Here is a 112424-nt window from a genome sequence, read left to right as displayed (position 1 = left end):
CGGTGATGCCGGTGACCGTCGTGGTCGTGCTGTTGCTGCTGATGGTGCAACTGCAAAACATGAAGAAGATGGCCCTGGTGTTGTTGACCGCGCCGCTTGGCCTGATTGGCGTGTCCCTGATCATGGCTGCCTTCCAGATTCCGTTTGGCTTCGTCGCAATGCTGGGCGTCATTGCGCTGGCAGGCATGATCATCCGCAATTCGGTGATTCTGGTCGTGCAGATCGACGAAGACGTGACCAAAGGCACGCCGCTTTGGCATGCCATTGTCGAATCCGCGGTACGCCGGCTGCGTCCGATCGTGCTGACCGCGCTGGCAGCCATCCTGGCAATGATTCCGCTGACCCACTCGGTGTTCTGGGGCCCGATGGCCTGGGCCATCATGGGCGGCCTGACCGTAGCCACCTTGCTGACCCTGATCTTCCTGCCGGCCCTGTATGCGGCGGTATACCGTGCCCAGCGCCCGGCAACCGCCTAAGGAGAATTTCCAATGACGATGAAACTGAAGACCTTGCCCGCCGCTTTGGGCCTGTTGCTGGTGCTGCACGGCGCTTCCGCTATGGCGATGGACGTGGCGGACGCCTTTCGCCAGGCGCTGGTGAATGATCCGGCCAGCCAGGCGTCCGACTATGCCCTGGCGGCGGGGCGTGAGAAAGCGGTGCAGGGCGATGCCCTGTTGCTGCCGCGGGTAAACCTGGTGGCTGGCGCCAGCCGTATCCACAACCGCCAAAGCGGAGAGGTGGCACCGCCGGCATCGCTCCTGATGCCTGAAAGCAGCAGCGGAACAGCGCGACAGGCCAGCGTGCAGTTGGCCCAGCCGCTGTATGACCGCAGCGCAGCTGCCAACAAGCGTCAGATGCACGAACAGTCAACACTGGCGCAAACCCAGTTCACGGCTGCCCGCCAGGGGCTGGCGCTGCGTGTTGCGGAAGCCTATTTTGGCGTGCTGGTCGCGGAGGAGACACTGCGTGTGGTGCAGGCGGAGTTGAATGCGGTGCGCCACCAGCGCGACCGCGCACAGGCCCGTTTTGAGGTCGGTCAGGGGCGCATCACCGACGTAGAGGAGGCCCAGGCGCGGCTGGACGGTGTCGTTACCCGTGAAGTGGCCGCGCAGTCGCTGCTGGAACTGCGCCGAGCGCAGTTCCAGGAAACGACCGGCGTGGCGCCGCAGCACCTGGCGCCGCTGGCCGCGCGTTTCGTGCCGCTGCCACCGGAGCCGGCAGCGCTGAACGACTGGCAGCAGCGTGGCGAGCACAACAATACCTTGGTGCTGGCCAAACAATCCGAGCGCACCATGGCCAGCGCCGAACTGGCAAAACACCGCCTGTCGGGCCGGCCGACCCTGGAACTGGTTGCCAGCTACGGTGCCAAGCAGCAAAGCGGCAGCCTGTCGCCACTGGTGGCGCCTGATGGCGACCGTACCGGCGCGATCGGCCTGGTGTTGAACGTGCCGCTATATGCGGGCGGTGCGCTCGATTCGCGCCAGCGCGAATCCGTGGCGCGTCTTTCGCAAGCCGAGCAGGAGCTGGCGGCGGCCCAGCGCGACGTGCGCCTGAAGGTGCAAGAGGGATACCTGGCGGTGACGACCGGCGTTTCGCGCATCGCGGCCCAAGAGCAGGCGCTACAGTCGGCGCGCAGCGCGCTGGAGGCCACTACACGCGGCCGAGACGTGGGTACGCGCACGGCACTTGACGTGCTGGATGCGCAGCAGCGGCTGTTTGCCGCCGAGCTGGACTTGGTGCAGGGCCGCGCCGACTACCTGCTGGGGCGCTTGCGCTTGGCAGGGGCGGCAGGCCAGCTGGACGAAGACACGCTGCGGGGCCTGGCTCCCTGGCTCGCGCACTAGGAGCGACAGTGAACTGCCAGCCATTCCCCCATCCGGCGATACGCTGCCTGCGCCGGCTTGCCACGGCAACCGCCTTCTTGTGGCTGGCGGCCTGCTCCAGCATGAAGCCCTGGGTCAATCAGCCGCTCGTCACCAGCACTGAACCGGCGTCGACGCGGTTGATGGCTGAGGACAACGGTAACTCGTCCATCGTCGGCGCCGTCGCGCTGTCCGGAGGTGGCGCCCGCGCTGCCGCCTTCGGTCTTGGCGTCCTGCGCGAGCTCAAAGCGAGCAGTTTCCATTGGGAGGGGCGGCAGACCACCTTGATGGACGAAATGGGGCTGATCAGCGGGGTGTCGGGCGGCAGCGTCCTGGCGACTTACTACGCGGCCTTTGGCGATGAAACATTCAGCCGGTTCGAAGACGAGTTCCTGCTGCAGGACTTCCAGGGCGGAGTCATCAGCCACGCATTGTCGCCGCACTCGCTGTACCGGATCAGCTCACCGTGGTACGGCCGCAGCAACGTTCTCGCGGAAAAGCTCGACAAACTGTATCGTGGTCGCACGTTCGCCGACCTGAAAGGCGGGCGTGCTGGCCCCCGCCTGCTGGTCACGGCCACGGACCTGACAACGGGCGCGCCGTTCGAGTTCACGTCGGCTCAGTTCGGGCTGATCTGCTCCGACCTGGGCAGCGTCCCGCTGTCCTACGCGGTTGCGGCTTCATCGGCGGTGCCCTTGCTGTTGAGCCCGATCACCCTGCGCAACTATGCCGGCCAGTGCCCGCAGACGCAGCAACTGGCGGCCAGCGTGGCCGAGCAAAGCAACCTGCAGGCGCGCCTCTTGCAAGCCAGTGTGCACAGCTACCTTGATGCAGACGAGCGACCGTACCTCCACTTGGTCGACGGCGGCCTGATTGATAACCTCGGTGTGCGCGGCCTGCTGGTGCGTGCCGTGGCCAGCGGTCGGCTGGATGCCGCCTTCAAGCACCTGCCGACCGGCTCGGTGCACAAGATCGTGCTGGTGAGCGTGAATTCGGAGCGTGATTTGGGCGAGCGCATCGATCGCAGCGACCAGGTCCCCGGTACTGGACAGGTGCTCAATGCGCTGGTGTTTGGCGCGGGCTCGCGCGCCACTAGCGAGACGCTGGCGGAGATGAGTGATAACGCCGAGCGCTGGAGGAATGAGCTGCTGTCCTTGCGCGGCCAGGCAGACAGCCCGTTTGCCGCCGATGCCGATCTTTACATCATTAGTGTCAGCCTGCGGCAAGTTCAGGACGGGGCAACGCGTAGCCGCCTGCTCCAGGTGCCGACTGCGTTGACCATCCTGCCATGGCAGGTCAGGCAATTGCAGGAGGCGGGCCGCGCCGCGTTGCGCCTGTCGCCCGAATTCCGGCGTTTGCGCGCCAGTTTGCCGCCGCCAGCAACTGGTGCTGTTCCCACGGAGGGCGGACCATGATGAGGAGACCTGGCATGACTACTGCCGTCAAACAGCCCGCCGCCGAATTGCCAACGCGCGGAGGCCGCGAAGAGGTGCATACCTCGCCGTTCCAGCCGGCGATTGACTTCTTCCGACTCGACCACAGGGGCCGCTTGCCCATTCATCAAAACGTGGCAGATGCGGAACCGGCGCCGATCAACTCGAGCGAATTTTGACCAAATATTATGCGAAACAACCTCCCTGTGACCGGTATTGAGTTCCCGGTGGCCGACGGCAAATACATCGTATCGAAGACTGACTTGAATGGGCGAATTACTTACGTCAATCCGTACTTCATCGAAGTGAGCGGCTTCAGCGAACAGGAACTGATTGGCGCCCCGCACAACCTGGTGCTCCATCCCGACATGCCGCCAGAAGCCTTCTACGACATGTGGCACACCCTGCAATCGGGATTGCCGTGGACTGGCCTGGTCAAGAACCGGCGCAAAGACGGAGGCTACTATTGGGTAGAAGCTAGCGTAACTCCGATGCTGGAGGGGGGGCATCGCAACCGGCTACTTGTCGGTGCGCCGCAAGCCGTTGCGGCACGAGGTAGAACAGGCCGAGCGCGCTTTGCGCAGCAGAGAAATCAGCAAGGCCGGCAAGAGCATCGAGGAATTCATCGGACTGATTGATGGCATAGCCTTTCAGACCAACCTGCTGGCCCTGAATGCGTCGGTGGAAGCGGCCAAGGCCGGCGAGCAGGGCAGGGGCTTTGCCGTGGTGGCGAGCGAAGTGCGCAGCCTTGCGCAGCGTTCCGCTGGTGCAGCCAAGGATATCAAGCGCCTGATCGATGCTACCGTGCAGCAGCTGGAAGTGGGCGACCGCCTGGTGGGCGAGGCCGGTGCCACCATGGACAGCATTGTGGCTTCGGTGCGCCAGATCGAGGGCATCATGGCCGATATGGCCGCCGCCAGCGCTGAGCAAAGCAGCGGAATTGACCATATCAACCGCGCCGTGGCGGAAATGGACCGCAATACCCAGCAGAACGCCGCCATGGTGGAACAGGCCGCAGCGGCTGCCGACAGCCTGCATGAGCAGGCCGAACGCATGCGCGCCGCGTACGGCCTGTTCAGGCTGGCGGCCGGCCGCAGCGAGGGCAGGGTGCAACGCTTGCATGGCGGCGTGCGTGGCGACGCGCTGCGCGCACGCCGTGCCGCCAAATGAAACGAGGAGTGCTTATGGACGAGCTGATTGAAATCTGCAAAGTTCACCTGCGTCGCGACAGCACGCGCCAAGTGGGATCGTGAACGACCTAAGGGCGGCGGAGTATCTGGTGACGGAATGGTCGAAGGCCACTCTGCGCAAAGCCGCATGCCAGGTACGTGTGCAATTCGAGGATGGCCTGGTGCTCGAAGGGAGTTTCCTGGTCGGCGGCAGGGTACGACAGCCGACCCTGGGCCAATACCTGCGGGACGGACTGGAAGAGATTTTGGCCAGCCGCGACCATCGCGCAGTGTTGCCAGGGCGTGGTTCCCTGTCGATTCCGCGAAGCCTGGCCGAGCCACGGCAGTATGAACGCTACGCACTGGGGTAATTGGCCTTCAGGGCTGCACTTTCGCGGCCAGCGAGAGCGAGGCGCCTGAACTCGAGAAATTGCTGAAGTGCGACCCAGGCATCGGCCCAAACAAAAATTGTGTGAATGGAGAGGCTTTGAGTCGCGGCGTTCTCGAGCCAGCCACAAACTTTGATGCCGAATATGGAAGAAGCAGAATTCTAGTGCTGGATGAGACACCATTGAAGATGAGTCAAAATTTAGAGCATCAGCCTTCGAAACCCCGTTGGGCGCGGCGCAAGAATGCACGCCCCCCCGAATTGCTGGCAGCGGCCTGGCGGCATTTTAGCGAGCGTGGGTATGCCGGTACGCGTTTGGAAGACGTGGCAAAAGAGGTGGGAGTGTCGAAGGGGACGCTGTATCTATACTGTTCCAATAAAGCCGCGTTGTTTTCGGCGGTGGTACAAGGCACTCTTGACAGTATCCTAAACGATGCCGAGATGTGCGGTCGGGAATTCGAAGGATGCAGTTCTGAGTTCCTGGTCAAGTTGCTGACGGGATGGCTACTCGGATCGTCGGCGGGTTCACTGGCTGGACTCACAAGGCTCATCTTGGCGGAGGGAGGAAACTTCCCTGAGTTGACACAATGCTACAACAATGAGGTGATTCGCCGCGGGAGTAGTCTGATTAGTTTTGCGCTGAACCGAGGTCTCGCAAACAATGAATTCGAACTGCAGGACATTGCGGCCATGACGCAAGTGTTACTCGCACCGGTCTTTATGCACATGTTATGGACTAATCCAAGCAAGGCAAGCGACTGTTTGATTGCTTCTGGCTCGGCAGCTCCTGAAAGCCGGGCCAACGCGCAGGTTGTGCGGGGCCCTCCGGAATTGCCTGGACTCTTCACGATTTATGCGCATTTCGCGGAAATGGTATATGATGACCATCATGCGGAAGAAATCTAACACATCAACGTTGCCAAGTCGCAAAGAAGAAACGCACGAACGTATCGTGGAAGTCGCTGCGCGCGCCATTCGCCGCACCGGCTACAGCGGTACCGGTGTGGCCGACATCATGAAAGAGGCTGGCCTGACGCACGGCGGCTTCTATGCGCACTTTGAATCGCGCGATGCGCTGCTTGCAGAAGCAGGGGATCGCGCTGGTGCCGAATCGGTTGCGCTGGCAGCTCGTGTCGCGGCGGCGGCTCCGCCGGGGCAAGCGCTGCAGGCAATGATGCAGGCTTATCTGTCTCCAGAGCACATAGCGGCGATCGAGACCGGTTGTCCGGTCTCTGCGCTGGGATCGGAGATGCCGAGGCAGGCGCCGGAAGTCAGGCGCGCGGCGACCATCCACATCAAGGAAATGATCGATTTGTTTGCGCGTCAATTGCCGGACTGGGGGCAGCCCCAGGCGCATGAGCGGGCAATGGCGCTGGTGTGTGCCTTGATTGGCACAACAATGGTGGCGCGGGCGGTCGATGATCCCAAGCTGTCGCAGGCACTTTGCGCTGCCGCGCTTAAACAATTTTCACCGGTCGCAAAGTGAGGTAGGGCCAGTGGTTGGCCCATTTTTTTAATAATGAATATGATGTGCATCATATTTTATTCAACGTGAGAGGAACTGGCGCAATGAAAAAAATCGCTTTGGTTACCGGCGCTTCGTCCGGGATTGGCGAGGCGACGGCAACGCGCCTGTCGCGAGCCGGCTTCAAGGTGTATGGCACCAGCCGGCGGGGCACCCAAGGGGCGCAGGCGACGTTCCAGATGTTGTCGCTCGATGTCACCAGCGACGATTCGGTGCGCGCCGCGGTCGCGACCGTGATTGCGGCTGAAGGCGGCATTGACTTGCTGGTCAATAACGCCGGGTTCGGTGTAGCTCCCGCGGGGGCTGAGGAAAGCTCGATCAAACAAGCTCAGGCGATCTTCGACACCAACTTTTTTGGCGTGGTACGCATGACGCGCGCAGTGCTGCCCCACATGCGGGCGAGAGGAACAGGACGCATTGTGCACATCGGTTCCGTGCTGGGTTTTCTGCCTATGCCATACGGTGCGCTGTATGCGGCCAGCAAGCATGCCATTGAAGGCTACTCGGAATCGCTGGACCACGAATTGCGTAACTGGGGCATCCGGTCAATCGTGATCGAGCCGGCGTATACCAAGACGCCATTCGACGCCAACTTACTGGAGCCTGATGCCAAGCTGGAAGCGTACGGCGAAGTACGTGACGTCGTCGCCCGCCGGGTGCAGGAAGCGATGGCCGGCGCTGAAGGGCCGGGTGTGGTTGCCGAAACGGTATTGGAAGCAGCGCTGGCTCGCAGGCCCAAACTGCGCTACACCGCTGGTGTTCTTGCAAAGCGCCTGCGATTGCTGCGCTCGTTCGCACCAGCGCGGCTGGTCGATGCCGGGCTGCGCAGGGACCTGAGTCTGGCGTAACGCGCTGCGCAGGTCCGAAGCACTCATTCGCCACTCACCAGGGAACCACACAATGAAAGCATTAGTCTTAAAGCGTTACGGCGGCGCAAAGCATGTCGAGTTCGCGGACCTTCCGCGGCCAACCATCAGGCCGGATGAAATCCTGGTCCAGGTCCACGCGGCAGGCTTGAATCCGATCGATAACGTGATCCCAACGGGAAGCTTTAAACCTATCATCAAACTGCAGCTGCCGGCGACGATGGGCAGCGATCTTGCGGGCGTTGTCGTCGAGGTAGGGAGCCGTGTGACCCGCTTCAAGGTTGGCGACGCGGTGTTCGCCAGCACCTTCGACCTGGGCGTCGGCGCGCTAGCGGAGTACGCGGCGGTGCCCGAGCACGCTGCTGCGCTCAAGCCGGAGAACCTGGACTTTGTACAGGCTGCGTCGGTGCCGATGGTGGGGCTCACATCGTGGCAAGCGCTGGCTGAACGAGCCAAGGTGCAGCCGGGCCAGAAAGTATTGATTCCTGCAGGCGCCGGTGGCATTGGCTCGTTTGCGATCCAGCTGGCCAAGCTGCTCGGCGCAAAAGTCGCGACGACGACCAGCACGCCGAATGTGCAATTCGTTCGTCAGCTCGGTGCGGACGAAGTGGTCGACTACAAGAAGCAACAATTCGAAGAGCTTCTGCGTGACTACGACGTGGTGCTTGGCACACTGCGCGGCGGCGAACTGGAAAAGTCGCTGCAGGTCGTCAGGCCGGGCAGCAGCATCGTTTCCTTGATAGGACCGCCCGACGCGGCATTCGCCCAGAAGCGCGGAATGAATTTTCTGATGAAGTTCGTGTTCAGCCTATTGAGCCGAAAAATCATTCGCATGGCAAAGAAGCGTGGTGCCAACTACTCGTTCCTGTTCGTGCGACCTGATGGCGAGCGATTGGCAAAAATCGGCGAACATCTTGCAGCGTCACGCTTGCATCCTGTCGTCGATAAAGTATTCCCATTTGCACAGGCGAAGGAAGGGCTCGCATACCTGGGGCAAGGCAGGGCAAAAGGCAAGGTGGTTGTACAGCTGGTCAAGCCCGTGGCAGAAAGTTGACTCCGTACGCACAAACCGGAGGAAAACTCAGCACTAGCAATTTGGTAGCAGGAACTAAGTGTTGAGTCCCCAGCATAAAACGGCATGCAAAGCCGTTGCCCTTTGATTCTTGGACCGCCTGCAAACGGGGTATTAGTTTTGACCTGAACAGCAAAATCCAGCCTCGTTGCCGTTGGATAATTTCGCGGTCCGGAAGGGCCTGCGAACTTTATGGCGGCGGTGCATGTCCGACGAAGCGCGTAGGCTGGAAGTAAATTCCCGACCAGACTTACCGTTCCCAATGTCCACGTGACCATTCCCATTCATTTTGGTGCTAACTCCAGTGACCTGGAATCTCAACGATTACTAGGGGCCTCGGACGCGCGTAGCCTTGGTACCAATGCCCAGGTTGCCATTGCCATCCGTGGTCATGCCATACCCAGTGGCCTTGAATCGATGTAATGATGTACTATCCCCACAGGGGATATACATACAGACAGCTAATGACGCAAAATGAGTTTTTACTGTCGGCTATGGTGGAACTGGGCATGACGCGGGATGCATTCGCTGTCCGGCTTGGTTGCGCGCGACGAACGCTGGACAAATGGCTGCTTCCTGAGTCGTCCAATGATCATCGCCCAATGCCTGAAACCGTATGGAACCTGGTGCGAGAAATTCTGGCCCACGAAAAGCTAAAGGCGAAGGTTGAAAAAATGAAGAAGAGGCCCTCAAATAGTGCTTGATATATCCCCTGGGGGGCGCCAAACGCATTGGAAGGTGGATTCTGACCAAGCAAAGGAAAGCGCCCCACAGCAGGTCCAAAGTCGCGCGTGCAAGCTCGCCTCAAACAAGTCATGGAATCGTCCGATTGAATACTATCAGCACTGAGCATAAAATCTCCGTCCCTCACATGGTGGCTGGCGGCCTATTTACCCTCTGTATCCTCGGCGCCCTGGTTGTGCACACCGTTCCGGCCTTGCTGGCCGGGCTGCTAGCCTTCGTGCTCACGCGCACCTTGCTGACAAGGTTGCGCCGCTGGGACCGTAATCGCAAGTTGCTTTCGCACGAACTGCTGTCCGGCGTCATCGTCGGCGTGGGTTCGCTGGCGGTGTTGGCCGTGACCAGCGTCCTGGTTGCCCAATTCCTTGGTGGCGAATCCCTGCGCGCGTTCATGCTCACGCTGGCGGAGACCGTGTCGCAAGTAAAACAATATCTGCCGGAGGGCTTGGCGGTGTACCTCCCTGATTCGTTATTGGAACTGCGCGCAATGGCCGCTGGTGCCCTAAAGGAGCATGCCAATGTGGTGGCAGGCTTGGGGTCGCATATTATGCACAGCCTGCTGCTGACGCTCATCGGCTGGATTACAGGCGTACTCGCCGCGGTCAGCTTGTCAACGTCGGCGGCTGGAAGCGAACCGCAGCCTGTCTTCTTCGCCGAATGGAGCCGCCTGTGGGCACTGCTATCCAACTCGTTCAAGAACGTCGCATGGGCTCAAACTAAGATTGCCGCCATCAACGCGTTCATGACTGGCTCGTTCCTGCTCATTGTCATGCCACTGCTCGGTTGGCACCTGCCATACGCCAAAACACTGATTCTGGCGACGTTCCTCCTCGGCCTGATTCCGGTGGTCGGCAATCTGCTATCGAACGCACTCATCTGCACCCTGGCGCTGAGTGTGGCATTTCCAGCTGCGCTTGTCTCACTGGGTTTTTTGGTCCTCATCCATAAGCTCGAATACTTCCTCAACGCGCGTATCCAAGGCCATGAGATAGGCGCCAAGGCATGGGAGCTGCTCATCGTGCTGTTTACCTTCGAACTGCTGTTCGGCCCAGCCGGCATGGTCGCCGCACCTGTTATCTATGCCTTTATTAAGGCAGATTTGAGGCGCATCGGCTGGTTGAGGTAAATAACCTTTCCAGGGGCGGAATCGCCGTTTGGTTTTTGCCGTACCGGCATAGTGCCTGGCAACCGCCGCCATCTGGCGTCGCTATCGATCGGCGTCAAACCTTGGCCTCGACGCCTGGCCTGGCTGAGCGCGACAGGAAATTGCTGGTCGTGGCGGGCAAATGCTGCAGCAGCCACTCGGCCATTGCGGCTTCCTGCTTGATGATCTGTTCGCAGACGCCCTTGGTTTGCAGATCGCCTGCCGTGTCCGCGGCCTTGATCAGCACTGTGTAGCTCGCAATTTCCATGTGCTCGAAGACATAGCCGGCCATTGCTCCCTTGACTACTTCATCACTGGCCATCATCGCCACGACGCTTTCTCCAAAAGCCATCAGCTTTCCCGTGATGTCCTTTACCGTGGACGGGCTGCTGCCAAGCCGGGTCAGGCAGCCTTCCAGCTGCTCGCGTTGCCAACGCGTTTCGCCCAGGTGTTCGACCACGCGGCTGTGCAGGTCCGGATAGTGCTCAAGCCGTTGCGCCATGGCTTTTAGCATGGCTTCGGCTTGTTGTTCCATGGCGTGCGCGTCGCGTAGCCAATCAGTCAGGTGTTCTCTTGGGGCGATTGCATCGTCAGTCATGAGGTCCTCCGTTCGGTCATTATGAAAGCGCTGTGTCGAGCACCATCATGACGATGAAGCCGACCACCAGCGCGCTGGAAGCGATATTGCAATGGCCGCGCCGCTGGGCTTCCGGTACAACGTCGTGGCAGATGACGTACAACATGGCGCCGGCCGCACCAGCCAGTCCCCAGGGCAGGAGCGTGGTGCTGGCTTCGATCAGCAGGGCGCCTGCGACGGCCCCGAGCGGTTCCACCAGGCCGGATACTGCGCCCAAAGCTGCCGCATAACCGCGGCCGTAGCCCACGCCACGTAAGGCCAGGGCGACAACCAGCCCCTCGGGGATGTCCTGGATGGCGATCCCCATGGCTAGGGTGTGGGCTTTGGCGAGATCGACGCCGCCATAGCCGACGCCGATGGCGACACCCTCGGGCAGGTTGTGAATGGCGACAGCCGTCACGAATAACCATGCACGCGCGGTGGCGGAGGGGCCATCATCGGCTCCGCTGCTTTCCAGCACCCGTTCCGATTGCACCAGGTGGCCGAGCAAGACGACCAGCAGCATGCCCAGCATGATGCCGCTGCCAACCGTCAGGCTGGCGTTGAACGGACCCGCGCCACTGCCGCGGCTGACCGCAAGCGCGGGCAGCACCAACGAGAACGAGGTTGCCGCCAGCATGATGCCGCCCCCAAGCCCCAGCGCCGCGTCATAGCAGCGCTGCGAGAAAGCACCAGGCAGAATGATTGGCAAGGTGCCGGCCGCGGTGGCTGCGGCGGCCCAGAAACCGCCTGTCAATGCCTGCTGCGCCGGTAGCGGCAAGTCGGCAAGCAGGGCCAGTAACTTGTGCAGCACGACCAGCGCTCCGGCCAGGCAGATCGCGGCGCCAAGGGCGCGCCGTATCTGGCTGGGCCTGAGCTCAGGATGCGCGTGCATCGCCATTGCCTGGCAACTTGACTGCGCCCAGTTCCGCACCGGTGAGCGGATCGGCATTCGGGTTGGACATGGTGCGCGCAGCCATTTGATCCAAGATGGCGGCTTCGTCTTCGGACAGCGCGGCAGAAGCGGAACCGTCGCCGCCATCGACCGCTTGCTGTTGATCCCGGCCGCTGACGGTTTGCCACTTCGGTCCGTCGTTCCACGGCCCGCGAACCTCCGGCCCGCCTTGCGACATGTCGAAGTAGACGTTCGCGAACTCGGGCGAGCCGGGCATTTTCCCGGGAGGGAAGTTCGGCTCGATCGCATACAGCGCTTTCTCGAACGACTTCTGGTGCGCGATTTCGCGCGTCATCAAGAAGCCGAGCGCTTCCCGAACGCCGGGATCCTCGGTCAGGTTGATCAGGCGTTCGTAGACGATCTTGGCACGCGCTTCGGCCGCGATATTGGAGCGTAGATCGGCCGTCGGTTCGCCTATCGTATCGATATAGGCTGCACTCCACGGCACGCCTGCCGAGTTGACCAGGGCCGCGCCGCCGCCGTAAAGAAGCTGCGTCAGGTGGCTGTCGTTGCCGGCGCCCGTAATGGCGCGGTACAGTTCACCCTGTTCTTCGACGCCCTCGGCCAGGCGGCCCTTCGCGCCCTTGTTCAACATGACGACGATGTTGCCGATGACTTCAAGGTGGCTGAGTTCTTCGGTGGCGATGTCGAATAACATATCGCGTCGCCCTGGGTCGTCCTCGCTGATGGCCTGGGTAAAGTAGCGGCACGCGGCTGCCAATTCTCCCTGGGGGCCGCCAAACTGTTCCAGCATCAGGTTGGCGAGACCGGGGTTGGTTTCGCTGACGCGTACGGTGTACTGCAATCGCTTGTTGTGGGCAAACATGGGCTCCTCCTCATCGTGGTGTCGGTGATGCTCGGGACCATGATAGGGGGCGCAAGGGAGCGCGGGGATAGGCCGTCCGCGTCCTTCCATGTAAGACTGGGACCGCATGTCGAAACCACGGTTAGTCGCCGGGCTTAACCATTTCTCTCGGCGACTGGCAGGCGTCGGCTGCGATCGTACCGCGTCGCCGCGGAATACATGAGGGAATGTCCGGCCACGCGGTAGTGCGCCCAGTCAGTTCACAAACCGGGGTAAGGGAACGCCGCGCGGAAAGCTTAAGCTTCCGGTGCCACCCAGACCAGGTTCCAAAGGTGTCCGTCGATGTCTTCGAAGCCCTGGTCATACATGAAGCCGTGATCTTCCGGGGGATGCGGCGTGCGGCCGCCGGCGGCGACGGCCTTGGCGATGAGGGTGTCGACTTCTTCGCGGCTTTCGCAGCTCAGGCAGATGACGAGTTCATTGGCTTCCCTGGCTGGCGCCAAGGGCTTGTCGATCAGAGACTTGAAGAAAGGCTCGGTCGTCAGCATGGCTTGGATCGTGTCGCCGACGACGCTCATGAACGCCGCGTTGTCGCCGCTAAATCGGGCATTGAATGTAAAGCCTAGCGCCGAAAAGAAGGCTTTGGACTTGTTCAGGTCCTGCACGGGCAAGTTGAGGGTGATCTGTGGTTTCATGCTGTCTCCTTGGCTGAGGTGGAATAGGCAATCGGTGCCTCATTCCTCCGACGGATGGCGGCGCCCAAAATCGACAGGCGTTGGCAAATATTTTTCCGGCAGACGGTCAAGTGCCCGCCCAGGTCATCAGGCCGGTGTCGTCCGTTCGCTCCCGCAGTGCCGGCACTGGCCGTACAAGGATAGCGTATGTTCGACCAGGGCGAAGCCGCTGCGCTGGGCGACGGCATGCTGACGCCTCTCGATGTCGGGATCGACGAATTCTTCGACACGGCCGCAGCGCGTGCAAATCATATGGTCGTGGTGCTTGCCCGTGTTCAGTTCGAAGCGGGCAGGGCTGTTTTCAAACTGGTTACGCACCAGGATCTCGACTGCAACGAATTGCATCAGCACGCGGTACACCGTCGCCATGCCAAAGTCCTTGTGCTCGGCCCAAAGCAAGCGATAGACATCTTCCGCCGTCAGGTGCTGCTGCGGGCTTGCGTGGAAGAGTTCAAGGATGCGTTGGCGCGCGGCGGTGACCTTCAGTCCCGACGCGTGGATGTCACGGGTAATGTCCAATTGGTTCCCCTTAGTTCCCATAATCGTATTGTAAATGAGAATCATTTGCAACTATAGACGTTATGAAAACCGAACCTTGATGTATGCTAGGGCAATGAAATGGATGGCTCTCCTGGCTTATGCACTGGCCGCACCGATGGCGTGGGCAGAGACTATTACATTGAGTAATGGCGAGTGGTTGCCATACCTGTCGGAGTCGCTGCCGCACAATGGCGCCGTATCGCGCATCGTCTCCGAGGCGTTTGCGCTGGAGGGGGTCACCGTCCATTATGTGTTCCGGCCCTGGCAGCGTGCGTATGCCGAAGCGCAGCGGGGCGTGGTCAACGGCTCCGTGGTCTGGAGCCTCGGTGGCGACAACTCGGAACGCGTGCGGGATTTCCTGTTCAGCGACCCGGTGCTCGAAGCGCAGTCCGTGTTTTTCATTCGCAAAGGAACTAGCTTTCGCTGGACAAGGGATGAGGAGCTTGCCGGCCTGCGTATTGGGGGTGTGGCGGGCTATGATTACCGTTTCGAAGGTCTGCCGGGTATCCGCGTGGACCGGGCCCCAACCGAAGAGCTGAATTTGCGAAAACTGTTGGCCGGGCGCGTCGATATCGTGCCGGCCAGCCTCGATGTCGGCCTGTATATTCTGCGCACCAGGTTCAAGCCGGAGGACGCTGCCGGCATCGTTGTGGCGCCGGGGCGTTACAATATCACGCAATACCGCTTGATCATGCGCCGCGCCGACAAAGCCAATGCAGGCTACATCGAACGCTTCAATCGTGGTTTGCGCAAGCTGAAAGACAGCGGCAAATACGACCAGTACATGGCCGATCTGGCGGCCGGGCGTTATTGAAAATGGATGCGCAAATCTATTTGAATCCACTGTGCCTCGCCGCGATGCTGATGCAGGCGGTGGGCGGTGTCGCGTATGCGGCGGGCGATCCTGGAACTGACACTATTCCGGTGGTCGAAGTGCTGGGCGCTGGCCAGTCGCGCCAGACGCAGAGTATCAGCCACGCCGACATCGTCAAGGCAGTTCCCGGCGGCAGTCCGTTGAAAGCGCTGGAAAAGCTGCCGGGCGTGAGCTTCCAGTCGTCCGATCCGTTTGGGGCGTACGAATGGTCGACCCGCATCAGCATCCGCGGTTTCAATCAGAACCAGCTTGGCTTTACGCTGGATGGTGTGCCGTTGGGCGATATGAGCTACGGTAATAACAACGGCCTGCATATCAGCCGCGCCATCTCTTCGGAGAATATTGGCCGCGTGGCCGTGTCGCAGGGCGCGGGGGCGCTGGGCACTGCGTCGACCAGTAATCTGGGCGGCACGGTGCAGTTCTTCACAGTGTCGCCGGCGGACAGCCGAGGCCTGGATTTCGCGCAGACCCTGGGCAGCGACAATACGTCGCGCACCTTCGTGCGCATCGACAGCGGCCAGATGAGCGGCAATACCAAGTTCTTCATCAGCGGCACGCGCCAGCGCGCCGACAAATGGAAGGGGTGGGGCGGGCAGGACCAGGACCAGTTCAATTCGCGCATCGAATACCGGTTTGACGGCGGTCAGATGAGCGCCTTCTATAACTACTCGGGCCGCAAGGAAACCGACTACCAGGATCTGTCGCTGGAGATGTTGGGCCGCCTGGGCTATAACTGGGATAACTATGCGCCGGACTGGCAGCGTGCCGTGAACGCTGCCAACAAAGTATTCAACGGCGCCGTGAATAACCTGGACGACGCCTACTACCTGGGACGCGGCCTGCGCAAGGATCATTTGGGCGGGGTGTCGCTGGAATGGAATCCGGCCCCCAACGTGGAGCTGAAAACCACCATCTACCGCCACGAAAATCAGGGGCAGGGCCATTGGTACACGCCCTATACCGCTTCGTCGCCCGTGATGCCGATCTCGATCCGCACCACGGAATATGCGATCGGGCGCAACGGCCTGGTTTCGGACCTGAGCTGGAACTTCGCGAATAACCAACTGACGGCGGGCCTGTGGGCCGAGCGCAGCCATCATGCGCTGGCACGCAACTTCTACGCCGTGACGGGACCGGAAGACACGAACCACTTCCTGTCGGGGCCGATGAGCACCGGATTCAAACAGGATTTCGAGACGGTCACCCGCCAGTTTTACGTCCAGGACAGCCTGAGCGCGATGGAGGGCAAGCTCAAAATCAACGGGGGCTTCAAGAGCCCTCGTGTCCGGATCGACGCGATCAGCCTGGCCGGCAGCCGTGCGGGCGGCGTGATCCAGGCAAGCAAAACCTTCCTGCCGCAGGGAGGACTGACCTATGCGGTCACCCCGGACGATGAGGTGTTTGCCTCGGCCGCGTCAAACATGCGTGCTTACCAGCCGGGCGTGAGCGGGCCTTTTTCGCAGACCCAAGCGGCCGTCAACCGGAGCCAGCCGACGCTGAAGCCGGAAACCTCCACCAATCTGGACCTCGGCTACCGCTTCAAGCGGCCCGGCATCCAGGGTTCGCTGGCGCTCTACCGCGTCCGTTTCGACGATAGGCTTCTGAGTGTGGCCACCTGCGTCGGCATTGCCGGCTGCCCCAGCACCTTCGTCAACGTGGGCAAGGTCAGGACCAGGGGGCTGGAAGCCATCGCAGTGTGGAAGATAAGCCGGGATCTGAGCTGGTTCAACACCGCAACCCTGAACGATTCCAGGTACCAGTCGGATTACATGGATAACGGCAAACTGCTTGCTGTCAACGGCAAATACGTGGTCGATACGCCCCGCAAGATGTTAAGTAGCGAACTGGCTTTTGAAAACGCCGCTTGGTTTGCCACGCTGGGTGCCAAATACACCGGCAAGCGGTTCTATACCTATGTGAACGACGGCGCGGTGCCGTCCTACTGGCTGGGCAACCTTTCGGCCGGATACAAGCTCCCGGCGGGCGGCATGTTCAAGGAACTGGTCCTGCAACTGAACGTGAGCAATCTGTTCGACAAGCGGTATTTCGCCACCATCGGATCAAACGGCTTCGTGGCCTCGGATGCCATGGGCACGTTCGCCACGCTGCAGGGCGGGGCGCCGCGCCAGTTCTTCATCAGCATTCGCGGCAAACTTTAAGTATCGCGCTATCAAAGCGGTTTCCCCTGGTCCTGCCGCCGATGGAGACTTTGGGTATGATGTGCCTTCCCACTTGCACTTTTGTCCCGACATGACCACTACTGCCCAATCCGAAGCCAGCCTGCCGCTTGACATGATCATCTTCGGCGGGATGGGCGATCTCGCCATGCGCAAGCTGCTGCCGGCGCTGTACATGGCGCACCTGCACGGCAATCTGCCGCCGGCGACACGCATTCTTTCCACCGGTCGCCAGGAGTTCGACCGCGCGGCCTACCTCGCCTTCATCGAGGAGCATTCGCGTTCCTTCATCAGCGCGGCAAATTTTGCGGAGGAGGCCTGGCGCGGTTTCCTGCAGTTGTTGGAGTATGTGCGCGTCGACGTGCAGCAGGAAGGCCTGGCGGCCCTGGCCAAGGTCTCGCGCCCGGGCGCCGAGCGCGTGTTTTACCTGGCGACGGCGCCGTCGCTGTTCACGACCATCTGCGACAAGCTGGCCGAAGCCGGTCTGGTCGACCGCAATGCGCGCGTAGTGCTTGAGAAGCCTCTCGGGCGCGATCTGGCGTCGGCGGTGGAAATCAACGAGGCGGTTGGCAAGCATTTCGCCGAATCGCAGATCTACCGTATCGACCATTACCTGGGCAAGGAGACGGTGCAGAACCTGATGGTCCTGCGCTTTGGCAATTCGATCCTGGAACCCCTGTGGCGGGCGCCGAACATCACCAGCGTCCAGATCACGGTGGCCGAGGAAGTGGGCGTTGGCAGCCGGGCCGGTTTCTACGACAGTGCCGGCGCCATGCGCGATATGGTGCAGAACCATCTGCTGCAGCTGCTGTGCATCGTCGCCATGGAGCCGCCTGCCTCCCTGGCGCCCGATGCGGTGCGCGATGAGAAGCTGAAGGTCCTGCGTTCGCTGCGCCGTTTCAGCTTGGCCAGTATTGCGCGCGACACGGTGCGCGGCCAGTACGTGCGCGGCGTGAGCGGCAACCAGGAAGTGCAGGGCTACCTGGAAGAGCGCAACGTGCCGGCCGGCAGCTCCACCGAAACGTTTGTGGCGCTGCGGACCTATGTCGACACCTGGCGCTGGTCCAAGGTGCCGTTCTACCTGCGCACCGGCAAACGCATGCAGCGCCGCTCGTCCAAGATTGTGATCGAATTCGCCAACCCGCCGTTCCCGCTGTTCCCTGAAAATCCGGCCGGTGTCGCCAACCGCCTGGTGATCGAGCTGCAACCGGAGGAGGCGATCAAGCTGCAGATCATGGCCAAGCAGCCGGGCAGCGGCATGCAGATGCAGCAGGTGGCGCTGAACCTCGACCTGCAATCAGCGTTCTCGCAGCGGCGCGCCGAAGCCTACGAGCGCCTGCTGATCGATGTGGTGCGCGGTAGGCTGACGCATTTCATGCGCCGCGATGAACTGGAAGCGGCCTGGGAGTGGGCGGAGCCGATCATCAATGGCTGGGGCACCCTGGCGGAGAAGCCGAATGCCTACGCGGCCGGCACCTGGGGGCCGCCCGAATCGTTCGCGCTGCTGGCGCGCGATGGCTTCAGCTGGGTCGAATAAGCCCCCGCGAGAGGCTGGCTTTCACGGCCGCGGAGAAGCGCTCGCTGACGGGCAGCTCCGCGCCGCAAGCCAGTGTCAGCGTGTGGCCGCCGTCGTTGGCCTGCCTGAATGCCACGATCTGGCCGCAGCGGACAAGGATGCGGCGGTGGATGCGCACGAAATGTGCTGGATCGAGATGGCGCTCCAGCTCCGACATCGTGCAGCGGTGAAGGAGCGTGCGCTGCGGCAGGTGCAACTCGACGTAATTGCCGGCCGACTCGATCCACAGGACGTCGGACAGCTTGACCCGGTCGATTCTTCCGACCGACCGTACTGCCAGCTCGGTCCAGTAGCCTGGGATAGGGTTGACAAAGCCGCGTAGTGCCCTGGCATATGCTGCGCGCTGGTCGCACAGCTGGCCGGCGCGTGCCAGCGCCTGTTGCAGCCGGCCTTCATCGACCGGTTTGACAATGTAGTCGAGTGCGTGAACGTCAAAGGCTTCCAGTGCATGCCCCCGGTGCGCAGTGACAAAGATGATCAGCGGCGGATCTTCGCGGCTGCTCAGGGAGCGGGCAAACTCGAGCCCCGATTCCACTGGCATCTGTACGTCAAGCAGAATAATGTCCGCATCGCTGCTGTCGAGGAAAGCGCGGGCGGCAGGGGCGCTGGCGCATTCTCCGGCGACCTCCCACCCCGGCAATGACTGCAGCGCGAAGCGCAGATTGGTGCGCGCGTGGGCTTCATCGTCGACGATCAGTACTTTCATTGCCGCACCGCCCAAGGAATCGACAGCTCGGCGACGAAGCGGTCGCCCATGCGCCGAGTTGTCAGCGATGCTGCTTCACCGTAAGCCAGCCGCAGGCGCGCGCTGATGCCGCGCAGGCCGATGCCCAGGCCCGCCTCTGGTGCGGCGTGCGGGCGGATCGGGTTCGATACCCGGATGTTCAGGCGCTCGCCATCCCGCCCAAACGCCACTGCGATATCGCTGGCAGCGTCATGGCACTCAATGTCATGGCGCAGCGCGTTCTCGACCAGCGGCTGCAGCAGCATGGGCGGGCATTCGATGTCGTCGTCCAGCAAGTGCGCGCCTTCGATGCGGACATGCAGGCGCTCGCCGAAGCGCAGGCGCTGCAAGTCCAGATAGTTGCGGACAAACCGAAGTTCGGCGGTCGCCTCGACCCAGTCGTTCTCGCTGCTCGCCAGCGCATATTCCAGCAGGTCGCCAAGGCGGGACAGTCCGTCCAGTGCGAGGGCCTTGTCGTCCAGGCGCACCAGCGCGCCGATGGCGCTGAGCGTATTGAAAATGAAATGCGGCTCGAGTTGTCCCCGCAGCGCGGCCAGCCGCTGGCGTTCCAGCGACAGCATGGCTTGCGCCAGTTGCCGGTCCTGCTGCTGCCGCTGGCGCCCAAGCAGGAACGCGACCACCGCGCCGTATGCCATGGTGAGCAGTGAAAACTCGACAAACCATTCGAGTTTGTCCATCGTGACCACATAATTCCAGGCATTGGCGAGCGTGGGCGCGATATCGAACTTGATGCAGCGCCTGAAGGCCAAGCCAAGCATCGCGCTCGGCCAGCACAACGCAAGGTAGGCCAGGTAGCCGAGGGCGATCCGCCCCAGGCTGGCGAGCCAGGCCGGGCGGCGCCGATAGGCCATGTACAGCGCATAGCTCTGGATCATCATCACCGCGTAGCCGAACCACCAGCCGGCAGTCATCTCCCAGTAGCTGCGGGTGTCGCCACTTCCGAAGCGGTCGGCATAAGTGGTGAGGCCGGCCATGGCGCACACCAGCGTCCACAAGGTGAAGTTGGCCAGCAGGGCGCGCAGCCAGGCCGGCAAGGAGTGTAGTCGGTTCATGGCGCGGCAGTATATCAGCCGCGTATTGGCGCTCATCCCTATGGCGCGGGCGTTCATCACATTCCTCGGGGCTTTTCGAAACGCCTCGCCAACAATGCGCATCGTTCTTTCATAACCCGGTGATTACGATGCGATTGTTTCTTTCCCTGCTTCTGCTTCTACTTCTGCTTCCGCTTTGCGCCAGCGCCGAAGATGATATGGCGCGAATTGAGGTCAAGGCGGCCGGCAACTTGCAGCAGCGCCGCGACGACGGCGCCGGCCGTATCATCGTTTCGCGCGATGAGCTGGCGCGCTTCGGCGATTCCAGCGTGGCCGCCTCCCTGCGGCGCCAGCCCGGCGTTACGATGGCCAACGGGCAGGTGCAGTTGCGCGGATTGGGCGGCAACCGTACGCAGCTCCTGCTGAATGGCGAACCGGCACCGCCGGGATTTTCACCGGACAGCCTGGCGCCGGAACTGGTCGAACGTATCGAGATCCTGCCCAGTGCGAGCGCGGACAGCAGCGCGCAGGGAATCGCCGGCAGCATCAATATTGTCCTGCGCCGGAGCACAGGGCGTGCGCGAGCCGTCTTCTCGGGCGCTGTTGTGCAGTCGGGGGCTGGCTGGTCGCCCGAGTCGTCGTTTGACCTGTCCCGGCCCGGCGAGGAATTTTCCTCCAGCCTGGCGCTGCAGGCGGCGCGCGGGAAGAGCGCGGCTGCCAGCGGCGTCCGTGAGCAAAGCTTGACGGCCGGGCGCCTGACTGCCGAGGAAAATCGGGCCATCAGCGAGCGTTTCGGATTGTCGCCGCGCTTGAATTGGAAGTTCGATGGCGGGACGAAACTGGCTTGGCAAGGCCTGCTGAACCACGTCCGGAACCGCAATACCGGGAGCGCCCGGGAAACGGCATTGTTTGGCGAATCGAGCGAATTCCCGAAGAATGCATACGGTGCCGAGGCGCGCACTACCAGCGCCCGCAGCGATATCGATGCCAGCCACCGGCTTGGCGAAGATGCGCGCATCGAATGGAAAGCCGGATTGGCGCATCACCGGCGCAATAGCGATTATCGGTTCACCGGCAGCGATGTCCTGGGAAGTGCACGCTGGCTGCGCCATGTGCTCTCAAGTGCGGCGGACGATGGCGCCAGCACAAGCGGCAAGCTGCGTCTCGGCGGCAACGGCAGCCATGCATTGGCGGCAGGCTGGGATGGCGCGATGGCGCGCCGCGGCGAATGGCGGCGCCAGGAGGATGCCGATGCTGCTGGCCTGCCGCTTGCTGACTTGGAGCAGCGCTACACCGCACGCGTGCGGCGCCTGGCCGCATTTGTGCAGGACGAATGGACTGTCTCGCCGGGGCTCGATACCTACCTCGGCTTGCGCTGGGAAGGCCTCAGGACCTTGACCGACGGACGCGACATCGTTGATGTCAGCAGCAATTCCGGGGTCTGGAGCCCGGTGGCGCATGTGCGCTGGCGCCTGCCAGACTCGCGTGACCAGTTACGCCTGGCGCTGGCGCGCAGCTACAAGGCACCTGAAACGCGCGACCTGGTGCCGCGCCGGTTCACCGTCAACAACGGCAATGGCCCCGCCAATCCCGACGTGCAGGGCAACCCGGCATTGCGTCCTGAACTGGCCTGGGGCCTGGATGCGGCCTATGAACGCTATTTCGGCAAGGACAGCATGCTGAGCATTTCGGCCTATCACCGCCGCATCGCAAATGTGATCCAGCCGGTGCTGTTTGAGGACAAGGGAAAGTGGGTCGCCACGCCCACCAATATCGGCAACTCCAGCACCCAGGGCGTGGAGCTGGACGGACGGTTGGCGTTCGGCGCAGGTTCGACGGCCCGCCTGGGCATGTCGCGCAACTGGTCGCATGTCGATTCGCTCCCGGGGCCCGGCAGTCGCCTTGGTGAACAAATTCCGCTGACAATCAATGCCGGAGTCGATGTCAGGTTCAGCGCAGCGACGACCGCAGGCTTCAACTGGAATCTGCAGAAAGGAAGCACGGCGCGCATGTCCGCCGCCCAATGGCGCGGGCGAAGCAGCGATAGGCGGCTGGATTTGTACGCAAACTGGCAAATGCGGCCCGGCCTGGTCCTGCGCGCAAGCGCGTCCAATGCGCTGCGACCGGACACGCGCAGCACCGAGTTATTCGAGGACGGACGGCACAACGCGTGGCGCGAATCCCTTGGCAATGGCGACCGTAGGTTCAAGCTCTCTGCGGAAGTCGCATTGTGACGCTACAATTGCGGCCGTCCAACAAACAGGGGTATCCAAATTAAGAAGTTTGCTTTGATCCTTGCACTCATTTGCAAGCAATCCTGCGCCGATCCAGTCATCGGCGTTTCCGACGGCGATACCCTGACTGTGCTGAGCGGCGGCCAGCCGGTCAAGGTTCGCCTGGCCAATATCGACGCGCCGGAAAAGAAGCAGCCGTACGGCGCACGCTCCAAGCAATCGCTGTCCGACATGTGCTTTGGCCGCGATGCGACCCTGGCATCGACCAACAAGGACCGTTATGGGCGTACCGTCGCCGTGGTGCATTGCGGTGCGGTCAACGTCAATGTGGCGCAAGTGCGCAAGGGGATGGCCTGGGTCTACCCGCAGTACAACCATGATGCCTCGCTGCCTGCGGTCGAAGCGGAGGCGCGTGGCGCCCATGTCGGCTTATGGGCCGAGCGCAATCCGCTGGAGCCATGGGTGTACCGCAAGGAACGCAAGGCGAAGACGCCCTGATTCAGGCGCGGCGCTGCTTGCGAAGACGGCCGTACTCCAGCAATTCGCACAGTCGCTCGATTGGCACCGGCTTGACGAAATGGCAATCGTAACCGGCGTCGTAGGCCTTGTTGACTTCCGACGGCTGGCCGAAGCCTGTAATCGCGACGAACAGGCGATCGGTGTTGTGGCTTGATGAGCGCAGGCGGCGCACCAGTTCGTAGCCGTCAAGGTCGGGCAAGCCGATATTCAGCAGATAGACGTCAGGCCTGTTTTGCCCCGCGTATTCAAGCGCGTCGCGCGCGGTATGGACCACATCCACGCGATGGCCCGCAGCACGCAGCAGGGTAGCCAGCATTTCGGCCGCATCCTGGTTGTCGTCGGCCAGCAGCACGTTTCTCGAAACCGAGACATCCTCCACCAGGCAGACGGGGGAAGGCTGCTCGGTCTTCAAGTCGGACACCGCCACGCGCGGCATGCAAACCGTCATGGTGCAGCCCTTGCCCAAGCCTTCGCTTTCGGCATGCACTGTGCCGCCTTGCAGCTCCGTCAGTTTCTTGACCAGGGCCAGACCGATCCCCAAACCGGATTGCGGTGTTTGCGCTCGCTTGTCGGCTTGGGCGAACAGGTCGAAAGCGCGCGCTGCGAATGCGGGCGTCATGCCGATACCGTCATCGCGTACAACGATCAAAACGTGCGAGTCCCTGACGTCAACCCGCAGTCCGATGCGGCCGTGTTCGGGCGTATATTTCGCCGCATTATTCAGAAGGTTTGCCAGGATTTGCAGGAGGCGGCGTTTATCCGCCCGTACGAAAGCCGGGTCCGGGCCGCATTCCACGCTCAGCGTATGCCGGCGGGTCTCCACCAGCGGCTGCGCCTGTTCCACCGCAAGGCCGACGATGTGCTTGACATCGAGTTCGGTTCTATCCAGCGTGACCATGCCTCGGCTCACGCGCGACATGTCCTGCAGGTCGTCAAGCAAACTTGTCATATGCCTGACCTGGCGTGCAATCACGGAGCTGGTACGCTGCAAAGTTCCGTTGTCGGCAAAGGACATGCGCAATATGTCGGCGGCAGCTGAAATCGGCGCCAGCGGATTGCGCAACTCGTGCGCGAGGACGGCGAGAAAGTCGTCCTTGCGCTGATGCGCCAGCCGGAGCTCTTCTTCCGCAGCGACGCGATCGCTGACATCCATCAGCGCCACCACGGCACCCTGGAGCTTTCCGGTTTCGTCGCGCATGCCAGCGGCACAGATCAAGACAGATTTGCGTTGCGGCGGATCGTCGAAAGTCTGGATTTCGACAAGCTCCCGCGGCGAATCTTCACCGCGCACCGCGCGTGCCAGCGGCCAATCGCCGGGCGCAAGGGGTTGGCCGGCGCGCGGTGTGCCGCGGGCAAACCAGCCTTTCCAAGACACGTATTCCTCGACGTCCCTGGACATTGGGAGCGCACGGCCCCACATGCGCCGGATTTCTTCGTTGACAAGCGTGATGGCGCCCTGGCTGTCGGCAACAGCGATCGCGACCGGCGCCACGGCGAGAATTGTGTTCAGCAATGCTTCCCCTTTTTTTTGCGCGCTGATATCGCGGGAAAGCATACCTATCAGACCGTCCGGTTGAGCAATGGGAAAGATATCGTGGTCGAACCATTTTCCTATGCAAGAAAGCTTGCCATGCCAGTGCATGGCCTTGCCGGTGCTGGCAACCTGCCCGATATCGTCGATCCAGTTTTGGTCTATCAACGGAAAGACTTCGCGCATGGTCCGCCCCGTCGGATCGGCAACGCCCGTATGCCGTTCAAATGCGGGATTTGCTTCCAGATAGCGGAAGTCGGTGATCGCGCCATCGTTCGCACGTACCGGCGCCAGCACGCAAAATGCCTGGTCGGTCGCAGCGAACAGGGCACGATAGGACTGCGCCAGAGCCGCCGCTTGTGTATGCTTTGCGGTCACTTCACTGCAAATTGCAATCACGCCGTGCACCGCGTTCTCGTCTTCGATGGGCGAGAGGCTGTAGTTCCACCAGGTGGACTGGAGCACGCCGTCGCGCTCCATTGGCACTTCGCGGTCTTCGTGCCAGACCGCGCCGCGCCCCAGCATGACATGCTCGATCTCCGGGCCGATGAGGTGCCACTGCTCGCTCCAGCAACTTTGACCTTGCTGCGCCAAGGCCTGCGGATGTCGTTCCGGACTCAGTGTCTTGCGATATTCATCGTTATAGAACTGGACCAGGTCCTTGCCCCACCAGATGAACATGGCATGGCGCGAGGTCAGCATGAGCCGGACAGCGGTCTTGAGCAGGGAAGGCCATTGGGCGGGTTCGCCGAGCGGGCTTGATTTCCAGTCGTGCCGACGGATTAATTCACCCATCTCCCCGCCGTCAGCGAGAAAGGGCGTTTCGGGATGAAGCTGACTACGCTCAGCAGTCAAAATGTTTCCCCTCACCTGTGTTGATTCACAAATTAGCAGATTTGTGCTGCGGCTGGGGCCATTTACAGTGTGTGCGCGTCGACGACCGATAGTAACCGTGAAAATTCGGACGGCTTGGAAACCACGGCATTGAAGCCGGCTTCCTTGGCGTAATCGGCGATATCGCTTTCGGAATACGTGGTAAAGGCGATCAGGGGCGGACATTTCTCACCGTAATCGTGGCGCAGTTGCGCCGCCACATCGAAGCCGCTCATCCCAGGCATGGACAGATCGCAGACAACGGCCTGCGGGATGGATCGGCGCACGCAGGCCAGCGCTTCGGCGCCACTGTTCGCCCTTTGCGGCATCCAGCCGTGTTGCAGGAAGAGCGCCGACAGCAAATCCACGATTTCGCGGTCGTCGTCTACCAGAAGTACGATATTTTCCATGATTGCCGTAAGACTTGGTCACGCCTACTGCTAAGGTAGCGAAGTGACGATCAGGCTGCTATCGGCGCCGGGCTTGTGCCCGTGTGGGATCAGTCCTAGATGGCGGCGGTCTTGCCTTCGAACAGGGCTTTCATTTCGCGCAGGCCCGCGGCCAGGCATTCCACCGTCGCCGACACCTTCGGCACGCCGCGCAGCTGGCGCGGCGTCAGTAGCCACAGTTGCGAGCGGCAATCGCGCAACAGCGGGGAGACGCGGCGCAGGCGCGGGTTGGCGTCGCCGAGGTGGCAGGGCAGGATGCCGATGCCCAGTCCCTCTTCCAGCAGCCGGCAGACGGCCAGCGTGCTGGAACAGCGCACCACCGCGCGCCGCATCAGGCCTTCCGCCTCCAGCCATTGCGAGGACGCCAGGTGGCCCAGCGATTCGTCCACGGTGATCCAGCTTTGCTCATGCAGATTGTCTTCGGAAACGTTGGGCCAGGCCGCCGGTGCGTAGATCGCCACTTCGATATTGCAGATGAGACGCCCGATCAGCTCGCCATCCGGTTCTCCGCCCGAGCGCAAAGCGATATCGGCTTCGCGCTGGCGCACATTGGCCAGGTTTTCGCCGGTTTGCAGGTGGAGGGTGATTTCCGGCAGTTCGCGCCGGCAACGTGCCAGGAGCGGCGGTACCACGCGCGGCATCAGGACCTCGGTGGTGGTGAAGGTCAGACGCCCGGCTGCGCCAAGTTCGGCGTCGCGCTCCATGTCGCGCAAGCGCTGGTCGAACTCTTGCGCGAGCGCCAGCAGCTCGGCGGCGGCTGCGGTTGCGCTATAGCCCTGGCGGCTGCGCTCAAATTAGGTGGCGCCCAGGCTGGTTTCAATGGCGCGAACGCGGCGGAACAGCGTCGGGTGGCTGGAGCCGAGCGCTTCGGCCGCTTTGGACAGGGAGCCGTGGCGCGCCACGGCCAGGATGACCTGGTAATCGTTCCAGTCCAGGCGGCTTGTCAGGAATTTGCTCATTCCGGCATTCTATCCTGTTGTTCATATATGAAAGCATGTTGTTCATTCTTGGTCTATCGAGCCACCCCGTGCATGGCGAGAATGGCGTCATTCAAACAAAACCAAAGGAAGCACCATGATTCGCCAACTTCTGATCGCCCTTGTCATGCTGGCAGGCGTCCCGGCCCATAGCGCCGAAAATCCGGCATGCAGCGCGGCGGAATTCAAACAATTCGATTTCTGGGCCGGCAATTGGGAAGCGTTCGATCGCGACGGCAAGCTGCTGGGCCATACCCTGATCGAGAAAATCGAGCAGGGTTGCGTCCTGCAGGAATGGTGGCGTGGCAACGGTGCGGAAAATGGGGCGGGCACGAGTCTCAGCATGTATGACCGCAAGCACAAGCTGTGGCGCCACGTCTGGACCAGTGCGCGCGGCAATTTCGCGCCGATCGACGGCGGCTGGCAGGGCGACCGGATGCTGATGACCGGCTACTTCATCAACGATAAGGGCGAGCGCGAATTCCACCGCACCGTGTGGCAGCCGGTTCCCGGCGGCGTGCACCACGTCTGGGACGCTTCCAGCGATGGCGGCGCGACCTGGACTGTCCTGCACGAGGCGTGGCTGCGGCGTACCGACAAGGTGCTGGTGAAGTAGCCGCAAGCAGCTTTGGGCGATCTGAATTACCATCGGCTGGACAGCTTTATTCAACTTTGAAGGAGCAATATGGCGGCATTCAAATTGCACTGCTTTGCGGCGTCCGGTAATTCGTACAAGGTTGCGCTGTTCCTGGCCCTGGCCGATGCGGACTGGGAGCCAGTGGTGGTCGATTACTTCGGCGGCGAGACCCGCACCGACGGCTGGCGCGACAGCCTTAACGAGATGGGCGAAATCCCGGTGCTCGAACATGCGGGCCTGGCAATCAGCCAGTCCGGCGTAATCCTCGATTACCTGGCCGGCGTCACCGGCAAGTTCGGCCCGCGCAATGAGCAGGAGAAGCGCGATATCTGGCGCTGGATCCTGTTCGACAATCACAAGTTCACCAGCTATTACGCTACCTTGCGCTTTATGTACGGCTTGCAGAAGTCCGGCGAAACGCCGGTCACCCAGTTCCTGCGCGAGCGGGCAGTGGCGGCCTATCGAATCGTCGACAAGCACCTGGCGGGCACGCCGTTCCTGGTCGGCGACCGTTTGACCATCGCCGACTTGTCGCTGGCCGGTTACGTCTATATGCCGGAAGAAACCGGCATCGACATGGCGGAATTCCGCCACATCGCTGCCTGGAAGGAACGCATCAGCGACATGCCGGGTTGGCGTCATCCGCACGACCTGATGCCCGGCCGTAAGGGCTTTTAGAGATGCAATTCACTGATCAAATGCCGTGATCGACATTCTGGGGCCGCGCTTCAACACGCACATGGCTCGCCATCGGGGCCTGGAGTGGATGGCGGTGCGGGCACGCCTGGAGCTGAACCCTGGCAAGCTGCGCGTGCTGCACGACATGGCGCGCAGCGGCGGCGAACCGGACGTCGTCCGCGTTGATGCCGCTACGGGCGAAATCGTCTTTTGCGATTGTTCCGCCGAGAGACCGGTCGGGCGGCGCAGCCTGTGCTTTGACCGCGCAGCGCTGGACGCCGCAGCCTGCTCAGAGTCTGAGGCGCCAGGCCAGGATCAGTTCCTCGGCCATGGACTGCCCTTCAATCATGGCCGAACGCGGATTGGAAAACGGCGGGCTTAGCTGCTCGCCATCCAGATGCTGCCAGGACAGGTGAGCGCGGTAGCCGTCGCCGTCGCAGGTCACCCTGACGGTATATGTTAAGCCTTCAACGGAGACCGTGCTGTCGGCCTCCAGATCTTCAGGGACGAGTTCGTTCATCATTCCCCTCCTTTCCCGTAAACTGATTCACTTTGCGCCCGCTTGCGCTGCGCGTCAAGGCGGCACGGCGGTATCGAATCACCGGTCAGGCCGAGCGAAATTTCTCGACGAAGATTGATAATTAGTTAAAAATATCGGCAGTCAATGTTGCGGGGAGAATCGCTTGGATAGCTCGAAGGGACATAAGATGGCGGCAGGCGCCATGCTGACGGTGGTCGCCGGCCTGGCATACCTGCTGCTTTGGCCGGTGCCGGCCCAACCGGTTTCCTGGACGCCGCAGCAGGCGCCCGGTTATGTGGGCGCGCACCTGCCGAACACGAAGCTGGCAGGCCTGCAGAAGATCGACATCGGTGCGGAGCAGGGGCCGGAACATCTCGCCCTGGGCCCCGACGGCAAGCTGTACGCCGCCGTTGCCAGCGGCCAGATCCTGCGCATGGCGCCGGACGGCAGCCAGCGCGAAGTCTTCGCCAGCACCGGCGGGCGCGTGCTTGGTTTCGATTTCGATGCCGGCGGGCGCCTGATCGCGGCGGACGCGATCAAAGGCTTGCTGGCCATCGCAGCGGACGGCAAGGTCAGCGTGCTGGCCACGCAAGTGGCCGATGGCGATCCGATCCGCTACGCCGACGGCGTGGTGGTCGCGCCCGGCGGCGCAATCTACTTCACCGATGCCTCGACCCGCTTTGCGCCGGCCCAGTGGGGCGGTACGTTCGAAGCGAGCGTGCTCGATATCCTGGAACAGTCGTCGACCGGCCGCGTGCTGGCCTTCGACCCGGCCAGCGGCAAGACGCGCATCCTGGCGAGCGGGCTGTCGTTCGCCAACGGCATTGCCTTGTCCGGCGATGGGCGCACGCTGTTCGTCAACGAGACCGGCCGTTACCGCATCTGGAAGATCGATGCCGACAGCGGCAAGCGCTCCATCCTGTTCGATAACTTGCCCGGCTATCCCGACAACCTGATGCGCGGGCGCGATGGCAAGATCTGGGTCGGCCTGGTCAAGCCGCGCAATCCGACCATCGACAAGCTGGCCGGCATGCCCTTCATGCGCAAGGTCACGCTGCGCCTGCCGCGCGCGCTGTGGCCGGTGCCCAAGGCCTACGGCCACGTATTTGCGTTCAGTGAAGACGGCAAGGTGCTGGCCGACCTGCAGGACCCCAGCGGGGCTTACCCGGAAACCACGGCGGTGCTCGAAACCCAGGACCGCCTTTATGTCCAGAGCCTGCACGCCGGCTATATCGGCTGGATGCCGCGTCCCTGATCGGCGGGTGTTTCGGCGGCCGGCGGCTTGTCCGGCGCCGGCAGCACGATCACGCTGGTATCGAGCGCGCCGGTCACGCGCTGCTGCACGACCTGCATGGCAATCGCCTTGCGCGGCGGCTCGGGACGGGGCGGTTTGGGGAACATGGCTTCTCCTGGATGGGGTAACCGGCCCTATCTGAGGCGCGCTGGCGATTTTGCAAGTCTGGATGTTGTCAAATTACACAAGGTGAATCGTGCTCACGCTGCTTGTGCCTATAATGCCCTACGACAATCAGCCAACGAGCCATGAACAGGAAATCCTCGCCATTGTTGTTGCTGGCCATGCTGTCCCTGGTGCCTGGCGTGCGTGCCGCCGGCGTACCTGATGGCGACATTGCCGACCTCACCCTGGAGCAGTTGAACGACATCGTCGTCACCTCGGTCTCGCGCCAGGAAGAAAAACTCGGCAATGCGGCCGCCTCGCTGTATGTCATCAGCGCCACCGATATCCGCCGCAGCGGCGCGCGCAGCCTGCCCGAGGCCCTGCGCCTGGCGCCCAACCTGGAAGTGGCGCGCGTCGACGCCCGCAACTACGCGATCAGCGCGCGCGGCTTCAATAATCCCTTCGCCAACAAGCTGCTGGTGCTGATCGACGGGCGCAGCGTCTATTCGCCATTTTTCTCCGCCGTGTTCTGGGACGCGCAATCGGTGGTGATGGAGGATATTGAACGCATCGAAGTGATCAGCGGGCCCGGTTCCACCATCTGGGGCGTGAACGCGGTCAATGGCGTGATCAATGTCATCACCCGCCACGCGAAGGATAGCCAGGGCACGCTGCTGTCGGTGGCCGCGTCGGGCGGGGAGGGCGATGCCAGCCTGCGCTTCGGCGGCCGCCTGCCGGAAAACGGCTACTTCCGCGCCTATGCGCAATACATGGCGGCGCAGGACAGCGATACCGAGTCCGGCGTCAACACGTATACCGGCATGCAGCGGCGCCAGGCCGGCTTCCGCGCCGACTGGGAACTCGAGCACGCCAGTCTCTCGCTGTCGGGCGACGCCTACCAGGGCAATCTCGGGCAATTGGGCACGCGCGACATCCAGCTCGCCGGCGCCAACCTGGTGGCGCGCTATCTGCGGCGGCTGGGCCGCGGCGACGGCCTGCGCCTGCAGCTGGTCTTGGATCACGTCGAACGCAATCAGCCCGGCGCCTTTGTCGACCGGCTCGATAGCGCGGAAGTGGAAGGCCAGCACGACGTCCGCCTCGGCATCCACAAGCTGTCCTGGGGCGGCGGCTACCGCCATTCGCGCGACGACAACACGCCGGGCCCGGGTTTCGGCTTCTGGCCTTACCAGCGCAATATGCACTGGGGGAACCTGTTCGCGCAGGATGAAATCACCCTGGCGCGCGGCCTGCACGCCACCGGCGGCGTGAAGGTCGAACACAACACGTATACGGGCGCCGAATGGCTGCCTACGCTGCGCCTGGCCTGGAGCCCGGATACCACGCAGACCGTCTGGAGCGCGCTGTCGCGCACCGTGCGTTCCCCGGCGCGCGTCGACCGCGACTTCGTGGCCCCGCCCAAGCCTTTCGTTGCGGGCGGCATGCCGCGCTTCGTGATCGCCACCAGCCCGGACTTCGAGTCCGAGGTGGCCAAGGTGCTGGAGCTGGGCTACCGCGCCCAGCCCGCGCAGCGCTGGTCGTACTCGGTGACCGCCTGGTATGCCGATTACGACAGGCTGCGCACCACGGAGCCGAACAGCACGCCTGGCCCTTATCGCGGCAGTATCGAATTCCGCAACCTGGCCGAGGGCCGCACGCGCGGCATCGAATTCTGGGCGCGCTGGCAGCCCTTGCAGCGCTGGCGCCTGAACGCCGGCCTGGTGGTGCAGGACGTGGATACCGGCCTCAAGCCAGGCAGCAAGGATGCGACCGCCGCCGGCCTGGTGATCAACGACCCCAGCAGTTACTGGCAGTTGCGTTCTTCCCACGAACTTGGCGAACACCTGCAGTTGGACTGGACCTTGCGTTACAACGGCAGCATGCCCAAGCCCTACGTTCCGTCGTATCATGAGCTGGATGCGAACCTGGTGTGGCAAGTGCGTCCGGAAATCGAAGTCGCGCTCGCCGGCCAGAACCTGCTGCACACGCGCCACGCCGAATGGGGCGCCTACCCCGGCCGCAGCGTATTCGAGCGGCGCGCTGTCCTGAAACTGACCATGCGATACTGAGACGATGGGAAGCGCAAGCCTTACGCTGATGGCCGTGCCGCCGCTGGTGGCAAACGGCTGGAGGAATCGCCTCCTGGCGCTGGCGATGATGCTGTTCGCCGTCAGCTGCCTGGCGGTCGGCTCGCAGCAGGGCGGCGCCACACCGGTGCTCGAGCGCAGCGTCAAGGCGGCCTTCCTGTATAAATTCCTGGGCTATCTGGAGTTTTCTTCCGAGCCGGGCCCGACCCTGGTGGTCGGCGTGCTGGGGGCGGACGACGTCGCAGCCGAGCTGGCGCAGATCACCAGCGGGCGCACTGTCGGCAACCGTAACGTCAGCGTGCGCCGGCTGGCCGATGGCGATGCGCTGACCGGCCTGCAACTGCTGTTTGTGGGCGGCGACGCGAACCAGCCGGGCGCAGCGCTGCGCGCGGCCGAAAAAAATGGCACGGTCACGGTCACCGAGCAGGACGATGGTTTGCAAAGCGGCAGCGTGATCAATTTCCGCCTGGTCGAAGACCGCGTGCGCTTCGAGGTCTCGCTGCCGGCGGCGGAACGCTGTAATGTGCGCCTCAGTTCGCGATTATTGTCGGTGGCCTACCACGTACAGAAAGGCGGGCAGTGATGATGGCAACGGCGGCAGGATCAGTTCGCATCAAACTGATCCTGACGGCACTGGCGACCACCTTTGTGGCCCTGGTGGTGACCACGGTGGCGATGCTGGTGTACGACCTGAAAAGCTTCCAGCAGGGCTGGGTCGATGACTTGACCACGCAAGCGGAACTGGTGGCTACCGCCTCGGCGCCGGCCATTTCCTTCAACGACCCGCGCGCGGCGCAGCAGAACCTCGGCCTGCTGCGCGTGCGGCCGCAAATCCAGGCGGGCGCCATCTATACGGCCAACGGCGCCCTGTTCGCCTCTTATGCGCAAACGCCCGGCGAGCATCCGGTGTTTCCGCCCAGCCCTGGCCCGCTCGGCCACGCGATCGAAGGCGGCCATATGGTGGTGACCCATCCCATCCTCGACGCGGGCGAGCGCGTGGGGACGGTTTACCTGAGCGCGTCCTACCGCCTGCTGGACCGGGTGCAAAGCTACGCCTTGATCCTGCTGGGCGTGATGCTGGGCAGCCTGCTGCTGGCGGTCCTGGTCGCGCACCGGCTGCAGCAGGCCATCACGCGTCCGCTGCTGGCGGTGACCGATGTGGCGCGCGCCGTGATGCTGCGGCGCGACTATTCGCTGCAGGTGAGCGAGCGCGCCGCCGGCGAGATCGGCACCCTGGTCGACGCCTTCAACGATATGCTGGCCGAAATCGCGCGCCGTTCGAATGCGCTGCAGGATGCCAACCGCACGCTGGAGCACGAGATGACCGTGCGCCAGGGCGCGGAGCGGGCGCTGCTGCTGGCCGATCGGCGCAAGGATGAATTCCTGGCCACGCTGGCGCACGAGCTGCGCAATCCGCTGGCGCCGATCCGTACCGGCCTGGACATCATGCGCATCAATGCCAACGATCCGGTCGCCTGCGAGCGTGCGCGTTCCATCATGGAGCGCCAGCTGAAGCAGATGGTGCGCCTGGTGGACGATCTGCTGGATGTTTCGCGCATCAATACCGGCAAGCTGACCATCCGCCGCGAACAAGTCATGCTGCAGGATGTCGTCAACGATGCGCTCGAGCTGTCGCGCCCCTTCATCGCCGCCCAGGGACACACCCTGCATGTGCAGGTGCCGGAGCCGGCGGTCTACCTGGTGGGCGATGCCACGCGGCTGGCGCAGGTCCTGTCGAACCTGCTGCACAATGCCGCCAAATATACGGCGCGCGGCGGTTCCATTTCGCTCGAAGCGCAGGCCTGCGCGGGCCAGCTCGAGCTGCGCGTGCGCGATAACGGCATCGGCATCCCGGCGGCGCTGCTGAACGAGATTTTCGAAATGTTCATCCAGGCCGATTCCTCGCTGGAGCGCAGCACGGCGGGCCTGGGTGTCGGCCTGTCGCTGGCGCGCAAGCTGGTTGAACTGCACGGCGGCAGCATCCGCGCCGAAAGCGGCGGCGAAGGGCAGGGCAGCACCTTCACCGTGATGCTGCCCGTGCTGGCCGATGCCACGGTCGCCACTGCCGCGGCGCAAGCATTGCCGTCCGATGCGCGCCTGCACCGCATCCTGCTGGCGGACGACAATGTGGATTTCGTCAACGGCATCGGCGGCCTGCTGCGTTCCATGGGCCACCACGTGCATATTGCGCACGATGGCAAGCAAGCCCTGGTGGCGGCGGAAGGCTTCGCGCCGGAGTTCGCCTTCCTCGATATCGGCTTGCCCCAGCTAAACGGCTACGACCTGGCGCGCGCGCTGAAACGCTTGCCCGCGCTCAAACATACGGTGCTGGTGGCGGTGACGGGCTGGGGCCAGCAGAAGGACCGCCAGCAGGCTTTCGAGGCCGGCTTCCACCATCATCTGGTGAAGCCGGTCAGCATTGACCAGTTCCAGGAAATTCTCGCCCAAAGCGGCCCTTGATAAATGACGAATACGCCCGATCTGTTTAAACAGGCAATATTTATCGAGGAGTCACGCCATGCGAGCGCATATCACCCCCGACCCCGAATTCCCTCCGCCCGAACCGGAAAAAGACCCGCCGCCGGACGACCTGCCCAGGCCGGCCGAGCCGCCTATCGAGGAACCGGTGCCGAAACCCCCGCCGATGCAGGCTTGACGCCCGGTTCGGGCAAGGGCGGAATTTGGCGGATCTGTTCGTCGGTTTCCTGCTCGCCCGGCGTTTTCTCGCCGCTGCCGATGTCGGCCTCTTCAATGAATGGGCGGCCTTTTTCAGGCGGCGCCGGTGCTGGCTGCTCCATGATGGACCCTCCTTCCCGCCAGATGTTAGCAGTGCCCGCCAAGGGCTGTCGCTTGTTTTCTGAAAGGTAATAGGTGTTGCGTGAGGAAAATATATTTGTGGTTTTTGCGCCCCTGTCACATCCGCGTCACCATCAAGTTTCTATAATAGGTCATCGACTCTCGTTTTCCCCGTCGGAGGCCGCCATGGGCAACTCGCTGCACAATAAGATCTACCTCAAACGCCGTTTCGATCTGCACAGCCGCCGCCTCCAGGCGCTGGTGTGCGCGAGTGCCGTGACCGGGATGGTGCTGGTGTGGCTGGCCCTGCGCACGCTCAAGTAAGCTTGCCGCGCCCGCGGCGTGCGCGTACCATGATGGGTTGCAATTGCACCATCATGGAACACGAGCAATGAAAAACGAAAAACTGAGTACGGACGAATTCAACGCGCTGGACGAGATTGCCCGCGGCATCAAGGGCAGGCCCAGCGCTTGCGTCGGCCGCAACAGCAAACGCCTGTCGGGCATCAAGCTGATCAAATTTGAGCGCAGCGGCGCCATCATCCTCACCGATGCCGGCAAGCAGCAGCTCTTCCTGCGCCGCTGCATCATGGCGCTGCGCGCCCTGGCCGTGGCGCCGGGGCCCGTGGCGGACAAGGACGTGGCGCTCTTCCTCGGCAAGAAGTCGCATATCGCCGAAGCCGAAGGCGGCTTTGCCATTACCGAGAAGGGCCGCGAGTCGCTGGCCGACATCGACGCGCAAGGCCTGTAAGCGCCCATGTCCAGCCACCTGCTCAGCGAAGGCCAGCCCAGCCGCAGCGCGCTGATGGTGGCGCGGCTGCGGGCCGCCCACCAGTTGCTGGACGTCCCCGCCATTTTTGACGACCCCCTGGCCCTGCCGGTGCTGGGGCCGGAAGACTGCGTCCAGGTGCAGTCCAATGCCCGCACCTATGACGCCGGTTTCAGCCGCATCCTGCGCGCCGCGATGGCCGTGCGCAGCCGCTTTGCCGAAGACGAACTGGCGCGCGCCGCCGCGGCCGGCGTGCGGCAGTACGTGGTGCTGGGCGCGGGCCTGGATACCTTTGCCTGCCGGCGCCAGCATGACGCCGCGCTGCAGGTGTTCGAAGTCGACCATCCGGCCACCCAGGCCTGGAAGCGCCAGCTGCTGGCCGACAGCGCCATCGCCGTTCCCGACAGCCTGCGCTTCGTGCCCGTCGATTTCGAGCGCGACGCCCTGGCCGATGCGCTGCGGGGGGCCGGCTGCGACCTGGCGCAGCCGGTCTTCTTCTCCTGGCTGGGCGTCACCCTGTACCTGACCGAGGCGGCGATTTTCGAGACCTTGCGCCTGGTCGCCGGCCTGCCCGCCGGCAGTGGCATCGTCTTCGATTACGGGGTGCAGCCCGCGCTGCTGGACCCGATGGAAAAGGCCGGCGTCGAGTATTTTGCGCGCCGGTATGCCGAGCAAGGCGAACCTTGGTTGTCTTTTTTTGATCCTGCCGAGCTGTGCGCGCGGCTAAGAAAACTAGGTTTTTCCACAGTGCAAGATTTCGGGCGCAACGCCCTGGAAACCCGCTATTTTACTGGGCGCGACGATAATTTACGCCTCGGCGGCGGCACCCATTTAATGCTGTCCAGCAACTAAAGTGTTAAGATTTTTGGAATGTTTCTTCTACTGGTTGTAGTTTAGTTTCATGCTACCTTCCGATTCGGTTGTGCCCGATGCGGATCCCGCATTTGCATATGCTGGTTTCGCATATGGCACGGCCATTCTCTTTAAAACCAAAAGGAAGCAGAGAAATGACCATTCTGATTGAAACCACCCACATCCAAATCACCGACTCCACCGAGCCGGAATACCTGATGGACGACATGAGCGGCGCCCTGGCCGACGTCAGCGTCTCCTGCTGCACCTGCTCTTGCTCTTGCTGCTGCTAAACGGTTAAGTCCGGACACCGGCGCCCTTGCCTCGTGCAGCGGCGCCGGTGCGACGTTTTTTCTGAGATGGGTAAAAGAGAATGAGTGAGTCCCTATACATCTCGCCGCTGGCCGAAGTGACCACGCTGGGCGAAGACAAAATTGCCATTTCCGTTGTCGGGCGCCGTTTCACGGTGGAAGACCGGGTTGGCATCCTGAAAAGCATCCTGGCGGACGCCGCCCAAGGCGTGACGCTGAAAAAGCTGCTGGACGACCGCGCCGAGAGCTTCCCGCCGGAGGCGGTGGAAGCGGCGGTCAACGCCCTGGTCGATGCCAAGGTCCTGCTGAAGAACAACGGCCGCAACGGCGGCGAAGCGACCTTCCAGCACCTGCAGCACCGCCGCGAACAGGACGGCATGTCCGGCCCGGCGCAGCGCCCGCAGTACGACAAATCGAACTGGATCCTGGCCCTGGCCGGCACCGGCTCCTGCGCCGACGCGCTGGCCGCCTCGCTGGCGGGCCTGGGCGTGCCGGTGGAGCGCGTGGTGCGCGGCGGCCCGCTGCCCGACAAGGGCGAACGCCGCGCGTTGCTGCTGGTGGCCTCCGACTTCGACGATATCGCGCTGTTCCGCGACATGAACGCCACGGCGGTCGCCGCCGGCTGGCCGGCGCTGTTCGTCGGCATCGACTGGAACACCGTGCATTGCGGCCCGCTGGTGCTGCCGAAAGCCACCGGCTGCTACGAATGCTATTTCCACCGCGTGCGCGCCACCCGCAAATTCGTGGCGGAATTCGATATGCGCAGCAAATCGGAAAACATCCTGTACCACGCGCTGCCCAGCCAGCTGGCGGTGCAGTTCGGCGTGGCCGAAGCGTCGCGCGTGGCGCTGCAGTTCTTGTCCGGCACGCTGGAAGGCCTGCAGCAAAGCATGTTCAGCGAAATCGACAGCGCCAGCGGCGAGATCGTGCGCAGCCGCGTGCTGCGCCTGCCGCGCTGCCAGGTGTGCGGCACGGCCAGCACGGCGCGCCCGGTGGGCAGCGTGTTCCAGCAGGCGCTGTTGCGCCGTCGGGCTTAAGCCATGGAGCGCTTGTCCGACGCCGGCCATCTGGCCCTGGTGCACCAGGCCCTGGTCAACCGCCGCCACGGCATCATCACCACGCTGCTGGAGGAGACCGAGCATCCCGACGCGCGCGGCCTGTTCGTGTTCAACGCGCTGATGGTCGACATCAAGAGCATGATGATCGATCCGGCGCGCGGCAAGGCCAATAACCCCAATTCCGACCGCGCCAGCCTGGCCGGCTCCGGCGCCGCGTTCGACCGCACGTCCGCCATGTGGGCGGCCTTCGGCGAAGCGGTGGAGCGCTATGCGGCGGCGGCCCACTTCGACGACCAGGTGCTGTATGCCTCCCAGGACGCGCTGGGCGAGGCGGCGGTCGGTCCCGGCCAGTTCGTGCTGTTTACGCCCGAGCAGTATGTGGAGGGCTTCGAGTTCGCCCCCGACGACAGGTCCGTGGTGCGCGCCTGGGCGCCGGCCGCCGACCTGATGGATCCCGAGCGCGAGACCTATGTCCCGGCGCAGATGGTCTACCTCGGCATGCAGGTCAAGGACAAGCGCGAAATCGTCATGCAGTCCTCGTCCACCGGCCTGGCGACGGGCATGGACGAGGGCAGGGCGCTGCTGAGCGGCCTGTCCGAAGTGATCGAACGCGACGCCTTCGCCGCCATGTGGCAGATGCAATACGCGCCGCGCAAGCTGGTGGTGGCGCCGGCGACGATGGAGCGCCTGCTGTCCGGCGTGCGCCGCCAGCTGGCGCATCCGAGCCTGGACGTGCACCTGTGGGATATCAGCACCGATGTCGGCATGCCGGTGGTGCTGTGCCTGGCCCGCAGCCGCAACGACGGCACCATGTCGCTGGGCGCCAGCGCCCACGTCGACGTGGCGACCGCCATCAACAAGGCCGTGGTGGAAGCCTTCCACGGCTATTGCTGGGGCAGCTCGATCCTGTCGGCCGGCAACCCGCTGCCCGAGCGCGCCGCGATCCGCAATCCGGGCGACCATTTCGCCTACTTCCTGGAGCGCGAACGCCAGGGCGCGATGGACTTCCTGTTCACCAACGAGGCCACGATTTCGTCCGACCACCCGTCGCTGCACCAGCTCGCCAATATGGACGACCTGCTGGCGCGCCTGAAGTCGATGGGCTTGCGCGCACTGGCGGTGGATGTGACCTCCGGCGACGTGGCCAGCCTGGGCTTCTGCGTGCTGCGTGCCTTCGTGCCCGGCCTGCATCCGCTGCTGTTCGGCGACGGCATGCTGACCCGCGACGAGCGCCGCCTGCGCGTCATTGCCGCGCACTGGGGCCTGCCCGGCGTGCCTGAACCTAATCCCGATCCGCATCCATTCCCATGACCAAGACCCTCCAGGAATTGCTGCCGCCGCAGGCCATGGCGGGCCAGTTCGACATCGACGACCCGGCCGAGATCCTGCACGAGCAGACCAAGTTCCACCGCGCCACCTTGATGGGGCAGGTGAAGAACATTGTGCGCTTCCTGCGCCATCCGGCCTATATCGCGCGCGGCGCCGCCGGCTACAACGCCTTCCCGTCCTGCCCGGCTCTCGAACTGCCGGAGCCGCAGATGGCGCTGGGCGACCTGGCGCAGGCGCTGGAACTGCGCAAGAGCGCGCGCGCCTTCGCCCCAGCCATGACGCTGCAGGAGCTTTCCAGCCTGCTGCACCACGCGCTGCGCGTGCGGCGCCTGGCCAAGAGCGATATCGCGCCGCATGTGAAGCTGGCGTTCCGCTCCTATCCGTCCCCGGGCGGCCTGTATCCGACCGAGTTCTACTTCTTCCTGAATCATGTGGAAGGGGTGGCGCCCTGCATCGCCCATTACGATGCGCGCAACCACTTGCTGCGCGTGCTGAAGGCGCAGCAGGGCGACGCTTTCGGCAGCGCCGAGGTGAAGTCGGGCGAGTCCGGCGTCAAGGCGCCTGTGGTGTGCGTGATGACCAGCGTGCCGCAGCGCGCGACCGCCAAGTATGGCGCGCGCGGCTACCGCATGTCGCTGCTGGAAGCCGGCCACGCGTCGCAGAACCTGTGCCTGGCGGCGCAGGGCCTGGGGCTGGGCTCCCTGGTCTACGGCGCCTACTATGACGACGAACTGGCGGCCCTGCTGGATATCGACGGCGTCACCGAAACCGTGGCTTCGGTCATGCTGCTTGGCCGGGAATTGCCGCCCGCACCTGCCGCCAGCGAGGACGAATGAACGACACTCCGGGCTGGCAGGACAGCGAGTCGTGGCTGCGCGATGCCGCTGGCGCCGTGCTGCGCCTGGCCGCATCGGGCGATAGCGAAGGCGCCGCCCAGGCGCTGGAACGCCTGTTTGCGCTGCGCGGGCGCTTCCACGCTTACACCATTCTGCAGGACATGCTGGAAGGCCGCCGCGCCTGGCGCGCCGCCGGCAGCGTGTACGTGCTGGGCGGACAGGAACTGCCGCCGGCGCTGCTCAAGAATTTCGACGAGGCGGTCGCCAGCTGCGCCGCCTTCCTCGGCCTGCCGCCTCCGTGCATCCTGCTGCAGTGCGTGCCTTCCGAGCGCGACCTGCACCTGACCATGGAGAGCCTGCCGGGGCTGGCGCTGGTGCGCCTGTCCACCCAGTCGGAAGGGTTTGCCGACGGCCTGCGCGCCGTGGTGTTCCATGAAGTGGCGCACTGCTTCCTGACTTGCGGCGTGCGCCTGCTCGATGAGGGCTTGGCGCAGCTGTTCGCCAACCGCTTCGGCGGCGCCACGCCTTTGCCCCAGCGCCCCGAGCTGGCGCCTCCGCTGCGCGCCATGCTGTCGCGGGACGGCGACGCCATGTTCGGCGCCGCCGCCGGCGCCAACCTGGACGTCTACCGTGCCGCCTGCCGCGTCGGCGCCGACCTGCTGGCGGCGGTTGACGCGCAAGGCGGCAGCGGTGCGGTCGTGTCGCTGTTCCGCGCCGTCGCGCGCGCGCCATCGGATGCGCGCATTGCCGAACTGGCGGGGCAGGCCAGCGGCCTGCCGATCGAGGCGGCGCCGGCCGTGGCCGACGCGGCGCAGACCGGCGCACTGGTCACGCAGGTGCAGGAAGCCATTTTCGCGGCCTGGGTCAGCAAGAACGCCGGCGACCTGGATGCCGGCATCGCCATGCTGGAGGCGGAAGCTGTCTTCGCCCAGCCGGCGCTGCTGGATATCCTGCTCAGCGCCCGCCTGAACCAGGCGCTGCTCCACGTGCACGGCGGCGCCAAGCTGCCGGCCGAGCAGGAAGCCCGCATCGACGCCTTGCTCAAGGCTGCCGACATCCTGCCGCCGGGCCGGCAATGGCTGTGGCGCGGTGTGCGCGCCATTCTCGCCATCCTGCTGGCGCAACCGAACATCATCAAGGTTGCCACGGCCGGGCAGAACGCCCTGCACGCCTTCGGCAAGGCGCAGGAGCTGATTGCCGGCGACCCCGACCTGCTGATCCACCACGCTTCGCTGCTGCTGCATGCCCCGCCGAACTACGGCGGGGACCGCGACCGCGGCGCAGGCATGCTGCGCGAGGCCATGCAGCACCCGCTGTACCGCGCCCATGCCCGCGAAATGATGCTCGATAACGACATCGATCCGGGCGATGAAGCGCTGGAGATTGCGGCCGACAGCGTCGCCGACGCGGTTGAAGACGTGGCGGCGGTCCTGGCGCCCGTGATGCTTGCGGCGGCCGGCATCGAATTGAAACTGCCGTCGGGCTTCCTGCTGCAGCCTGGCGACTTCCTGCTGCGGCAAGGCGAGCGCGTGGCGCTGGTCGGCCCGAACGGCAGCGGCAAGACCGTGCTGCTGGAGTCCTTGCTGGGACTGCGTCCGCCTGAGCGCGGCCAGGTCCGGCTGGCGATCGGCGACCCGCGCGATGCGCAAGTACGGCAACAGCTGGGCGGCCTGCTGCAAGGCGCCGACCTGCCGGGCCAGATGCGCGTGAGCGAGATCATGGCCATGCATGCAACGATGTACCGCCGTACCGAAGCCGCGGTGACGCGCGCCCTCGGCATGGAGGAACTGCGCGCCCGCATGTGGCAGCAGCTGTCGCGCGGCCAGAAGCAGCGCGTCATGCTGTGGCTTGCGCTGTCCCATGTGCCTGGCCTGGCCTTGCTGGACGAGCCGACGCTGGGCCTGGACGAATGGCACGCGCGCGCCCTGCGCGATCTGCTGGCCAAGCTGCCGCTTACCGTGCTGCAGATTTCCCATATCCCGGCCGACCTGCTCGGGATGGACCGCATCCTGTGCATGGAGCGCGGCAAGATCGTCGACGGCGGCACGCTGGATGAACTGCTGTCGCGCCGCGTCGGCCGCTTCAAGGCCCGTATCGGCCAGGCGCTGCCCGACGATGTGCAGCAGGCCATGCGCGCGCTGCCGGCGCTGCTGCATGCCGAACCGGCCCAGGATGGCTGGTCGCTGCATGGCGGGCCGGAATTCGACGTTGGATTCCGCCGCTTCATCGACCAGCACGCAATCGCAAACTTCGGCCTCGAAGCGTCGACCATCGAAGACTTCCTGGCCCACCTTGCCAAAGGCGAAACCGCATGAAGATCCTGCTGCACCTGGTGCGCGCCGACCTGGCGCTTTTCCTGCGCGGGCGCCTGGCCCTGTTCTGGACCTTTGCTTTCCCGCTGCTGATGTTGATGATGCAGATGGCCCTGTTCGGGCAGGAAGCGAAACTGGGCCCGGTGACGCTGGTCGTCCACGATATGGACCACAGCGCCGACAGCGCAGCCTACGCCCGCGAACTGACGCGCGGCCTGCGTCTGCAGAACAGCGTTGTGTTCCGCCTGATCGACCCCGCGCCGGGCGTCAAGCCCGATCTGGAACTCAGCATCCCCGCCGGCTTCGCACAGGCCGTCAGGGAAGGGCGCAGCACCGAAATGAAGCTGGAGACGGCCCTGGCGGCCGGCCCCACGCTGGAAGCCAGCTACGGCATGCTGCGCGGCTTCAGCGACGCCTATAACCTGGGCGGCCTGCATGACGCGCCGCGCGTGGTCATGCCGATGCCGCCTGCACCCGCCGCCGCGATCGACTACAAACTGTTCCTGGTCAGCGGCCTGGCCGGCCTGGTCATCCTGTCCACCAGCCTGATGGGCTTTGCCGCCCCCCTGGTCGCCGCGCGCGAAGGCGGCATGTTCCGCCTGTATCAGCTGTTCCCCATGCCGACCGGCGTGGTGGTGCTGGCCTGGTGCCTTTCGCGCCTGGTGGTGATCGTGCTGGCCAGCGCCGCCATGTTTGCCGTGGCCTGGGCCGTGTACGGCGTGCGGTTGGGCGCCGGCGCTTCGGGAATCGCGGCGGCCGGCGGCATGCTGGCCTTGGGCTGCGCAGCCTTCCTCGCACTAGGGCTGCTGCTGGCGTCGGTCAGCCGCAGCGTGGCCGGTGTTACCATGCTGAGCAACCTGCTGTACTTCCCGCTGCTGTTCTCCGGTAACCTGATGATCCCGCTGGGCGGCTTGCCGCCGCTGCTGCGCGATACCCTGGAATTCCTGCCGCTGAACGCCATGATGGCGAGTATCCGCCGTGCCCTGACGGGCGGCATGAGCTGGCAGGGAGACGCCTACAGCATCACCATCCTGGCCGCGATGATGACGGCATGCCTGCTGCTGGCCGTGCGCCGCTTCGGCTGGACGCCGCGCGACCAGCACTGAAAGAGGAGGATTGATTGAAGAAGACGCACATCCTGATCCTGGCCGGCTTGCTGGCGCTGGGCGCCGCCGCTGCCTATGCGGTGGGCGGGCGTCAGCCGGTTGCCGTCGGCGCCGCGACGCTGCATGTCACCCTGGGTGGCGTGGCAGGGCAGAAGGGCGCGCTGATGGGGGCCATCTGCAACCGCGAGTCCTTCCTGAAGCAGTGCCAGTATTTTGCGGTCCAGCAGGCGGGCGCGCCGCATGAGTTGAACTTCACCGGCATTGCGCCGGGCAGCTATGCCGTCATGGTCTACCACGACGAAAACAACAATGGAAAGCTGGACAAGGCCGCCAGCGGCATGCCGCTGGAGGGCTACGGCTTCTCCCGCAATGCGCGCGGCCATTGGGGCCCGCCGAACTTCGACGATGCGCGTTTCGACATCAAGCCGGGCGCCAACGCTATCGCACTGGACATGGTGTACTGATGGCGCCAGTGGTCGACGTACGGCAGGTCAGCAAGCATTACCGGCGCGGCGAAGAGCAGATCGCCGCGCTCGACGCGGTGTCTTTCCGCGTCGATCAGCCATCGGTGGTGGCGATTGCCGGCCCTTCCGGCAGCGGCAAAAGCACCTTGCTCGGCATGCTGGCGCGTTTCGAGCAGCCTGACAGCGGCAGCATCCACCTCGACGGCGCGGCGCTGGACTCCCTGGCGGAGCACGAACTGGATGCCTTCCGCAGCAGCAAGCTTGGCTTTGTCTTCCAGCACTTCAACCTGGTCGGCACGCTGACGGCGCAGGAGAACGTGGAACTGGCACTGGCCACCAGCGCATTGCCGAAGCAGGAACGGCGCAAGGCGGCCGGCGACATGCTGGCGCTGGTGGGCATGGCGCAGCGCCTCGGGCACACGCCGGCGCAACTGTCCGGCGGCCAGCAGCAGCGCGTGGCGATCGCGCGCGCCCTGGTCCGGCGGCCCAAACTGGTGATCGCCGACGAACCGACCGGCAACCTCGATAGCAAGACGGCCCAGCAGATGCTGGAGCTGGTCGACCGGCTGCACCGCGACCTGGGCACGACCTTCATCATCGCCACCCACGACCAGCGCGTGATGGACATGGCAGGCCAGGTGTTGCGCCTGGAAGACGGCAAGGTGGCGGCATGACGCAATGGCTGGTGCTGGCGCATCGCAACGTACTGCGCAACGGCCGCCGTTCGCTGCTGTTGGGCGGAACAATCGCCGTCGGCGCGCTGGCCTTGCTGCTGTTCGCCGCCTATATCGCCGCCTCCTTGGAAGGACTGCGCGAAAGCACGATCCGCGGCGGCCTGGGGCACGCGCAGGTCACTGCCGTGCCGCCGGCGGACGGCTACACGGAGCAGCAGCTGCAATACGGCCTGGATGCCGACGAACGCGCCCGCGTCGAAGCCGTGCTGGCGCGGAACGACGGCGTGCGCCGCATCGCGCCGCGCCTGCAGTTCAGCGGCCTGGTGTCCAACGGGCCGCGCACCCTCAATTTTGAGGCGCAAGGGGTCGATCCCTTGCGCGAGCGGCAGGCCTACGGCGCCTTCCAGTTGCTGGCGGAAGGCGAACCGCTGCGCGCGGGCGGGGAGGGCCGCTACCAGGCCCTGATCGGCAAGGAAATGGCGCGCCGCCTGGGCGTGAAACCTGGCCAGTCGCTGACCCTGATGACCACCACCGTGCAGGGCAGCGTGAACGCCATGGACGTCGACGTGGCGGGCATCATCGCCACCGGCGTGCCGGAACGCGACCTGTACACCCTGCAGCTGCCGATCGAAACGGCGCAGGAGCTGCTGCGCACGAAAAAAATCTCCAGCCTGTCCGTGCTGTACCAGGACACGGCGGGCGCCGACGCGCTGTCCGCCAGCCTGGCGCAGAGGCTGGGCGCCAAGGTGCGCCTGGCGCGCTGGCAGGAACTGGCTCCCCTGTACCCGCAAGTGATGGCGCTGTTCCGCAACCAGTTCATCGTATTCGGCGCCATCATCGGCCTGATCGTGTTCCTCGGCGTGGCGGCGATGACGCTGGCCACCATCTATGAACGCAGCAAGGAAATCGGCACCCTGCGCGCGATGGGCATCCCGCAGGCCATGGTGCGGCGCCTGTTCATGTTCGAAGGGCTGCTGCAGGGCGCTTTCGGCGCGCTCGCTGGCGGTGTCGCGGCATGGCTGGCGACCGTTGCCATCAACGCCGCCGGCATCGAACTGGCGCCGCCGCCGGGCCGCAATGTTGGCGTCCCACTGCACCTGCTGTGGCTATTCCAGCCAAGCATCGTGATCATGGCCATGCTGCCGCTGGTCGCCATGATGGCGGCCTGGCTGACCAGCCGCCGTATCGGCCGCATGCCTGTAAAAGCCATACTGACCTCGAATTAAGCCATGCTGAAACCAATCCTGATCCTGATGATGATTGCCGGCGCCGCGCAAGCGTCCGTTCCGAATGCCGCCGAAATCCTGCAGCAGGTCGACCAGTACCGTATGCCGGTCAACAGCTTCGAAGCGAACGTCCGCATCGAAGCGGGCAAGGAGCAGGAGCCCGGAACCTATGTGATCCGCGGCGCCAACTACAACCAGGTGCTGGTGGAGGCGACCAGCGTCGACCAGCGCGGCCAGAAATTCCTGACCACCGACAGCGGCCTGTTTTTCTACGCGCCGCGCACGCGCCGCGCGATCCGCCTGACGCCGCTGCAAACCTTGCTTGGCAAGGCGAATATCGGCGACCTGTCGCGCATCCGCTTCAGCCACGACTACGACGCCACGGTGCTTGAAGGCGACACCGACGGCTGCCCCGCCAAGTCCTGCGTTGCGCTGGAACTGCGCAGCCGCAATGACGCCGCCACCTATGCGAAGATCACGCTGCTGGCCGCGCGCCAGGACGGCCGCTACGTGCCGCTCAAGGCCATGCTGTACGTGGCCAGCGGCAAACTGCTGAAGATCGCCACCTTCGACGCCGCCAAAGGCGGCCTGCCGCCGACCACCCGCTATGCCGATCCGCAGCAACCGGGCGAGGAAACCCGCGTGGTATTCGAAAAGGTCAAGGCGGCGGAATTCCCCGCCAATATGTTCAATCCGCGCACCCTCGAGCAATGAAGGGGCTGCAATGCCTGCCGCTGGCATTCGCCGTTGCGGCGCCGTGCGCGGCAAGCGAAGACTGGACCGGCGGCTTCGCGCTCGGCGCGCAGGAGCGCACTATCCTAGGGGATTCACCGCTTAACCGCGACAACTTCCTGGCAATCCCCGGCACCGGCACGCGCGCCGTCGGCTTGCTGGAAGGCCGCCTGCAGGATGTCACGTGGCGGGTGCGGACCGAAGCCCTGCGCACCGAAACACAGCAGACGGACGCGCGTGATGTGCACACGCACGGCAAGGTCACGCTGCAGGAGCTTAACCGCGTCTTCGACCTCAGCGAAGCGGTGGACGGACTGTCCCTATCGCTCGGCAAGCGCCTCTACTCGCTCGATCCCTCCTACATCAACCAGCCGCTCGGCTTCCTGCAGAAACGCACGGACCTGAGCGACCCGCTCGACACCCTCGGCAACGCCGAAGGCATCCCGATGGCGGTGCTGGGGTGGAGCGGCGCGCGCGCCAGCGCCGCGGCACTGCATGCGCGCCAGGCGGGCGGACGCGTGCAATCGATCCTCAAGCTGGGCTACGAATTCGACGCCGCCAGCGTCAGCGTACTGGTACGCCGGGCGCATGGCGCCCACGCAGGCGTCGGCGCCACCGTCAGCTCCGCCCCCGCCAATGCCCTGTCCTGGTACGCTTCCGCCTACCGCAATGGCGGCGACGCCGCCTACACGCGCGCCACCGCCGGAGTGATCCTGACACCGCGTCTGCTGCCCAAACTGCAGCTGGAATATTCCTACAATGGCCAGGGCATGGCGGATGCGGAATACGATGCGCTGCGCGTGCAGGCCGAATCCATGTTGCCGCCCTATGCACTGGCGCAATTGGCGGCGCGCCTGCCAAGCCTGGGCGCCAGGCAGCACTATGCCAGCGTCACGCTGTCGCAAACGGCTGGTTCATGGGATATTAGCGGCGGCGCCTATATGGGCCTGGAAGACAAGAGCAAGGTATGGCACGGCCAGGCCGACTTCGCCATCAATGCCCGGACACACCTGATGCTGTCGATGATGCGGCAGCAAGGCGCAGCAGACAGCGAGCGCGCCCTCTCCCCCGTGAAAGAAACCCTCGCCCTGCGCCTGCGTCATGCATTTTGAAAGCCGGAGCTGACCCCGGCTTTTATTATGGTTGGAAGCCGTCGGCGGTGATGTCGAGCGTCGTTACTTCGCCGTATTTGGCGGCGATCTTGCCGATCTCGGCGGCTTTGCCCACCAGGACCATCTGCAGGTTCTTGCGCGGGAAGTGCTTGTCGACCAGCTGCTTGGCGCGTTCCGGCGTCAGGCTGTCGACGTCTTTCATGAAGTTGTCGATCTGGCTGCGGCTCACATCATTCGCGTACATGTCGCCCAGCAGGGATGCCAACTGCTCGCTGGTTTCATAGCGCGGCGGGAACTGGCCTTTCACGTAGGCTTTGGCCGAGTCCAGCGTGGCTTGGTCGATGCCCTTGCTCCATAGGCGGTCGTAGGTCTTCAGGGCCAGGTCCAGCGCCGCTTCCGTTTTCGGCAGGGCGGTGAAGCTGGAGATCGAGAAAGTGCCGGTCTGCGACAGCGTGCCGAAACTCGAATTGGCGCCGTAGGTCAGGCCCGAGTTCACGCGCAGCTCGTCGTTCAGCCAGGAGGTGAAGCGCCCGCCCAGCACGGTGTTCAGCACCTGCAGCGGCACGTAGTCCGGATCGTTGCGGGCGATGCCGGGGCCGCCGATCACAAAGGTGGTCTCGATGGCGTCGGATTTGTTCACCAGCCATACGCGGGCCTTGTCGGCATGCACCTTGCCGTAGTCGGCGCGCTGCGGGGCCGGGCCTTCCGCCTGCCATTGGCCGAACAGGCTTTCCACTTTGCGGCGCATCTCGGCGGGGTCGAAGTCGCCGACCACGATCAGGGCGGCGTTGTCGGGGCGGAAGTAGCGCTTGTGGAAGGTTTTCACGTCGTCCTGCTTGAGGGCGGACAGGCTGTTGACCGTGCCCGATGGCGGGTTGGCGTAGGCGGCATTCCCGAACAGCATCGAGCGGTAGTAGGTGCCGACCACCTGGCGCGGGCTTTCCTTGGCCTGTTTCAGGCCGTTGACTTTGCGCGCGCGCAGCTTGTCCAGTTCCGCCGCGTCGAAGCTCGGCTCCTGCACCAGTTCCGCGAACAGGGGCAGCAGGGTGTCGGTGTCCTTGCGGGCGAAGTTGGTGGCGACCATCGATTGCTCGACGCTGCCGCCGCCGGCCAGGGCCGCGCCGCGGAAGTCGAAGGCCTGGTCGATCTGGGCCTTGGTATGTTTGGCGGAGCCGAGCAGCACGCCGTCGCCGGTCAGGTTGGCCAGGCCGGCCTGCGCGCCATCGTTGACGGCGCCGGCTTTCACGACGGCGCGCACGGCGACTAGGGGCACGTCGTGGCGCTCCATCAGGTAGACGGTCAGGCCGTTCGGCAGCTTGGCGGTTTCGAACGCGGGCAGCTTGAATTCGGCGGCGTGCGCAGAGGCGGCGACGGCGCCGGTCAAGGCGATAGAAAACAGTTTCTTCATCAATCAGTCCTCCTTCGCAGCCAGCACGCCGATGGTGCGCTGCGATTTCTTCAGGTACTTGGCGGCGACCGCCTGGATATCGGCCACGGTCAGCTTTTCGTAGGCGGCCGGGGCGTCGAAGGCCTTCCGGTAGTCGCCGTTGAAGACTTCATAGTTGCCCAGCATTTGCGCCTTGCCGTTAATGGTTTCCTGCATGCGGTAGATGCCCAGCAGCTTGGCGTTCTTGACTTTCTGCAGCTCTTCGTCGCTGACGCCATCCTTGGCCACCTGGTCGATCGCTTCCAGCATGGCTTTTTCGACCTTGGCCGTTTCCACGCCGGCGGCGGCCACGGTCATCAAGTACAGCAGGCCGGGATCGAAGCCTTCGCTGCTGCCGGCGTTGACGCTGGTTGCCAGCTGGGTTTCCACCAGGGCTTTGTACAGGCGCGAAGTCTTGCCTTCGGTGAGCACCGCCTGCAGCACGTCCAGTGCGTAGGCTTCGGGGGCGGCCCTTTCCGGCACTTTGTAGGCCACGATCAGGTTGGCCGAGGTGGCGGATGGCTTGGCGACGAACAGGCGGCGTTCGCCTTTCTGCTCCGGTTCGACGGTGCGCACGGCCGGCGGCGCCGCGCGTTTCGGGATGCCGCCGAAATACTTGGTGGCCAGCTTTTTCACGTCGTCGGCCTTGACGTCGCCGACGATGACGGACACGGCGTTGTTCGGCGCGTAGTAGGTGCGGAAATAGTTCTGCAGGTCCTGCTGGGTCCATGCCTTGATATCCGATTCCCAGCCGATGGTCGGAATCGCATAGGGGTGGGCCACGAAAGCGACGCTGTCCAGGTCCTGCATCAGCATCTGCATATTCGAGTTTTCCAGGCCGGTGCTGCGCTCGGACAGCACGACGCCGCGTTCGCTCTCCACCATTTTAGGATCGATCGACAGGTGGGCGATGCGGTCGCCTTCGAGTTTGAAAATCGTTTCCAGCGACGATGCCGGGAACCAGTCCTGGTACACGGTCACATCGTTGTTGGTGTAAGCGTTATTGGCGCCGCCGCTGGCTTCCATCGTACGGTCGAACATTTTGGGACCGTAGTTTTTCGAGCCGTTGAACATCATGTGTTCGAAGAAGTGCGACAGGCCGGTGATGCCGGGCGCTTCATTGCGCGAGCCGACCTTCCAGAACGTGTACATATTGGCGTTCGGGATGGAGGAGCTCTCCAGCACGATGAACTTCATGCCGTTGTTGAGCGTGAAGGTCTTGACCTGCTCGGCCGTCAGCGCGGCCTGGGCGTACGAGGCGGCCGCATAGCCCAGCAGCGCCGCCAATAATTTCAACTTCATTGGTATTCCTTTCCCTGAAAGAAGCTGGCGAAAGAATACTTTATCCATGGCGAAAATGCTAATTTTTCAGGAGCGGGTAGAATGGGGCAAGGAGTCCCTATTTAATGAACCCGCGGAACGCGCCTGCAAAGGCTGAGCAGGACAAGGCAAGCGCGCTGTTTCCGCTGATCGGCATCGGTGCGTCGGCCGGCGGCCTGCAGGCGCTGCAGCGCCTGCTGCCCGGACTGCCGTCCGAGCCCGGGCTGGCCATCGTGGTCATCATGCACTTGCCGGCGGACCTGCCCAGCCACCTGGCCGAGGCGCTGCAGCGCTGCAGCAAGATGCCTGTGCTGCAGGTGACCGAGCATCCGACCGAAGTACGGCCCAACCACGTGTACGTGATCGCCCCCGGTACCCTGCTCAAGATGGAAGGACGCTTCCTGATCATCGACAAGGCGGGCGCCCGCGGCGCCGCGCCGCGCGCCATCGACCATTTCCTGCATTCGCTGGCGCTGTCGCACCGGCAACTGGCGCTGGGCGTCCTGCTGTCGGGCATGGGCTCGGATGGCTGCGCCGGCCTGGCGGCCGTGCGCGCACAGGGCGGCGCCGCCGTCGTCCAGTTGCCGCAGGATGCGCAGCACCCCGCGTTGCCGCAGGCCGCCGTCGATGCCGGCCAGGCCGACGCCGTGCTGCCGGCGGGCGAGATCGCGCCGCGCCTGCTGGCGCTGGCCGCGGCGCGCCGCGGCGCGGCGCCGGAGGAGGGCGAGGCGCAGGCCGTGCAGGATGTGCTGACCATTGTCAACGAGCGTACCGGCCATGACTTCCGCAACTACAAGCGGCCCACCATCTTGCGCCGGCTGGAGCACCGCCTGTTGCAGTACGGCGCGCACAGCGTGGCCGAATACCGTGCGCTGCTGGTGCACGACGGCGCCGAGGCGGCCCAGTTGATGCACGACCTGCTGATCGGGGTGACCGGATTTTTCCGCGATCGCCAGGCCTTCGAGCGTTTGCGCGAGGTGGCCTTGCGCGCCATGCTGGACGCGCGTGCCAAGGGCGAGATGCGGGCCTGGGTCGCGGCCTGCTCGACCGGGCAGGAAGCCTATTCCCTGGCCATCATGCTGGCGGATATCGCGCGTATCATGCCACGCGCGCCGCGGATCCATATCTTCGCCTCCGATGTCGACGAGCAAGCCTTGGCGGTGGCGCGCGCCGGGCTGTATCCCGAGGCGATCCGGGACGAAGTCCCTGCGGCCAGCCTGGAACGCTATTTCGAGCATGCCGGCGGGCAGTACCGGGTACGGCAGCCGCTGCGCGAGATGATTACCTTCGCCAGCCATAACCTGTTGCGCGATCCCCCCTTTGCCGGCCTGGACCTGGTCAGCTGCCGCAATTTCATGATTTACCTGGACCGCTCGAAGCAAAAGGAACTGCTGCAGCACTTGCATTTCGGCCTGGGCGGCGCCGGCTACCTGTTCCTGGGCAACGCCGAAACGGCCGGCACCATGCCCGAATTGTTTGCGCCGGTCGACCGCACCCACCGCATCTACCGGGCGCACAGCGTGCAGTCCCGCTGGCCCGGGTCTGCGCCCGGCTACGCGGCGCCGCCTGAGCGTGCGGCACCGCCGGCCTCGATGGACGAGATGCGCGACCGCCTGGCGGTGGCGGAGATCGGTTGCGAGCAGATGCAGTCGAATAATGAGGAGCTGACCACCATCAATTCCGAACTGAAGGCGCGGCTGGCCGATTCCAGCATGGCGAACGATGACTTGAACAACATGATCGCATCGGTGGACCTGGCGACCGTGTTTGTGGATCCGGCCCTGGTGGTGTGGCGTTTTACTCCGCGCGCCGCCGGCATCTTCAATCTGATCCCGCGCGATGTGGGCCGCAGCCTGCTCGATATCACGCACCGCCTGCACTATCCGGAGCTGGCGCGCGACGTGGCGCATGCCTTGGACCACTTGCAGCCGCTCGAGCGCGAAGTGCCGGGCACCGACGGCCGCCATTTCATGGTGCGCGTGCGGCCTTACCGCACCGCCGAGGACGTCATCATCGGCGCCGTGCTGACCTTCTTCGACATCAGCCAGCGCCGCGCGGAGGACGAGTCGGCGCGCGCCGTCGCCAGCGACCAGGAATTCCAGCTGAGCCTGGGGGACGCCTTGCGCCCGCTGGCCGACCCGATGGCCTTGCTGGCCTTGGGTTGCCGCCTGCTGGGCGAGCGCCTTGCGGTGCCGCGCCTGGCCTATGCGGACATTCGCGCCGGCCGCTATGCCGCCCTGCCCGGCCATGCGTCAGGCGCCGCGCCGCTGCAGGGCGAGGGCGCGGTGGACGCGCTCGGCGCGGCGGTGCTGGTGCGCTGGAGTGCCGGCGAAGCGGTGGCCGAGCCGGACCTTGCGTGCGGCGCGGCGCGCGGGGGAGGCTTGGCGGCCATGGCCGGCGGCAGTGGCGCACTGCTGGGCGCGCTCTGCCGCAAGGGCCAGCGCTGGCTCGGCTTCTTCCTTGCCTGCCAACCGTCGGCACGCGAATGGACGCCGGCCGAAGCGGCGCTGTTCGCGGAATCGACGGCGCGCATCGGCGCGGCGTTCGAGCGGGCGCGCGCGCAGGCCGGCTTGCTGGCTAGCGAAACGCGCCTGCGCGCGCTGCTGCACGGCCTGGCGCAATCATGCTGGGAAACCGACGGCGCCGGGCAGGTGGTGGACGGTTCGGCCGGCTGGCAGGCCCGCACCGGGCAGGCCCCGGGCGAGTCGCTGGGCGAAGGCTGGCTCGACGCCGTCCATCCCGACGACCGCGCCGGCCTGCGCCATCTGTGGCGCGACGCGGTGCGCCATGGCGCGGCGCTGGACGCCGAAGTGCGCCTGCATAGCCCCGGCGGCGCCTGGCCGCGGGCCAGCGTGCTGGCCATGCCGCTGCGGGACGCAGTGGGCGATGTGGAAAAATGGTTTGGCTGCAGCATCGATTCCGCCGAGCACGCTGTTCCGCCATCGGGTAGGATATAGCCATTGACAACTCTCCTGCATGGCGATGGAAAACACGCAGCACTGGTCGGCGCACGAGCTGACAATGACGGTCCTGATGACCCCCGATATGGCCAACTTCTCCGGCAATGTGCACGGCGGGGCGATCCTGAAGCTGCTGGACGGCGTGGCCTATGCCTGCGCCAGCCGCTATTCCGGCAGCTATGTGGTGACGCTGTCGGTGGACCAGGTGATGTTCCTGCAGCCTATCCATGTGGGCGAACTGGTGACCTTCCTGGCGTCGGTCAATTACACCGGTAGCAGCTCGATGGAGGTGGGCATCCGGGTGGTGGCGGAAAATATCCAGCAGCGCCTGGTGCGCCACGCCAACAGCTGCTACTTCACGATGGTGGCGGTGGACCAGGACCGCAAGCCGCAGGCCGTGCCGGCGCTGGTGCCGCAGACCCCGGAGCAGGTGGCGCGCTGGGACCAGGCGAAGCGGCGCAAGGCGGCGCGCCAGCAAGTGGCGGCTGCGGCGAAGAAGAATTAAAGCGGCTTAAACCGCGCGGCGGTGGGTAGGATAGACCAGGGTGCGCATCGCAATCGGATGCGGCACGCCCATCGCGAACAGGAATTCGGCGGCGCGCCGCAGGCCCACTTCGGGCAGGGCGGCGACAGCCTGGTTGATGATATCGCGCGTGCGGTGATCAATGCGCACTTGCTGGCGATGCAGGTCGACGCTGTTCATGATCATGTTCCTCTCCTTCAGGCGCGCTGCCGGCGTGGGGCGGCGCTGTTTAGCTTCTTGCTGCCACGCAATAACCCTCACGGCATCAGGAATTACCAATAGCTCCGATTCTACGCCTGGCAAGGCGTAACGGTGCTTAAATTCCTTGCAAATCGCTCTTGCGCAGGCGGGCGACGGTGTAAATTGCCAACAGGCGGTTGGCCAGGCCAAAACCCAGGCCCGGCGTCGGGCTGCCCCAGGCGGCCACGCGGCGCTGCATGGCGCTGGCGGGAGCGCCGGGCGCGCGTCCCGGGCGGACGGCGAACAGGATGTGGTTGTTGCCGGCGATGCCCGTGAACTGGCAGATGCGGTCGTGGAAGGCATTGGCCAGGCGCACCAGCACGCTGCGGTATTTGGGGTCGTAGTTGAAGACATTGGCGGCCAGCACGCCGTCCGGGCGCAGGGCGCGGCGGCAGTCGGCGTAGAAGTGGTCGGTCGCCAGGGCGCCCGGCAAGCCGTCGGCGTCGAAGCCATCCACCAGCAGCACGTCGGCGCTATCCTTCAGTTCGCGCATATACTGGGCCGCATCGCACTGGATGACGCGGAAGCGCGCATCGTCCGGCGGGATGGCGAAGCGCTCGCGCAGGGCAATGACATCGGCCCGCAATTCCAGTACCGTGATGCGGGTGCGGGGCAGGTAGCGGTAGCAGAATTTGGCCAGGGAGCCGCCGCCCAGGCCCACCATGACGATATGTTCGGGGTGCGGTTTGAACAGGACGAAGCACATCATGGCGCGCGCATAGGCCAGCACCAGGGCGTCCGGGTCGGCCGGGTCCATCTGGCTCTGGACCTCGCCTGGCGTGAATTCCAGCGTCAGGCGGCCGCGCCGGCGGCGGACCAGGGGACGATGCTCATGTGCTGGCGTCATGTTTGTCAACTTGTTACGAACCGTAATGATCTGATAAGCTGCCGAACGGCGGTCTCCACCCCAGTGTACCGGATGAGCCGCGTGATAGGGCGCTCGCGTTTACATCGGTAACTTTTATGGGTACATTGCCAACATAGGCAGCCTGGAGACGATAAATGTTCTTAGACCATCCGACCATCACCGCGACCAACAGCTTCACGGAACCGGACCGCATCGAGCGCCTGACCCGCGTGTATGGTTACGTGGCCGCCCTGGCCGACCACGCCGGCAAGCAATCCTTCATCGAAAAGGTCAGCCAGCTGCACGACCATAAAGGCACCCTGATCGTGTTCTGGCACGACGCGCCGACGGAGGACGAAAAAGATTTCTTCGCCAAAGCCTGGGCCAGCAAGATCGGCGACGGCAGCAGCAACGTCGAGCACGAAGTCTGAGCGCGGCGCGGCCGCCAAGCAATGGATATCAAGACCCTGGTCCTTGCCCTCGCGCTGGGCAACCTCAGTTTGTGCGCAGCGCTGTTTTTCTTCGAATACGAGAGCAGGAAGTCGTTGACCCTCTCCACCTGGGCCGTTGCCAAGCAATGCCAGGCGGTGGGCTGGATGCTGCTGTATTTCCGCGGCGTGGTGCCGGAACTGCTGGCCGGCCCGGCGGCCAATTCCTTGCTGCTGGTCGGCTTCGCCCTTGATGCGGGCGCCTTCTGGCAAGGCTTCGGCCGTACGCGCTGGCGCAACCACCTGTATCCTGCGCTGTCGCTGGCGGTGGGCGTGCAGCTGGCTTTCCATGTGCTCGATAGCTCGCCGTCGCTGCGCCTTGCGGCCGGATCGCTGTTTGTCGGCTTCTTCTTCCTGGCCGGGGTGCTGGCGCTGGCGCGCGCCTGGAGCGCCGGCAGCATGCTGCGCCGTTTCCTGGTGGTGGTCATGTTCGCGATCACGCTGCTCGTGGTCGGGCGCGGCCTGCTGACGGCGGCTTATCCGGACGGCGTGTCCTGGGTCGGCCCGAACCTGTTGCAGCTGTTCGGCTTTGGCGGCTTCTACCTGATGATGCTGACCAACGCCTTCGGCTATCTGCTGCTGTCGCGCGAAAAGCTGCAGTCGGAAATCCTCAGGCTGGAAACCGTCGATCCTTTGACCGATGTGCCGAACCGGCGCGGTTTCTACCAGGCGCTGGGCACCTGGATGGCGCTGGCGCGCCGTCCCGGCCAGCCGACGGCCATGATCATCCTTTCGCTGGACCAGTTCAAGCGGGTCAACGACAGCTACGGCCATGCGGCGGGCGATGCCGCCCTCAAGATCATGGTGGAAACCTGCAAGCGGCAGCTGCGCGATTCCGACCTGATGGGCCGCCTGGGCGGGGCCGAGTTCGCCATCCAGCTGCCGCGCACCGACCAGGAGAACGCCATGATGGTGGCCGAACGCATCCGCCGCGCCATCGAGGCGATGCCGGTCAAGACCGAACGCGCCGTGATCAAGTTGACGGCCAGCCTGGGCGTCACCACCATCCGCGCCGACGACAGCACCGTCAGCCTGTTCAAGCGCGCCGACGAGGCCCTGCAGGCAGCCAAGCTACGCGGCGAAAACCAGGTTGCGCAGCCGCCCGGGCCCATGCACATGGAGATCTTGTCATGACTGCGTAACACTGCTGGCGTACTGTGCTACCATTTTCGTTATAAACGATATAAATGGATTCCTCGATGTACGCCGCAGTGGACCTGGGCTCCAACAGCTTTCGACTCTCCATCGGGCAGCACGATGGCGAAAAAATCCGCGTGCTCAACAGCATGCGCGAACCAATCCGCCTCGCCGCCGGCCTGGATTTCGCCGGCAACCTGACCGACGAGGCTTTGCAGCGCGCACTGATCTGCCTGAAGAATTTCCGGATTGCGCTGGCCGCCTACAAGTTTGAAGGCGTGCGCGTGGTCGCCACCGCCATTCTGCGCCAGGCGCGCAACGCGGCGGATTTCCTGCCGCAGCTGGAACAGGCCATCGGCTACCCGATCGAGATCATCTCCGGCGAAGAGGAGGGGCGCCTGATCTACATGGGCGTGGCCAATGCGCTCGGCCAGCCGAACGAACGCCGCCTGGTGGTCGATATCGGCGGCGGCTCGACCGAATTGATCCTCGGGCGCGGGCTGGATATCGAACGCGTCGAATCGTTCAGCGTGGGCAGCGTCAAGCAAAGCCTGTCCTTCTTTGTCGGCGGGCGGGTGGATGCGCGCTCCTTCGAGGCGGCCGTGCTGTCTGCGCGCTCGCATTTCGAGGATGGCGCGCCGCCTTACCATCCGGAATACTGGAAGCGCGCCTACGGCTCCTCCGGCACGATCCGCGCCATCGGCGAGATCATCGAAAAGAACAAGCTGGGCGAGGGCATCACGCTGGCCGCCCTGAACGCGGTGCGCAAGCGCTTCATCGAATTTGGTCAGGTGTCGAAGATCGATATGCCGGGCCTGCGGCCGGACCGCGCCAGCACCGTGATCGGCGGCCTGGCCATCCTGATCGCGGTGGTGGAGGAGCTGGGGATCGAGCGCCTGGACCCGATCGACGCCGGCCTGCGCATGGGCGTCATGTGGGACCTTTACCTGCGCTCCACGCGGCGCGACCGGCGCGACGAATCGGTCGGTGAATTCCTGGCCCGCTTCCATATCGACGCCGAACGCGGCATGCGCGTGTCGGAGGCGGCCGCCATCCTGTTCCAGAAAATGAAGCCGGCCAGCGACACCTTGCCGCGCCACCTGTCCTGGTGCGCGCAGCTGCACGAAGTGGGGCTGGTGGTATCCCAGACCGGCTACCACAAGCATTCCGCCTACATGGTCGAAAACGCCGACCTGCCGGGCTTTACCACCCGCGAACAGAAGCTGATGGGGCGGCTCATCCTGGCGCAGAAGGGCAACTTGCGCAAGGTCGGCGAGTACCTGGCCGACAGCGATTTCGCCAAAGCCGTGGTGGCCTTGCGGCTGGCGATCATGTTCATGCATTGCCGGATCGAGGTCGATGAACGCTCGGTCAAGCTGCGCATGAAGAACCGCATCGATCTTGAACTGAAGCGCGACTGCGTCAGCAGCCATCCGACCCTGTCCTACTGGATGGAAAAGGAGCAGGAATTCTGGGACGAAATCGGCGTCGACTTCAGCATTCGCGCTGTCGCGTAATAATCGACTATACTGTTTATATCATTCATCTGTGGAGTATCCATGAACGCAACGAAGGCTAAGACCCCAGCCGTCAAGCCGGCGGCGAAGGTCGCCGCCAAACCAGCAGCTAAACCAGCCGCAAAAGCCGCCGCCAAGCCAGCCGCAAAGACCGCCCCCAAGCCTGCGGTGAAACGCGCGCCGGCTGCCAAGCCGGCAGCGAAACCCGCCGCCAAGCGCGTTTCAGCCGCCAAGCCGGCGCCGGTTGCCAAGCCGGTCAAAGCGGTTAAAGCGGAAAAGCCCGCTAAGCCGCACAAGGAAAAACTGGTGCGCGACAGCTTCACCATGCCGGAATCGGAGTACGCGGTGCTGGGCCAGGTCAAGAAGGCCTGCCTGAAGAACGGCGTCGAAGTCAAAAAATCCGAGCTGCTGCGCATTGGCGTCGCCCTGATCAGCCGCCTGGACATGGCTACGCTCAAGCAAGTATTGGCTTCCCTGCCGCAGCTGAAGACCGGCCGCCCAAAGAAAATTTAACTGTGCGATTGCTTAGATTTGATCTGACAGAAAATATCCGATGAGCTAGGATCTGGGTTGGTCGCTCCGCGGGATGCGGGCGTCACTTCGGCTTCGGACGGTGGCAGAGCCAGCTGTTCGGACGCTTGCAAAGTACGGCGGTCCGCAGGCCCTCGACGAGTGTAACTCATTCTTTCCATCCAGCTGATTTCTGTCGTGGCGCTTGCATTTTTGGTCAGGTGCTATTGGCTTGCGAAATCCTGTTGAGCTGACATTAGAGATTGTGTCTGGCGTCAGCGTTTTAGGCGTTGCGATTCCGATTCTAGATTGTGCGATTAGGAAGCTCTCCCGATGAATAGGGCAACTGGCTGAAGCTCTGCGTTGTAGGCGAACCATTTCAATGTCTGTATTCCCTGGCTTCGGCCATTCGCTACCGATCCCATGAATAACTGCAATCTAAGACGCAAAAAGGATATATGTGGAATCTGAACTGAAAGAAGCGAGGGCCGTACTAGTCAAAGCTAGAATGGAGGGTTTTCAAAAGGTAGATACGGCATATTTAGCCCTTCAAGATGCAGTCTTTCCTGTCGTAAGGGTGCCAATCAATAGTATCGAGCCGATTGTGCGAGCCGCCGGCGTCCACACTTTTGTTATGCCGCGTGCGATGTCAATCCTTGAAGCTATCAAATCCTGTTCGCTGCTGCCACCTGTGATGGTCTATCGTTGGGCTACAACTCCGGGATATGAATACAAGCTCTATGACGGTTTTCATCGATATTATTTGTCACTTGCCTTAGGCTTTAGCGAGATATTTGTTAGCGTTAATCCATGTGAGCGGAATGCCGAATAACGGAAAGGAACGATGCTCAACGCGGTTCGGTAGAAGGGGCAGCTTCATGTCATAGTCCTGACATATGGCTGTCATGTTCATGCAGCAATAGCACAGCAAACTGGCTTCGTCACTACAAGAAAGGACGAAGCATGCAAACCACGATTGCTACCGCCGAACAACGGGCAGCCAGCCCGCGACTGGTACTGAGCATGGCAGCCACGCCCGAAGAAGTGCGCGAAGTCCAACGCCTGCGCTATAAAGTTTTCATTGAAAACCAGGGACTGACCGCCCTGGCCACGCCGGAGGGCCTGGACTGCGACGAATTCGACGCAGCCTGCGACCACCTGATCGTGCGCGACTCCGCGACCCTGAAAGTGGTGGGCACCTACCGCCTGCTGAATCCGGCCGGCGCGCGCAAGCTGGGCCGCCATTACTCTGAAAACGAATTCGACCTGGGCCGCCTGAAGCACCTGCGCGGCCGCATTGTGGAAGCGGGCCGCGCCTGCATCCACCCCGATTACCGCGGCGGCAGTGTGATCATGCTGCTGTGGTCCGGCCTGGCCGAATACCTGCGCCGCCATCAGTGCGACTACCTGATCGGCTGCGCCAGCATCAGCCTGGCCGATGGTGGCCACAATGCCGTCGCTGTGTACGAGCAGCTGCGCCAAAAGCACCTGGCGCCGATGGAATACCGCGTCACGCCGCATCTGCCGTTCCCGGTGGAGAAGGTGGAGGCGGCACGGGCTGCGCAAGTGCCTCCGCTGTTGAAAGGCTACCTGCGCTCCGGCGCCTGGATTTGCGGTGCACCGGCCTGGGATCCAGATTTCGAAAGCGCCGACCTGTTCGTGATGATGCCGCTGGCGAACCTGGACGGCCGCTATGCGCGCCACTACAACGTCACGCCGGAAGCTGCCTGCGTCAGCTGATCCGCCTTGCAGGGCACGCGGCCGGAAAATGTGCTACATTAAGTGTACTGATCGGTAAATAGTGATCCGATTGGTACACTTAAAGGAGAAATCATGTCTGCACGACCGCCTGTACCGCCATTCACCCGCGCCAGCGCCATCGAAAAAGTCCGCCTGGCCGAAAACGGCTGGAATACCCGCGACCCTGAAAAAGTCTCCCTCGCCTATACCGAAGACAGCTGGTGGCGCAACCGCGGCGAGTTCGTGCAAGGCCGCGCCGCCATCGTCGACTTCCTGAAGCGCAAATGGACGCGCGAACTCGATTACCGCCTGATCAAGGAGTTGTGGGCGCATGACGGCAGCCGCATCGGCGTGCGCTTCGCCTACGAGTACCACGACGATTCCGGCCAGTGGTACCGCGCCTACGGCAACGAGAACTGGGAGTTCGACGAGAACGGCTTGATGCATCACCGCCACGCCAGCATCAACGAGCACCCGATCAAGCCCGAAGAGCGCAAGTTCTTCTGGGACCGCAGCGGCCCGCGTCCGGACGACCATCCCGGCCTGAGCGACTTGGGCTTCTGAGCATGGCGCGCGTTGTCGCAGAGCGGGAGGACGTGATCCCGCTGCTGGCGGAAGTGTTCCGCAACTACGGCTATGAAGGCGCCAGCCTGTCCCGTATCACGGAAGGGACCAGGCTGGGCAAGGGCAGCATCTATCACTTTTTCCCCGGCGGGAAGGAGGAAATGGCCGCCGCCGTGCTGCAGGAAATCGACCAGTGGTTCCGCCTGCGCGTGTTCGAGCCGCTGCGCGAAAGCGCTGAAGCGGGGCGGGGCATCGCCGCCATGTTTGCCGAGGTGGAGCGCTATTTCCTGTCCGGACAACGCGTGTGCCTGGTCGGTGTGTTCGCGCTTGGCAATGAGCGCGACCGCTTTGCCGAAGCCGTGCGCGGCTACTTTGCCGAATGGATCGAGGCCCTGGCGGCAGCCCTGGTACGCAGTGGAAGAAAAGGCAGGGAGGCGACGGCGCTGGCGGAGGAAGTGGTGGGCGGCATTCAGGGTACGCTGGTGCTGGCGCGCGCATTCGACAGGCCGGCCATGTTCAAGGCGGGCATGAAGCGCTTGCGGGAACGGCTGGAAAGCTAGGCGGAAATGGCGCCGGTGAATGCGATGCCGGCGCCTGGCATCATTCTCAGCGTGAACTGAGCTCAGTGTACTGAGGCATTCGATAGTTCCTTGAGCTCACGGATAGAAAGCTCAGATTTTTCATGCATACGCAGCAGGATGGTAGCCCCGACTGCCAGCTTGCGGTGACGGATTTTGCTGATGATGGGTGGTTGCACTTCCAGCACCCTGCAGAGTTCCGCGTCGTTCTTCAGGTGCATCTTCTCGATCAGCGTGTCGAGCAGTTTATTTGGTACGAAGCTCGATGGTTCCATGGCGCGAGCCCTGTTCATGGCTTCGATCAACTCTAGTTTTTTCTGCCTGACGCTCATTTTGCCTCCTCCTTTACGTTGTTAGTTACGTGGATAGAAAAAGCAGGCTTGCATCTTGTATTGATAACGAGGCAAGTTAATTAAATAATACTCCGGTTACAAAAAAAGCCAAGAATTTGTGAGAAAAATAATGGGTTTTATTGCTTGGCAGGGTTGACGAGTGTTGTATCTTTGAGGCCATTTTTGGTGAGGCGCAGAACCTTGTCCGCACGCGCTGCGGCGGCAGGCGAATGGGTCACCATGATGGCGGTAGCGCCACTGGATTTAAGTTCCTGGTGCAACAGTTGCAGTACGGAATTTGCGGTATCGGGATCGAGATTGCCGGTCGGTTCGTCCGCCAGCACGAGGGCCGGGCGGTGCACCAGGGCTCGCGCTATGGCAACCCGTTGCATTTCACCGCCGGAAAGTTGATGGGGGTAGTCGCGGCCGCGGCCGCCAAGTCCGACGGCCTCCAGCATCGCCAGCTCGCGGCCCTGGGGCAGGCCGTTTAGCAGCAGGGGCAGGGCGACGTTCTGCTGCAAGGTCAGGTGGGGCAGGACGTGGAAAGCCTGGAAAATGAAGCCCATGCGCGCGCGGCGCAAGCGGGTGGCCGCGTTGTCGTCGAGCGATGCCAGCGGGGTTCCGTCGACGACAATGGCCGGTTCGTCGCTGGGGTCGGGCTGGTCCAGGCCCGCGATCAGGTTCAGCAAGGTGGACTTGCCGACCCCGGAATCGCCCATGATGGCAACGAATTCACCGGGGGCGAAGGTCCAGCTGATGCGGTCCAGTACGCGTCTTTCGTTAGAGTAACTTTTGGTCAGGTTTTTTAACTGGAGCATGGATTAACGGGTCAGTGTGCGGCGCAGCGCGAAGCTCAGGGCATCGACCACGGCGACCAGCAGCAGCATGGCCAGGATCACGGTGGCGGCGCGCTCCATTTGGAACAGCGACAGGTGGAACTTGAGCATCTGCCCCAATCCGCCGGCGCCCACCACGCCCAGCACGGCGGCGGCGCGGATATTGTTTTCCCAGCGGTACAGCGTGTAGGACAGCATTTGCGGCAAGGTCTGCGGCAGCGTGGCGTAGAAGAAGGCCGCCATCGGAGTGGCGCCGTTCAGGCGCAGGCTTTGCTCGGGCAGCGGCGGTGCGTTCTCCAGTGCGTCGGCGAACAGGCGGCCCAATACCCCGGCGGTGTGGGCCGCCAGCGCCATGGTGCCGGCAAACGGACCCAGGCCGGCCGCCACCAGGAGGATGGAGGCCCAGACCAGCTCGGGAATCGAGCGCAGCACATTCAGCATGCCGCGCACCACGGCGCGCGGCGCGCGGCCGAAACGTCCGGCGCCGGGGATCGCCAGCAGCAAGCCGCCCGCCACCGCGAGCAGGGTGCCGAGCGCGGACATGGCCAGGGTCTCGATCGCCGCGATGCCGGTCTTGCGTACAAAGCCGCCGGCCATTTCCGGCGGCGCGAAACCTTGGAGGAAGCTGCCCATGCTGTGCATGGCTTCCAGGGTGAACAGGTCGCCCAGCTTCAACGACAGCGTGGCGAAACTGGCCGCCACCAGCGCTGCCAGCGCGGCGCCGAACAGCCAGCCGGACAGCTCGCGCGGCGGCGGAGCCGGTATGTGGCTCATCCCAGCCTCCTGCGCAAATACTTGGATACCATGTCGGCGGCGGCAACCAGCAGCACGAAGACGATCAACATAGTCGCGACTTCGCCGCCCACCATGTTCTTGGTTGACTGCTCCATGCTCTGACCCAGGCCGCCGGCGCCGACAAAGCCCATCACCACCGAGCCGCGGATCGCGCACTCCCAGCGGTAGACGGTATAGGACACCAGTTCGGATGCCGCTTCCGGCAAGGCGCCGTAAAGCAGGGCGGCCAGGCGCCCGCTGCCGTTCTGCAGCAGCACGTCGCTGGCATGGTGGTCGGCGGATTCCAGGATTTCGGCGTACACCTTGCCCAGCATGCCCGCATAGGTCAGGGCGATGGCCAGCACGCCGGCCGTCGGCCCAAGGCTGAAGATGCGTACAAACAGCAGGGCCCACACCAGTTCCGGCACACTGCGCAGGATAACCAGCTTCCAGCGCACCAATTGGCGCACGAAGCGCGGGAAGGTGGCGATGCGGCCCGTGCCGATGCGCGAAATCGACAGGCGTTCGGTGACCAGCAGCGTGGCGGGAATGGCACCCAGCAGCGCCAGTGTCAGGCCGCAGGTCGCCATGGCCACCGTCTTCCAGGCTTCGCGCCCCACCATCGCCAGGAATTCGGCGTCATGCGCCGGCTTCAGGAAATCGGACAGGAAGCGCCAGGTGGACTGTAGGCTTTGCAGGTCGAACAGCGTCCAGGGATAGAATTCGGTCGCCACCACCAGCGGCCATAGCAGCGCGACGCCGATGATGACGACGGCGATACGCCGGCGCCAGGCGGGGTCCGGGTGGAGGGGCGAAAAGGGAACGGCGGGAACGTTATGCATCGCTTACAGGCAGGCTCCAACGGCCAGCTTGGCGGCCATCTCGTCCGGTTGCGGCGAATTCGCTGGCGGCAGTTCGCCGAGATACAGTTCATCGACCATGGCTTGCGTGACCTGTTGGCGCGGCAAATCAAAAGCGACACGGCCGTTCTTCAGCGCCACGATGCGCGGGAAATGGGCCAGGGCCAGGTCCACCTGGTGCAGGCTGCACACCAGCAGGGCGTTGCGCTCGCGCGCTTCCTGCTGCAGGGTGTTCAGGGTCAGCTGCGACAGGGCCGGGTCCAGCGCCGACAGCGGTTCGTCGACCAGCAGCGCCTGGGCCGAGGACAGCAGCAGGCGCGCCAGGCCGCAGCGCTGGCGCTCGCCGCCGGAGAGGCGGTCGACGCGGTGATACAGCTTGTCGCCCAGGTTGAAGCGGGACAGCGCGCGGTACGCCGCTTCCGGATCGGCGGGTTTGAACAGCGAGAGCAAGGCCTGGCCCAGGCTCCAGTGGGGCAGGCGTGCCGCCAGCACGGCCGTCACCACGCGCTGGCGCGGCGGCAGCGGCGGGGTTTGCGGCGCCAGGAATAGGCGCGCGCGCATGGCGTGGCGGCCCGGCTCGGACAATTGCCAGGGATCGGTGCCGAAGGCCCGGAAGTGCCCGCTATCGGGCCGGTGGGCGCAGGCCAGGGTGGACAGCAGGGTGGTCTTGCCGGCGCCGGATGGACCGATCAGGGCGACCTGCTCGCCGGCGTCGAATGCCAGCGTCATGTCTTGCAGCGCAAGGCCGCGCGAACCGCCGATGTGGCGGACCGAGAGGCCTTGCAGTTCGTAGCAGGCAGAGGACATTGATTATTTCAGCAGGCCGGCGTTCTTCGCTGCCGCTTCGATATTGGTGTAATTGGCGGCCTTGGTCGGAATGAATTTCGACGCCTTCTGCAGGTCGAGGATTGCCTTGTCTTCCGGCTTGTTGATGTCGAGCGCCAGGAAGGCGTCGGCGATCTTCTTCTTCAGCGCTTCCGGCATGTCGGAACGGACGGTCCAGTTGTAGTCGAAGTAAGGCGGCGTGGTGTAGAACACGCGCACCACGGCCGGATCGACTTTCTTCTGTTCGTTCAGCTTTTCCCACACCGAGATATTGAGTGCACCGGCATCGACCTTGCCGCCGGCGACAGCGGCCACGGTCGCATCATGCGCGCCGGAGAAGGAAATGCGTTTCAGGTCGCTGTCCGGATCGATCTTGGCCGCCAGCAGGAAAGTGCGCGGCATCAGGTGGCCGGAAGTCGAGGACTCGGAGCCGAAGCTCAGGGTCTTGCCTTTCAGGTCGGCCAGGGAATTGATGGACTTGTTGGTGGTGATGAATACGGAACGGAACTTCTCGTCTTCCGCACGCTGCACCAGGGGCACTACCTTGCCCTTGCTCATGTGGTTGGCCTGGACGAAAGTAAAGCCGCCGAACCAGACCATGTCCAGCTTGCCGTTCACCAGGCCTTCCACGGAAGCGGCGTAGTCGGTCACCGGCGTGAACTCCACTTTCATGGCCAGTTTCTTTTCCAGGTAGTCGCCGAGCGGCTTGAATTTGCGCTGCAGTTCGGTTGGCGCCTCATCGGGAATGGCGGACACGCGCAGTACCTGCTGGGCTTGCGCGCCGGCAGCGGCGAAGAGTACACCGGCTGCAAACAGGGCCGATTGCATGGTGCGACGGGAGAAGAGGGACATGGGGAATCCTTTTTATTGATGTAAACGACGAGCCGCACGCCTCGTGCGAGGGTCCGGTACCTGGTCTTGGATATTCAGCTATGATAGCAAAAATGTCCCTGGAGCCTGAGCCATGACCTTGCCACGCGCGGCGGCGATCCACGTGATCGCGCCGGAAAAGAGCATCAAACCAGCGGGAATTGCCCATGGCGACGCAGCCACCATTGCCGAGATTAGCGCGGGATTGCTGGCCCCGCAAGCGTCCACCTCGCCCAAATATTTTTACGACAGCCTGGGCTCGCACCTGTTCGAGGCCATCTGCGAGCTGCCGGAGTACTACCCGACCCGCACGGAAGCTGCCATCTTCGCAGGCCACGGCGCCGGCATGGCCGAACTCATCGGTCCCGACATGACCCTGATTGACTTGGGTGCCGGCAACTGCGCCAAGGCCGCAAGCCTGTTTCCCCTGTTGCAGCCGCGCGAATATGTGCCGGTCGATATTTCCGGCGAATTCCTGCACCAGTCCGCGGCGCAGTTGCGCCAGCGTTTTCCGGACGTCGCGATCAACCCGCTGGTGATGGACTTGTCGCAGCCGCTGGCGCTGCCGCCCTCGGTGCCGGTGGCGCGCCGCCAGTTCTTCTATCCCGGTTCGTCGATCGGCAATTTCACGCCGCATGATGCAGTCGCCTTCTTGCGCCAGGTGCGCGAAAACGTGGGGGGCGACGGCGGGCTGCTGATCGGCGTGGACCTGGTCAAGGATCCGTCCGTGCTCGACGCCGCGTACGACGATGCGATCGGCGTGACCGCGGCCTTCAACCTGAACCTGCTGCGCCACCTGAACCACCTGGCCGGCGCCGACTTCGACCCGCAGCAATGGCGCCACGTCGCCTTCTTCAACGACGCGGAAAGCCGCATCGAGATGCATCTGGAAGCGCGCGTCGCCCTGGCTGTGCGCTGGCGCGGCGGCGAACGCAGCTTCGCCCAGGGCGAGCGGATTCATACCGAAAACAGCTACAAGTACACGGTGCCGGGCTTCCGCGACCTGTTGTCGGAGGCGGGCTTCCGTGTCGACGGAATATGGACGGATGATGCGCACTGGTTCGCCGTGATGCACGCCGCCGCGGCCTATGCGTGACGCCAGCCTGTGGACCGAGCGCTTCGCGCAGGTGCGCGCGGCAAGCATGGCGCTGGCCGCGCCGCTCTCGGACGAGGATTGCGGCGCGCAGTCGATGCCCGATGCCAGCCCTGTCAAATGGCACCTGGCGCACACCACCTGGTTCTTCGAGACCTTTATCCTTGAGCGCTTCGAAGCCGGCTTCCAGCCCTTCCACCCTGCCTTCAGGGTGCTGTTCAACTCCTACTACAACGGCGTCGGCGACAAGCATCCAAGGCCGCAGCGCGGCCTGCTGACGCGGCCCTCGATGGCGGAGGTGCGCGCCTATCGCGCCAATGTCGATGCCCGCATCGTCGCCCTGGTGGGACGGCGCGGCGGCGAGGCGGAATTGTCGGCGCTGCTCACGCTGGGGCTGCAGCATGAGCAGCAGCACCAGGAATTGATACTCACGGACGTCAAACACCTGCTGGCCCAAAATCCGATGGCGCCGGCCTACCTGCCTGCGGGTGTGAGCGCCATCGCGCCTGCGCAGCGGGGCTGGCTGCGCTTTGCCGGTGGCGTGCACGAAATCGGCCACGCCGGCGAGGGCTTCTGCTTCGACAACGAATTGCCGCGGCATAAGGTCTTCATCGCGCCGTTCGAACTGTCGGCAAGCCTGGTGACGAATGCGGACTACCAGGCCTTCATCGACGACGGCGGCTACCGCAATCCTGAGCTGTGGCTGGCGGAAGGGTGGGACTGGATCCGTGCGCAAGGAATCGATGCGCCGCTGTACTGGCGCCGCGGGACTGAAGGCTGGCGCGCCTTCACCCTCAATGGCTGCCTGCCGCTCGAGGCGGATGCGCCGCTCGCCCACGTGTCCCTGTTCGAGGCCGACGCCTACGCCCATTGGTCGGGCGCGCGCCTGCCGACGGAAGCCGAATGGGAGCTGGCGGCGGGCGAGGGCGCATTGGCGCAGATGTTCGGCCACTGCTGGCAATGGACCAGCAGCAGCTACGCCCCGTATCCAGGCTTCCGCCCGGCCGAAGGGGCGATCGGCGAATACAACGGCAAGTTCATGGTCAACCAGTATGTATTGCGCGGCTCCAGCCAGGCCACCCCCCAAGGGCACGCCCGCGCCAGCTACCGCAATTTCTTCCCCGCCACCGCGCGCTGGCAGTTCACCGGAATCCGGCTCGCAAAATAAAAGCCGGGGTCAGCTCTGGCAATCGGACAAAACGCTGTGCGTTTTGTCCGATTGCCAGAGCTGACCCCGGCTTTACATCCTGAAGTGACTTAGATGCGTGGCAGGTTCAGGGCCTTGGCGATGTCCGCCTTGAACTTGGCCGCTTGCTCCGCATTGCTGATTTCCGCAGCCATCTTCGTCGCCAGGACGCGCAGGTCGTTGGTTTCGTCGAAATAGTCACCGCATACGATTGCCGCCATCGGGCCGATGTAGACCGCCAGGGTGCTTTCGAAAATGGTGCGCTGCTCGTCCGTCAACGCAGGCCCGCCTGGGGCGCTGCGCTTCGGCGCGGCGGCCGCCGCAGGCGCTGGACGGCGCGCCACGCCTGGCAGCACGGAAGTCTGCGGCGTGCCTTCCGGCAGTTCGGCGATGCTGCCGTACAGGTAGTCGAGAATGACCTCGGTCGACCATGGCAGCGGCTCGTTATTGGCCACGCTCGGCCGGTCGCGGCTCATGCGGGCACGCTGCATGGTGCGCAGGATGTCCAGGCCGTCGCGGCCGCGGCGGCCACGGCACAGGACGAAGACGATGCGCCCGGCTTCCAGATGAATCTGGCCCATGCGGTTGTCGTCGCTGACCAGCATGATGGTCGCGGTATCGCCCTGGGCGCAGAAGCCTGCGATGCGGTCCAGCAGTTGTACGAAAGGAGTGAATTCTGGCTGTGCCATTTCAGTTTGTCTCTATGATTATTTTTTACGCAGGCGATCCATCGCCATCTGGATACTGACGCCCAGGCGTTCAATTGCACGCGCCAGCGAACCGATTTCATCGCTACGCTTGGTCTGCGACATGGTCACGTCCAGTTGGCCTTTGCTCAGCTTGTCGGCGATGTTGGTCAGTTCATTGATTGGACGGGTCAGTTGCTTGCCCATGACGACTGCCACGGCGGCCACCAGTGCAATGACGATCAGGATCAGGATGCGCGCTTCATTGCGCATTTTGTGCATGGCGAAGAATGCCTCGTCGTACTGCTGTTCAACCAGCACGGTCCAGCCTTGTGGCAGGGTGCGCACGAAGCCCACCATCTTCATGTCGCCGTCCATATAGACTTTTGGCTCGTCGGTAATGCCTGGCACTTGCAGGGCAGGGTGCTTGCTGAAGTCCTGCAGGGCGGTCTTGACCTTGGATGGATCACCGTGGGCGATGACTTTCTTGTCGGCGTCCAGCAGGATGGCGCGGCCGGTTTCGCCGATGCGGATGTCGGTCACGGTGCTGGACACCATGCCCAGGTCCATTGCCATGGCCAGAACGCCCACCACGGTGCGGTTTTCATTGCGGATTGGCACGCCCAGGTTCAGCGAAGGCTTGCCGCTGGTCTTGCCGATTGCCACGGTGCGGCCGATGTCCTTGCCGGACATGACTGCCTTGAAATAGGAACGGTCGCCGTAGTTGTCCATCGGGCTGTTGTCGCTGCGGGACACGTCGCGGCCATCAGGGCCCAGGACGTGCAGCAGGTAGGACCATTCGTAGGTCGCCAGGGTGGCAGTCAGGATCGGGGTCTGGCGGGCGCCGTTCATGGACATCATGTCGTCCAGGCGGGTCGCCTGGCGCATGGCGCGCAGGTTGGTGTCGTCCCAGCTGTTGACGCCAGTAGCCACGGTGTTCATGGTCGAAACCAGGTTTTCCGAGATCTTGGTGGTCAGTTCTTTCTCAGCGGAGGAATTGCCCAAGTACCACAGGGCAAACAGAGGTACCAGGGTCACCGCCAACAGGGTGATCAGGACTTTTTGGAAGATATTGAAAGAAAGTTTCATTTTTATAAATCACTCGTAATAGTCGAGCTGACACGACCTCCAGAACAGCAGGGAGGAGGCGTCGGCATTAAGGCTGATTTCAGAGGTGAGCTAATGGCTCGCCTTTCGATGTCACAGCGTCGGAAGCGCTGCTTTGGACATTGCTTGACTGGCAATCGTTATTATCACTTTGACTTGCAGCACCCTTTGTCTGCCAGTGATCCTACGTTGCTCAAATTATAAGTGCATGATTATACACGCATTTCTCAAAAAAATGTCTAAATAGTGTATCTTTGAAGAAATTCTTTATCGGTGGCGGGAAACGATAGATTTTAGGCCGCAAGCATGGGGCGGCGCGGACGGTCGGCGCGCTGCGGCAAAGAGTAAGACTGGGCAGCGGCATGGTCGCCCGGCAGGCGGAAACGGGCCACCAGCCGTTCCAGGTCGCCGGCCTGGTCGCTCATGGCGGAGGCGGCTGCGGCGGCCTGTTCGACCAAGGCGGCATTCTGCTGCGTGGTCTGGTCCATCTGCATGATCGCCACATTCATTTGTTCGATGCCGTCGGTCTGTTCGCGCGTGGCGAGCGAGATTTCGGCAACGATGCCGGTCACGCGCTGCACCGACGCCATCACGTCCTCCATCGTGGCGCCGGCCTGCGCCACCAGCCTGGCTCCGGCGTCGACTTGTTCGACCGAGCGGGAAATCAGCTCCTTGATTTCTTTCGCCGCGCCGGCCGAGCGTGCCGCAAGGCCGCGCACTTCGCTGGCGACCACGGCGAAGCCGCGTCCTTGTTCGCCGGCGCGCGCCGCTTCGACTGCTGCATTCAAGGCCAGTATATTGGTCTGGAAAGCGATGCTGTCGATGACCGAGATAATGTCGACCACCTTGCGCGAGGAGTCGTTGATGGCGCTCATCGTCGTCACCACTTGCGACACCGCGTCGCCGCCGCGGCGGGCCACCGTGGAAGCGGAATGGGCCAGCTGATCCGCTGCGCGGGCATTGTCGGCGTTGGCCTTGACGGTCGAGGTCAGCTCCTCCATCGACGAGGCGGTTTGCTCCAGGGCCGAGGCCTGGCTTTCCGTGCGCGCCGACAGGTCCAGGTTGCCGCTCGCAATTTCACTGGAGGCGGTGGCGATTGCGCCCGTGCCGTTGCGCACCTGGCCGACGATCTGCGACAGGGCGTCATTCATATCGCGCAAGGCATGCAGCAACTGGCCCGCCTCGTCGCGCGTGCCGGCCTTGATCTGGCTGGTCAAGTCGCCCGACGCGACGGCGCGCGCCACCCGCAGCGCGTAATTGATCGGATAGGTAATGGAGCGGGTGACCCACAGTGCGCAGGCAACGCCGAGCACCAGTGCGACAACACCGAGGGCGACCATCATGGCGAGGGCGGAACGGATGTGCTTCTTGATTTCGCTGCCATTGTCCGTGACGATGCCGTTCTGCAGGAGCGCCAGTTTTTCCACCGTCGCCTGCAGCCGGGCCAGGCGCGGCATGGTTTCCGACAGGGCGCGCTGCGTGGCCTGCTCGCGCTGGCCGTCGGCGAGCTGTTTGAGGACGGCGCTAAACGATTGCACGTAGGCGCCGCGTTCGCCGGCTACTTGCGCCAGCAGTTCCCGGCCTTCCGGGCGGTACACCAGCTTGTCGAGCGTGGACAGGGCTTCGGAAATGATGGCTTTATTGGTGTCGACCTGCTTGCGCAATTCGGCCGATTGCGCGGCATCGCTGACCAGCAGCAGCTGCAGCACCAGCGCGGCATTGGCCCGGGTGGTGGCGGCGACTTTGGCCGCGGCTTCGGCCTTGACCCAATCCTTGTCGATGATGGTGGAACTCAGTTCGCCGATATTCGACAGGCGTTGGCCGCCCACCGCGATCAGCATGGTCATCAAGGCGAAGACGATTGCGAAACACAGGCTGAGTCGGGTACCGATCTTCAGGTTGGCAATGTGCATGGCGGCTCCTCCTGCGGCGTGAACGACGGTTTACCAGTATAGGCAATCGCCGCAAGAAGCCGGCAGGCGGGGCGGCGCAGCCGGCCGCCCCGAATGGAAAGCCGCTTAAGCTTCGGCTTGTGCGATGCTAGCCGAAGTCTCGGCTTTCAGTGCGAGCTGGCGGTTCACTGCGCTCAGGACTGCCTTGAACGAGGCGGTGACGATATTGCTGTCGATGCCGGCGCCGAACAGCGTGGCGCCGCCATCGAGGCGCAGTTCGACATAGCAGGCCGCCTTGGCGTTGGCGCCGTGGCCGATGGCATGTTCGTGGTAGTCCATCAGCGTCACGTCCAGGCCGAGCGCGTCGACGAAGGCGTCGATCGGGCCGTTGCCGCCGCCTTGCAGCGATATGGCGGCCTTGTTGTGCAGCAGGCCGATGTCGATCTGCACCGGCTCGTCGTTCGCGCTGTCTTCCACCATCTTGTGCGACACATAGGCGTACGGCGTGGTCTGGGCCAGGTACTCGCTTTCGAAGATGCGGTGGATGCCTTCGGAGGTGATTTCCAGGCCGGTCTGGTCGGCCACTTTCTGCACCGCGCGGCTGAATTCAATCTGCAGGCGGCGCGGCAGTTCCAGGCCGTAGTCCTGTTCCAGCAGGTAGGCCATGCCGCCTTTGCCGGACTGGCTGTTGACGCGGATGACGGCGTCATAGCTGCGGCCCAGGTCCTGCGGGTCGATCGGCAGATACGGGATTTCCCAAGGCGCGCCTTCCTGCTGCTTGGCGAAGCCTTTCTTGATCGCGTCCTGGTGCGAGCCGGAGAAGGCGGTGAAGACCAGGTCGCCCACGTAAGGGTGGCGCGGATGAACCGGCAACTGGTTGCACTCCTCGACCACTTTGCGCACGGCGTCGATGTCGGAAAAGTCGAGGCCCGGGTGTACGCCTTGCGTGTAGAGGTTCAACGCCAGGGTCACCAAGTCCACGTTACCGGTACGCTCGCCGTTGCCGAACAGGCAGCCTTCGACGCGCTCGGCGCCGGCCATCACGGCGAATTCGGCCGCGGCGATGCCGGTGCCGCGGTCGTTATGCGGGTGCACGGAGATGATGATGGCGTCGCGGCGTTCCAGCTTGCGCGACATCCATTCGATCTGGTCGGCGTACACGTTCGGCGTGGAGCATTCGACGGTCGCGGGCAGATTGACGATCATCTTCTTGTCCGGCGTCGGCTGCCAGATGGCGGAGACCGCATCGACGATATGCTTGGCGAAATCCAGCTCCGTGGTGGAGAAGGATTCCGGCGTGTACTCGTAGGTCCAGTCGGTTTCCGGGTGCTGGGCCAGCAGCTCTTTCACCAGCTTGGTGCCGGAGGTGGCGATTGCGGTGATCTCTTCGCGGCTGGCGCCGAACACCACCTTGCGGAACACCGGCGCGGTCGAGTTATACATGTGGACAATCGCGCGCTTGGCGCCGATGCAGGACTCCACGGTGCGGCGGATCAATTCATCGCGCGCCTGGGTCAGCACGATAATGGTCACGTCGTCGGGAATGCGGTTTTCCTCGATCAGCTTGCGCACGAAATCGAAATCGGTCTGTGATGCGGAAGGGAAGCCCACTTCGATTTCCTTCAGGCCCACCTTGATCAAGAGCTCGAAGAACTTGATTTTCTTTTCCACGCTCATCGGCTCAATCAGCGCCTGGTTGCCGTCGCGCAGGTCGGTGCTCATCCAGATCGGCGGCTTGGCGATTACGGTGTTCGGCCAGGTGCGGTCGGTCAGGCCGACGGTCGGGTAGGGGCGATATTTGGCGGCAGGGTTCTTCAACATCATGGTGATACTCCTGTGTTTTTCAGATTTTTGGAAAGCCGGGGTGATCTGGGTGATCTGGCGTGGCGCATTTGCGGCCGACGCGTGTACTGCTGGAGGAAATTCAGGCGCGTGCTGGTAGTAGCGCCGCTTGGGATAGGGCGCCTTGCAGGTGTGCGGAAAGGTGCAGATGCGAGGTCATGTCAATCAATGTAAGGCAGCGGATTTGGCCTTGTCAAGAAAAAATCTTGCCCGTCAATTGCGATGTTTTCGCGCTTTATGCTGATAAAATGCCTTGTTGGATGAGGAAAAATCGGACATGGACAAGATCGATCGAGAAATAATCGAACTATTGCGCGATGATGCGAGGATAAGTTTTAAGGATTTGGGCGAGCGCGTCAGCCTCAGCGCCAACACAGTGGCCGACCGCGTGCGGCGTTTGGTGGCCGACCAGGCCATCCTCGGCTTCGAGGCGCGTATCGACCACGCGGCGCTCGGCTTGCATCTGCAGGCTTATATCGACGTGAAGCTGAAGGCGGGCACCAGCACGCATGAATTCGAGGAAGTGGTGAAGACCATTCCAGGCGTGCTGGAAGTCGCCCTCCTGACCGGCAATTACGACGGCTTGCTGCGCGTGGCCTGTAAAGACCAGGCCCACTTGCTGTGGCTGATCGACTCCTTGCGCGACCGTGCCGGTGTGCAGGACACTTACAGCCGCGTGATCCTTCACCAGACCCCGGTGCGCGCACCGTTGATAGCGGAGACTTGATGAACAAACTGATTTCGGAATTGAAAAGGCTGTATGGGGGCGCTTCGGATGGCCAGACCCGCAGCATGTGCCTCGGCTTCACCCGGCTGAAGGACGATGGCGAGGCGGGGCACTGGGACCGGCTGTGCGCCGTGGCCAACGCCTTGCAGGCGGATCTTGGCTTGCCCGCGCCTGCGGTCAGCATTTCCGGCGCGGGAGCGTATGGACTGTGGCTCTCCCTGGAAAAGCCGGTGCCCGCGGCCCAGGCGCAGGAATTCATGGAGTTGGTGCGCGCGGCTTATTGTCCTGAAATGAAGGCGGCGGCCGATCTGGGGAGTGCCCCCGTTGTCCTGCCGCCAGGCTTGAACCACGTTAGCGGCAAGTGGGCGGCATTCATCCACCCTGGCATGGGCGCATCTTTCGCCGGCGACGAAGGGCTGGAAATGCAGCCGCCGGAAGCGGGGCAGCTTGGCTTGCTGGAGGGGCTGAAAAGCATCGACGCGGCGCAGTTTGCGCATGCCCTGGCCCAGCTGCGGCCATTTGCGTCGAGCGTTCCGCAGCCGGCGCCGGCGGGCGGTGTAGCGCCTGAAGGCCTGTTGCTGAAGGATGCGACGCTGGAGGAGATCGTCAGCTTCCTTCATTCGAAGAATATTGAGCCTACCTTCCGCTTCATGAAGTAAATTCACCCTAGCGCCAGCACGCGCCAGAAGCTTGCTGCCACACGAGCGAGAGGCTGGACTGCTGCCTCGCTCGTGTGGCATAGCAGGATGCTGACTTGCTCCGCTTATTACAGGGATGCCTCCAATTCAGCCAGCTTCTTTTCCAGAATAGGACGGTCTTCCGGATCGTCAATTTGCGGCAGCACTTGTCTCAATGCCAGCGCGTTTGCTTTGGCGAGGGCCTTATCGGCCGAGATGGCGACATCCGGTTTGACACCAGTGCCTTCCCAATTGCCTTTGGTGATCGGGTTGATCGAGCGTCCTACTGGGATCACGGCAACCAGGTAAGGATCAATGCGGAAAGGCTGGATCGGGTGCGCGCCGCCTTTGCTTGTTTCGCCGACGACAGTGATGCGCTTGATGGCCTGAAGATTGTACGTGAAATCTTCGGCCGCGGAGAATGTTTTGCTGCTGGTTAGCACATAGACTGGTTTGTCTGCGCCAAAGCGCGCGCCAGGTACGGCGGGGTTGCTCCAGAAGGTATTGGTCTCTTTGTCAGCCCTGAAAACGATGTCCGACAGGTGCACCTTCTTATCGCCCAGCAGATAGCTCGCCACGTGCGCCACCATGCGCGGGTCGCCGCCGCCGTTTTCCCGCAGGTCGATGATCATGGCGTTGCCGCTGGCCGCAAAATTCATCGCGGCGGTGGCGGCAGCCTTGCCGATGTCCGCGTCGAAGAAGGCGTCGAACTTCACGTACATGATGTTGCCCGGCAGGCGTTCCACCTTTTCAAACTCAAAGTTCCAGTATTTGCCCACTTCGGTCATGCGTTGGCGAAAGTCGGCCGGCATGCCTTGCTTGAACGATGGGCGTGGCCGGTCGGGCTTCGCGCCGTTTGCCACGTAGCGGATGCGCAGGTGCTTGTCGGGATTGACTGCCTGGATATCGGCGGTCACCATTTCGGCGAATTCCGCATGCGTTGCCGCCTTGTCATAGTCACCCGAGCGCAAATGGCCGCGGATCGCGGTGGCCATTTTGTCACCCACATCAGCGAAAATATATTTGGCGGAGAGGCGCTGAGCCAGGAGATCAATGGCTGCGGCTTTGTCTGCGGCGCTCAATGGTTTGGCCTGTGGCGCCGATGTTTCCGCTGCCGCTGCAGGAGGTTGTTCTTGTGCGCCTGCGCTGGTGAGTGTAATGGAGCCGAGGATCAAAGCTGCAAAGGGAAGGAATTTACGCATTGCTGGGTTTATCTCCGTAGAAAAATTATGCATAAGCACTTATGCATTTGCATATTAATTTGCTATTTGTAAATTTGTCAAACTTTTTCAGGGGTAAACGGAACGGGTGGCGCCGCAATGGCCCTGCACGCCGGGCAGGGCCATCGGGAAGGGAGGGTGCTTACGCGGCGACCTGCACACGCGGTTCGCCGGCGGCCATTTCGCCAATGACCGCGGCGTGCTCGAAACCATGGCTGCGGAACAGGGCCAGCACTTCGTTGACGCTCGCCGGATCGCAGGAGACCAGCAGACCGCCGGAAGTCTGCGGGTCGGTCAGCAGGGTATGCTGCGGCTGGGTGATGTTCGGCGACAGCGTGACGTCCTTGCCGTAAGCATCCCAGTTGCGGCCGGACGCACCGGTAAAGAAGCCGTCATGCGCCAGTTTTTCAACGCCGGGCAGCAGGGGGATTTGCGGCATATTCAGCTTGGCGGTCAGCTTGGCGCCGCGCGCCAGTTCCAGCAAATGGCCCAGCAGCCCGAAACCAGTGACGTCGGTCAGTGCGTGCACGCCGGGCAGTTCGGACAAGGCCTTGCCCGGTTTGTTCAATTTGGTGGTGTTGTCGATCATGGCTTTGTAGCCTTCGTCGCCCAGCACGCCTTTCTTCAGCGCTGCGGACAGCACGCCCACGCCCAGCGGCTTGCCCAGTACCAGCACGTCGCCGGCCCTGGCGTCGGCATTGCGCTTCACCTTCGACGGGTGCACCAGGCCGAGTACCACCAGGCCGTAGATCGGCTCGACGGAGTCGATGGTATGGCCGCCGGCAATCGGGATGCCTGCTTCGTTGCAGATCGATTCGCCGCCCTTGATGATCTTGCCGATCACGTCGATCGGCAGCTTATTGACAGGCATGCCGACCAGGGCCAGGGCCATGATCGGGGTGCCGCCCATGGCGTACACGTCGGAGATGGCGTTGGTGGCGGCAATGCGGCCAAAGTCGAACGGATCGTCGACGATGGGCATGAAGAAGTCGGTGGTGGCGATCAGGGCTTGCTCGTCGTTCAATTTATAAACGGCGGCATCATCGGCGGTTTCGATACCGACCATCAGTTCCTTCGGCACGGGGAAACCGTTGGTGTTCTTCAGGATCTCGGACAGCACGCCGGGCGCGATTTTGCAGCCGCAGCCGCCGCCGTGGGAAAAGGAGGTCAGTTTGATTGGTTCGGTGCTCATGATGGGCTCTTTCAGTTCGTCTGGAGCAGATTATCCACCAAGTCGAGCAGGGCCGCCTGCTCGGCTTCGGGCGTAAATAGTTTGGCGCGTACGGCGCATTGCTGGCGCAGCGCGGCATACCAGGCGGGATCGTTGATGCTTTTGTCAACCAGGGCGGCCAGGGCGCGGGCGTCGCCCAGCGGGAAGTAGCCGAGGTAATCGTCGCCCAGCATGCCGCGGTTGCCGCTGATGTCGCTGGCCAGCACGGGGACGCCGCTGGTGACCGCCTCGATGATGACATTGGCGCCACCTTCCATGCGCGAGCAGATTGCCATGGCGTGGGCATGCTTCAGGCGTTGCCGCGTTTCCGCATGGGGCAGGGGGCCAAGCCATTCGTAGCGGCCAGGGGCCGCGGCTGCCGTCGCCGATGCCGCCTCGCCCAGTGCCGGGTCCAGCACGCCGCCGATGTGCAGCAGACGTGCGCCGGGCGCTTTCACGCGGGCGGCGGCCTGCATGAAGGTGCGCGGGTCTTTTTCTTCACGCAGGTGGCCGACCATGATGATGTCGTGATGGCGCGGCGCGGCAGGGCGGGCAGCGGGCAGCAGGGTGGGGGCGGACTGGTAGATGACGCGGGCTTTGGCGCGCAGTGGGGCTGGCAGTTCGGTCAGGCCCGCGGGCTGCAGCAGGACCAGGGCGCTGGCGAGTTCCAGCGAGGCTTGCGCATCGGCGTCGCTGCGGATGTCGCGATACAGGTCGGTACCGGTCAAGACCAGCACGCTGGGACGGCCGGGATAGGCGGCGCAGAAACGCGCCAGCGGCGCAGCCGAGCGCCGCGCATGCAGCGCGACCAGCAGGTCCGGCGGCGCATCGTCGCGCCAATCGGACGCGATGTCCACCTTGTAGCGGGTGCCCAGGCAATGCGCCCAGCGGCGGGCGGTCTGCCAGTTGCCGTTGTTCGCTTGTGCCAGCGCTGGACTGGCGATGCAGATTGTCTGCGTGCTCACTGGTGTTATTTGCTCAATTGTCGCTACAATCGATCCATGAATGCCATCCATGCTTCGTTCCGGACCGCCCGTACACAGCAACTTGCCGACGCTTTGCAGGCTGCGCGCAATTATACGCTGAGCCTATTCGACTGTTTTGCCGGCGCCGGCATGGATGCCGCGGCGCGCGTGCCGCAGCTGCGCATCATCAATCCGCCGCTGTGGGAACTGGGCCATACAGCCTGGTTCGCCGAGTGGTTCATCCTGCGCGAAGCGATGTCCAGCCATCCGGCCGATGCGCTGTACGCTTCGCTGCTGCGCAAGGGCGACGATTGGTTCGACTCGAATATGGTGCCGCACCGCAGCCGCTGGAACCTGGACTTGCCCAGCACGGGCGGCGTCAAGACATATTGCCATGAAGTGCTGGACCGCGTCCTCGACAAACTGTCGCGCGAACCGAATACGGACGAAGCGCTTTATCCCTACCGGCTGGCCTTGGCGCACGAGGACATGCACGGCGAAGCCTTCCTCTACACCTTGCAGACGCTGGGCCTGCAGGCGCCGGCCCACCTGACGCACGACGAGCGCGCATCCGGCGCGGCGGGCGATATCGCTTTCCCGGGCGGCACGCTGCAGCTTGGCAGCGCGGCCGATACGGGAGGCTTCATCTTCGACAACGAAAAATTTGCGCACCCCTGCCATGTCGCCCCGTTCCGCATGGACGCTGCCCTGGTCAGCAATGCCCGGTTCGGCGATTTCGTCGAGGATGGGGGCTACGAACGGCGCGAATTCTGGAGCAACGCCGGCGCCGAATGGCTGCTGCGGCAGGAACGATCGGCGCCGCGTTACTGGCGGCGCGACAATGGTCAATGGCGCACCATGCGGTTCGGGCGGCTGACCACCCTGTCCGCGCACGAGCCGGTGCGGCATGTGTCGCTGTACGAGGCCCAGGCCTACTGCGCATGGGCCAACCGCCGGTTGCCGACGGAAATTGAATGGGAGTACGCGGCGCTGCATGGCCATCCGGCCTTCCGCTGGGGGCAGTTGTGGGAGTGGACGGCATCGCCGTTCGAGCCTTACCCAGGCTTTGCCGCGGACCGCTACCGGGAATATTCGGCGCCATGGTTCACCACCCACCAGGTGCTGCGCGGCGCGTCCTTCGCCACGCCGTCAAGACTTGGCTCAGCCAAGTTCCGCAACTTCTACCTGCCCGAGCGCGACGACATCTTCAACGGCTTCAGAACCTGCGCCTTCGAATAAGAAAGCCGGGGTCAGCTCTGGCAATCGGGCAAAACGCTGTGCGTTTTGTCCGATTGCCAGAGCTGACCCCGGCTTTTAAAACGATATCCTGACGCCGATTAGTTCTTCTTCAGGTGGTCGTCCAGCCAGCCGATCACGGTGTGGTGCCACAGGATCGAGTTGGCGGGCTTCAGGACCCAGTGGTTTTCGTCCGGGAATACCAGCAGCTTGGATTCGATGCCGCGGCGCTGCAGGGCTGCGAACGTGCCCAGGCCTTGCGCGGTCGGGATGCGGAAGTCCAGGTCGCCCTGTACCACCAGCATCGGGGTCTTCCACTTTGCCACGTGGTGCACCGGGTTCCATTTTTCGTAGCCGTTCGGGTTGTCGTAGTATGTGCCGCCGTTGTCCCATTCGGTGAACCACAGTTCTTCGGTGGAGTAGGCCATGCCGCGCTGGTCGAACACGCCGTCGTGGTTGACGATGCACTTGAAGCCGTCGCTCCAGTTGCCCTCGATCCAGTTCATCATGTAGCCGCCGTAGGAGGCCCCCAGGGCGCAGGCGTTCTGGCCGTCCAGGAATTCATACTTGGACACGGCTGCCGCCAGGCCTTTCTGCAGGTCTTCCAGCGGTTTGCCGCCCCAGTCGCCGCTGATCGAGTCGGTGAAGGATTGGCCGTAGCCGGTCGAGCCGTGGAAGTCGATGAAGACGGTGGCGTAGCCTGCGCCGGCGTACACCTGCGGGTTCCAGCGGTAGCTCCAGGCGTTGCCGAAGCTGCCTTGCGGGCCGCCGTGCACCAGGAAGGCGACCGGGTATTTCTTGCCCGCTTCGTAGTTCCATGGCTTCATCACGTGGCCGTACACGGTTTCGCCGTTGGCGCCCTTGAAGGAGAACTGTTCGTAGTCCGCCATCTTCACGTCTTTCAGACGCTCGGCATTGGCCCAAGTCAGCTGCGTGCCTTTCTGCTCGGCGCCTTCGGTCTTCAGCTTGACCAGTTGCGCGCCGCCGCCCAGGGAGGCCTGGGCCGAGATGACGACGTCCTTCTGGGTGTCGAATTCGCCGGCGTAGCCTTTGCCGGTCAGCGCGCTGACCTTGCCGGACGCGGCATCCAGCGAGAACAGGCGGTGGTTGCCGATATCGTCGGCGTTGGCCAGCAGGGCCTTGCCGTCTGCGCGCCATTTGTAGTCGGCGATGGAGCGGTCCCACTCCTGGGCCAGCACGCGCTTCTTGCCGCTGGCGACATCCATCAGCACCAGGTGGAAGCGGTCCGCTTCAAAGCCCGGGCGCTTCATCATCAGGTAGGCCAGGGTCTTGCCGTCCGGGGAGAAGGATGGCTTGGCGTCCCATGCCGGATTTTCGGCAGTCAGGTTGCGCGGGGCGGCGCCGCCGGCGGCAGGGACTTCGTACAGGTCGAAGTTGGTGGACCAGGATTCGGACTTGCCGGCCACGCGCGCGGAGAACACGACTTTCTGGCCATCGGGCGAGAACTGGTAGTCGGCGTTGTCGCCGAACGGTTTGGCGTGCACGTCGCCGTCGAGCGAGCCGCTCAGGCTGAGCGCTGCGCCGGCCTTGCCGGCGGCGTCGATCGGCGCCGAATACAGCACATTGCGGCGGCCGTCGGCCCAGGTGTCCCAGTGGCGCACGAACATTTCGTTGTACACGGTGCCGGTGGCCTTGTTCTTGGCCTTGTCGTCCAGGCGCTTCTTGCTGCAATCGAGGTCGGCGCAATCGCGGTACACCTCGAAGGCCATGGCCAGACGGTCGCCTTTCGGCGACAGGCGGTAGCTCTCCACGCCGATCGGGTAGTCGGTGACGCGCAAGGCTTCGCCGCCGGCGTTCATCGGCAGGCGCCATACTTGCGCGGAGCCGGAACGGCCGCTGACGAAGTAGAGCGCGTCGCCGGACGGCGACCATTGCGGCTGGCTGCTGCTGGAATCATGCTGGGTCAGCTGGACCGGGACCGGCTTGGCGGCTTTCAGGTCGATCATCCACAGCTGGGTGATGCCGCGGTTCTTTTCCATATTCGTGGCGCGGACGGTGTATACCACGCGGCTCGCGTCCGGCGACAGCACTGGGCTGCCGACGCGGTCCATGCTCGCGAGGTCTTCAACGGTCAGGCCGCGCGGGGCGGCAACAGCAGTGGTTGCCGCAGCGATGGCGGCGCCCATTACCAGCAGGCGTAAGGTCATTCGGGATCTCCGGTCTATTATCAAATCTGCCGGCGGTTGGCCGGCCAAGCGGCATGATACTGTAATATTTCCCGCATGGAGATCAATACCAGGAAAATTGCGGTCTGGGGACTGACGGGGGTGACGGCCGCCTTGTGCGCCGGCGCGGTGCTGTTGACACAAACGTGGTATTCGAAGCCGCTGAAGCTCGAATGGTTTTACATGCGGGCCTTCGCGGCGTCGGCATTGAAAAGCCCGGAGATGATGTCGAAGCTGAGGGTGCTGCCCGCCTGGCTTGATTTTCACAGCGCGCGCCTGGATGACGAATCGCCGCAGCACAAGCGCGAAATTTACCAGGACATGAAGGACAACCTGGCCATGCTGGACCGCTACGACCGCGACCAGTTGGGACGCGAGGCGCAGCTGTCCTACGATACCCTGCATTACTACCTGAGCACCCAGGTCGACGGCGAGCGCTTCCAGCTGCACGAGTTCCCGATCAACCAGGTCTACGGCCTGCAAAGCGCGCTGCCCGAATTCATGGCCGACGTGCACCGTGTCAGCTCGCGCGCGGAGGCGGAGGACTATATTTCCCGCCTGCGGAAATTCCCGCTCAAGTTCGAGCAGGTGATCGAGGGCTTGCGCGCGCAGCAGGCAGCCGGCATCCTGCCGCCGCAATTCCTGGTTGAGAAAGTGCTGCTGCAGATGCACGGCTTCGCCGGCCATCCTGCGCGCGAAAATATGCTCTACACCAGCTTCAAGGCCAAGCTGGATGCGATCCCGCTGGCCGAGATGGACGAGAAAGTGCGCGCCGAGCTATTGCAGGGCGTGGCCGAGGCGATCCAGAAAAGCGTGTATCCGGCATACGCCGAGCTGGTGCGCTATTTCGTCGCCCTGCAGGGCCGCGTGCACGCCAACGACGGCGCCTGGTCGCTGCCTGGCGGCGACGCGTACTACGCATGGTGCGTGCGCTATCACACGTCAACCATGCTGACGCCGAAGCGCGTGCATGAACTGGGCCTGGCCGATGTCGACCGCCTGACCGGCATCATGGACCGCCTGCTGCGCCAGCTGGGGCTGGAGGAGGGCAGCGTCGGCGAACGGATGCTGCGCCTGCAGCGCGATCCGAAGTACCGCTACGCCGATACCGAGGAAGGCCGCAAGCAGATGCTCGACCAGTACCGGGCCATCATGAAGGAGGCTGACGAAAAGCTGGCAGGCGTGTTCAGCGTGCATCCCAAAACCGCAATCGAGGTGCGCGCGGCGCCGGCGGAATCGGCGGCCACGGCGCCCAGCGCCTATTACATTCCCGGTTCGATGGATGGCACCCGTCCAGGCGTCTTCTATGCGAACCTGCGCTCGGTGAAGGATGTGCCGAAGTTCGGCATGCGCAGCACGGTCTTCCATGAAGTCATGCCGGGCCATCATTTTCAGGTGTCGCTGGCGCAGGAAATGAAAGGTGTGCCGTTTTTCCGCCGCGTCATCACGTTTTCGGCATACCAGGAAGGCTGGGGCCTGTACGCGGAACGGCTGGCGTCCGAGATGGGCCTGACGCCGGATCCGCTGGACCAGCTGGGCCGCCTGCGCGACGACATGATGCGCGCCGCGCGGCTGGTGGTCGATACCGGCATCCACTACAAGCACTGGTCGCGCGAGGAGGCCATCGAGTACATGATGGAGAATGCCGGCATGGGCGAGCAGGAAGCGACGGCGGAAGTGGAGCGCTATATCGTCGCGCCGGGCCAGGCGCTGGCCTACAAGGTCGGCATGCTGTCCATTCTCGGCTTGCGCGAAAAGGCGCGCAGCGAATTGGGCGATAAATTCGGCCTGAAGGCATTCCACGACGAGGTGCTGGGCCACGGCGCCTTGCCCATGACCGTCCTCGAGCGCGTGGTGGACGATTGGATCGCTTCGCAACAGCGGCATTGACAAGCTTTACTCAAATGCTAATATATCGGTCATCGATATAGCGATGACCGATATATGACCAAGCTAGTACGGAAAATCAGGTGGTTCTGGGATGATGCCGACCACGCAATCGAGCGTTGGCTCGAACAGATGGCGCGCGAAGGTTTGCATTTCAAGCGCGTCAACTGTATGCGCACTGCCTTCTATTTCGAGCGCGGCGAACCGGCGGAAGTGAACTACCGCATCGATTTCCGCCTGACCCGCGTCGATCCGCATTACCTGCAGTTGTTCAAGGATGCGGGCTGGGAGCACGTCGACCAGCTGCTTGGCTGGCAGTTCTGGCGCGCGCCGGCGGGCATGGGGCAATCGGCGGAGATTTTCACCGATGTCGAATCCATGAGCCGCAAGTACAAGTACCTGATCTGGCTGTTCGTCGTGCCTATGGTGCTGCAATTGCCCTTCACTGTGATGCGCATTCACGACCGGTGGGGCAAGACCCCCGGCGCGGTCGCCGTCATCATCGGTGTGCAACTGCTTTCCGCCTACTGCATCGTGCGGCTCATCAAGCGCTTGCGAAGCCTGAAGATGCGCGAGGCCTGAGCGCCCGCTTCAATTTACCGACCGAGGAGTTTTCTGATGAAATTACGTGTTTCATGGGTGGCGCTCGCCCTTACGCTGCTGGCGCTGATGGCGCTCGATGCGAAAGCGGCGGCCCAGTCGGGGCGCGGCTGTCATTTGCGCGGCAGCGAAGAGGCTTTGCGTTGCCACGATATCAGCGTGCCGCTCGACCCGCAGCGCAAGGACGCCGGCCAGCTCAAACTGCACGTGGCGGTGGCGCCTGCCTTCCGCCCTGTTCCCAATAGCGATCCGGTATTCGTGCTGGCCGGCGGCCCGGGCGAGGCGGGATCCGACGTCGTGGTGCTACTGGATTCGACCTTCAGGCGCATGCGCGCCACGCGCGACATTGTCTTTATCGACCAGCGCGGCACCGGCCTGTCCGGCAAGCTGCGCTGCGAAGGGACGCAGATCGACGACGCCAACACCGATAGCCAGATGAACGAGGCGGTCGTGAAATGCGTGGCCGCGCTCAAGCAGCCGCTGGCCGCTTATACAACGGCCAATGCGGCGGCCGATATCGAGCAGGTGCGGTTGGCGCTTGGCTACGGCAAAGTGAATATCTTCGGCGGATCCTACGGTACCCGCCTCGGCCAGCACTATGCGCGCAGCTACCCGGACAGTGTGCGCACCCTGATCCTGGACGGCGTCGCGGCGCCGGAGCAGGTGATTCCGGCCGGCGGCCAGGATGCGCAGCAGGCGCTGGACGGCGTCTTCAAGCGCTGCGCGCAGGACAATGCCTGCGCCAAGGCCTATCCCCAGCTGCAGAAGGAATTCGAGACGCTGCTGGCGCGCGTCAATTCCGGCGCTGTGAAACTGGACTTCGCCCACCCGCGCACAATGAAGCGGGTGCAGCTGCCGCTGACCAACCTGCGCTTCGTCTCGGTGATCCACGCGACCCTGTATTCGCCGCAGGACGGCAACCGCCTGCCTTACATCATCCACAACGCCTATGAAGGCAATTGGGGGCCGTTCCTGGCGCGTTCCTATGTCGCCAGCGATTACTCGCCGGAAGGGCTGCTGTCCATGCCGCTCTACCTGGCCGTGGTGTGCGGTGAAGACATGCCGCGCCTGACGGACGAAGCGCGCGCCGCCGATGAGAAGGGCTCCTTCCTGCGCGGCTACGCCGGCCGCATCGCCGCCGTCTGTCCGCTGCTGAAGGTGCCCCCCGTTCCGGCGCAGGCAGTCACGCCGATCGCCGCGCCGACCCTGCTGTTGTCGGGCGCACAGGACCCGGTCACACCGCCGCGCCGCGCCGAAAGCGCCGCCAAGGCCATGAGCAAGGCGCGGATGATCGTGGTCGCCAACGCCGGCCATGGCGTTTCCCGCCTGGGCTGCATGCCGCGCCTGATGCGCGAGTTCCTGGACAAGCCGGAACAGGCGCCCGACCAGGCCTGCCTGCGCGAAATCGCCGCGATGCCGTTCCAGCTTGGCCATGCCGGCGCCAATCCCTGAAAGGACCGAAACATGATCCACGTAGAAAATGTCCATAAGAGCTTCGGCGACTTCCCTGCGCTGGCCGGCGTCAGCTTCAGCGTCGCCGACGGCCGCGCCACAGCGTTGCTGGGACCGAACGGCGCCGGCAAGACGACGCTGATGCGCACCCTGGTCGGCCTGCTCAAACGCGACCGCGGCGCCGTCAGCATCGACGGCATCGACCCGGACGTCGACCCGATGGGCGCGCGCCGCAATGTCGGCCTGTTGACCGACCAGTTTGGATTGTATGAGCGCCTGACCACGCGCGAATACCTGGAGTACTTCGGCCAGATCAACCGCATGGACAAGGCGGCGATCAAGCGCCGCATCGAAGAAGTCACCGAACTGCTGGGGCTGGGCGAATTCCTTGACCGTCATTGCAAAGGCTTCTCGCAAGGCCAGCGTATCAAGGTCGCATTGGCGCGCACGCTGCTGCACCGTCCGCGCAACCTGCTGCTGGATGAGCCGACCCGAGGCCTCGATGTTATGAGCACGCGCGCCCTGCGCCGCGCCCTGGCCACGCTGCGCGAGGAGGGCTGCAGCATCATCCTGGCAACCCACGTGATGCAGGAAGTGACCAATCTGTGCGACGACGTGATCGTCATCGCCAACGGACGCACGGTGGCGCAAGGTACGCCAATGCAGCTGTGCGAACAAACTGGGATCGCCAACCTGGAGGACGCCTTCGTCCACCTGGTCGGCACGGAAGAGGGGATCGCAGCATGATGCCGCAATTCGTAGTTGTGATGATCAAGGAGCTGAAGGAAGCGCTGCGCGACAAGCGCACGCTGAACATGCTGCTCATGTTTGTGTTCATGTATCCGGCGCTGGTCGGATTCATGCTGCATACCCAGATCCGGAAAGCGACGCGCACCGAACGAAGCGGCATCGACATCGTGGTGGTGGGCGCCGCGCAGGCGCCGAACCTGGTCAGCTACCTGCGCCAGAATAGCGTCAACATCACCGCGAAGGACGCCATGAGTGAAGGCGAAATCGGCGCGATGCTGGCCGAGAAGAAAATTGCGGCAGTGTTGAAGCTGGGCGAAAAGTTCGGCGAATACTATAGCGACCTGCGTCCCGCACCGCTTGAGATATGGTTCGATTCGTCGGTGGAAAAGCAATCGCAGCGCCGCGAACTGGAGACCATGCTGCGCGATTACGGCAACGGTATCGCCAGTGCGCGCCTGCTGGCCCACGGTGTTTCGCCCGCCACGCTGTCGCCCCTGGCCCTGCAGCGCTTCGACACGGCGGACAGCCTGACCCGCGCGAATACGCGCATCGGCATCTTCCTCGGCATGTTCTTCGTGCCAGTGTGCATATTCGGCCTGGCGGCAGCCATCGACAGCACGGCAGGCGAACGCGAACGCCGCTCTCTGGAAGTGCTGATCTCGCAGCCAATGCGGGCCATCGACCTGGTGGCCGGAAAATGGCTGGCGGCGGCTGCGCTGGCGGCAATCGGGCTGGCGTTCGAGCTGAGTGTCGCGCACGCGGTGCTGAAATACCTGCCGCTGGAAGAAATCGGCCTGTCATGGCGCGTCGATATTCCGACGCTGCTGCTGGTGATTGTGGCTGCGCTGCCGCTTTGCCTGATGGTGGGGGCCATGCAGATTGCAATGGCGATGAATTCCCGTACCTTCAAGGAAGCACAGGCGACTGCGGGCATCGTGACCTTCATCCCAATGCTGCCGGTCTTTATCGTGCCGGCGCTGGAGTTGAGCACGCAGAACTGGATGTATGCGGTGCCGCTGCTGTCGAACCAGACCATGTTCCAGGCATTGGCGACGGGACAGTCGCTGGGTGTTATGCCTTATGTGCTGGCCTGTGCCTTGCCGCTGGTACTGGCGGCAGCGGCCGTGGCCTTCGCCGCCCGCAGGATGGGCAGCGAGAAATACGTACTAGGTGTTTGAAAGTCGGGGGCAGCTCGGGCAATTTGTCCGATTGCCAGAGCTGACCCCGGCTTTAATTACAGAAGCGTCTTGCCCAGTGCTTCCAGGCGCTCGAAGTAGGCGGTCATGTCCAGCTCTTTGCGGGCGACGCCGCTGCGCATTGCGGCGGCGGCGATCTTCGGCGTGACGGTCGGCAGCATGCGGTCGTCCAGCAGGCCCGGTACGACATAGTCTTTGCCGAAACGGACGTCACTGCGGGCCAGGCCGGCCAGCGCGGTGACGCAGGCGCGCTTCATTTCCTGGTTGATCGTGGTGGCGCCGGTGTCCAGCGCGGCACGGAACAGGTATGGGAAGCACAGCGCGTTGTTGATCTGGTTCGGATAGTCCGAGCGGCCGGTGGCGATGATCGCGTCGGGCGCCACTTCGCGCACCAGTTCCGGGCGCAGTTCAGGTTCCGGGTTGGCCAGGGTGAAGACGATCGGCTGCTTTTTCATGCGCTGCACGTCGGCTTGCGACAGTACGCCCGGGCCGGATACGCCGAGGAATACGTCCGCGCCATCCATTATGTCCGACAGGGTGGTGGCCGTGGTGTCCTGCGCCCAGTCGGCTTTTTCGCCGGTCAGCTTGCGCGCCTTGGTCAGCAGGCCTTTGGAGTCGCATACAAAGATGTTCTCGCGGCGCGCGCCGATGTCGACCAGCAGGTCCAGGCAGGCGATGGCCGCCGCGCCGGCGCCGGAGCAGACGATCTTCACGTCGGCGATGTCGCGGCCGGTCAGTTCGACGGCGTTCAGCATGCCGGCGCCGACCACGATGGCCGTGCCGTGCTGGTCGTCGTGGAATACCGGAATGCTCAGGCGTTCACGCAGCTTGCGCTCGATGTAGAAGCATTCGGGCGCCTTGATGTCTTCCAGGTTGATGCCGCCGAAGGTAGGGTGCATGGCGGCGATGATGTCGACCAGCTTATCCGGATCGGATTCGTCCAGTTCGATGTCGAAGGAGTCGATGCCTGCGAATTTCTTGAACAGAATGGACTTGCCTTCCATGACCGGCTTGCCGGCCAGCGCGCCGATATTGCCCAGGCCCAGGACCGCGCTGCCGTTGGTGATCACGGCAACCAGGTTGCCCTTGGCGGTGTATTCATAGGCCAGCGCCGGATCGCGTGCGATTTCCACGCAAGGCGCCGCTACGCCAGGCGAGTAGGCAAGGGCCAGGTCGTCCTGGCTGGCGACGCTCTTGGTCACCGCAATAGCCACTTTGCCCGGCGTGCCGGCCTTGTGGTATTCCAGCGCCTTTTGTTCAAGACTGCTCATGCTGCTTCTCCTTTTGTTCTGCGAAAAACGCCCGCTTCAAGCCGGTATGGCCTGAGCGGGCGTGCTTGGCAGGGCGCTACGCGGGCGCCCGGCTTGATGTTTGATTACGGGTACAGGCCACGTACTTCGCGGGCAGCCAGCACGCGGGTGCATGCCAGGATGAAGGTTGCGGTGCGCAGCGAAACCTTCTTCTCTTGCGACACTTCCCAGACGGAGTTGAACGCGTCCTGCATGATGCGGGTCAGGCGTGCATTGATCTCTTCCTCGCTCCAGAAGAAGGAGGAGAAGTCCTGCACCCATTCGAAGTAGGACACGGTCACGCCGCCGGCGTTGCACAGCACGTCCGGAACGATCAGGATGTCTTTTTCGTTCAGGATGTCGTCCGCTTCAGGGGTGGTCGGGCCGTTGGCTCCTTCCAGGATGATCTTGGTACGGATCTGGCCCGCGTTCTTTGCGGTGATCTGCTGTTCCAGTGCTGCCGGAACCAGGATGTCGGACTCGATGCCCCAGAAGGAATCGCGGTCCTGGGTTGCTTCAGCGCCCGGGAAGCCTGCCACGCCGCCGGTTTCGGCTACGTGCTTGTGCAGCTGTTCCACATTCAGGCCGCCCTGGTGCACCACGGTGCCGGTGTGATCCTGCACTGCGATGATCTTGGAGCCCGCTTCTGCGAACATATTGGCGGCGATACCGCCGACGTTGCCGAAGCCCTGGATCGCAATGCGTGCACCAGGAATTGCGACGCCGCGCTTTGCAGCAGCTTCACGGCCGGTCACGAACACGCCGCGGCCGGTTGCTTCACGACGGCCCAGGGAGCCGCCCATCGAGATTGGCTTGCCGGTCACAACGCCAGTCGACAGGTTGCCTTCGATCATGGCGTAGGAGTCCATCATCCAAGCCATCACCTGTTCGTTGGTGTTGACGTCCGGCGCAGGGATATCCTTGGTCGGTCCGATGATCAGGCTGATCTCGCTGGTGTAGCGGCGGGTCAGGCGCTGCAGTTCACCTTTGGACAGGGTCTTCGGATCGACACGGATACCACCTTTTGCGCCACCGTATGGCACGTTGACGGCGGCGTTTTTCACCGTCATCCATGCCGAAAGGGCCATTACTTCCGACAGGGTGACATCCTGATGGAAGCGTACGCCACCCTTGCCAGGGCCGCGAGACATATTGTGCTGAACGCGATAGCCTTCGTAGTGGGCGATCGTGCCGTCGTCACGTTCGATCGGAACGTCGACAACCAGGATACGCTTCGGGCGCTTCAGGGTTTCCACCCAGCGGGACAGGTTGCCCAGGTGAGGGGTGACGCGATCAATCTGTTTCAGGTACTGGCCCCAAGGACCGAGATCTTCGGCGTTGAGGTAAGAAGGCAAGGCGTGGTTGGTCATTGTGTGACTCGCTCAGTTGTTCGGTAACGCGGCGAATCTTAGACCTGCACAATTCCGGAAGCCAATGCCGAGTGCGCATCCGGTTATGCAAATTTTGCATAACCTGTCGGAATGGCATTGCTTTTGAACTAAAACTACAAAGCTGTACCCCGGTGTCCGACCCGCAGGGGCAGACACCGATACGCGGCCGTCATTGGCCGGCTTTAACGGTCCGAGGCTGGAACCCGGCGCTTGGCCGACGCCGGCTTTTGTATTTCCGCCAGGTGGTCCCACAGGCGCGCCACGATCGCCTTGCCGGGCCGCGCCGTGCTTGGCCGTTCGCGGTACAGGCGGATCTCCATTTCGATGCCGAACTCCTCGCGCCCGCCATCGGCCGGCGCCAGCAGCTTTTGCTTCACTTCGCGCGTCACCGCCGATTCGGGCAGGAAGGCGATCCCGCGCCCCTCCAGCGCCATCATTTTCAGGCCTTCGGCCATATCGGTTTCGTAGTGCGTCTCAAGGTGCAAAGTCTGCTTGGCGTCCGATACGATCAGGTCCACCATGCGCCCCAGGTAGGCGTTGGTGGTGTACGAGAGGAAGGGCAGCGGCGACGTCTTCCGCCCGGGCAGCACGAACTCCGGCTGCTTGGCCTTGTCGCAGCGGGCGTAGGCGCGCAAGGCCTCGCGGCCCAGCACCAGCATGTCGTAGCGCCCCGGATCGAGCTGCACCGGCTGGCGCGGATGGTGATAGCAAAGCAGCAGGTCGCAGCCGCCTTCCACCAGCTGCAGCACCGCATCGTGCACGTTTAGCGCGATCAGGCGCGAATTAATCGGCGCGAACTCCTCCTCCAGCCGCGTGATCCATTTCGGGACGAAGGTCAGCGACAGCGTATGCGGCACCGCCAGGTCGATGCTGTTCTGCGCCGCCGCGCGCTTGCCGCGCAACAGCTCGCGCACGCCGTTGATCTGGCTTAGCATCTCCAGCGCCTGTTCGTAGAACACCAGCCCCGCCGGCGTCACGCGCGTCGGGTAGGAGGTGCGGTCGATCAGATCCATGCCCAGCCAGTTTTCCAGCGACTGGATGCGCCGCGAGAACGCCGGCTGCGTCACATGGCGCAGCTGGGCGGAGCGGCTGAAGCTATTCGTTTCGACCAGGGAGATGAAGTCTTCCAGCCATTTTGTTTCCATGTTTGGTGATCCTAGGCGGTTGCAATGCGGCGCATCGGTGTGAACAACAATGCGAGCGTAGCGCAAACCACCAGCACAGCGCCACTACCGAGGAACATTTGCGGCAGCGTTGCCTGCTGCAGGATCCACCCGGTGGCGGTCGACGACAGCGGCGCCAGGCCGAACAGGATGAACATGAAGATGCTCATGATGCGGCCCATCATTTGCGGCTGCACGCGTTTCTGGAGCCAGGTGAACACGGCGACTTGCACCAGTCCCACCAAAGCGCCGAGCGAGAGCAGCAGCAAGCCGCCCTGCCAGGCGGCAGTGATCAGGCCGAGCGGCATGACCAGCAAACCGGCCATCGCATCGACCGACAGTGCGAGCAGGCCGATGCGCACAGGCTTGCCGGCGTTAAGCTTGGCGGTCATGCCTGAAAACGCCATCCCCGCCAGCATGCCCGCGCCATGCGCCGCCATCAACATGCCGAAGGCGGAACCGTCGTGCAGGCGCTCCTTGGCCAGTACGGGCAGGGCGACCTGCATGGTGCCGCCGATCAGTACCGATACCAGGCCCCAGTAGGCGAAGCAGGTGCGCATTTCGATGTCGCGCCAGACGGTCAGCAAGCCTTCGCCGATGGCACGCAGGACGTTTTGCGGTACGGAAGGGGCGGCGCTGGTCAACGGCACCACGCGCGACAGGGTCCATGCCGAAACGACGAAACTCAGGCCGTCGAAGGCAAAGGCAAGGCCCAGTGCGCGCATGCCGCCATCGGCGCCGCCCGCGTCGCCGATGGCCAGCAGCAGCGCGGCCAGCAGCGGCCCCGCCAGCATGCCGACCTGGCGCACGCCCATGACGGCGCCGTTGGCCGCTTGCAGCAGTTGCGGCGGGATGGCGCGCGGCATGATCGAGCTGCCGGACGGGTAAGCGAATGCCTGTGCCAGGCCTATGCCGAGCGACAACGCATACACCAGCGGCAGCGTCGCCGCTCCGGTGAACGTGAGCACCGCCAGGGCGCCGACCAGCAAGGTACTGGCATGCTTGGTCAGCATGAGTATGCGCTGGGGCGAATAGCGGTCCACCACCGCACCGCCGATCAGGATGAAGATGGCGCGCGGCGCGCCGAGCAGGGCGAGCACCAGCCCGAGCGAGAGCGGGTCGCCGGTCAGTTTGAGCACCAGCCAGGGCAGGGCGATGAGCGTGAGCTGGTCGCCCAGCATGGAAAGGGTGGCGCCGGACAGCAGCCAGCGGAAGTTCGCGTTGGTTTTAAGGCTGGGTGACATTATTGGGGTCCTATCAGGTTGCCGAGAACCGCGTTCAGCGGCTCCAGTTCCTCATCCGACGAATGGCGCAGCAGGTCGGCCGCATATTCGTTGGCGGTGCGCAGGGCGTTGTCCAGCAGGACATGGCCGGCCGGGGTGATGACGGCGAAGCCGACGCGCGCATCGCGTTCATCGGCCTGGCGCGCCACCCAGCCGGTCTTTTCCAGCGGCAGCAGGGTGCGCGTGACGCCGGACGCGGTCAGGCCCAGGCGTTCGGCCAGATCCACGCGGCGCAGGCGGCCGCCCGGGGCGGTGGACAGGCTTTGCAGCAGCATGAAATCGCCGAAGCTCAGGCCATGGTGGCCGCCCAGGACGGTATCCAGGCGGCGAATAATGGTGGCGTGGGCGCGCGCCAGGCGCAGGCAAAATTCGAGTGCGTTTTCCATGATCGATCATTGATAGGTGGTTGAGTAGTCAAGTATATAGAAACTTCTTGCCGCGCGCCATAAAAACATGAAACCGGTGTCAGCGCTATGCTGACGTCATGAATAAGCGCAGGTCATTCCTGAAGAGTTCCGTGGCGCTGGCATCGGCCCTGGCCCTGCCGTCGATGGCGCGCGCCGCCATTGCAGCGCCGCATGAGCGCAGCCTGCGCTTCTACAATACGCATACTGGCGAAACCCTGCGCACCCTGTTCTGGGCGGAGGGCCAATTCATTCCCGAAGCGCTGCAAGACATCAACCACCTGCTGCGCGACCACCGCAACGACAAGGTCGCGGCCATGAATCCCGGCTTGCTGTTGCTGCTCGACCGAGTCAGTTCCCAGTTCAGCAACCACGAAGTGATCCATGTGATTTCCGGCTACCGCTCGCCGGAAAGCAACCAGATGCTGGCCGAGTCCAGCGGCGGCGTGGCCAAACATAGCCTGCATATGGAAGGGAAGGCGATCGATGTGCGCATCCCGGGCCGCGACCTGGAACGTTTGCACCAGGCCGCGCTGGCGTTAAAGGGCGGCGGTGTCGGCTACTATCCGGACTCGCAGTTCGTGCATATGGACACGGGCCGGGTGCGTCACTGGTGAGCCAGCAGCGGATACGGATTGACCGGCTTGCCCTGCCACCAGTGCTTTTCCGGCCCCAGCTCGAACATGGCGAAATGCAGGTGCGGAGCCGCCGGGTCGGCATTGCCGGAGGCGCCGACATAGCCGATCAGGTCCCCGCGTTTTACCTGCTGGCCTTCTTTCAAGGCAGCGGCGTAATGGTCCAGGTGGGCGTAATAGTAGGAGAATTTTTCCGCAGGGTCGAACTGGTAGATCGTCAGGCCGCCAGGTCTGCTGGCGAACAGCTTGGCGATCCGCCCATCCGCCACGGCATACACCGGCGTGCCCACGGGGGCGGGAATATCGAGCGCTTCATGCATCCGTTCGAGGCCGCGTGGCTGCTTGTAGGTGTCCTGCAGCTGCGCGGACTTGATGCCCGCGACGGGAATCAGCAGCGAGGTGCCGGCGCCGCTGGCAACCAGGCCGCCCGTGCCGCTGCTGTCGGCCGGGTGCATGCCCGCCAGCGAGTCGCCGGCATCCTTGCCGGGCCCTGGTATGGCGGGTCCCGCGGCGCTGGCGGTGCGGGGCTGCTCGGCGGGCATGGCCTGCGCCGGCGTGAGCGCAGGCGCCAGGCGGGCCGCCGGTTCGATTGCGGCTAGTGGAGCCGGTGCGGAGGCGGGAGCCTGGCGGTCGGCGGGCATGGTGATTGTCGCGGTTTCGCGTTGCTTGATCGGTACCCGGCTGATCAGCAACAGCGTGCCGGCGGCGCCCAGCACGATGCCGATGATCAGGGTGCCAAATGTGCCTGGTGGTCGCATGGTGGCCTCCTTATTCCTGCAGTACGGCCGGCGTTCCCGGTCCCACGGCGGCGGCGATGCGCGCGGCGTCCCAATTGGTGAGCCGGATGCAGCCGTGCGACTGCGTTTTGCCGATCTTGCCCGGTTCGGGCGTGCCGTGGATGCCGTAATGGTCTTTCGATAAATCGATCCATACGACGCCGACCGGATTGTTCGGCCCGGGCGCGATGGTCGCCTTGTTCTCGCCCTGCCGGGCATCCCAGAACAGTTGCGGGTTGTAGTGAAAGGGCGGGTTGTGCGCCACGCCATTCACCGTCCAGTGCCCGACAGGAAGCGGATCGCGCTCGCTGCCGGAACTGGCCGGTGCTTGCGCAATCACCTTGTCGTCCGCATCGAGCAAGACGACGGTGCTGTCGCTGCGGTCGACCACGATGCTGGCCGCCTTCGGCAGGGCAGGTGCGGCGGCGGTATTGGGCACCATGATCTGCTCGCCCGCGCGCTCGATATCCTTGCCGGGATTGAGCTTGCGCAGTAGCGCCGGGCTGGCGTGGAAGCGCTCCCCCAGTGCTTCCGCCGCGCTCGCATATGCCAGCGCCGGCAGCTTTGCCTTGGCCGCCATATCCTCGGGGACCGGAGCGTACGGCCCGGCGGCATCGGCATCGGTCACGGTGTAGGCGGCCAGCACCGGCTGGCCGTCGTCCAGCGCGGCCAGGGTGGCGCCATCCGCCTTGCCGGTTTGCGGCAGGTGGCGGGCGCGCTGGAAGCCGAGCAGCGCCTGGCGCGTATTGCCGCCGTCGGCGCCGTCGATTTCGCCCGGCGAAAAGTTGGCCCGGTCCAGCAGCACCTGGGCGCGCACGGTTGGGGAGGGCGAATCCGCCGCCGCGTGTGCGCCCGTGCTGGCGATCAAAAGGGCAATCAGGGGTGTTCTCATGGGCGCAGTGTCGCGCTGTTTGCGAGGTTGCTCCGTTCGGTAGCGAACAAAAGAAAAAGGCCGCCCGGTTTCCCGGGCGGCCTTGTTTATCGCGCGCTAAGGATTAGCGGTCGCCCCATGGGCGGCGCGGTGCGTCGGTGCGCGGGCCTTTGAAGCCGCCGGCATCGCGGTCGCGGTTGCGGAAGGTGCTCTCGCCACGCTCGCGGAAACCGCCGCCTTCCTTGCGGACGCCGCCTTCGGCAGGACGCTCGGCGCGGAAACCGCCTTCGGGACGGAAGCCACCGCCGTCGGCGCGGTTACGGAAACCGCCTTCCGCAGGACGCTCGGAACGGAAACCGCCTTCATTGCGGTCGTTGCGCACGCCGCCTTCGTTACGGTTGCGGAAGCCACCGTCGGTGCGCTCAGTGCGGAAGCCGCCTTCGGCACGGAAGCCGCCTTCGTTGCGGTTGCGGTAGCCCCCTTCTTTACGCTCGCCGCCGAACGGGTTGCCTTCGCTGCGGTAGTGGCCGCCTTCCGGGCGCGGATTGGAGAAGGAGCGCTGGCCTGGCTTGGCATTGCGGCCGTCGCCCGGTTTCCAGCCCGGACGGGTTGCCGAACGCGCAGACGCTGCACGCTTAGGCTCGAAGCCTTCGATCACTTCCACCGGGATCGGCTGCTTGGTCAGGCGTTCGATACGGCGCACCAGCATATTCTCGGCGTGGTTCACCAGCGATACTGCGATACCGTTACGGCCGGCACGACCGGTACGGCCAATGCGGTGCACATAGTCTTCCGGCGCTTTCGGCAGGTCGTAGTTGAACACGTGGGTGATGTTCGGTACGTCGATACCGCGTGCTGCCACGTCGGTTGCAACCAGAACCTTCACGTTACCGCGGCGCAGGCCGTCCAGGGTGCGGTTACGCGCGCCCTGGTGCATGTCGCCGTGCAGCGCAGCGGCGGAGAAGCCGGCGATGTTCAGGCGGTCGGCGATGGTGTCGGCGTCGCGCTTGGTGGCGGTGAAGACCACTGCCTGGTCCATGGTTTCGTCGCGCAGCAGGTGGTCCAGCAGGCGGTTCTTGTGCGACAGGTCGTCGACGAAGTGCACGCGCTGGGCGATGTTTTCGTGCTTGGTGGTGGTGCTGTTGACCTGGATGGTCAGCGGGTCCTTGGTGATGCGGCGGGCCATATTGCCCACCACGCCGTCCAGGGTCGCCGAGAACAGCATGGTCTGGCGCGAATCAGGGGTGGCGGCGACGATCTTCTCGATGTCTTCGATGAAGCCCATGTCCAGCATGCGGTCTGCCTCGTCCAGCACCAGGATCTGCAGCTGGGAGAAGTCGATCTTGCCTTGTTCCATATGGTCGATCAGACGGCCTGGGGTGGCGACCAGGATTTCCGGGTTCTTCGCCAGCAGTTGCATCTGTTTCGGGTAAGGCATGCCGCCCAGGATCGACACCGCGCGGATCTGGCGCAGGTTCGAGCAATACTTGTCGGTGTTGGTGGTGACTTGCAGGGCCAGTTCACGGGTCGGGGTCAGCACCAGCATCTTAGGCTGGGCAGGGCGGAAGCGTGGACGCTCGCCGCGGGCGCGCGCCGACTGCGCTTCCTGGGCCGCGGTCTTGCCGGTATTGCCGGAGAAGCCGTCGGCGGCCAAGCGGTGCAGCGAAGGGAGCATGAAGGCCGCGGTCTTGCCGGAGCCCGTTTGCGAGGAAACCAACAGGTCCTTGCCCGTAATCGCCGCAGGCACCGCCTGCTCCTGGACGCCGGTCGGCTTGGTGTAGCCGGCTGCGGTCAATGCGTTGAGGATGGACGTGTTGAGACCAAGTGCTTCAAAAGTCATGTATATCTTTCGTAAAAAGCGAAAAAAAGCTACGCTAAACCACTACGAAACGACTCTATTTTGTATAGAAATTTCGGCACAAAAGCTTTGCGCCGGGACGGTGTCATTGGACTACGACACACAGGGCGGGGGGGCTTTTAAGGCGGCATCCAATGTTCAGGGATGCGGCAGATAGGTTTGCGAAGCTGCTATTTGTGTTTTTATTTTCAGCTGCGGCATTGGTGCAGCGCACAAGGGTTTGATTATACATGGAATCTCGGCCGCGCGGAAGTTTTTGATTTGGTTTGCGGCAAAGCAATATTACTCAGGGTCCCACGTGGAAATCGAGCGTCTTCTTGCCGATCCATTGGCCCGCAAGCGACTCGCCCTTGATGGTGGCGCGAATCAGGGGCTTGGGGCTGTCGGCACTCGCGATTTCGGTCAGCTCGATGGCATTGCCGGTCACTTTGCCGCCCAGCGCAATGGGCTTGCGGTATTTATTATAGAAGTAGTTGCCCGAGACCGCGCCATCGCTGGCGGGACGGGACAACTGCAAGGTGATCGCCGCCTGTCCAACGCGTCCCTGCAGGAATTGCTGGTACGGCTCCGCGCGCGGAGCCGCCGGCGGACCGCCCATCAGCAGATATTTGGCGTATGCGGTGAAATGCGGCGCCAGGGCCGCGATCGAATAGACCACTTGCTGGTCGCCGACCTCGTCCAGCGCCCGCATGGCGTGGTTGCTGCAGCGGCCAAACAGGAAGGTGATGGATGAATCCTCCAACTTCAGCGGGGAATTTTCTCGCGTGAAGTAGCTGGCGTATTCGGGGGAGCGCATCGAGTCGATGCAGCGCTGGTACATGTCCACGGTTTCCGTGATGCGCGCTTCCTCATCGTCCTGTTTGCTGTCGCTCCTGGGCTGTGGCCAGGGTGTGGAAATACCTTGCTTCCGGCGCCTGCTGGCGGCTTCCTTGTTCAGCTCAGCGATGGCCTGGCGGTATTCGTTGATGCGTTTCGCGAGGTTTTGCTGGAAAAGCGCCTTGCCGCCCTGCGGCGTGAACAGGTCCGAATAAAAAATGATGCGTCCTGTGGCCGCGTCGAAGTTGTAAACGTCCCACTGGTGCTCGCAATAGGCACCGCAGCCTTCATAGTCGAGTTCGAGCGCCAGCACGCGGTCATCGGAGCGCGTCAGCGAATAGCTGATTTCCGAGATGCCGGGGCCGCCGTCCTGGTCTTCCGGCGCCTTGACGCCATCCGAGAATTTCGCGGGAGCGGGTTGCCCGGTCACACCCAGATAAATGGCATGGTTGATGCGCGCATCGCGCCTTGGATTGTCGGATACGACGTAGGGCAACGCGCCTTTGTATGCGATGGTCTTGACTTCGATTGGCGCCGCCGAGGCGGCGGCTGGCAGCGCAAAGGCGGCGCACACACAGAGGCGGCGGATGTACATGGTGAAATCCTGTTCGGCCGGGCGCTTCACTCCTCGGCGGAGGGGCGTTCTTTCGCTGGTTTCGGCTTGATGCCCCGGTGCGCCAGCGCCTCGCGCAGCAGGAACTCGATTTCCGCGTTCACACTGCGCAAATCCTGGGCGGCCAGACGCTGCAACTCCTCCCACAGCGCCGGGTCTATCCTCAGGGGAAAGGCTTTTTTGCCGGGACTTGCCATTTAATTGTAGAGCGTACCAGTGTTGACAATGGGCTGGGTGTCCTTGTCCGAGCACAGGACGACCAGCAGGTTGCTGACCATGGCGGCCTTGCGTTCCGCATCCAGTTCGACGATATCGCGTTCGGCCAGGCCTTTCAGGGCGGCTTCCACCATGCTGACGGCGCCGTGCACGATTTTCTGGCGGGCGCTGATGATGGCTTCGGCTTGCTGGCGGCGCAGCATTACCTGGGCGATTTCCGGTGCGTAGGCGAGGTGGGTCAGCTTGGCGTCCATGATTTCCACGCCTGCGGCGGCAATGCGCTCGGTCAGTTCGGACTTCAGCGCGTGCGCCACTTCATCCATGCCCGACCGCAGCGTGGTCTCGCCGCCGCGCAGGTCTTCGCCCTCATCGTAGGCATACAGGGAAGCCAGGTGGCGGATCGCCGCTTCCGCCTGCACCGCGACATAACGCTCGAAATCATCCACATCGAAGATGGCTTGCGCGGTGTCGCGCACGCGCCAGACGATGGCGGCGGAAATCTCGATCGGATTGCCGCGCTTATCGTTTACCTTGAGCGTGGGCGCGATCAGGTTGCGGGCGCGCAGCGACAGGCGCTTCTTGAGGTAGAGCGGGAAGGCCCAGCGCAAGCCTTCGCTGCGGTCGGTGCCGATGTAATGGCCGAACAGCATCAGCACGGCGCTTTCGTTCGGCTGCAGCATGTACAGGCCCGGCGCGATGAAAATGGCGCTCACCGCGCAGATGGCCGCAAGACCCGGCTGGAAGGCGCGCAGCATGAGGAAGGCGAGAATCGCCAGCGTGATCACCACGATCAGCGCGAGGTAGCCGCTGTAAGACGAGAACTGCTTTTCATTGCGGGTCATGATCAATCCTATGTGGGGTAAATCAAAGTGATATCACTTTAGTCTCACTTTTTCAGTTTGTCAATTTATTTGCGATTGTTTAACCCCGTATTCCGGGCCCGGCCGATTCCTGTTCAAGAGCGTTCATTTTGAAGGGAGTAATCATGTTGGCAAGGCTCATATTCGTGCTGTGCATGCTGTTCTGCGGTACAGCCCTGGCGCAAATGCCGCCGCCGTTAATCCGGACGCATATCAACGGCGGGGAAAAGCCGGTGCAGGTGCAAAGCGCCGCCGTGCAGACCGTCATTTCCGGCGGCATGGCCGAAACCAGCGTCAAGCTGGTTTTCTACAATCCCAACCCGCGCCAGCTTGAGGGCGACCTGCAGTTTCCGCTCGGCGAAGGCGAGCAGGTAACGGGCTTCTCGCTGGACGTGGAAGGCGAAATGCGGCCGGCGGTACCGGTCGGGAAGGAGCGCGGGCGCCAGATCCTGGAAGCGGAAGAGCGGCGCCGCGTCGACCCGGCCCTGCTGGAGCAAACCCAGGGCAACAACTTCAAGCTGCGCATTTATCCGATTCCTGGCCGCGGCACGCGGACGGTGGAGCTGAAATATGCCGCCATGCTGGCCCGCCAGCAAAAGAGCTGGAGTTACCGGCTGCCGCTGAAGCACTTCAGCGTGCCGGTGAGTCTTGACCTGCGCGTCATGGGCGGAGAAGAAGCGCCGGTCGCCGTTGGCCTGCCGGAGCGCTTCTCGCCGGCCGATGGCGGCTGGCAGCTGGCGGCATCCAAGACCAAGGGCGAGGTGCTGGTGCGGGTAGCGGCGGCGCAGGATAAGCCCCGCAGCTATATCGAGGAATTCAACGGTCAGCAATACTTCATGGCCGAAGTGCCGGTGCCGGCCGAGCGCAAACCGCGCCCCTTGCCGAAAGTGATCGGCGTGCTGTGGGACAGCTCCGGCTCCGGCGCGCACCGCGCACTGGCTGCGGAACTGCGCGTGCTGGCAAGCTATCTTGACGCCGCCGGCAGCGTGGAAGTGCGCCTGGTGCGCCTGCGCGACAAAGCCGAGCCGGTCAAGGTATTCAAGCTGGCAAAAGGCCAGTCGGGGACCCTAGTGCAGGAACTGGAATCGACCATCTATGACGGCGCCAGTGCGCTGGCGGACTGGCAGCCGCAAGCCGATGTCGACGAATACCTGCTCTTCAGCGATGGCCTGCGCAACTACGGCAACGGCACTTTCCCGCAACTGGGCAAAGCTTGCCGCCTATACACCCTGAGTTCCAGCGCAGGCGCCGACGCGGCGCGGCTGTCGGCGTGGGCAGGTGCGAATGGCGGTCGTTACATTGCCATCGACCCGGTCGACGCCCAGCATGCGTCGCAAGAACTGCTTACCGAAGGCGTCCGGGTGGCCGGCGTTTCCGGCATGCCGGCCGGTGATATCGTGGTCGACGATGGCCAGGCCGCCGCCGGCCTGCTGCGCGTAGCCGGCAAGGTGCAGGGCACGGCGGCGCTGGTGCTGGCCCTGGAAAACCAGGGCAGGAAGAGCGAGCTTGTCGTCGAAGCCGGCGGCGCCAACAGCATCCAGCATCCGTTGGCCGCTTGGTGGTGGGCCAACCGGCGCATCGCCCAACTGGAGGGCAACTACGAACTCAATCGCGCGGCAATCCGGCGCATCGGCCTGGAATTCGGCTTGCCGACCCGCGAGACCTCGCTGCTGGTGCTGGAGCGCCTGGAAGACTATGTGCGCCACGATGTGACGCCGCCGCAAAAATATATCGCCGCCTTTGAAAAGATGCGGGCCGAAAACCGCGGCCTGGTGGCGGAGCAGCGCGCCAAACATCTCGATAACGTAGTGCGCGAATTCGCGGCGAAGGTGGCATGGTGGGAAAAGCCATTCCCGAAAGAGCGCCCACCCGCACCGAAGAAGGAAAAATCGGGTAGCGACGATATGCGGATGGTGCCTGAGGCCGAGGTAATGGCGCCACCACCGCCCGCACTGGCGGCCCCGATGGCTAGGATGCCGGCGGCCCCGTCAGCTGCGGCGGCGGAACCGGCTGGCAAGATGGACAAAGCCGACGCGGCGCCGATCAATGGCGGCGCCACGGTCCGGCTGAAGGCCTGGCAGCCGGACGCACCCTATACGGCGCGCATGCGCAAGGCGGCGGTGGGCGATATGTACCGCATCTACCTCGACGAACGGCCATCGCACGTGGGCAGCAGCGCCTTCCTGTTGGACGTGGCGGGCTTGATGCTGGAGCGCGGCCAGCGCGAACTGGGCCTGCGCGTGCTGTCCAACCTGGCTGAGATGGAACTGGAGAACCGCCACGTGCTGCGCGTACTGGCCTATCGCCTGATGGAAGCCAGTGCACCGAAGCTGGCCGTCCCCCTGCTGGAGCGCGTGCAGGAACTGGCCGAAGAAGAGCCGCAATCCTTCCGCGACCTGGGCCTGGCGCTGGCTGCCAGCGCGCAGGAACAGCGGGCGATCGAACAGTTGTACCAGGTAGTGCTGCGGCCATGGGACGGGCGCTTCGCGGACGTGGAGCTGATCGCGCTGTCCGAACTGAATGCCATCGTGGCGCGCGCCAAGGCGGCCGGCCGCACGCTCGACACGCGCAGCATGGATTCACGCCTGCTGCGCAACCTGCCGGTCGACCTGCGCGTGGTGCTGACCTGGGACGCCGACAACAGCGACATGGACCTGCACGTCATCGATCCGGACGGCGAGCGCGCCTATTACGGCCATCGCCTGACGTACCAGGGCGGACGCATGTCGCTCGACTTCACGGGCGGCTACGGTCCGGAGGAATTCATGCTGCGGCATGCCAAGCCCGGCATCTACAGGGTGGAAGTGAACTACTTCGGCAGTGCGCAGCAAATCGTGACCGGAGCGACGACGCTGCAACTGCACTTCACCACCGGCTTCGGCACGCAAAAGGCCGACGATAAAATGGTGACCCTGCGCCTGAAAGGGCAGGGCAGCACCGTACTTGTCGGCGAATTCGAAGTAAAGCCGAAGTAGGCTAGTCCAGCGTTTTCAGGCGTTCCACCAGGGTATCCGGCACCGGATACTCAGGGTGGGCCTTACGGAAGCGCTTCCACTGCGCGGACGCGGCTTGGGCGTCGCCAGCATCGAGCAGGCGCTCGATAGCCTGCAGCCATTCCTTCGGGCTCTCAAAGAAAGCGCGGGCGTCGGCCGGCGCTGCCGGCCGCGCCAACGCCGCCGACTTTGCCGGCGCCTCGGCTGCATCCGCCGCCGGAGATGGCGGCGGCGCATACACCGGCGCAGCGGCTTGCTCCGCGAGCGGCGGTGGAGGCGGCGCCGGAGCCGCAGCGGGTGCAGGCGAAGGCGCGCGGGGCGCCATTTCCGGCTTGGGCATCGGTGGCGTCAGCTTTCCAGTCATAACTGGAGCATCGAGTTTTTTGTCCGGCTTATCGTAGACGCGTGGCACCTCCGCCTTGGCATTCGGGGCCGGTGCTGCCGGTGCAGCCACTTCATCAACAATGATATTGCTATCGTTGATCGGAGATACTTCATGCTGCTGCATGCTGCGCCAGACCGGAAGCAGGATGGCGATGCCGGCCAGGCTGGCCGCGAACGCCAGCGGCGCGCGATAACGGTGCAGCAGGCCGGGGCGGCGCAATGGTTCCGGAGCCGGATCATTGGCAGCCGCAGGACCCGGCGCCAGGTCCTTTTGCACCTGGGCGAAGATGGCCGCATCGAGCTCCGGAGACGGCTCCGGCTGCCGCATGGCGGACAGGCGGCGCGCCAGTTCAGCGTCCTCGAAATCTTCCTTATCGACAGGCGTCATGCCGTCTCCTCCTGCTTGAATTGCTCGCGCAGCTTGCGCATGGCGTAGCGCAGGCGGCTCTTCACGGTCTCCGACGGCGCCGCCACCACCAGCGCGATTTCATCGATGCTCAAGCCGCTGAAATGCTGCAAGACCAAAGCCTCCTTCTGCTCTGTTGGCAGGAGGCGGATGGCGGCGTGCAGCGCCAGGTTTTGCTGGCGCTCCAAAGCAGACGCCTCGGCCGAATCCTGCACATGGCTCAAATCGCCGCAATCGTCGATATCGGGCTGGCGCTGCAAGTCGGCCAAGCGGTTCCGGCCAATCTGGAACAGATAACCGCGGAAGCTACCTTGCGCAGCATAGCGTTCGCGCGCGTGATGGACCGCCAGCCAGGTTTCCTGCGCCACCTCATCGGCCCATTCCGTACGCCCGCTGCGCCAGGCCAGGAAACGGTACAAACCGCGGCTATGGCGGCGGTACAGCTCCTGGAAAGCCGACAACTCGCCATCGCGGTAGCGCAGCATCAGTTCGTCGTCGGAATATTCGATAAGCATAGGGCGGGGCAGCTTCTACTAGAGCGAAACCAAGGCGCCCACTGTAGACAATTCATTGACTCTACGCAAGCCCAGCCAAAAGTCGGGGTCAGGTCTGTCATTTGGACATCCGGTGCCAGTCTTTGATCCCTATCAATACGCAAAATCGGCAGTTTTTCCGTCTTGAGATAGATCAAAGGATGGTGTTGCGTGTCCAAATGACAGACTTGACCCCGAATTTGACCCCGAATTTTGCCGGAAATGGCAAATAAAAAGCCGCCCGGAGGCGGCTTTGCTGAGGCGGAAGTCGAACGTTATTCGTAGTCGCTCGAGTTCAGGCCCATCACGTGCGAGAAGCCGCCGTCGACGTACATGATGTCGCCGGTGATGCCCGAGGACAGGTCGGACAGCAGGAACGCCGCGGCATTGCCGACTTCTTCAATCGTCACATTGCGGCGCAGCGGGGCGTGGCCCGAAGCGAAGCCCAGCAGTTTGCTGAAGTCCTTGATGCCGGAGGCCGCCAGGGTCTTGATCGGGCCGGCGGAAATGCCGTTGGAACGGATGCCATGCTTGCCCAGGTTCTCCGCCAGGTAGCGCACCGATGCTTCCAGCGATGCCTTGGCCAGGCCCATGGTGTTGTAGTAAGGGATCGCGCGCACCGCGCCCAGGTAGGACAGGGTCAGCACGGATGCGCCTGGCTTCAGCAGCGGCAGGGCGGCTTTCACCATCGCCGGGAAGCTGTAAGCCGAAATATCGTGGGCTACGCGGAAGTTCTCGCGGCTCAGGCCGTCCAGGAATTCGCCGGCAATCGCTTCGCGCGGGGCGAAGCCGATGGCGTGCACGAAACCGTCCAGGCGATCCCAGGATTTGGCCAGGTCGGTGAACAGGTTGGCGATTTGCTCGTCGCTGGAAACGTCACAGTCGAACACCAGCTTGCTGTCGAATTCCGCTGCGAATTCAGTGATGCGGTCTTTGAAGCGCTCGCCAACGTAGGTGAAAGCCAGTTCGGCGCCTTCGCGGTGGGCAGCTTTAGCGATGCCGTAAGCGATGGAACGGTTCGACAGGACGCCAGTAATCAGGATTTTTTTGCCTTGCAAGAAAGCCATATCTACTCCAATGGGGTTATACCGCAAGAACGGGATTGTAAACGTGGCGACGCCACCCCTGCAAGTTTGGCAAGGGCTGGCGTGCGTTTACGGCGTTCAGTTGCTACGGTGGGTTTTGGATTTGCCGGCTTCGTCACGCTTGACGCGTGCCTTGACCATGCTGACCGCAGGCTTGGAATCGCTCTGTGCAGAGGAAGCCTGGCGGTAGTTGCTGCGTTTCGGGCCGGCGCGTTCGCTGTCGACGGCCATGACGGCGTTTTCGATCACGTCGGCTGAAATGTCCGACGCGGCCGAGGCGGAAATATTCGGCACCAGGATGGTCGAGCCAGCCTTGAGCACCGATTTCTGCGGGATATTGTTGGCCTGGCGCAGTGCATCCGGGGTGGTGCCGAAGCGGTGGGCCAGGGAGGCGATGTTTTCGCGGGCGCTGGAAATCTTGTGCGTGGTCCAGCTCGACAGGGCTTGGGTCCAGGAGGCCAGGTTGGCGGCGAATTTGGCGGCATTTTCGGTCGGCAGCAGGATCTTGGTCTGCTCGTTGCCGGTAATGACGGGCTTCTTGAACTGCGGGTTCAGGGCCTTGAATTCGTCGACCGAGATTTCGGCCAGCTTGGCGGCCAGCGCCAGGTCGATGTCGCGGGTCTTGTCGATCGCGGTGAAGTAGGGGGTGTTGTCGATCACCGGCAGGTGCAGGGCGTACTGGGCCGGATTGGCGACGATGTTTTTCACCGCCTGCAGTTTCGGCACGTAGTTGCGCGTCTCGGCCGGCATCAGCTCGGACAGGCTTTCGAAATCGGTCGGCTTGCCGGCGGCGCGGTTGCGCTGGACGGCTTTCTGCACATTGCCTTCGCCCCAGTTGTAGGCGGCCAGGGCCAGGTGCCAGTCGCCGAACATGGTGTACAGGCGCTGCAGGTAGCTCAGGGCGGCGTCGGTGGACGCAAGCACGGAGCGGCGGTCATCCTTGAAGGCGTTCTGCTTCAGGTCGTAGTCGCGGCCGGTGCCCGGCACGAACTGCCACAGGCCGGCGGCATTGGCGTTGGACAGGGCTTGCGGGTTGAAGGCCGATTCGATGAAGGGCAGCAGGGCCAGTTCGGTCGGCATGCCGCGCTTTTCCAGCTCTTCCACCACGTGGTAGAGGTAGAGCGAGGCGCGGGCGGTGGTGCGGTCGATGTAGTCCTGGCGGTCGGCATACCATTTGGCATGCTTGTTCACCAGGTCGTTATTGACGTCGGGAATGGCGTAGCCGGAGCGGATGCGGCCCCAGACGTCGGTTTCCTTGTATTCTTCAACGGCGGGCTGTAACACCAGGGATTTCGGGGCTTCAGTTGCTGCCAGGGCCTGCGTTGCCGGGACCGCGGCGCACAGCGCCAGGGCGATCAGGACAGTTTGTTTGATTCGTGCTTGCATAGTATTTCGTTGCTGTTTCGCTGTTGTCGTCAAGAAACATCGGACGGACTATCTAAGGCCGGAGTGTAGGGACGAAACCCTGTCGCGTCAAGCAAAAATTCGCTATGTATCTGATTTTCTTGGATAAATATGTCGAAGAGGTTATATAATTGACGTCTTGGATAACGTTTTCTGGATGTATAAATGAGCAAGACCCGAGTGGATTATGAGGCCGTGATCGCGGCGACCGAGCAATGGCTGGAAAAGGCGGTGATTGGCCTGAATCTGTGCCCTTTTGCCAAGGCCGTGCACGTGAAAAAGCAGGTGCGTTACGTGGTGTCGGAGGCTTCGTCGCCGGAAGAGCTGCTGGAAGACTTGATCAAGGAGCTGGAGTTCCTGGCGGCGGAAGACCCGGAAATCGTGGATACGACCTTGCTGGTCCATCCGCTGGTGCTGCAGGATTTCGAGGATTACAACGAATTCCTCGATGTGGCCGATGCCGCCCTGGAGGAGCTCAAGCTGGACGGCGAGCTGCAGGTGGCCAGCTTCCACCCCAATTACCAGTTTGCCGATACCGATAAGAACGATATCTCGAACTACACCAACCGTTCGCCTTATCCGACCCTGCATCTGCTGCGCGAGGCGTCGATTGACCGTGCGGTGGAGGCGTTCCCGGAGGCGGCCGATATCTTTGAGAAGAATATCGAGACCATGGAAAAACTCGGCCATGAGGGCTGGGACAAGCTGGGCTTGCAGGTGAAGTGATGGCGGAAAATAAAGTCCCCGAGCGGCCGGATACGCCTTGCGTGGCGGTTTGCTCCACTACCTTTGATGAGATTTGCCGGGGTTGCGGCAGGACGTATATCGAGGTCGCGCACTGGGTGGCCATGAGCGCGGAGGAAAAGGAGAAGGTGTGGGAGCGGATTCTGGCGCAAGGGTATCCGCGGCGGAATACCTGAAACCGGTAAATCGGGGTCGGACCCAAGGGTCTGCCCCCCAACGGTCTCCGGGCCTACTGCCTGGTTTGAGGTTACACAACCGGAACCTTTGGCCGCTGATGAAACGGGGTCTGACCCTTGGGGCAGACCCAGGTTTACCGGTTTACTCAGCCTTCCACGCCCCAATAAAGTCCTTCTTCCCAATCTCCAGCCCGTTATGGCGCAGGATGTTGTACGCGGTGGTCGCATGGAAAGTGAAATGCGGCAACGCATAGTGCATCAAATACTCTTGCCCCACCCATTGCTTGGCCTTTTCCCCGCTGCCGGTCGTCACCGAGCGTTGCGCCGAATCCTCAATTGCCTGGCGCGGCAGCGCATCCAGGAAGGCCAGCGTGCGCTGGATGCGCAGTTTTAGTTCACCAATGGTCTTTTCAGTGTCTTCATACGCCGGCACATCGGCCCCGGCCAGGCGTGCGCCCGCGCCCTTGGCGAAGTCGGCGGCAATCTGGATCTGGCGGGTAAAGGGCAGCATGTCCGGGAACAGGCGGAATTGCAGCAGGGCATTGGGATCAATCTTCTTTTCCTCGACATAGGCTTCGGTTTTGTCGAGGATGGCCAGCAGGCTGCCCAAAATCTGGCGGAACACGGGAATCGATGCGGAATACATGGAAAACGACATAGGGGAACTCCTCCGTTTATAGAGTGGCGATGATACCAAGTTACGTGCATAATTGCTGTCGGATAATCTTTTCCAGCACACCCGCTTAATGGCCCGGAATTTTTATAACAAACTAAGGTCCCGCCTGAGCGCATTGTATGGCTTGTCCATTTATGGCGCCTTGTTGCTGGTGGTATTCGGCGGCCTGGTCATTCCGGCCATTATCGGCTCCTATCTGCTGATCGGGGTGCACGAGCAGAAATCGGCACAGACTGCGCTGAATGAAGCATTGCAACGCAACGCCGACATCCTTGCACTCGGCATGCAGGAATCCCTGTGGAATATGAACGCGGAATCGGCCCACTCGCTGGTCGAATCCGTGATGCGCGACCGTTCTGTGCTGCAGGTGCAGGTGACCGGCCAGGCCGATACCCAGTTCATGCACGTGGAAGCGCCCAAGCGCGCCATCGGCAATGTGGTGCGCGCGGAACGCGAGATCACCGTGCGCGGCGAGAAGATCGGCCGCATCATGGTCGAAATGGACGATGCCCGCAGCCAGCAGGAACTGCGCGAGAAGCAGCTGTCCTATGTCTTCGTGTTGGCCGCCCAGCTGACCGTGTCGCTGCTGCTGATCGTGCTGTTCCTGAACCAGCGCCTGCTGAAGCCCTTGCGCAAGCTGATGCGCTTTTCCGACCGCCTGTCGCACGGCGATTTCGAAACCCGCATGGAGCTGCGCGGCAGCGATGAGCTGGGGCGCCTGGCCGGCCAGCTGGACCAGATGCGCGTGGCGATCAAGCACTTGTTCGAGGATATCGCCCAGCGCGAGGAGCGTTTCCGCACCATCGTGACCCAGGTGCCGGGCGCGGTGTTCCGCTTCCGCCCGGACGGGCCGATCGATTTTGTGTCCGATGCGATCGAGGAGATTTCCGGTTATCCCGCGGCGCAGTTCATGCGCAGCACCACCCATGCCTGGGCCAACCTGATTTGTCCGGAAGACCGTAAGCGCCAGCGCCGCGTGGTGGTGCAGGCGATCAACGACGGCAAGCCTTACGAAATCGAATACCGCATCATCGATTCCACCGGCACCGAGCGCTGGGTGGCGGAGAACGGCCAGCCGCAGGCGGCGGAGGCGGGCGGTTCGTCATGGGTGGACGGTATCATTTCCGATATCAGCCAGCGCAAGCACAATGAAATGCGCATCGAGGCCTTGCTGGCCGAGCAGAGCGCGATCCTGGACAATGTGATGTTCGGCGTGATGTTCGTGCGCCATCGCACGATCGTGTCGGTCAACCGGCGCTGCGAGGAGCTGTTCGGCTACGAGCCGGGCCAGATGCTGGGCGCGTCGACCGCCATCGTGTTCCCGACCACCTTCGATTTCGAATCGGCCGGTGCGCGCCAGTATTCGACGCTGGGCAGCGGCGAGTATTTCAGCGAAGAGCGCAATTACCGCCGCAAGGACGGTTCGCTGTTCTGGTGCATGGTGTCCGGCTGCGCGATCGACCAGAACCGCCCGAACGAAGGCTCGATCTGGGTGTACGCGGACATCAGCGCGCGCAAGGAGGCGGAGGAGAAGCTGCGCCTCTCGGCCACCGTGCTGGAACACATTGCCGACGGCGTGATGGTGATCGACGACAAGGGCACCATCGTGGCGGTGAATCCGGCGTTCACCCAGATCACCGGCTACACGGAATCCGAAGCATTGGGGCACGACCGCAGCCTGACCCGCTCCGGCCGGCATGACGAAGCCTTCCACACCGGCTTGTGGAAGGAGCTGGTGGAGCATGGATATTGGCGCGGCGAGATCTGGAGCATGCGCAAGAGCGGTGAGTTGTACCTGGAGTGGGTGACCCTGACGGCGGTGCGCGATACGCGTGGCGTTACCACCCACTATGTCGGCGTTTTCAGCGATATCACCCAGGTCAAGGAATCGCAGGAGAAGCTGGACCATCTGGCCCACCACGATGCGCTGACGCAGTTGCCGAACCGCTTGCTGTTCCACGACCGCCTGCACCATGCCATCCAGCGCGCCACACGCGCCAACGAGCAGCTGGCGCTGCTGTTCATCGACCTGGACCGCTTCAAGAACGTCAACGACACCCTGGGCCACCACATCGGCGACGAGCTCCTGAAGCAGGTGGCGCACGCGCTGTCGGACAAGCTGCGCGAGGGCGATACCCTGGCGCGCCTGGGCGGCGACGAGTTTATCGTGCTGCTGGAGGATGTGGAGGGCCAGTACGGCGCCGGCCAGGTGGCGGAAAAACTGGTGACCATGTTCGAGAACCCGTTCATGGTGGCGGGCCACGAGTTGTTCGTGACCTGCTCGGTCGGCATCTCGGTGTTCCCGACCGATGCCAGCGACCTGAATATGCTGATCAGGAATGCCGACGTGGCCATGTACCAGGCCAAGGCGCGCGGCCGCAACGGTTACCGCTTCTATTCGCCGTCCATGACGGGCGAGGGCGTCGAGCGCCTGCGCCTGGAAACCTATCTGCGCCGCTCGATCGAAAAGGAGGAAGTGTTCCTCAACTTCCAGCCGCAGGTCGAGATCGATACCGGCAAGCTGCTGGGCGTGGAAGCGCTGGTGCGCTGGAACCATCCGGAGCTGGGATTGGTGCCGCCCAACCGCTTCATCCCGCTGGCCGAGGACACCGGTTTCATCGACCAGCTCGGGCAGTGGGTATTGTATGAGGCCTGCCGCCAGATGGTGCGCTGGCAGGAGGCCGGCCTAAACGTGCCGAAGATGGCGGTCAACCTGTCGGCACGCCAGTTCGAGCGCGGCAGCATGGTGACCAAGGTGGCCGACATCCTGCGCGAAACCGGCCTGGAGCCGCATCGCCTGCAGCTGGAGGTGACCGAGTCCTTGATCATGAACACCGGCGATGCGCTGGCCTTCATCAACGATTTGCACGCGGTCGGCGTGTCGCTGGCCATCGACGATTTCGGCACCGGCTATTCCTCGCTGGCCTACCTGAAGCAGATGCCGGTGCAGACGCTGAAGATCGACCGTTCCTTCATCAAGGATATTTCCACCGATGCCAATGATGAAGCGATCGCCATCGCCATCATCCAGCTGGGCCGCAGCATGAACCTGTCCGTCATCGCCGAGGGCGTGGAGACGGAGGAGCAGGCGGCCTTCCTGCTGCGCCACGGCTGCAACCAGGCCCAGGGTTTCTATTACAGCCGTCCGGTGATGCCGGAGGATTTGCTGCAGCGCTGGCTGCCATAACAGGAGTGCCATGCTCAAACCGAACAAGTTTTCCCGCCGCCGTTTCCTGCTGAGCGGCCTTGCCGTTGCCGGCGCCATGGTGGTCGGCTGGGGCGTGATGCCGCCGCGCCAGCGCGTGCGCGGCAAAGCGCCGCTGCCGCTCGAGGGCGCTGCGGTGGCCTTGAACGGCTGGATTGCCATCGCCCCCGACGGCTCCGTGCAGCTGGCCATGCCGCGTGCGGAAATGGGGCAGGGCGTGCATACCGCGCTGTCCATGCTGGTGGCGGAGGAGCTGGATGTCGGCATGGATGCGATCAAGCTGATTCAGGCGCCGGCCGACAAGATTTACGCCAATCTGGCGGTCATGCGCGAGACCTTGCCCTTCCACCCGGACGATACGGGCCGTTCGCGCGCCCTCGCCAGCTGGATGCTGGGCAAGGTGGCGCGTGAAATGGGTATTGTGATTACCGGCGGCTCGTCCAGCGTCAAGGATGCCTGGTCGGCCATGCGCGAAGCCGGCGCCACGGCGCGCGCCATGCTGGTGGCGCAGGCGGCGCAGGAGTGGAAGGTGGCGCCGGAGCAGGTGCGCGCCGAAAACGGCGTGCTGTATCACGACATCAGCAAGCAATCGGTCGGCTACGGCGCCATCGCGGCGCGCGCGGCGCTTGGCCAACCCGGCAAGGTGACGCTGA

111 protein-coding genes and 1 pseudogene (2 of these 112 cut by a window edge) are annotated in these 112424 nt (G+C 63.5%); 64 read left to right on the top strand and 48 right to left on the bottom strand.

Annotated features, from left to right (window positions below; translation table 11 throughout):
* The 12 genes and pseudogenes from H597_RS0121320 to H597_RS0121265 form a co-directional block, all read left to right on the top strand.
* A protein-coding gene (locus H597_RS0121320) for an efflux RND transporter permease subunit (protein ID WP_028103905.1) crosses the window boundary here: on the top strand, positions 1 to 476 show its 3' end. The gene continues 2578 nt to the left of window position 1, outside the view; only the last 476 of its 3054 coding nucleotides appear in the window; its start codon lies off the left edge, out of view; its stop codon occupies positions 474 to 476.
* 12 nt (positions 477 to 488) lie between these two features.
* Positions 489 to 1844, top strand: coding sequence for a TolC family outer membrane protein (locus H597_RS0121315; protein WP_028103904.1), 1356 nt, complete (start codon positions 489 to 491; stop codon positions 1842 to 1844).
* Positions 1845 to 2005: 161 nt separating this feature from the next.
* Entirely contained in the window at positions 2006 to 3277 is a 1272-nt protein-coding gene (locus tag H597_RS0121310) for a patatin-like phospholipase family protein (protein ID WP_051294030.1), read from the top strand.
* Between the two features lie 14 nt (positions 3278 to 3291).
* Positions 3292 to 3474, top strand: coding sequence for a hypothetical protein (locus H597_RS0121305; RefSeq protein ID WP_028103902.1), 183 nt, complete (start codon positions 3292 to 3294; stop codon positions 3472 to 3474).
* A gap of 9 nt (positions 3475 to 3483) precedes the next feature.
* Positions 3484 to 4465, top strand: a pseudogene (locus tag H597_RS36295) (PAS domain-containing protein).
* Positions 4466 to 4544: 79 nt separating this feature from the next.
* Positions 4545 to 4835: a ubiquitin family protein gene (locus tag H597_RS35040; protein WP_154668212.1), complete on the top strand. Its 291-nt coding sequence runs from the start codon at positions 4545 to 4547 to the stop codon at positions 4833 to 4835.
* Positions 4836 to 4951: 116 nt separating this feature from the next.
* The gene (locus H597_RS31930; RefSeq protein ID WP_154668211.1) at positions 4952 to 5758 is read left to right on the top strand and encodes a TetR/AcrR family transcriptional regulator; all 807 of its coding nucleotides are present in this window, start codon (positions 4952 to 4954) and stop codon (positions 5756 to 5758) included.
* A complete protein-coding gene (locus H597_RS0121285; protein ID WP_028103899.1) occupies positions 5730 to 6338 on the top strand; it encodes a TetR/AcrR family transcriptional regulator in 609 nt (202 codons plus the stop codon). The genes H597_RS31930 and H597_RS0121285 overlap by 29 nt, the downstream gene beginning before the upstream one ends.
* Positions 6339 to 6421: 83 nt before the next feature.
* Positions 6422 to 7225 carry an oxidoreductase gene (locus H597_RS0121280; protein ID WP_028103898.1) on the top strand — a complete coding sequence of 268 codons (804 nt, stop codon included), beginning with the start codon at positions 6422 to 6424 and terminating at the stop codon, positions 7223 to 7225.
* A 52-nt stretch (positions 7226 to 7277) separates the two neighbouring features.
* Positions 7278 to 8297: an NADP-dependent oxidoreductase gene (locus H597_RS0121275; RefSeq protein ID WP_028103897.1), complete on the top strand. Its 1020-nt coding sequence runs from the start codon at positions 7278 to 7280 to the stop codon at positions 8295 to 8297.
* A 482-nt stretch (positions 8298 to 8779) separates the two neighbouring features.
* Positions 8780 to 9019 (top strand): hypothetical protein, encoded by a 240-nt coding sequence (locus tag H597_RS34300; protein ID WP_229632224.1) that lies wholly within the window; start codon positions 8780 to 8782, stop codon positions 9017 to 9019.
* Positions 9020 to 9144: 125 nt separating this feature from the next.
* Positions 9145 to 10182 carry an AI-2E family transporter gene (locus H597_RS0121265; RefSeq protein ID WP_154668210.1) on the top strand — a complete coding sequence of 346 codons (1038 nt, stop codon included), beginning with the start codon at positions 9145 to 9147 and terminating at the stop codon, positions 10180 to 10182.
* A gap of 94 nt (positions 10183 to 10276) precedes the next feature.
* Here the strand turns inward: H597_RS0121265 and H597_RS0121260 are convergent, their stop codons facing one another.
* The 5 genes from H597_RS0121260 to H597_RS0121240 all read right to left on the bottom strand — a co-directional run bounded on the left by H597_RS0121260 (position 10277) and on the right by H597_RS0121240 (position 13829).
* Positions 10277 to 10798 (bottom strand): ferritin-like domain-containing protein, encoded by a 522-nt coding sequence (locus tag H597_RS0121260; protein ID WP_035374848.1) that lies wholly within the window; start codon positions 10796 to 10798, stop codon positions 10277 to 10279.
* Positions 10799 to 10817: 19 nt separating this feature from the next.
* Complete coding sequence (locus H597_RS0121255; RefSeq protein ID WP_028103894.1) at positions 10818 to 11711, bottom strand: ZIP family metal transporter; 894 nt, start codon at positions 11709 to 11711, stop codon at positions 10818 to 10820.
* The gene (locus H597_RS0121250; protein WP_028103893.1) at positions 11695 to 12597 is read right to left on the bottom strand and encodes a manganese catalase family protein; all 903 of its coding nucleotides are present in this window, start codon (positions 12595 to 12597) and stop codon (positions 11695 to 11697) included. The genes H597_RS0121255 and H597_RS0121250 overlap by 17 nt, the downstream gene beginning before the upstream one ends.
* A 275-nt stretch (positions 12598 to 12872) precedes the next feature.
* Entirely contained in the window at positions 12873 to 13271 is a 399-nt protein-coding gene (locus H597_RS0121245; RefSeq protein WP_028103892.1) for a VOC family protein, read from the bottom strand.
* 126 nt (positions 13272 to 13397) lie between these two features.
* Positions 13398 to 13829, bottom strand: a complete 432-nt coding sequence (locus H597_RS0121240) for a Fur family transcriptional regulator (protein WP_028103891.1) — start codon at positions 13827 to 13829, stop codon at positions 13398 to 13400.
* Between the two features lie 94 nt (positions 13830 to 13923).
* Here H597_RS0121240 and H597_RS0121235 point away from each other — a divergent pair, with 94 nt between their 5' ends.
* The 3 genes from H597_RS0121235 to zwf all read left to right on the top strand — a co-directional run bounded on the left by H597_RS0121235 (position 13924) and on the right by zwf (position 18438).
* Complete coding sequence (locus H597_RS0121235) at positions 13924 to 14664, top strand: substrate-binding periplasmic protein (RefSeq protein ID WP_161630633.1); 741 nt, start codon at positions 13924 to 13926, stop codon at positions 14662 to 14664.
* A gap of 2 nt (positions 14665 to 14666) precedes the next feature.
* Positions 14667 to 16883 carry a TonB-dependent receptor gene (locus H597_RS0121230; RefSeq protein ID WP_028103889.1) on the top strand — a complete coding sequence of 739 codons (2217 nt, stop codon included), beginning with the start codon at positions 14667 to 14669 and terminating at the stop codon, positions 16881 to 16883.
* 91 nt (positions 16884 to 16974) lie between these two features.
* Complete coding sequence (zwf, locus tag H597_RS0121225; protein WP_028103888.1) at positions 16975 to 18438, top strand: glucose-6-phosphate dehydrogenase; 1464 nt, start codon at positions 16975 to 16977, stop codon at positions 18436 to 18438.
* Here zwf and H597_RS0121220 read toward each other — a convergent pair.
* Together H597_RS0121220 and H597_RS0121215 are read right to left on the bottom strand one after the other, a co-directional pair.
* A complete protein-coding gene (locus H597_RS0121220; RefSeq protein ID WP_028103887.1) occupies positions 18422 to 19183 on the bottom strand; it encodes a LytR/AlgR family response regulator transcription factor in 762 nt (253 codons plus the stop codon). The genes zwf and H597_RS0121220 overlap by 17 nt on opposite strands.
* Positions 19180 to 20274 (bottom strand): sensor histidine kinase, encoded by a 1095-nt coding sequence (locus H597_RS0121215; RefSeq protein WP_161630632.1) that lies wholly within the window; start codon positions 20272 to 20274, stop codon positions 19180 to 19182. The genes H597_RS0121220 and H597_RS0121215 overlap by 4 nt, the downstream gene beginning before the upstream one ends.
* A 197-nt stretch (positions 20275 to 20471) precedes the next feature.
* Between H597_RS0121215 and H597_RS31925 the strand changes: the two genes are divergently transcribed.
* Both H597_RS31925 and H597_RS0121205 read left to right on the top strand, forming a co-directional pair.
* Positions 20472 to 22487, top strand: coding sequence for a TonB-dependent receptor plug domain-containing protein (locus H597_RS31925; RefSeq protein WP_051293983.1), 2016 nt, complete (start codon positions 20472 to 20474; stop codon positions 22485 to 22487).
* A 54-nt stretch (positions 22488 to 22541) separates the two neighbouring features.
* Complete coding sequence (locus H597_RS0121205; protein WP_154668209.1) at positions 22542 to 22985, top strand: thermonuclease family protein; 444 nt, start codon at positions 22542 to 22544, stop codon at positions 22983 to 22985.
* Between the two features lies 1 nt (position 22986).
* Here the strand turns inward: H597_RS0121205 and H597_RS33490 are convergent, their stop codons facing one another.
* From H597_RS33490 to H597_RS34295, 4 genes are all read right to left on the bottom strand, one after another.
* Entirely contained in the window at positions 22987 to 25332 is a 2346-nt protein-coding gene (locus tag H597_RS33490; RefSeq protein WP_083941216.1) for a hybrid sensor histidine kinase/response regulator, read from the bottom strand.
* A gap of 122 nt (positions 25333 to 25454) precedes the next feature.
* Positions 25455 to 25820 (bottom strand): response regulator, encoded by a 366-nt coding sequence (locus H597_RS31915; RefSeq protein WP_051293980.1) that lies wholly within the window; start codon positions 25818 to 25820, stop codon positions 25455 to 25457.
* Between the two features lie 95 nt (positions 25821 to 25915).
* Positions 25916 to 26563 (bottom strand): substrate-binding domain-containing protein, encoded by a 648-nt coding sequence (locus H597_RS0121190; RefSeq protein ID WP_028103884.1) that lies wholly within the window; start codon positions 26561 to 26563, stop codon positions 25916 to 25918.
* Between the two features lie 90 nt (positions 26564 to 26653).
* Positions 26654 to 26818: a LysR family transcriptional regulator gene (locus tag H597_RS34295; RefSeq protein ID WP_083941215.1), complete on the bottom strand. Its 165-nt coding sequence runs from the start codon at positions 26816 to 26818 to the stop codon at positions 26654 to 26656.
* Positions 26819 to 26933: 115 nt separating this feature from the next.
* On the opposite strand from H597_RS34295, the gene H597_RS33485 reads away from it, so the two are divergent.
* The 3 genes from H597_RS33485 (at position 26934) to H597_RS36285 (ending at position 28533) form a co-directional block, all read left to right on the top strand.
* Complete coding sequence (locus H597_RS33485) at positions 26934 to 27452, top strand: hypothetical protein (RefSeq protein ID WP_028103883.1); 519 nt, start codon at positions 26934 to 26936, stop codon at positions 27450 to 27452.
* A 69-nt stretch (positions 27453 to 27521) separates the two neighbouring features.
* The gene (locus H597_RS0121175; RefSeq protein WP_028103882.1) at positions 27522 to 28151 is read left to right on the top strand and encodes a glutathione S-transferase family protein; all 630 of its coding nucleotides are present in this window, start codon (positions 27522 to 27524) and stop codon (positions 28149 to 28151) included.
* A 25-nt stretch (positions 28152 to 28176) separates the two neighbouring features.
* Entirely contained in the window at positions 28177 to 28533 is a 357-nt protein-coding gene (locus H597_RS36285; protein ID WP_211232073.1) for a DUF4256 domain-containing protein, read from the top strand.
* Here the strand turns inward: H597_RS36285 and H597_RS35520 are convergent.
* The gene (locus tag H597_RS35520) at positions 28441 to 28674 is read right to left on the bottom strand and encodes a hypothetical protein (RefSeq protein WP_028103881.1); all 234 of its coding nucleotides are present in this window, start codon (positions 28672 to 28674) and stop codon (positions 28441 to 28443) included. The two genes, H597_RS36285 and H597_RS35520, sit on opposite strands and share 93 nt — an antisense overlap.
* 199 nt (positions 28675 to 28873) lie before the next feature.
* On the opposite strand from H597_RS35520, the gene H597_RS0121165 reads away from it, so the two are divergent.
* A complete protein-coding gene (locus tag H597_RS0121165) occupies positions 28874 to 29926 on the top strand; it encodes an SMP-30/gluconolactonase/LRE family protein (RefSeq protein ID WP_371850742.1) in 1053 nt (350 codons plus the stop codon).
* Here H597_RS0121165 and H597_RS35030 read toward each other — a convergent pair.
* Entirely contained in the window at positions 29899 to 30072 is a 174-nt protein-coding gene (locus H597_RS35030; RefSeq protein WP_154668207.1) for a hypothetical protein, read from the bottom strand. The genes H597_RS0121165 and H597_RS35030 overlap by 28 nt on opposite strands.
* A gap of 141 nt (positions 30073 to 30213) precedes the next feature.
* Here H597_RS35030 and H597_RS0121155 point away from each other — a divergent pair, with 141 nt between their 5' ends.
* From H597_RS0121155 to H597_RS33480, 3 genes are read left to right on the top strand one after another with little or no spacing between them, the layout of a single operon-like run.
* On the top strand, positions 30214 to 32136 hold the full coding sequence (locus tag H597_RS0121155) for a TOL_0244 family TonB-dependent receptor (protein ID WP_083941214.1): 1923 nt from the start codon (positions 30214 to 30216) through the stop codon (positions 32134 to 32136).
* Positions 32137 to 32140: 4 nt separating this feature from the next.
* The gene (locus H597_RS0121150; protein WP_083941213.1) at positions 32141 to 32737 is read left to right on the top strand and encodes a TOL_0243 family YfiR-like periplasmic protein; all 597 of its coding nucleotides are present in this window, start codon (positions 32141 to 32143) and stop codon (positions 32735 to 32737) included.
* The gene (locus H597_RS33480) at positions 32737 to 34614 is read left to right on the top strand and encodes a sensor histidine kinase, YfiR-like protein-associated (RefSeq protein ID WP_051293978.1); all 1878 of its coding nucleotides are present in this window, start codon (positions 32737 to 32739) and stop codon (positions 34612 to 34614) included. The genes H597_RS0121150 and H597_RS33480 overlap by 1 nt, the downstream gene beginning before the upstream one ends.
* Positions 34615 to 34766: 152 nt before the next feature.
* Here H597_RS33480 and H597_RS35025 read toward each other — a convergent pair whose 3' ends face one another.
* On the bottom strand, positions 34767 to 34952 hold the full coding sequence (locus H597_RS35025) for a hypothetical protein (RefSeq protein ID WP_035374847.1): 186 nt from the start codon (positions 34950 to 34952) through the stop codon (positions 34767 to 34769).
* Between the two features lie 184 nt (positions 34953 to 35136).
* Between H597_RS35025 and H597_RS35515 the strand changes: the two genes are divergently transcribed.
* The 14 genes from H597_RS35515 (at position 35137) to H597_RS0121070 (ending at position 47731) form a co-directional block, all read left to right on the top strand.
* Positions 35137 to 35274 (top strand): hypothetical protein, encoded by a 138-nt coding sequence (locus H597_RS35515; protein ID WP_169433295.1) that lies wholly within the window; start codon positions 35137 to 35139, stop codon positions 35272 to 35274.
* 67 nt (positions 35275 to 35341) lie between these two features.
* Entirely contained in the window at positions 35342 to 35701 is a 360-nt protein-coding gene (locus H597_RS0121130) for a hypothetical protein (RefSeq protein ID WP_028103877.1), read from the top strand.
* Positions 35702 to 35707: 6 nt separating this feature from the next.
* Positions 35708 to 36571 carry a class I SAM-dependent methyltransferase gene (locus tag H597_RS0121125; protein WP_028103876.1) on the top strand — a complete coding sequence of 288 codons (864 nt, stop codon included), beginning with the start codon at positions 35708 to 35710 and terminating at the stop codon, positions 36569 to 36571.
* A gap of 155 nt (positions 36572 to 36726) precedes the next feature.
* On the top strand, positions 36727 to 36864 hold the full coding sequence (locus H597_RS35020) for a hypothetical protein (RefSeq protein ID WP_154668206.1): 138 nt from the start codon (positions 36727 to 36729) through the stop codon (positions 36862 to 36864).
* 80 nt (positions 36865 to 36944) lie between these two features.
* Positions 36945 to 37919: a TOMM precursor leader peptide-binding protein gene (locus H597_RS0121115; protein ID WP_028103875.1), complete on the top strand. Its 975-nt coding sequence runs from the start codon at positions 36945 to 36947 to the stop codon at positions 37917 to 37919.
* 3 nt (positions 37920 to 37922) lie between these two features.
* On the top strand, positions 37923 to 39251 hold the full coding sequence (locus tag H597_RS0121110; protein ID WP_028103874.1) for a YcaO-like family protein: 1329 nt from the start codon (positions 37923 to 37925) through the stop codon (positions 39249 to 39251).
* The gene (locus H597_RS31895; protein WP_051293977.1) at positions 39248 to 40105 is read left to right on the top strand and encodes a SagB/ThcOx family dehydrogenase; all 858 of its coding nucleotides are present in this window, start codon (positions 39248 to 39250) and stop codon (positions 40103 to 40105) included. The genes H597_RS0121110 and H597_RS31895 overlap by 4 nt, the downstream gene beginning before the upstream one ends.
* A complete protein-coding gene (locus H597_RS33475; protein WP_051293976.1) occupies positions 40102 to 42420 on the top strand; it encodes an ABC transporter ATP-binding protein in 2319 nt (772 codons plus the stop codon). The genes H597_RS31895 and H597_RS33475 overlap by 4 nt, the downstream gene beginning before the upstream one ends.
* Positions 42417 to 43523, top strand: coding sequence for an ABC transporter permease (locus H597_RS0121095; RefSeq protein ID WP_028103873.1), 1107 nt, complete (start codon positions 42417 to 42419; stop codon positions 43521 to 43523). Before H597_RS33475 ends, H597_RS0121095 begins: the two co-directional genes overlap by 4 nt.
* A gap of 14 nt (positions 43524 to 43537) precedes the next feature.
* The gene (locus H597_RS0121090; protein WP_051293975.1) at positions 43538 to 43987 is read left to right on the top strand and encodes a DUF2141 domain-containing protein; all 450 of its coding nucleotides are present in this window, start codon (positions 43538 to 43540) and stop codon (positions 43985 to 43987) included.
* Positions 43987 to 44661 (top strand): ABC transporter ATP-binding protein, encoded by a 675-nt coding sequence (locus tag H597_RS0121085; protein WP_035374846.1) that lies wholly within the window; start codon positions 43987 to 43989, stop codon positions 44659 to 44661. Before H597_RS0121090 ends, H597_RS0121085 begins: the two co-directional genes overlap by 1 nt.
* The gene (locus H597_RS0121080; RefSeq protein ID WP_028103870.1) at positions 44658 to 45887 is read left to right on the top strand and encodes an ABC transporter permease; all 1230 of its coding nucleotides are present in this window, start codon (positions 44658 to 44660) and stop codon (positions 45885 to 45887) included. The genes H597_RS0121085 and H597_RS0121080 overlap by 4 nt, the downstream gene beginning before the upstream one ends.
* Positions 45888 to 45890: 3 nt before the next feature.
* On the top strand, positions 45891 to 46601 hold the full coding sequence (locus H597_RS33470) for an outer membrane lipoprotein-sorting protein (RefSeq protein WP_051293974.1): 711 nt from the start codon (positions 45891 to 45893) through the stop codon (positions 46599 to 46601).
* A complete protein-coding gene (locus tag H597_RS0121070; RefSeq protein WP_028103869.1) occupies positions 46598 to 47731 on the top strand; it encodes a hypothetical protein in 1134 nt (377 codons plus the stop codon). The genes H597_RS33470 and H597_RS0121070 overlap by 4 nt, the downstream gene beginning before the upstream one ends.
* A 25-nt stretch (positions 47732 to 47756) precedes the next feature.
* Here the strand turns inward: H597_RS0121070 and H597_RS31880 are convergent, their stop codons facing one another.
* Both H597_RS31880 and H597_RS0121060 read right to left on the bottom strand, forming a co-directional pair.
* Entirely contained in the window at positions 47757 to 49139 is a 1383-nt protein-coding gene (locus H597_RS31880; RefSeq protein WP_051294028.1) for a M16 family metallopeptidase, read from the bottom strand.
* A 3-nt stretch (positions 49140 to 49142) separates the two neighbouring features.
* On the bottom strand, positions 49143 to 50459 hold the full coding sequence (locus H597_RS0121060) for a M16 family metallopeptidase (protein ID WP_028103868.1): 1317 nt from the start codon (positions 50457 to 50459) through the stop codon (positions 49143 to 49145).
* Between the two features lie 104 nt (positions 50460 to 50563).
* Between H597_RS0121060 and H597_RS0121055 the strand changes: the two genes are divergently transcribed.
* Both H597_RS0121055 and H597_RS0121050 read left to right on the top strand, forming a co-directional pair.
* Complete coding sequence (locus tag H597_RS0121055) at positions 50564 to 53434, top strand: CheR family methyltransferase (RefSeq protein WP_028103867.1); 2871 nt, start codon at positions 50564 to 50566, stop codon at positions 53432 to 53434.
* Between the two features lie 25 nt (positions 53435 to 53459).
* Entirely contained in the window at positions 53460 to 53942 is a 483-nt protein-coding gene (locus H597_RS0121050) for an acyl-CoA thioesterase (RefSeq protein WP_028103866.1), read from the top strand.
* A 6-nt stretch (positions 53943 to 53948) separates the two neighbouring features.
* On the opposite strand, the gene H597_RS0121045 is transcribed toward H597_RS0121050, so the two are convergent.
* Positions 53949 to 54146, bottom strand: a complete 198-nt coding sequence (locus tag H597_RS0121045) for a hypothetical protein (RefSeq protein WP_028103865.1) — start codon at positions 54144 to 54146, stop codon at positions 53949 to 53951.
* Between the two features lie 130 nt (positions 54147 to 54276).
* Positions 54277 to 55047, bottom strand: coding sequence for a spermine/spermidine synthase domain-containing protein (locus H597_RS0121040; RefSeq protein WP_035374845.1), 771 nt, complete (start codon positions 55045 to 55047; stop codon positions 54277 to 54279).
* Between the two features lie 155 nt (positions 55048 to 55202).
* On the opposite strand from H597_RS0121040, the gene H597_RS0121035 reads away from it, so the two are divergent.
* The 8 genes from H597_RS0121035 (at position 55203) to H597_RS0121005 (ending at position 61563) form a co-directional block, all read left to right on the top strand.
* Entirely contained in the window at positions 55203 to 55478 is a 276-nt protein-coding gene (locus H597_RS0121035; RefSeq protein ID WP_028103863.1) for a hypothetical protein, read from the top strand.
* Positions 55479 to 55499: 21 nt separating this feature from the next.
* Positions 55500 to 56669: a GGDEF domain-containing protein gene (locus H597_RS0121030; RefSeq protein WP_028103862.1), complete on the top strand. Its 1170-nt coding sequence runs from the start codon at positions 55500 to 55502 to the stop codon at positions 56667 to 56669.
* Between the two features lie 65 nt (positions 56670 to 56734).
* Positions 56735 to 58189, top strand: coding sequence for a Ppx/GppA phosphatase family protein (locus H597_RS0121025; RefSeq protein ID WP_028103861.1), 1455 nt, complete (start codon positions 56735 to 56737; stop codon positions 58187 to 58189).
* Positions 58190 to 58231: 42 nt separating this feature from the next.
* Positions 58232 to 58702, top strand: coding sequence for a hypothetical protein (locus H597_RS35510; RefSeq protein ID WP_028103860.1), 471 nt, complete (start codon positions 58232 to 58234; stop codon positions 58700 to 58702).
* A gap of 457 nt (positions 58703 to 59159) precedes the next feature.
* A complete protein-coding gene (locus H597_RS35010; protein ID WP_154668205.1) occupies positions 59160 to 59531 on the top strand; it encodes a ParB N-terminal domain-containing protein in 372 nt (123 codons plus the stop codon).
* A gap of 131 nt (positions 59532 to 59662) precedes the next feature.
* On the top strand, positions 59663 to 60439 hold the full coding sequence (locus H597_RS0121015; protein WP_028103859.1) for a GNAT family N-acetyltransferase: 777 nt from the start codon (positions 59663 to 59665) through the stop codon (positions 60437 to 60439).
* A gap of 93 nt (positions 60440 to 60532) precedes the next feature.
* Complete coding sequence (locus tag H597_RS0121010) at positions 60533 to 61003, top strand: nuclear transport factor 2 family protein (RefSeq protein ID WP_028103858.1); 471 nt, start codon at positions 60533 to 60535, stop codon at positions 61001 to 61003.
* A gap of 2 nt (positions 61004 to 61005) precedes the next feature.
* Entirely contained in the window at positions 61006 to 61563 is a 558-nt protein-coding gene (locus tag H597_RS0121005) for a TetR/AcrR family transcriptional regulator (RefSeq protein WP_028103857.1), read from the top strand.
* A 62-nt stretch (positions 61564 to 61625) separates the two neighbouring features.
* On the opposite strand, the gene H597_RS0121000 is transcribed toward H597_RS0121005, so the two are convergent.
* The 6 genes from H597_RS0121000 to H597_RS0120975 all read right to left on the bottom strand — a co-directional run bounded on the left by H597_RS0121000 (position 61626) and on the right by H597_RS0120975 (position 66060).
* The gene (locus H597_RS0121000; RefSeq protein WP_028103856.1) at positions 61626 to 61913 is read right to left on the bottom strand and encodes a hypothetical protein; all 288 of its coding nucleotides are present in this window, start codon (positions 61911 to 61913) and stop codon (positions 61626 to 61628) included.
* Between the two features lie 137 nt (positions 61914 to 62050).
* Positions 62051 to 62731 (bottom strand): ABC transporter ATP-binding protein, encoded by a 681-nt coding sequence (locus H597_RS0120995; protein ID WP_028103855.1) that lies wholly within the window; start codon positions 62729 to 62731, stop codon positions 62051 to 62053.
* A 3-nt stretch (positions 62732 to 62734) separates the two neighbouring features.
* Positions 62735 to 63523: a phosphonate ABC transporter, permease protein PhnE gene (gene phnE, locus H597_RS0120990; protein ID WP_028103854.1), complete on the bottom strand. Its 789-nt coding sequence runs from the start codon at positions 63521 to 63523 to the stop codon at positions 62735 to 62737.
* On the bottom strand, positions 63520 to 64365 hold the full coding sequence (locus H597_RS0120985) for a PhnE/PtxC family ABC transporter permease (protein ID WP_028103853.1): 846 nt from the start codon (positions 64363 to 64365) through the stop codon (positions 63520 to 63522). Before H597_RS0120985 ends, phnE begins: the two co-directional genes overlap by 4 nt.
* Before the next feature lie 3 nt (positions 64366 to 64368).
* Positions 64369 to 65190, bottom strand: a complete 822-nt coding sequence (locus H597_RS0120980; RefSeq protein WP_028103852.1) for a phosphonate ABC transporter ATP-binding protein — start codon at positions 65188 to 65190, stop codon at positions 64369 to 64371.
* 3 nt (positions 65191 to 65193) lie between these two features.
* On the bottom strand, positions 65194 to 66060 hold the full coding sequence (locus H597_RS0120975; protein WP_028103851.1) for a putative selenate ABC transporter substrate-binding protein: 867 nt from the start codon (positions 66058 to 66060) through the stop codon (positions 65194 to 65196).
* Between the two features lie 112 nt (positions 66061 to 66172).
* Between H597_RS0120975 and egtD the strand changes: the two genes are divergently transcribed.
* Together egtD and egtB are read left to right on the top strand one after the other, a co-directional pair.
* Entirely contained in the window at positions 66173 to 67174 is a 1002-nt protein-coding gene (gene egtD / locus H597_RS0120970) for an L-histidine N(alpha)-methyltransferase (RefSeq protein ID WP_028103850.1), read from the top strand.
* Positions 67167 to 68339 carry an ergothioneine biosynthesis protein EgtB gene (egtB, locus tag H597_RS0120965; protein WP_028103849.1) on the top strand — a complete coding sequence of 391 codons (1173 nt, stop codon included), beginning with the start codon at positions 67167 to 67169 and terminating at the stop codon, positions 68337 to 68339. The genes egtD and egtB overlap by 8 nt, the downstream gene beginning before the upstream one ends.
* Positions 68340 to 68428: 89 nt before the next feature.
* On the opposite strand, the gene H597_RS0120960 is transcribed toward egtB, so the two are convergent.
* The 4 genes from H597_RS0120960 to leuA form a co-directional block, all read right to left on the bottom strand.
* Positions 68429 to 69046, bottom strand: coding sequence for a DUF8082 domain-containing protein (locus tag H597_RS0120960; RefSeq protein ID WP_028103848.1), 618 nt, complete (start codon positions 69044 to 69046; stop codon positions 68429 to 68431).
* Positions 69047 to 69064: 18 nt separating this feature from the next.
* A complete protein-coding gene (locus H597_RS0120955) occupies positions 69065 to 70132 on the bottom strand; it encodes a HAMP domain-containing protein (protein WP_028103847.1) in 1068 nt (355 codons plus the stop codon).
* Between the two features lie 311 nt (positions 70133 to 70443).
* Positions 70444 to 72063 carry a methyl-accepting chemotaxis protein gene (locus H597_RS31875; RefSeq protein ID WP_051293973.1) on the bottom strand — a complete coding sequence of 540 codons (1620 nt, stop codon included), beginning with the start codon at positions 72061 to 72063 and terminating at the stop codon, positions 70444 to 70446.
* Positions 72064 to 72168: 105 nt separating this feature from the next.
* Positions 72169 to 73866: a 2-isopropylmalate synthase gene (gene leuA / locus H597_RS0120945; protein ID WP_028103846.1), complete on the bottom strand. Its 1698-nt coding sequence runs from the start codon at positions 73864 to 73866 to the stop codon at positions 72169 to 72171.
* Between the two features lie 295 nt (positions 73867 to 74161).
* On the opposite strand from leuA, the gene H597_RS0120940 reads away from it, so the two are divergent.
* Positions 74162 to 74611: an Lrp/AsnC family transcriptional regulator gene (locus H597_RS0120940; protein WP_028103845.1), complete on the top strand. Its 450-nt coding sequence runs from the start codon at positions 74162 to 74164 to the stop codon at positions 74609 to 74611.
* Positions 74611 to 75270 (top strand): hypothetical protein, encoded by a 660-nt coding sequence (locus H597_RS31870; protein WP_051293971.1) that lies wholly within the window; start codon positions 74611 to 74613, stop codon positions 75268 to 75270. Before H597_RS0120940 ends, H597_RS31870 begins: the two co-directional genes overlap by 1 nt.
* Positions 75271 to 75377: 107 nt before the next feature.
* Here H597_RS31870 and H597_RS31865 read toward each other — a convergent pair whose 3' ends face one another.
* From H597_RS31865 to senB, 3 genes are all read right to left on the bottom strand, one after another.
* Positions 75378 to 76490: a S41 family peptidase gene (locus H597_RS31865; RefSeq protein WP_161630631.1), complete on the bottom strand. Its 1113-nt coding sequence runs from the start codon at positions 76488 to 76490 to the stop codon at positions 75378 to 75380.
* A gap of 160 nt (positions 76491 to 76650) precedes the next feature.
* Positions 76651 to 77700: a selenide, water dikinase SelD gene (gene selD / locus H597_RS0120925; protein WP_028103844.1), complete on the bottom strand. Its 1050-nt coding sequence runs from the start codon at positions 77698 to 77700 to the stop codon at positions 76651 to 76653.
* 11 nt (positions 77701 to 77711) lie between these two features.
* On the bottom strand, positions 77712 to 78683 hold the full coding sequence (gene senB, locus H597_RS0120920; RefSeq protein WP_028103843.1) for a selenoneine biosynthesis selenosugar synthase SenB: 972 nt from the start codon (positions 78681 to 78683) through the stop codon (positions 77712 to 77714).
* 36 nt (positions 78684 to 78719) lie between these two features.
* Between senB and senA the strand changes: the two genes are divergently transcribed.
* The gene (gene senA / locus H597_RS0120915; protein ID WP_051293970.1) at positions 78720 to 79922 is read left to right on the top strand and encodes a selenoneine synthase SenA; all 1203 of its coding nucleotides are present in this window, start codon (positions 78720 to 78722) and stop codon (positions 79920 to 79922) included.
* Positions 79923 to 80020: 98 nt separating this feature from the next.
* Here the strand turns inward: senA and H597_RS0120910 are convergent, their stop codons facing one another.
* Positions 80021 to 82087: an alpha/beta hydrolase family protein gene (locus H597_RS0120910; protein WP_028103841.1), complete on the bottom strand. Its 2067-nt coding sequence runs from the start codon at positions 82085 to 82087 to the stop codon at positions 80021 to 80023.
* Positions 82088 to 82162: 75 nt separating this feature from the next.
* Here H597_RS0120910 and H597_RS31860 point away from each other — a divergent pair, with 75 nt between their 5' ends.
* Genes H597_RS31860 through H597_RS0120885 form a run of 5 tightly spaced genes read left to right on the top strand, consistent with a single transcriptional unit; the run spans position 82163 to position 87972 of the window.
* The gene (locus tag H597_RS31860) at positions 82163 to 83995 is read left to right on the top strand and encodes a DUF885 domain-containing protein (RefSeq protein WP_035374840.1); all 1833 of its coding nucleotides are present in this window, start codon (positions 82163 to 82165) and stop codon (positions 83993 to 83995) included.
* A 54-nt stretch (positions 83996 to 84049) separates the two neighbouring features.
* Positions 84050 to 84574: a DUF2812 domain-containing protein gene (locus H597_RS0120900; RefSeq protein WP_028103840.1), complete on the top strand. Its 525-nt coding sequence runs from the start codon at positions 84050 to 84052 to the stop codon at positions 84572 to 84574.
* 36 nt (positions 84575 to 84610) lie between these two features.
* On the top strand, positions 84611 to 86044 hold the full coding sequence (locus tag H597_RS0120895) for an alpha/beta hydrolase (RefSeq protein WP_035374839.1): 1434 nt from the start codon (positions 84611 to 84613) through the stop codon (positions 86042 to 86044).
* A gap of 12 nt (positions 86045 to 86056) precedes the next feature.
* Positions 86057 to 86791, top strand: a complete 735-nt coding sequence (locus tag H597_RS0120890; protein WP_028103838.1) for an ABC transporter ATP-binding protein — start codon at positions 86057 to 86059, stop codon at positions 86789 to 86791.
* The gene (locus tag H597_RS0120885) at positions 86788 to 87972 is read left to right on the top strand and encodes an ABC transporter permease (protein WP_028103837.1); all 1185 of its coding nucleotides are present in this window, start codon (positions 86788 to 86790) and stop codon (positions 87970 to 87972) included. Before H597_RS0120890 ends, H597_RS0120885 begins: the two co-directional genes overlap by 4 nt.
* A gap of 56 nt (positions 87973 to 88028) precedes the next feature.
* Here the strand turns inward: H597_RS0120885 and H597_RS31855 are convergent, their stop codons facing one another.
* The 5 genes from H597_RS31855 to H597_RS0120860 all read right to left on the bottom strand — a co-directional run bounded on the left by H597_RS31855 (position 88029) and on the right by H597_RS0120860 (position 93502).
* Positions 88029 to 89261 (bottom strand): malic enzyme-like NAD(P)-binding protein, encoded by a 1233-nt coding sequence (locus H597_RS31855; RefSeq protein WP_035374917.1) that lies wholly within the window; start codon positions 89259 to 89261, stop codon positions 88029 to 88031.
* Between the two features lie 104 nt (positions 89262 to 89365).
* Positions 89366 to 90649 carry a Glu/Leu/Phe/Val family dehydrogenase gene (locus H597_RS0120875; protein WP_028103836.1) on the bottom strand — a complete coding sequence of 428 codons (1284 nt, stop codon included), beginning with the start codon at positions 90647 to 90649 and terminating at the stop codon, positions 89366 to 89368.
* A 203-nt stretch (positions 90650 to 90852) separates the two neighbouring features.
* A complete protein-coding gene (locus tag H597_RS0120870) occupies positions 90853 to 91815 on the bottom strand; it encodes a LysR family transcriptional regulator (protein WP_028103835.1) in 963 nt (320 codons plus the stop codon).
* 11 nt (positions 91816 to 91826) lie between these two features.
* Positions 91827 to 93077 carry an MFS transporter gene (locus tag H597_RS0120865; protein WP_035374837.1) on the bottom strand — a complete coding sequence of 417 codons (1251 nt, stop codon included), beginning with the start codon at positions 93075 to 93077 and terminating at the stop codon, positions 91827 to 91829.
* Complete coding sequence (locus tag H597_RS0120860; protein ID WP_035374836.1) at positions 93077 to 93502, bottom strand: MarR family winged helix-turn-helix transcriptional regulator; 426 nt, start codon at positions 93500 to 93502, stop codon at positions 93077 to 93079. The genes H597_RS0120865 and H597_RS0120860 overlap by 1 nt, the downstream gene beginning before the upstream one ends.
* Before the next feature lie 98 nt (positions 93503 to 93600).
* Here H597_RS0120860 and mepK point away from each other — a divergent pair, with 98 nt between their 5' ends.
* Positions 93601 to 94137, top strand: a complete 537-nt coding sequence (gene mepK, locus H597_RS0120855) for a peptidoglycan L,D-endopeptidase MepK (RefSeq protein ID WP_028103832.1) — start codon at positions 93601 to 93603, stop codon at positions 94135 to 94137.
* On the opposite strand, the gene H597_RS0120850 is transcribed toward mepK, so the two are convergent.
* The 6 genes from H597_RS0120850 to H597_RS0120825 all read right to left on the bottom strand — a co-directional run bounded on the left by H597_RS0120850 (position 94128) and on the right by H597_RS0120825 (position 100147).
* The gene (locus H597_RS0120850) at positions 94128 to 94913 is read right to left on the bottom strand and encodes a M23 family metallopeptidase (protein WP_028103831.1); all 786 of its coding nucleotides are present in this window, start codon (positions 94911 to 94913) and stop codon (positions 94128 to 94130) included. The genes mepK and H597_RS0120850 overlap by 10 nt on opposite strands.
* Before the next feature lie 10 nt (positions 94914 to 94923).
* On the bottom strand, positions 94924 to 95823 hold the full coding sequence (locus H597_RS0120845; protein WP_028103830.1) for a L,D-transpeptidase family protein: 900 nt from the start codon (positions 95821 to 95823) through the stop codon (positions 94924 to 94926).
* A 103-nt stretch (positions 95824 to 95926) separates the two neighbouring features.
* Positions 95927 to 97642 (bottom strand): DEAD/DEAH box helicase, encoded by a 1716-nt coding sequence (locus H597_RS0120840; RefSeq protein ID WP_028103829.1) that lies wholly within the window; start codon positions 97640 to 97642, stop codon positions 95927 to 95929.
* Between the two features lie 304 nt (positions 97643 to 97946).
* Complete coding sequence (locus H597_RS0120835; RefSeq protein WP_154668204.1) at positions 97947 to 99071, bottom strand: hypothetical protein; 1125 nt, start codon at positions 99069 to 99071, stop codon at positions 97947 to 97949.
* A 26-nt stretch (positions 99072 to 99097) separates the two neighbouring features.
* Entirely contained in the window at positions 99098 to 99286 is a 189-nt protein-coding gene (locus H597_RS0120830) for a type II toxin-antitoxin system antitoxin (RefSeq protein ID WP_028103827.1), read from the bottom strand.
* Positions 99287 to 100147 carry an SPFH domain-containing protein gene (locus H597_RS0120825; RefSeq protein ID WP_035374834.1) on the bottom strand — a complete coding sequence of 287 codons (861 nt, stop codon included), beginning with the start codon at positions 100145 to 100147 and terminating at the stop codon, positions 99287 to 99289.
* A gap of 143 nt (positions 100148 to 100290) precedes the next feature.
* Between H597_RS0120825 and H597_RS0120820 the strand changes: the two genes are divergently transcribed.
* Entirely contained in the window at positions 100291 to 103140 is a 2850-nt protein-coding gene (locus H597_RS0120820; protein WP_035374833.1) for a DUF2135 domain-containing protein, read from the top strand.
* Position 103141: 1 nt separating this feature from the next.
* Here H597_RS0120820 and H597_RS0120815 read toward each other — a convergent pair whose 3' ends face one another.
* From H597_RS0120815 to H597_RS31850, 4 genes are all read right to left on the bottom strand, one after another.
* Positions 103142 to 103930, bottom strand: coding sequence for a hypothetical protein (locus H597_RS0120815; protein WP_028103824.1), 789 nt, complete (start codon positions 103928 to 103930; stop codon positions 103142 to 103144).
* Entirely contained in the window at positions 103927 to 104463 is a 537-nt protein-coding gene (locus H597_RS0120810; RefSeq protein WP_028103823.1) for a sigma-70 family RNA polymerase sigma factor, read from the bottom strand. The genes H597_RS0120815 and H597_RS0120810 overlap by 4 nt, the downstream gene beginning before the upstream one ends.
* A 293-nt stretch (positions 104464 to 104756) precedes the next feature.
* Positions 104757 to 105548, bottom strand: a complete 792-nt coding sequence (gene fabI / locus H597_RS0120805) for an enoyl-ACP reductase FabI (RefSeq protein ID WP_028103822.1) — start codon at positions 105546 to 105548, stop codon at positions 104757 to 104759.
* A gap of 96 nt (positions 105549 to 105644) precedes the next feature.
* Complete coding sequence (locus H597_RS31850; protein ID WP_051293969.1) at positions 105645 to 106952, bottom strand: transglycosylase SLT domain-containing protein; 1308 nt, start codon at positions 106950 to 106952, stop codon at positions 105645 to 105647.
* Between the two features lie 183 nt (positions 106953 to 107135).
* On the opposite strand from H597_RS31850, the gene H597_RS0120795 reads away from it, so the two are divergent.
* On the top strand, positions 107136 to 107696 hold the full coding sequence (locus H597_RS0120795; protein ID WP_028103821.1) for a DUF1415 domain-containing protein: 561 nt from the start codon (positions 107136 to 107138) through the stop codon (positions 107694 to 107696).
* On the top strand, positions 107696 to 107890 hold the full coding sequence (locus tag H597_RS0120790; RefSeq protein ID WP_028103820.1) for a DUF1289 domain-containing protein: 195 nt from the start codon (positions 107696 to 107698) through the stop codon (positions 107888 to 107890). The genes H597_RS0120795 and H597_RS0120790 overlap by 1 nt, the downstream gene beginning before the upstream one ends.
* A gap of 142 nt (positions 107891 to 108032) precedes the next feature.
* On the opposite strand, the gene H597_RS0120785 is transcribed toward H597_RS0120790, so the two are convergent.
* Entirely contained in the window at positions 108033 to 108548 is a 516-nt protein-coding gene (locus H597_RS0120785; RefSeq protein WP_028103819.1) for a DUF1993 domain-containing protein, read from the bottom strand.
* 88 nt (positions 108549 to 108636) lie between these two features.
* Here H597_RS0120785 and H597_RS0120780 point away from each other — a divergent pair, with 88 nt between their 5' ends.
* Both H597_RS0120780 and H597_RS0120775 read left to right on the top strand, forming a co-directional pair.
* On the top strand, positions 108637 to 111753 hold the full coding sequence (locus H597_RS0120780) for an EAL domain-containing protein (RefSeq protein ID WP_028103818.1): 3117 nt from the start codon (positions 108637 to 108639) through the stop codon (positions 111751 to 111753).
* A 10-nt stretch (positions 111754 to 111763) separates the two neighbouring features.
* Positions 111764 to 112424: the 5' end (the start) of a xanthine dehydrogenase family protein molybdopterin-binding subunit gene (locus H597_RS0120775; RefSeq protein ID WP_028103817.1), read on the top strand. The gene runs 1607 nt beyond the window's last position; the window shows 661 of its 2268 coding nt (coding positions 1–661); it begins with the start codon at positions 111764 to 111766; its stop codon lies beyond the right edge, outside the window.

The organism is Pseudoduganella violaceinigra DSM 15887 (assembly GCF_000425385.1).
GTDB classification, from domain to species: Bacteria; Pseudomonadota; Gammaproteobacteria; order Burkholderiales; family Burkholderiaceae_D; genus Rugamonas; species Rugamonas violaceinigra.
The sequence above is the reverse complement of the archived record's forward strand: the minus strand, read 5'-3'. Positions and strand labels throughout refer to the sequence as shown.

Bases quoted from the DNA above. Each gene is read 5' to 3' on its own strand.
- H597_RS0121315 (WP_028103904.1), top strand. From the start codon at position 489: ATGACGATGAAACTGAAGACCTTGCCCGCCGCTTTGGGCCTGTTGCTG.
- H597_RS0121310 (WP_051294030.1), top strand. From the start codon at position 2,006: ATGGCTGAGGACAACGGTAACTCGTCCATCGTCGGCGCCGTCGCGCTG.
- H597_RS0121305 (WP_028103902.1), top strand. From the start codon at position 3,292: ATGACTACTGCCGTCAAACAGCCCGCCGCCGAATTGCCAACGCGCGGA.
- H597_RS0121285 (WP_028103899.1), top strand. From the start codon at position 5,730: ATGATGACCATCATGCGGAAGAAATCTAACACATCAACGTTGCCAAGT.
- H597_RS0121280 (WP_028103898.1), top strand. From the start codon at position 6,422: ATGAAAAAAATCGCTTTGGTTACCGGCGCTTCGTCCGGGATTGGCGAG.
- H597_RS0121275 (WP_028103897.1), top strand. From the start codon at position 7,278: ATGAAAGCATTAGTCTTAAAGCGTTACGGCGGCGCAAAGCATGTCGAG.
- H597_RS34300 (WP_229632224.1), top strand. From the start codon at position 8,780: ATGACGCAAAATGAGTTTTTACTGTCGGCTATGGTGGAACTGGGCATG.
- H597_RS0121260 (WP_035374848.1), bottom strand. From the start codon at position 10,798: ATGACTGACGATGCAATCGCCCCAAGAGAACACCTGACTGATTGGCTA.
- H597_RS0121255 (WP_028103894.1), bottom strand. From the start codon at position 11,711: ATGCACGCGCATCCTGAGCTCAGGCCCAGCCAGATACGGCGCGCCCTT.
- H597_RS0121250 (WP_028103893.1), bottom strand. From the start codon at position 12,597: ATGTTTGCCCACAACAAGCGATTGCAGTACACCGTACGCGTCAGCGAA.
- H597_RS0121245 (WP_028103892.1), bottom strand. From the start codon at position 13,271: ATGAAACCACAGATCACCCTCAACTTGCCCGTGCAGGACCTGAACAAG.
- H597_RS0121235 (WP_161630633.1), top strand. From the start codon at position 13,924: ATGAAATGGATGGCTCTCCTGGCTTATGCACTGGCCGCACCGATGGCG.
- H597_RS0121230 (WP_028103889.1), top strand. From the start codon at position 14,667: ATGGATGCGCAAATCTATTTGAATCCACTGTGCCTCGCCGCGATGCTG.
- zwf (WP_028103888.1), top strand. From the start codon at position 16,975: ATGACCACTACTGCCCAATCCGAAGCCAGCCTGCCGCTTGACATGATC.
- H597_RS0121220 (WP_028103887.1), bottom strand. From the start codon at position 19,183: ATGAAAGTACTGATCGTCGACGATGAAGCCCACGCGCGCACCAATCTG.
- H597_RS0121215 (WP_161630632.1), bottom strand. From the start codon at position 20,274: ATGAACCGACTACACTCCTTGCCGGCCTGGCTGCGCGCCCTGCTGGCC.
- H597_RS31925 (WP_051293983.1), top strand. From the start codon at position 20,472: ATGGCGCGAATTGAGGTCAAGGCGGCCGGCAACTTGCAGCAGCGCCGC.
- H597_RS33490 (WP_083941216.1), bottom strand. From the start codon at position 25,332: ATGGGTGAATTAATCCGTCGGCACGACTGGAAATCAAGCCCGCTCGGC.
- H597_RS31915 (WP_051293980.1), bottom strand. From the start codon at position 25,820: ATGGAAAATATCGTACTTCTGGTAGACGACGACCGCGAAATCGTGGAT.
- H597_RS0121190 (WP_028103884.1), bottom strand. From the start codon at position 26,563: ATGGAGCGCGACGCCGAACTTGGCGCAGCCGGGCGTCTGACCTTCACC.
- H597_RS34295 (WP_083941215.1), bottom strand. From the start codon at position 26,818: ATGAGCAAATTCCTGACAAGCCGCCTGGACTGGAACGATTACCAGGTC.
- H597_RS33485 (WP_028103883.1), top strand. From the start codon at position 26,934: ATGATTCGCCAACTTCTGATCGCCCTTGTCATGCTGGCAGGCGTCCCG.
- H597_RS0121175 (WP_028103882.1), top strand. From the start codon at position 27,522: ATGGCGGCATTCAAATTGCACTGCTTTGCGGCGTCCGGTAATTCGTAC.
- H597_RS35520 (WP_028103881.1), bottom strand. From the start codon at position 28,674: ATGATGAACGAACTCGTCCCTGAAGATCTGGAGGCCGACAGCACGGTC.
- H597_RS0121165 (WP_371850742.1), top strand. From the start codon at position 28,874: ATGCTGACGGTGGTCGCCGGCCTGGCATACCTGCTGCTTTGGCCGGTG.
- H597_RS35030 (WP_154668207.1), bottom strand. From the start codon at position 30,072: ATGTTCCCCAAACCGCCCCGTCCCGAGCCGCCGCGCAAGGCGATTGCC.
- H597_RS0121155 (WP_083941214.1), top strand. From the start codon at position 30,214: ATGAACAGGAAATCCTCGCCATTGTTGTTGCTGGCCATGCTGTCCCTG.
- H597_RS0121150 (WP_083941213.1), top strand. From the start codon at position 32,141: ATGGGAAGCGCAAGCCTTACGCTGATGGCCGTGCCGCCGCTGGTGGCA.
- H597_RS33480 (WP_051293978.1), top strand. From the start codon at position 32,737: ATGATGGCAACGGCGGCAGGATCAGTTCGCATCAAACTGATCCTGACG.
- H597_RS35025 (WP_035374847.1), bottom strand. From the start codon at position 34,952: ATGGAGCAGCCAGCACCGGCGCCGCCTGAAAAAGGCCGCCCATTCATT.
- H597_RS35515 (WP_169433295.1), top strand. From the start codon at position 35,137: ATGGGCAACTCGCTGCACAATAAGATCTACCTCAAACGCCGTTTCGAT.
- H597_RS0121130 (WP_028103877.1), top strand. From the start codon at position 35,342: ATGAAAAACGAAAAACTGAGTACGGACGAATTCAACGCGCTGGACGAG.
- H597_RS0121125 (WP_028103876.1), top strand. From the start codon at position 35,708: ATGTCCAGCCACCTGCTCAGCGAAGGCCAGCCCAGCCGCAGCGCGCTG.
- H597_RS35020 (WP_154668206.1), top strand. From the start codon at position 36,727: ATGACCATTCTGATTGAAACCACCCACATCCAAATCACCGACTCCACC.
- H597_RS0121115 (WP_028103875.1), top strand. From the start codon at position 36,945: ATGAGTGAGTCCCTATACATCTCGCCGCTGGCCGAAGTGACCACGCTG.
- H597_RS0121110 (WP_028103874.1), top strand. From the start codon at position 37,923: ATGGAGCGCTTGTCCGACGCCGGCCATCTGGCCCTGGTGCACCAGGCC.
- H597_RS31895 (WP_051293977.1), top strand. From the start codon at position 39,248: ATGACCAAGACCCTCCAGGAATTGCTGCCGCCGCAGGCCATGGCGGGC.
- H597_RS33475 (WP_051293976.1), top strand. From the start codon at position 40,102: ATGAACGACACTCCGGGCTGGCAGGACAGCGAGTCGTGGCTGCGCGAT.
- H597_RS0121095 (WP_028103873.1), top strand. From the start codon at position 42,417: ATGAAGATCCTGCTGCACCTGGTGCGCGCCGACCTGGCGCTTTTCCTG.
- H597_RS0121085 (WP_035374846.1), top strand. From the start codon at position 43,987: ATGGCGCCAGTGGTCGACGTACGGCAGGTCAGCAAGCATTACCGGCGC.
- H597_RS0121080 (WP_028103870.1), top strand. From the start codon at position 44,658: ATGACGCAATGGCTGGTGCTGGCGCATCGCAACGTACTGCGCAACGGC.
- H597_RS33470 (WP_051293974.1), top strand. From the start codon at position 45,891: ATGCTGAAACCAATCCTGATCCTGATGATGATTGCCGGCGCCGCGCAA.
- H597_RS0121070 (WP_028103869.1), top strand. From the start codon at position 46,598: ATGAAGGGGCTGCAATGCCTGCCGCTGGCATTCGCCGTTGCGGCGCCG.
- H597_RS31880 (WP_051294028.1), bottom strand. From the start codon at position 49,139: ATGAAGAAACTGTTTTCTATCGCCTTGACCGGCGCCGTCGCCGCCTCT.
- H597_RS0121060 (WP_028103868.1), bottom strand. From the start codon at position 50,459: ATGAAGTTGAAATTATTGGCGGCGCTGCTGGGCTATGCGGCCGCCTCG.
- H597_RS0121055 (WP_028103867.1), top strand. From the start codon at position 50,564: ATGAACCCGCGGAACGCGCCTGCAAAGGCTGAGCAGGACAAGGCAAGC.
- H597_RS0121050 (WP_028103866.1), top strand. From the start codon at position 53,460: ATGGAAAACACGCAGCACTGGTCGGCGCACGAGCTGACAATGACGGTC.
- H597_RS0121045 (WP_028103865.1), bottom strand. From the start codon at position 54,146: ATGATCATGAACAGCGTCGACCTGCATCGCCAGCAAGTGCGCATTGAT.
- H597_RS0121040 (WP_035374845.1), bottom strand. From the start codon at position 55,047: ATGACGCCAGCACATGAGCATCGTCCCCTGGTCCGCCGCCGGCGCGGC.
- H597_RS0121035 (WP_028103863.1), top strand. From the start codon at position 55,203: ATGTTCTTAGACCATCCGACCATCACCGCGACCAACAGCTTCACGGAA.
- H597_RS0121030 (WP_028103862.1), top strand. From the start codon at position 55,500: ATGGATATCAAGACCCTGGTCCTTGCCCTCGCGCTGGGCAACCTCAGT.
- H597_RS0121025 (WP_028103861.1), top strand. From the start codon at position 56,735: ATGTACGCCGCAGTGGACCTGGGCTCCAACAGCTTTCGACTCTCCATC.
- H597_RS35510 (WP_028103860.1), top strand. From the start codon at position 58,232: ATGAACGCAACGAAGGCTAAGACCCCAGCCGTCAAGCCGGCGGCGAAG.
- H597_RS0121015 (WP_028103859.1), top strand. From the start codon at position 59,663: ATGCAAACCACGATTGCTACCGCCGAACAACGGGCAGCCAGCCCGCGA.
- H597_RS0121010 (WP_028103858.1), top strand. From the start codon at position 60,533: ATGTCTGCACGACCGCCTGTACCGCCATTCACCCGCGCCAGCGCCATC.
- H597_RS0121005 (WP_028103857.1), top strand. From the start codon at position 61,006: ATGGCGCGCGTTGTCGCAGAGCGGGAGGACGTGATCCCGCTGCTGGCG.
- H597_RS0121000 (WP_028103856.1), bottom strand. From the start codon at position 61,913: ATGAGCGTCAGGCAGAAAAAACTAGAGTTGATCGAAGCCATGAACAGG.
- H597_RS0120995 (WP_028103855.1), bottom strand. From the start codon at position 62,731: ATGCTCCAGTTAAAAAACCTGACCAAAAGTTACTCTAACGAAAGACGC.
- phnE (WP_028103854.1), bottom strand. From the start codon at position 63,523: ATGAGCCACATACCGGCTCCGCCGCCGCGCGAGCTGTCCGGCTGGCTG.
- H597_RS0120985 (WP_028103853.1), bottom strand. From the start codon at position 64,365: ATGCATAACGTTCCCGCCGTTCCCTTTTCGCCCCTCCACCCGGACCCC.
- H597_RS0120980 (WP_028103852.1), bottom strand. From the start codon at position 65,190: ATGTCCTCTGCCTGCTACGAACTGCAAGGCCTCTCGGTCCGCCACATC.
- H597_RS0120975 (WP_028103851.1), bottom strand. From the start codon at position 66,060: ATGTCCCTCTTCTCCCGTCGCACCATGCAATCGGCCCTGTTTGCAGCC.
- egtD (WP_028103850.1), top strand. From the start codon at position 66,173: ATGACCTTGCCACGCGCGGCGGCGATCCACGTGATCGCGCCGGAAAAG.
- egtB (WP_028103849.1), top strand. From the start codon at position 67,167: ATGCGTGACGCCAGCCTGTGGACCGAGCGCTTCGCGCAGGTGCGCGCG.
- H597_RS0120960 (WP_028103848.1), bottom strand. From the start codon at position 69,046: ATGGCACAGCCAGAATTCACTCCTTTCGTACAACTGCTGGACCGCATC.
- H597_RS0120955 (WP_028103847.1), bottom strand. From the start codon at position 70,132: ATGAAACTTTCTTTCAATATCTTCCAAAAAGTCCTGATCACCCTGTTG.
- H597_RS31875 (WP_051293973.1), bottom strand. From the start codon at position 72,063: ATGCACATTGCCAACCTGAAGATCGGTACCCGACTCAGCCTGTGTTTC.
- leuA (WP_028103846.1), bottom strand. From the start codon at position 73,866: ATGATGTTGAAGAACCCTGCCGCCAAATATCGCCCCTACCCGACCGTC.
- H597_RS0120940 (WP_028103845.1), top strand. From the start codon at position 74,162: ATGGACAAGATCGATCGAGAAATAATCGAACTATTGCGCGATGATGCG.
- H597_RS31870 (WP_051293971.1), top strand. From the start codon at position 74,611: ATGAACAAACTGATTTCGGAATTGAAAAGGCTGTATGGGGGCGCTTCG.
- H597_RS31865 (WP_161630631.1), bottom strand. From the start codon at position 76,490: ATGCGTAAATTCCTTCCCTTTGCAGCTTTGATCCTCGGCTCCATTACA.
- selD (WP_028103844.1), bottom strand. From the start codon at position 77,700: ATGAGCACCGAACCAATCAAACTGACCTCCTTTTCCCACGGCGGCGGC.
- senA (WP_051293970.1), top strand. From the start codon at position 78,720: ATGAATGCCATCCATGCTTCGTTCCGGACCGCCCGTACACAGCAACTT.
- H597_RS0120910 (WP_028103841.1), bottom strand. From the start codon at position 82,087: ATGACCTTACGCCTGCTGGTAATGGGCGCCGCCATCGCTGCGGCAACC.
- H597_RS31860 (WP_035374840.1), top strand. From the start codon at position 82,163: ATGGAGATCAATACCAGGAAAATTGCGGTCTGGGGACTGACGGGGGTG.
- H597_RS0120900 (WP_028103840.1), top strand. From the start codon at position 84,050: ATGACCAAGCTAGTACGGAAAATCAGGTGGTTCTGGGATGATGCCGAC.
- H597_RS0120895 (WP_035374839.1), top strand. From the start codon at position 84,611: ATGAAATTACGTGTTTCATGGGTGGCGCTCGCCCTTACGCTGCTGGCG.
- H597_RS0120890 (WP_028103838.1), top strand. From the start codon at position 86,057: ATGATCCACGTAGAAAATGTCCATAAGAGCTTCGGCGACTTCCCTGCG.
- H597_RS0120885 (WP_028103837.1), top strand. From the start codon at position 86,788: ATGATGCCGCAATTCGTAGTTGTGATGATCAAGGAGCTGAAGGAAGCG.
- H597_RS31855 (WP_035374917.1), bottom strand. From the start codon at position 89,261: ATGAGCAGTCTTGAACAAAAGGCGCTGGAATACCACAAGGCCGGCACG.
- H597_RS0120875 (WP_028103836.1), bottom strand. From the start codon at position 90,649: ATGACCAACCACGCCTTGCCTTCTTACCTCAACGCCGAAGATCTCGGT.
- H597_RS0120870 (WP_028103835.1), bottom strand. From the start codon at position 91,815: ATGGAAACAAAATGGCTGGAAGACTTCATCTCCCTGGTCGAAACGAAT.
- H597_RS0120865 (WP_035374837.1), bottom strand. From the start codon at position 93,077: ATGTCACCCAGCCTTAAAACCAACGCGAACTTCCGCTGGCTGCTGTCC.
- H597_RS0120860 (WP_035374836.1), bottom strand. From the start codon at position 93,502: ATGGAAAACGCACTCGAATTTTGCCTGCGCCTGGCGCGCGCCCACGCC.
- mepK (WP_028103832.1), top strand. From the start codon at position 93,601: ATGAATAAGCGCAGGTCATTCCTGAAGAGTTCCGTGGCGCTGGCATCG.
- H597_RS0120850 (WP_028103831.1), bottom strand. From the start codon at position 94,913: ATGCGACCACCAGGCACATTTGGCACCCTGATCATCGGCATCGTGCTG.
- H597_RS0120845 (WP_028103830.1), bottom strand. From the start codon at position 95,823: ATGAGAACACCCCTGATTGCCCTTTTGATCGCCAGCACGGGCGCACAC.
- H597_RS0120840 (WP_028103829.1), bottom strand. From the start codon at position 97,642: ATGACTTTTGAAGCACTTGGTCTCAACACGTCCATCCTCAACGCATTG.
- H597_RS0120835 (WP_154668204.1), bottom strand. From the start codon at position 99,071: ATGTACATCCGCCGCCTCTGTGTGTGCGCCGCCTTTGCGCTGCCAGCC.
- H597_RS0120830 (WP_028103827.1), bottom strand. From the start codon at position 99,286: ATGGCAAGTCCCGGCAAAAAAGCCTTTCCCCTGAGGATAGACCCGGCG.
- H597_RS0120825 (WP_035374834.1), bottom strand. From the start codon at position 100,147: ATGACCCGCAATGAAAAGCAGTTCTCGTCTTACAGCGGCTACCTCGCG.
- H597_RS0120820 (WP_035374833.1), top strand. From the start codon at position 100,291: ATGTTGGCAAGGCTCATATTCGTGCTGTGCATGCTGTTCTGCGGTACA.
- H597_RS0120815 (WP_028103824.1), bottom strand. From the start codon at position 103,930: ATGACGCCTGTCGATAAGGAAGATTTCGAGGACGCTGAACTGGCGCGC.
- H597_RS0120810 (WP_028103823.1), bottom strand. From the start codon at position 104,463: ATGCTTATCGAATATTCCGACGACGAACTGATGCTGCGCTACCGCGAT.
- fabI (WP_028103822.1), bottom strand. From the start codon at position 105,548: ATGGCTTTCTTGCAAGGCAAAAAAATCCTGATTACTGGCGTCCTGTCG.
- H597_RS31850 (WP_051293969.1), bottom strand. From the start codon at position 106,952: ATGCAAGCACGAATCAAACAAACTGTCCTGATCGCCCTGGCGCTGTGC.
- H597_RS0120795 (WP_028103821.1), top strand. From the start codon at position 107,136: ATGAGCAAGACCCGAGTGGATTATGAGGCCGTGATCGCGGCGACCGAG.
- H597_RS0120790 (WP_028103820.1), top strand. From the start codon at position 107,696: ATGGCGGAAAATAAAGTCCCCGAGCGGCCGGATACGCCTTGCGTGGCG.
- H597_RS0120785 (WP_028103819.1), bottom strand. From the start codon at position 108,548: ATGTCGTTTTCCATGTATTCCGCATCGATTCCCGTGTTCCGCCAGATT.
- H597_RS0120780 (WP_028103818.1), top strand. From the start codon at position 108,637: ATGGCCCGGAATTTTTATAACAAACTAAGGTCCCGCCTGAGCGCATTG.